This is a genomic window from Pigmentiphaga soli (assembly GCF_039541095.1).
Lineage (GTDB): Bacteria > Pseudomonadota > Gammaproteobacteria > Burkholderiales > Burkholderiaceae_B > Pigmentiphaga > Pigmentiphaga soli.
Genome location: NZ_BAABFO010000023.1, coordinates 1 through 86,660, shown reverse-complemented (window position 1 = coordinate 86,660; position 86,660 = coordinate 1). Strand labels below are relative to the sequence as shown.

Sequence of the window (86,660 nt, the reverse complement as noted above, 5' to 3'; positions counted from 1 at the left end):
CGCCACCGCCGGCCAGCAAAGCCTGACCATCGCCGGCAATGCCGACATCACCGGCAACGTCGGCGCGGGCGCGACGCTCGAATCGCTGGCCATCTCCGGCAGCACCGATCTGCACGCCGCCGACGGCGACACCACCTACACCGTCGCCACCGCCGGCAACCAGTCCTACGGCGGCGCGCTGACCTACGACGCCGACGCGGCCTTCGCCAGCGCCACCGGCGACATCGCCTTCCGCGGCACGGTCGACAGCGACGGCAAGGACCTCACCGCCAACGCCGGCGGCAGCGTCGGCTTCGGCGGCGCGGTCGGCGGCGAAACCCGCGTGGGCGACGTCGTCGTCAACGCAGGCGGCGCCACCGTGTTCGACGGCACCATCCACGCCGCCTCGATCACCACCGACCCGGCCGGCACGCTGGCGATCAACGGCGGCCTGATCGACACCACCGGCGCCCAAACCTACGGCGAACACGCCGTGCTCGGCGCCGACACCACCCTGACCGGCAGCACCATCACGCTGGCCCAGGGTGTCGACGCGGCCACCGCCGGCCAGCAAAGCCTGACCATCGACGGCGATGCCAGCATCACCGGCAACGTCGGCGCAGGCGCCGCGCTCGAATCGCTGGCCATCTCCGGCAGCACCGACCTGCGCGCCGCCGACGGCGACACCATCTACACCGTCGCCACCGCCGGCAACCAGTCCTACGGCGGCGCCCTGACCTACGACGCCGACGCGGCCTTCACCAGCACCACCGGCGACATCGCCTTCCACGGCACGGTCGACAGCGACGGCAAGGACCTTACCGTCAACGCCGCGGGCGACGTCGGCTTCGACGGCGCCATCGGCAGCACCACCCGCCTGGGCGACATCGCGATCAACGCCGGCGGGGCCACCGTGCTCGACGGCGCCGTCCACGCCGCCTCCGTCGCCACCGACCCGGCCGGCACCCTGGCCATCAACGGCGGCCTGGTCGACACCACCGGCGCGCAAACCTACGGCGAATTCGTCATCCTCGGCGCCGACACCGTCCTGACCGGCAGCGCCATCACGCTGGCCCAGGGCGTCGACGCGGCCGAGTCCGGCGAACAAAGCCTGACCATCGACGGCGACGCCAGCATCACCGGCAACGTCGGCGTCGGCGCCGCGCTCGAATCGCTGGCCATCTCCGGCAGCACCGAGCTGCATGCCGCCGACGGCGGCACCACCCAGACCGTCGCCACCATCGGCGGCCAGTCCTACGGCGGCGCCCTGACCTACGACGCCGACGCGGCCTTCGCCAGCGCCGACGGCGACGTCGCCTTCCACGGCACGGTCGACAGCGACGGCAAGTCCCTCGCCGTCGACGCCGCGGGCGACGTCGGCTTCGACGGCGCCATCGGCAGCACCACCCGCGTAGGCGACATCGCCATCAACGCCGGCGGCGCCACCGTGTTCGACGGCGCCGTCCACGCCGCTTCCGTCGCCACCGACCCGGCTGGCACCCTGGCCATCAACGGCGGCCTGATCGACACCACCGGCGACCAGACCTATGGCGAGCACGCGGTGCTCGGCGCCGACACCATCCTCGCCGGCGCCACCATCACGCTGGCCCAGGGCGCGGACGCCACGCAGGCCGGCGAACAAAGCCTGACCATCGATGGCAACGCCGTGCTGGCCGGCGACACCGGCGCCGACCAGGCGCTTGCGTCGCTGACGGTGACCGGCAATTCGACGCTGGAAGGCTCGGTGGCCACCATTGGCGACCAGTCCTACCAAGGCCCGGCCACGCTGTCCGGCGACCTGTCGCTGACCACCGGCGGCGGCAACGTCGCCTTCGGCGATACCCTCGAGGGCGGCCACGACCTGGCCGTAGCCAGCGGCGCCGGCGACATCACCTTCGCCGGCGCCATCGGCGGCACCGACCGCGTCGGCGCGCTGGACATCGCCGGCGCTGGCGCGACGGTGTTCGACGGCGCGGTCCGCGCCGCCAGCGTCGCCACCGACGAAGGCGGCACACTGTCGATCAACGGCGGCTCGGTCGACACCACCGGCGCCCAGGCCTACGGTGAGTTCCTGATGCTGACCGGCGACACCGTGCTGTCGGGCACGCAGGTCTCGCTCACCCATGGCATCGACGCCACCGACGCGGGCGGCCAGGGCCTGACCATCGACGGCGACGCCGTGCTCGGCGGCGACATCGGCGCTGGCCAGGCGCTGAGCGCGCTGTCGGTCACCGGCAGTACCGCCTTCGTCGACGGCGGCACGGTGGCCACCACCGGCGGCCAGGCCTACCAGAGCGCAGTCGGCCTCGCGGGCGACCGTGCGTTGGCCAGCAGCGGCGGCTCGCTGGTATTCGGCAGCACCATCGACTCCGGCGACGGCTCGGCGCTGTCGCTGGCGGCGGCCGGGGCGATCGGCGTCGACGGCGCGGTCGGCGCCGACGGCACACTGGGCGCGCTGACCATCGATGCCGGCGACACCGTCACCTTCGGCGACGACATCCACGCCGATTCGCTGCGCCAGGCTGGCGCCGGCGGCCCGACCACCTTCCACGGCGCGATCGTGGCCGACGGCGCGGGCGGCATCGACCTGACCGGCGGCAGCTTCGTGTTCGAAGACGCCGTCACCGCCAGCCTCGGCGCGGTCGGCCTGCACAGCGTCGATGGCAACGCCACCGTCAGCTTCTCGGGCAACGCCAACGTGACGGCCGCCACCGGCTTCGTCCAGACCGGCGGCGCGGCGGTCCAGCTGCCGTCGAGCATCGCGGTCCTGGCCGGCCCCGTGTCGATCGAAGCCGTGGCCTCGGCCACCGGCCCCACGCTGTCCATCTTCACCGACGGCAACGTCACCATGACGGGCCTGAACGCGCCCGCCACGCTGGTCACCATCGGCGCCGGCACCGGCGGCCTGCTGCTGGGCGTGAAGGACGCCGACCCGGCCCACAAGATCGTGGTGGCCGGCCTGGCGATCCCGAGCGCCACCTCGGCGCAGCTGTACGGCTCGATCAACGGCTACGGCGGCCCGCTGCCGGCGTCGATGATCGACAGCACGCTGGTCGCCTCGCCGTTCTACATGAACGACGTGCCGTGGGGCCCGGCCGAACCGGTGATGCGCGTGACCTCGGCCACCCAGCCGATCATCGTCATCCCGAGCACGCCGGGCGCCCTGTCGCTGTTCACGATGACGACCTCGTCGGCCGGCGTGACGCCCGACGCGCTGTCCGCCTTCGCCGCGCCGCCGGTGCTGACCATCGCGGAGCCCGGCACCGGGCAGCCCGAGCGCCAGGGCCTGGACGAGCGCCAGATCCACACCGTGGCCTCGGCCCGCACTTTCAACTGATGGGATTCATGAGCACAACACCGCTACCGCTGTTCTACCGCCAGCCCAGGCCGCTGCACCCGTCGCGGCACGGCAACCGGTCGCTGGCCGCCAGGCCCGATTACCGCTTCGCGGCCGGCACCAACGCCGTGCCGCTGATCGCGGCCGAGCTGCCGGTGGCCTGCCGGCACTACCCGATCGTCTTCACCGCCGGCGACCAGCCCTATCCGGTCGCCGTGCTGGGGCTGCGCGGCAAGCAGAACCTGTTCGTGGACGAGGCCGGCAACTGGAAGGCCGACGCCTACGTGCCGGCCTATGTGCGCCGCTATCCCTTCATCCTGATGGAGAACGAAGGCGCCACCGAGTTCACGCTATGCGTGGACGAAACGGCCGGCGCCTTCATGGAGGGGCGCGACAATCCCTTTTTCGACGCCGACGGCAAGCCCACCGACATCGCCCGCAACGCGCTGGCCTTCTGCGGCGACTACCAGAAACAGCACACGCTGACGGCCGAGTTCGCGCAGGCGCTGACAAGCGCCGGCCTGCTGGTCGACAACCGCGCCGACGTGGCGCTGCGCAATGGAGAAAAGCTGAGCCTGTCGGGCTTTCGCGTGATAGACGAAGCCAGATTCGCCAAGCTGTCCGACAAGGAATTCAAGCGCTGGCGCACCAAGGGCTGGCTGCCCCTGGTCTACGCCCACCTGATCTCGGTGGGAACCTGGACCACGCTCATCGACAGGCTAGGCCCACCGGATCATCCGGCCGCCTGAACGGCGCCCGGACGATTGCCTCCAGGGGCATGGCGGGCCTGGGCGGCCCTGCGCCCGCCCATGGCGCCTAGGCGGCGCGGCGGCGCACCTTGCGGGAAATCACGGCCGCGCAGTCGTCGCTGTCGGACGCCTGGAACAGGCGATGCACGATCACCTCGGTGGCGGAATCCATGCCCAGGCCCTCGATCGCGACCTGCCGGATCAGGTCGTCGGTCTTGCAGCACAGCACGCCCGCCTTCTCGCCCGCGGCGAATTCCTCGGCATGGAGCGGCATCAGCCACTGCCGGTCTTCGTTGAGGGCACCCCAGCGCCAGGCGCCGTCGCTGCCCTTTGCTGCAACCACGAAACACACCATTGCCTTGCGATCGATGGACATTTTGATCTCCCAACATGCACGTGCATGCGTGTGTGTGGAGCGATCGTATGTCAATACGCGCCGGGTGTCAGCAGCGAAAAGGCCCCAGTAATGGAAGACCCTGGTATGGCCTGAACGGGAGCGGCCCGAAAAGCGGCCCACAGGCCCCGGAACCGCCCCGGAAACGGCCTGGAATTGGGGTCAACCCTGAAGCAACGACAGGAGTACCGACAGCCTTGGCGGCCGGCGCCGGGCGAATTCGGGCCGCCCGGCCGCCGCCGCGCCGGGCATCAGGCGGCGCGCGTCGCCATCACCCGCTCCACCACCTGGGCCGGCGCCTCGGCGTAGTGCTTGAACTCCATCGTGTAGGTGGCCCGACCCTGGGTCAGCGAGCGCAGCGTGGTCGAGTAGCCGAACATTTCGGACAGCGGCACCTCGGCCCGCACCACCTTGCCGCCGCCGACGATGTCTTCCATCCCCTGCACGATGGCGCGCCGCGACGACAGGTCGCCGATCACGTTGCCCATGAAGTCTTCCGGCGTTTCCACCTCGACCGCCATCATCGGCTCCAGCAGCGTCGGCCGCGCGCGGCGCATCGCGTCCTTGAAGGCCATCGAGCCGGCCATGCGGAAGGCGTTCTCGTTCGAGTCCACGTCGTGGTAGGAGCCGAACACCAGCGTGACCTTGACGTCGACCACCGGATAGCCCGCCAGCACGCCGGACTTCAGCGTGTCCTGGATGCCCTTGTCTACCGCCGGGATGTATTCGCGCGGCACCACGCCGCCCTTGATCGCGTCGACGAACTCGTAGCCCTTGCCCGCCGGCTGCGGCTCCAGGTTGATGACCACGTGGCCGTACTGCCCGCGGCCGCCCGACTGCTTGATGAACTTGCCTTCGACGTCGGTGACCGGCTGGCGGATGGTTTCGCGGTAGGCCACCTGCGGCTTGCCAACCGTGGCCTCGACGCCGAACTCGCGCTTCATGCGGTCGACCAGGATTTCCAGGTGCAGTTCGCCCATACCCGAGATGATGGTCTGGCCGGACTCTTCGTCGGTCTGCACGCGGAACGACGGGTCTTCCTGCGCCAGCCGGTTCAGCGCCACCGACATCTTCTCCTGGTCGGCCTTGGTCTTGGGCTCGACCGCCTGCGAGATCACCGGCTCGGGGAACACCATCTTCTCCAGGATGATGACCTTGTCGGGGTCGCACAGCGTGTCGCCGGTGGTGACTTCCTTCAGGCCGATGGCGGCGGCGATGTCGCCGGCGCGCACTTCCTTGATCTCGTTGCGCGTGTTGGCGTGCATCTGCACGATGCGGCCCAGCCGCTCGCGCCGGCTCTTGGTCGGGTTGTAGACCGTGTCGCCGGTCTGCACCACGCCCGAGTACACGCGGAAGAAGGTCAGCTGGCCGACGAACGGGTCGGTCATGATCTTGAAGGCGAGCGCCGAGAACGGCTCGTCGTCGCTCGGGTGGCGTTCGATCTGTTCGTCGTTCTCGGCATGGCCGAGGATGGCCGGCACGTCGACCGGCGACGGCAGGTATTCCACCACCGCGTCGAGCATGGCCTGCACGCCCTTGTTCTTGAACGCGCTGCCGCACAGCATCGGCACGATCTCGTTGGCGATCGTGCGGCGGCGGATGGCCTGCTTGATCTCGTCTTCGGAGAGCGGCTCGCCGCCCAGGTATTTGTCGAGCAGCGCATCGTCGGCCTCGGCCGCGGCCTCGACCAGCTTCTCGCGCCATTCCTCGGCCAGCGGCAGGAGTTCGGCCGGGATGTCCTGGTATTCGAACTTGACGCCCTGGCTGGCGTCGTCCCACACGATGGCCTTCATCTTGACGAGGTCGACCACGCCGCGGAAATGGTCCTCGGCGCCCACCGGAATCTGGATCGGCACGGCCACGCCCTTCAGCCGCTCGCCGATCTGCTTCTGCACGCGGAAGAAGTCGGCGCCCACGCGGTCCATCTTGTTGACGAAGGCGATGCGCGGCACCTTGTACTTGTTGGCCTGGCGCCAGACGGTTTCCGACTGCGGCTGCACGCCGCCCACCGAGTCGTAGACCATGCAGGCGCCGTCGAGCACCCGCATGGAACGCTCGACTTCGATCGTGAAGTCCACGTGGCCCGGGGTGTCGATGATGTTGATGCGGTGTTCCGGGAAATTGCCGGCCATGCCCTTCCAGAAGCAGGTGGTGGCGGCCGACGTGATCGTGATGCCGCGCTCCTGCTCCTGTTCCATCCAGTCCATCGTGGCGGCGCCTTCGTGGACTTCGCCGATCTTGTAGTTCACCCCGGTGTAGAACAGGATCCGCTCGGTGGTGGTGGTCTTGCCGGCGTCGATATGCGCGCTGATGCCGATGTTGCGGTAGCGCTCGATGGGGGTTTTGCGTGTCATGGCCGTTTCTCTCTGAGCCTCGCACAGGAATCGATCTGGATGCCGCCGCCTAGCTTACCCGCAACGGGCGCCGCGGCCTGTGGCGGATATGGGGGCTATCGTCCGAAAGCCAAGCGCCGGTGGGAGCCGGGGGCGCGGCGGATGGGCCTCGTTGCCCCTGAGCAACATTCGCGCCCGCCGGGCCGGCCCGCTCGGCAGTCAGCCCAGGCGGCGCAGTCAGCCCAGGCGGCGCAGCCAATCCAGGCCGGCGCTGGTATCGCCGGCCGGACGGTATTCGCAGCCGATCCAGCCGGCGTAGCCCAGCTCGTCCAGCACGCCGAACAGATACGGATAATTGACCTCGCCCACGTCGGGCTCCCGGCGCGCCGGCACGCCGGCGATCTGCATATGGCCCACGCGGCCGCCGGGCACATGGCGCCGGATCCGGGTTTCCAGGTCGCCCTCGACGATCTGACAATGGTAGAGATCCATCTGCACTTTCAGGTTGGCCGCGCCCACCTCGTCCACGATCGCGTGGGCGTCTTCCTGCCGGTTCAGGAAATAGCCCGGCATGTCGCGCGGGTTGATCGGCTCGATCAGCAGCTCGCGGCCGGCGGCGGCCGCCTGCCCGGCGGCCCAGGCCAGGTTGGCCACATAGGTGGCGCGCAGCCGCGCCCGCTCGGCGCCGGCCGGCGCGATGCCCGCCATCACGTGGATGCGCGGGCAGTCCAGCGTCTCGGCATACGCCAGCGCCAGGCCGATGGCCGCGCGGAACTCGGCCTCGCGGCCCGGCAGGCACGCCAGCCCGCGCTCGCCGGCCCGCTCGTCGCCCGGCGGCGCGTTGAACAGGACCTGCTGCAGCCCGGCCGCCCGCAGCCAGCCGGCCACCTCGGCCGCCGGCCAGGCATACGGGAACATGAATTCCACGCCGCGAAAGCCGTCGCCCGCCGCCGCGTCGAAGCGCCGGGGAAATTCGTGTTCGGTGTACATGAAACTCAGGTTGGCGGCGAAACGGGGCATGGCGGTCTCCCTGGAACAGGACGGGCGGCACGGGCCGCGAGCGCGATTGTGCCACCTTGCCGGCCGGCGGCACGGCGCAGGCCGCGCGCGACGGCGCATTGCGGAACCGGGCATTCGATGCGAAAGTGTCGACCCTCGGCCTGGCCGCACGGCAAGCCGCCGTCCGCTTCTTCGTTCATGAGCCAACTGATCCCCCTCGAAGCCCCGGCTTCCCTCGCCCACCAGGCCTTCGGCCGCATCGTCGCCGCCATCGTCAACGGCGAGATCGCGCCGGGCGAGATCATCAAGGAAGCCCGCATCGCGCGCCAGCTCAACATCAGCCGCGGCCCGCTGCGCGAGGCCATGGGCCGGCTCGAAGGCCACAAGCTGGTCGAGCGCATTCCCAACATCGGCGTGCGCGTGGTCGCGCTGTCGCGCGAAGGCATGGAGGAATTGTTCGAACTGCGGGAAGCGCTGGAAGGCCTGAGCTGCCGGCTCGCCGCCACCCGCATGACGGACGGCGAGATCGACGACCTCGCCCGCCTGATCGACGGCTACATGAGCCGCAGCGGCGGCCCCGGGCCGGACGAGCACGACCTGAACGACGAAGACTTCCACTTCCGCATCGTGCGCGGCAGCCGCAACGGCAGGCTGATCAACCTGCTGTGCAACGACATCTACTACCAGGTGCGCGTGCTGCGCCACCAATCGGCGCGCCAGCCGCGGCGGCTGCGCGCCGCGCACGAGGAACACCTCGCCATCCTGGCGGCGCTGCGCACGCGCAACCCCGCGGCGGCCGAAGCCGCCATGCGCCGCCACATCGGCAATGCGCGCGCGGTCGCGCTGGGCGGCGCCGCCGCCGATCAGACCGTGTAGCGCTTTTCCAGCTCGTCGAACAAAGGCTTGTTGACCAGCCGCTGCCGCTCGCGGAACGGCGCCACCAGATCGGGATCCTCGTCCAGCCGGCCGTCGCGCTTGAGCGCGCCCAGCGCCCGCTGCATGCCGAGCATCGCGCCCTGCAGCGCGGCGTTCGCGTACAGCACGATGCCGTAGCCCATCTGCGCCAGTTCGGAGGCATCCAGCGCCGGCGTCTTGCCGCCGATCACCAGGTTGATGATCTGCGGGCGGTCCAGCAGCTTGGGCACCTGGCGCACTTCCTCCAGGCTCTCGGTGGCCTCGACGAACAGGATGTCGGCGCCGGCCTCGGCGCACTGGCGGGCGCGGTCGATCGCGGCTTCGAAGCCCAGCGTGGCGCGGGCGTCGGTGCGGGCGATGATGAGGAAATTCTCGTCCTGCCGGGCGTCGACCGCGGCGCGGATCTTCGACAGCATCTCGGGCAGCGGCGCCACGTCCTTGCCGGCGAAGTGGCCGCAGCGTTTCGGGAAGGTCTGGTCCTCCAGCTGGATGGCATCGGCGCCGGCGTGCTCCAGCGTGCGCACCGTGTGGTAGACGTTGACCGCGTTGCCGAAGCCGGTATCGCCGTCCACGATCAGCGGCAGGTCCACCGCCTCGCGTATGCGGGTCGTGCACTCGGCCACGTCGCGCAGGCCGATGATGCCCAGGTCGGGCGCGGCATAGTACATATTGGTCAGGCCCGCGCCGCTCAGGTAGGCCACCTCGTAGCCCAGGTCGGCGATCATGCGGGCGCTCATCGCGTTGAAGGCGCCGGGCACGATCAGCCCGTTGCGCTGGTTGACGCGGTCGCGCAGGAATTTGCGTCTCGTCTTGCTATCCATGTGTCCTCCCGGGTGGCGGCGCGCCGATAGCGCACCAAACTGTCGACAGTTTACACATAGCCCGCAGCCGCTTCCAAGCGGCGGCAGGAGAGCGGCGGTAATATGGTGGACTCTTCAGAAACCGACGCCTGCTCCATGGACGATACGACGCCCGTACCCCACGACCTCGCTCCCGGCTACTACTGGTACTTCATCGAAAGCGACCCGCCTTCGGTGATCCACATCCACGAACGCGGCCACGCCAGCCTCATGGGCACCGATTACCAGGTGCCCCCCGAAGACGTGGCCGACATGCTCAGCCGCGGCGAAAAATTCGTCTGGATCGAACCGCCCGCCGCGCCGTAGCGCGCCGGGGCAGATCTCAGCGCCGCTCGTCTTCCACCTCGTTGGCCAGCACGCCGATGCCGGAGATGTCCACTTCCACCCGGTCGCCGTGCTTCATCCACAGCGGCGGCACGCGGCGGGAGCCGACGCCGGCGGGGGTGCCGGTGGCGATCAGGTCGCCCGGGACCAGGGTGGTGATTTCGGACAGGTAGCTCACGATGAGCGGGATGGAATAGATCAGCATGTCGGTGCCGGAGTGCTGCACTTCGGCGCCGTTTAGGCGGGTGGACAGCGTCAGGCGGGTGGGGTCGGGGATTTCGTCGGCGGTGACGATCCACGGGCCGCAGGAGCCGCTGCGGTCGAAGTTCTTGCCGGCCGTCACGGAGAATTTCTGGTAGTCGCGCACGCTGCCGTCGTTGAAGCAGGTGTAGCCAGCCACGTGCGACAGCGCGTCGGCCTCGCCCACCAGGTGGGTGCGGCGTCCGATCACGGCCACCAGTTCGCCTTCGTAGTCGTAAGAGGTGGAGGCCACCGGGCGCAGGATGGGCTGCCCGGGGTCCGACAGGCTTTCGTGCGTGCGGATGAAGGCCGACGGCCGCTTGGGCAGATCGCGGCCGGTTTCGCTGGCGTGGTCGCGGTAGTTGATGCCGATGCAGAACACGCGGTTGTGCGCCTCCAGCGGCTTGAGCAGCCGCACGTCGCCGCGCGCGTGGTCGGGGCCGCGCCCCTTGAGCGTGGCCGCCTCGGCCTGCCCTTCCGGCGTCAGCAGATCGGCCAGGCTGCGCACGCGCGGCGCGTGGCGCGCGACGTCGATCACCCCCTGTTCCGTCAGGATGCCGACCGACTGCGTTGCGCCTGCGCTGAAGCGTACCAATTTCATGCTCGAACCTCTTTCCATTGCGTGTGTCAGGTGGGATGGTAAACCACCCGGGCCGGCGGCAGCCGCCGCGCGCCGCGCAATGTCGTCCGGTGTCGGCTTCAGAGCGCGCCGGCCTGCCGCAGCGCCTCGATCTCGGCGGCATCGAGCCCGAGCATGCCGGCCAGTACGTCGGCCGTGTCGGCCCCCAGCGGCGGCGGCGCGCGGCGCGGGGGCATGGCTTCGCCGGCGAACTTGAACGGGCAGCCCAGCAGCGGCACGGCCTGGCCGGCCGGCGTCAAGGCGGTCACCACCATGTCGTTGGCCAGCACCTGCGGATGGCCGAGCGCCTGCTCCAGGTCGTGCAGCGGCGCGACGGCGACCTGCCGGTCCTGCAGGCGCTCCACCCAGCCGGCGACGGTACCTGAAGCGAAGATTCCTTCCAGCAGCGGCACCAGTTCGCCGCGGTGGTCGAGCCGGCCCTGGTTGGTGGCGAAACGGGGATCGTCCGCCAGGTCCGGCCGGCCCAGCCCTTGGGCGAACCTGCGCCACGCCGCGTCGTTGGTGGCGCCCGCCAGCAGCCACCCGTCGGCGCAGCGGAAGGCCTGGTACGGCACCAGATGCGCGATGCCCGAACCCTGCGGACGCGGCATGATGCCCTGCTGCAGCCAGGCCACGCCGTGATAGCCGAGCAGCGCGATGGCGGTCTCAAGCAGCGACACCTGGACGTGGGCGCCGCGGCCGGTACGCTCGCGCGCCAGCAGGGCCGTGGTCACGCCGGCGTAGGCATTGAGCCCGGTGGTCATGTCGATGAACGACACGCCGGAGCGCACCGGCGGCTGGCCTTCGTGGCCGGTCAGCGACATGATGCCGGAGAAGGCCTGCATCGTCAGGTCGTAGCCGGGCTTGCCGGCCAGCGGGCCACGGCTGCCGAAGCCGCTCACCGAGCAGAAGACCAGATCCGGCCGGACCGCCCGCAGGCTGTCGTAGTCCACCCCCAGCCGGCGGGCGGTATCCGGCAGGAAGCTCTGGATCACGACGTCGGCCTGCCCGGCCAGGCGTCGCAATACGCCGCGCGCCGGTTCCGACTTCAGGTTCAGCGTGATACTGCGCTTGCCGCGGTTGACGCTGTTGAAGTTGTGGCTCAGCCCGTTGGGCGCCGGGCTGCCCCATGCCCGGCACTCGTCGCCCTCAGGGCTTTCCACCTTGACCACGCTGGCGCCCTGGTCGGCGAGCAGCTGTGCACAGTAAGGCCCGGCCAGCACCCGGCTCAGGTCCAGCACGGTGATTCCATCCAGAAGCGCGCTCATCGCTATTCTCTCGTTGCAGGCCGCGGCCGGCGCGGCGCCTGCGCCGCGTGCCGGACCGCCGGGCGGGCTTTCATCAATACGACCGGGGCAGCCCCAGCACCTTCTCGGCGATGAAGCACAGGATCATCTGCGAAGACACCGGCGCCAGCCGCGAGATCATGGTCTCGCGGAAGAAGCGCTCGACGTGGTACTCCTTGGCATAGCCCATGCCGCCATGCGTCAGCACCGCGGTCTCGCAGGCCGCGAAGCCGTATTCGCCGGCCGCGTACTTGGCCGCGTTGGCCTCGGCCGCGCACGGCAGGCCCTGGTCGTAGAGCCAGGCGGCCTTCTGGTAGAGCAGCGTGGCCGACTCCAGCTCGATCCAGCGCTGCGCCAGCGGATGCTGGATCGCCTGGTTCTTGCCGATCGGCCGGTCGAACACCATCCGTTCGCCGGCATAGGCCGCCGCGCGCGCCAGCGCGGCGCGCCCGGTGCCGATGGTTTCGGCGGCCACCAGAATCCGTTCGGGGTTGATGCCGTGCAGGATGTATTCGAAGCCGCGGCCTTCCTCGCCGATGCGGTCTTCCTCCGGGATCTCCAGGCCGTCGATGAAAACCTGGTTCGAATCGACCGCCTTGCGCCCCATCTTCTCGATCTCGCGCACCTCGACCCGGCTGCGGTCCAGGTCGGTATAGAACAGCGACAGCCCCAGCGAGGGCTTGGCCACCTGATCGGCCGGCGTGGTGCGCGCCAGCAGCAGCATCTTGTTGGCCACCTGCGCGGTCGATATCCATACCTTCTGGCCATGCACGACATAGCGGTCGCCATGCCTGACCGCCATGGTCTTGAGCTTGAGGGTGTTGAGCCCGGTGTTGGGCTCGGTCACCGCGAAGCAGGCCTTGTCGGCGCCGGCGATCGAGCGCGGCAGCCAGCGGCGCTTCTGCGCCTCGCTGCCGAACACCACCACCGGATGCAGGCCGAAGATGTTGAAGTGCAGCGTCGAGGCGCCCGCCAGCCCCGCCCCCGAGGCGCAGACGGTCTCCATCATCAGCGCCGCCTCGGCGATCCCCAGGCCGGCGCCGCCGTACTCCTGCGGCATGGCGATGCCGAGCCAGCCGGCGTCGGCCACGGCCTTGTGGAAATCGTGCGGGAAACCGCCGTGGCGGTCCTTCTCCAGCCAGTAATCGAGCGGGAAATCCTGGCAGATGCGCTCGATCGCGGCGCGGCAGGCCCGTTGTTCTTCGGTCAGGGCGAAATTCATCGAATCGTTTCTCCGGATGGATGCAATGGGCGCCGCGCTACTGGATCCGCAGTCCCGACTTCGCCACGACCTCCTGCCACCGCGCCAGGTCCGCGCGCACCTGCCGGTCGAAGGCCTCGGGCTCGTTGCCGACCGGATCGATGCCCAGTTCGGCATAGCGCTCCCGCACGTCGGGCATCTGCAGCACCGCGTGCACTTCCTTCTGCAACCGGCGCACCACCGCGTCGGGCGTTCCCTTGGGCGCGAACAGGCCCACCCACGAGTTCACCACCAATCCCGGGAAGCCGCTTTCGACGAAGGTCGGCACGTCGGGCGCGGCGGGCGAGCGCTGGGCGCTGGACAGCCCCAGTCCCTTGAGCCTGCCCGTCTTCAGCAATTCCTTCACGCTGGAGATGGTGGTGCAGACCAGCGGGATATGGTTGCCCAGCACGTCGTTGACCGCGGCCCCGCCTCCCTTGTAGTTGACGCTGGTCAGCTCGACGCCGGCCGTCATGAACAGCAGCCGGCACGTCGCCTCGGCCGTGCCGCCGACGCCCGACGAGCCGAACGCCAGTTCGCCCGGCCTGGACTTGGCCAGCGCGATCAGGTCGGCCAGGTTCTTGACCGGCAGCGAGGGATTGGCCACGATGATCAGGCCGGCGTCGCCCAGCTTGGTCACCGGCACGAAGTCGCGCAGCGTGTCGAAGCCGGTATTGCTGTACAGGTGCGGGTTGATGACCATCACGCCGTCCAGCGCATGCAGCAGCGTGTAGCCATCGGGCGCGCTGTGCGCCACCTGCTCGGCCCCGATGTTGCCGCTGGCGCCCGGCCGGTTGTCGATCACCACCGACTGGCCCAGCCGCTGGGTCAGGTGGTCCATGATGTTGCGCAAGCTGATGTCGGTCACGCCGCCCGGCACGAAGGGAACGACCACCCGGATCGGCCTGCTGGGATAGGGATCGGCCGCCCCCGCCTGCTCGGCGAAAGAAGTGAGCAGGCATGCGGCAATGACGGAAAGGCTGATTCTCATGCAAATCCTCGTTTCGGCTCTGTGGATGGACCGCCCGGCGCCCGCCGGGCGGGGGCTGCTCCCCCGAACGCTGAGTCCCGATGATCAGGTGCGTTGCTTGATGAGTAAGGTCTTGTCGATCTGGAACACGATTTCGCCGCGCTGGTTGCTGACCACGTCGCGGAACACCACGATGCCCCGCCCCGGCTTGGAGGACGTCCGCTTGGCGACCACCTCCACCTCGGTGCGCATGGTGTCGCCCGGCCTCAGGGGCGCCGAGAACCGCCCGTTGTCGGTCGCCAGCATGGCGATCACGCTGCCATGGAACAGCCCTTCGGTCATCGCGGTGGAAAACGACATCACCAGGGCGCTCGGGCAGATGCGGCCGCCGAAGGGCGTGGTCCTGGCGTAGGCTTCGTCGACGAACAGCGGCACGCGGTAGCCGACCAGTTCGCAGAACTGCGCGTGGTCGGCCTCGGTAATGAGCCGCTCGCCCATCGGAAAGCGGTCGCCAGCCTCGTAGTCTTCGTAATAGCGGGTCATCGCGCTCCCTCCGGCAGCACCGCGATGGCGGAAATCTCGATCAGCGCATGCGGACGCACCAGCCCTGCCACTACCACACCGGTCGACGCCGGCAGCGTCGCGCCGAAGAACTCGCGCCTGACCGCGGCGGTCTTCTTGTAGTCGCGCGTGGTCACCACGTAGTCGGTGGTGCTGACGATGTCGCGGCATGACGCGCCCAGCGGCGCCAGGATGCGATCGAACTTGCGGAAGATCTGCCTGGCCTGTTCGGCCATGTCGCCTTCGGCGATGCGGCCTTCGTCGTCGGCGCCGGTGGTGCCCGACAGGTACACCACGTCGCCCACGCGGACCGCCGGCGCGAAGGTCAGATGCTCTGGCCAGCCGGGCGCGCCGAACAGCGGTTGCGGCCGGTCAGCCATGGCGGTCCGCCTTGCCGTCCTCGCCGGACAGCACCCGGTAGACATGGAATCCTTCCAGCACGGTTTCGCCGCGCTGGTTGCGCAGGCTGGTGCCGACACGGCAGAACTCCCGGTGGCCCTCCTTCCAGCGCCGCTCCACCACGAAATGCGGCTGCAGGGTATCGCCCACCACGACCGGCCGCACGAAGCGGCAGCCCTGCTCGGCCAGCACGAAGCCGTCGACCCGTTCGCGCGCCTCGGAAGCGCCGAGCGCCGTCAGCGAAGCCAGCAGCAGGCCGTGGGCCAGCGGCTTGCCGAAGCGGGTCTTCCTGGCGTATTCGACGTCGTAGTGGCTGGGATGGACATCGCCGGTCACGCCGGAAAACAGCAGGAAGTGCGCATCGTTGAGTGTCTTGGAAGGCCCGGTAAACTGGGACCCTTCCGGCGGGAACGGGGGTCTGGACATAAGGTTCCTCTGGTGTCGTTCGGTAAACCGCGGCCGGCGCCGCAAACGCCGGCAAGTAAATTTGAACAAATGGTCAAATCAACGTTCGGGCAATCTATCATCGTTTTGAACGAACGGTCAAATAAATTCGGGAGAGAACTTGACGCAGCCATCCGACCCCGCCCCTGGCACCCGCTGGAGCGGCCGACGGGCCGAGAAAGAGACCAGGCGCGAAACCATCCTGCAGAGCGTATGCAGCGTGCTCGCCCGCAGCCGCCTGTCGTCGCTGACCATGCAGGAGATCGCCGACGAGCTGGGCATCACGAAGGGCAATCTGTACTACTACTTCCGCGACAAGCAGGACATCCTCTATCAGGCCCACATGCGCTCGATGGAGACCAGCCTGCGGGCCCTGCGCGCGGCGCAGGAATCGAAGGGAAGCTGCGCCGCGCGGCTGCGCCAGCTCCTGATCGACCACATCGAGGGCATCCTGCGCGACGGCCTGGGCAACGTGCTGCTGACCGACCTCGAGTCGCTGCATCCTGAGCAGCGCAGCCACTACATCGCCAAGCGCGACGAGTTCGAGCGCGGCGTGCGGGCATTGATCGACGAGGGACTGGCCCGCGGCGAGTTCCATTACCCGGACACCAAGCTCGCCAGCCTGGCCATGCTCGGGTCGATCAACTGGATCTCGAAGTGGTACCGGCCGGAAGGACCGATGACGGCCGATGCCGTGGCCGCCGGCATGGCCGATTTCCTGATGAACGCGCTGGCGTGTCCGCCCGGGGCGCGGGCGGAGCGCTGAGCGGCGGCCGCGCGTTCAGCCGCCGGCGGTCAGGCCGCCGCCTTCGCCGCGGTGCGCCCAGGCGGTCGAGCGCCGCTCGATCCAGTCGGCGATGGCGTACATGACGATACCCAGCACGCCCACCACGATCAGCGCGGCGAACACCAGCGGCACGCGGAACGACGAACTGGCGTTCAGCAGCAGATAGCCGATGCCGGCATTGCTGGCCACCATCTCCGACACCACCGAGCCGACGAAGGCCAGCGTGATGGCGACCTTGAGCGAGGCGAACAGGTAGGGCAGCGAACGCGGCAGCGCCACCTTGCGCAGGATCACCGAGCGGCGCGCGCCCAGCGAGCGCAGCACGTCGGTCAGTTCCGGCTCCAGCGTGGCGATGCCGGTGGCCATGTTGACCGCGATCGGGAAGAAGGCGGTCAGGAAGGCGCACAGCACGGCCGGCACGGTGCCGATGCCGAACCACATCACCAGCACCGGCACCACGGCCACCTTGGGGATGGAGTTGAAGCCGATCATCAGCGGGTTGATCGCATGGTAGGTGGCCGGGCTGGTGCCCACCAGCGCGCCCAGCAGCGTGCCGAACACCAGCGCCAGCGCGAAGCCGACGACGGTGGTCATCAGCGTCTGCAGCGCGCCCTCGACGATCGCCGGCCAGAATTCGCGCAAGGCGTGGAAGGCGGCCGACGGCGACGGCAGGATGATCTCCGGCACCGAGAAGGCGCGACAGGCCAGTTCCCACAGCAGGAACATGGCGAGCGTGGTGAGCCACGGGCTCAGCGCCCGCCGCAGTTTCTTGGGATTCATGCGTGCTCCTGCGCATGGCCGACCCGCTCGCGCAGGCCCGCCACTTCGTCGGCGAAACGCGCGGTGAAGCGGTCTTGCCGGGTGCGCCGGCATTCGGCGGGAATGCGGCGGCTGTAGATGATGCGGCCCGGCCGCTGGGAGAACACGTGCACGGTGTCGGCCAGGTAGGTCGCCTCGGTCAGGTCGTGGGTGACCAGCACCACGGTGAAGCGGCGCTCGGTCCACAAGGCCTTCAGCGTGTCCCACAGGTCTTCGCGGGTGAAGGCGTCGAGCGCGCCGAAGGGCTCGTCCAGCAGCAGCAGGTCGGGCTCGTGGATCAGCGCCCGGCACAGCGATACGCGCTGTTGCATGCCGCCCGACAGCTGCCACGGGTAGCGGTCGGCCACGCCGCGCAGGCCGACCTTCTCGAACAGCGCCATGGCCCGCTCGCGGTGCCGCGGCAGGTCGCGCTTGAAGGTGCGGCAGTGAGGCTCGACGATCTCCAGCGGCAGCAGCACGTTGGCCAGCGTGCTGCGCCAGGGCAGCAGCGCCGGCGCCTGGAACGCCATGCCGACGATCTTCAGCGGCCGGTCGACCTCGCGGCCGGCCACGGTGACGCCGCCGGCGTTGGGCAGGCGCAGGCCGCTGACCAGCTTGAGCGTGGTCGACTTGCCGCAGCCCGAGGGCCCCACCAGCGCGGCGAACTCGCCGCGCCCGATGGTCAGGTCCACCCCCTTGAGCGCGAGCATGCCCTGCTCGCCTTCGCCATAGGCGAGGTCGACGCCGCGCAGTTCGACCAGCGGGCGGCGCGCCGCGCCGCCGTGCACATCGGCTGCCGTCATTTGGCCCCCGGCATCAGCGTGGCGCGGGCGGGCAGGTAGCGTTCGGTGTAGACCTCGGCCGCAGGCGGCACCGGAATATCGAGCGCCGCGGCCACGTCGCGCAGCGACTTCTCCAGCCGCTGCGGATCGATGACCCCCATGCCGTGCTGCCTGACCCAAGGGGTCAGCACCGACCAGTCGAGCGAGAGCTGCATGCGCTCGGTCTCGACCTTGCGGTCGGTGAGCTTTTCGCGCTTGAGCAGCGCGTCGATGGCCGACTGCGGATCCGACGCGCTCTGGAAGAAGCCCTGGGCCACGCAGCCGACCAGCGCGGCGGCCTGTCCGGCGTGGGCCGACAGGAAGGCCGGCGTGGCCACCAGCGCGCTGCCGTACAGCGAGGCGCCGTACTCCGGGTAGCGCATCACCACCACCTGGTCGGCCGGCACGCCGGCCGCGCGCACGCCCATGTAGCCGGTGAACGAGGCGCCGCTGATGGCGTCGGCGTTCTTGCGCGCCAGCATGCTCTCGCGCAGCTCGGGCGACACGTTGATCCAGTTCACCTTGGCCGGGTCCAGGCCGTTGGCCTTGGCCAGCACCGGGAACAGCCGGCGCGAGGCGTCGCCCGGCGGCGCGGCCACCGTCTTGCCGGCAAGGTCGGCGGGCTTGGTGATGCCGGTGTCCTTGCGGGTGATGATCGACAGCGCCGCGCCGTCGTAGATCATGAAGAACGAGATCAGCTTCGATTCGGGATGGCGGGCGTTGTATTCGATCATCGCGTTGATGTCGGCGAAGCCCACGTCGTAGCCGCCGCTGGCCACCTTGGTGACGGTGTCGCCGGAGCCGAAGCCGCGGTCGGTCACGACGTCGAGTCCGGCTTTGCGGTAGCAGCCGTTGTCGTGCGGCAGCAGGAACGGCGCCTGCGGCCCCTGCAGCGCCCAGTCGAGCACGAAGCGCACCTTGCCCGGCGCCTGGGCGTGGGCCGCGGCGGAAGCGGCCAGCAGCAGGGCGCCGGCCGCGGCGCGCAGCGCGGCGGCCGGTACGGAGTGGGCGATAGCGCGAGATTTCATCGGGTTCTCCCTTGCGGTTGCGTGGAACGGGACGGGCGGGACCGCCCCGGCCACGGAAAGTGGTATGCCACAACTTGCAAAGCAATCGCCATGCCACCGCGCCGCCGCGCGCGCCTGCGCGGGGATATGCCCCTGGGAAATCCCGATTCCTTCTATATAGGAGGTATACCACCTAAAAAACGAGGCACATCCGAGCGGCAGAACGTTTCGCGATTCCCGGTGCCGGGTGCGGATCGCGGCGACTACACCGATGCACAAAAACGGGGTATGCCCCATTCCTGTGCCAGACGCCGGCTCGGACGGACACCAAGACGGTGCGCGTATCGGCTGGCGGATATCTTCCACTTTCCATATAAGTGCCATACCACCTATTTTTTAAGGCGACCTTTCCTCTTTACGATCAACGACTTACCGGCTCCTGAACGAGCCCGCCGCAGCCAAATGGCACGGCCGTTGCTAATAACGGATAAAGGCTGCCCGGCTGGCGGGCGGCCGCAGATTCACGATCCGGAGTTCTCATGTCCCTGAACGATTCGGTCGCCATCGTCACCGGCGGCGCGCTCGGCATCGGCTTCGCCGCCGCCGAGCGGCTGGCCGAGCGCGGCGCCCGCGTGGTCGTGGCCGACCGCGACGGCGCCGCCGACGCGGCGGCCCGCCTGGCCGGGCGCGGCCTGCAGGCCACCGGCGTCGCGGTCGACGTGTCCTCGCCCGAACAGGTCGAGGCGATGGCGCGCGAAGCCGAGACGCGCTTCGGACGCATCGACGTGCTGGTCAACAACGCCGGCATCTATTCGACGCTGACGCCCAAGCCGTTCGAAGCGCTGACCCCCGAAGAATGGCGCCAGGTGTTCGAGGTCAACGTGATCGGCGTGTTCCTGGCCTGCCGCGCCGCGCTGCCGGCCTTCAAGCGGGCGGGCGGCGGCCGCATCGTCAACATCTCGTCGGGCGTGGCGTTCAAGGGCAATCCGTGGATGGCGCACTACGTGGCCAGCAAGGGCGCGGTGATCTCGCTCACGCGTGCGCTGGCCACCGAGCTCGGCCGCTACGGGATCCTGGTCAACAGCGTAGCCCCAGGCTTCACGCTGAGCGACGGCGTACACCGCAATCCCACGCTGGTCGAGGGCGTCAAGGAACCGTCGCTGCGCAACCGGGTGCTGGCGCGCGACATGGTGCCCGGCGACCTGGTGGGCGCCATCGAGTTCTTCGCCGGCGCGCAGTCGGCGTTCATCACCGGCCAGACGCTGGTGGTGGACGGCGGCGCGTACTTCCACTGAGCCGTCCCGCCCCTACCGCCACCGAGAGCCTGCCAGCATGAAGCAGACCATTCCCGTCATCGACCTCGCGCCCGCGCTGGGCGGCAGCCGCGCCGAACGCCTGGCCGTGGCACGCAGGATCGAGGCCGCCTGTACCGACATCGGCTTCTTCACCATCCGCGGCCACGGCGTGCCGCTGGAGCTGATCGACGCGCTGCGCGGCCACGCCAGCCGCTTCTTCAACCTGCCGCTGGAAGAAAAACTTCGCGCCAGCCCGGCCGACCCGTCGGTGCCGCGCGGCTACCGCGCCCTGGGCTTCGACGCGCTGGCGCGCGGCAACGCCGACCGGGCGCCGGGCGACCTGAAGGAGTACTACCATTTCGGCCGCGAAACCTGGCCCGACGACCCCTACTACACCGGCCCCGAGGGCCAGGCCTATTTCATTCCCAACCGCTGGCCCGAGCGGCCGGCCGGCTTCGCCGCCGCGGCGTCCGCCTACTACGCGCAGATGGAGCGGCTGACCGCCTCGATGATGGAGCTGGCGGCGCTGGCGCTGGGCATCGACGAACACTTCTTCGCCGACAAGATCGACCGCCACATCACGGCGATGCGGATCAATTTCTATCCGGCCCAGCAGACGCCGCCCGAGGCCGGACAGCTGCGCGCCGGCGCGCACACCGACTACGGCCTGCTGACCATCCTCAACGGCGAGAACACGCCCGGCGGGCTGCAGGTACGGACCCGCGCCGGCGACTGGATCGACATCGAGACCGACCCCGGCACCTTCGTCATCAACATCGGCGACCTGCTGATGCGCTGGACCAACGACCGCTGGGTATCGAACGTGCACCGCGTGGTCAACCCGCCGGCCGACGCCGGCCCGGCCGCGCAGCGCATTTCGATCGCCTTCTTCCACCACCCCAACTACGACGCCCTGGTCGAATGCATCGCCCCGCCCGGCCAGGCGAAATACCCGCCGGTGCTGTCGGGCGAATACCGCGACCTGAAGTACCGGCAGACCCGGGTTTGACGCCCCAACCGAAAGGAAATCGACCATGCTGATCCGTACCAAGGCCTGGACCTTCGCCGCTGCGCTGGCGGCCTGCGCCGTGCTGCCGGCGCACGCCCAGGAAACCATCAAGATCGGCGTCACCGAGCCGCTGACCGGCGCGGTGGCCGCCTCGGGCACCTACGTCACCAACGGCGCGCGCATCGCGGCCGACGTCATCAACCGCAAGGGCGGCGTGCTCGGCAAGAAGCTGGAGCTGGTCATCGAGGACAACAAGTCCAACCCGCGCGAGGCCGTCAACTCGGCCGAGAAGCTGATCCTGAAAGACAAGGTGCCGGTGCTGATGGGCGCCTGGAGCTCCACCTTCACGCTGGCCATCATGCCCAAGCTGATGGAATACGGCGTGCCGATGGTGGTCGAGACGGCCTCGTCGGGCAAGATCACCACCGCCGGCAATCCGTGGATCTTCCGCACCAGCCCGACCTCGGCGATGGAAGCGGTGGGCTTCTCCAAGCTGGTCGACGGCTACAGCCCGGCGATCAGGAAGGTCGACTTCCTGTCGGTCAACAACGACTGGGGGCTGGGCACGGCTTCGGAGTTCACCAAGATGTTCAAGTCCAAGGGCATCGCCGTGGGCCGCACCGAAACCATGTCGCCCGACGCCACCGACCTGTCGGCGCAACTGGCCGCGCTGAAGGACACCGGCGCCGATACGCTGATCGTCACCTCCGGCATCGAGCAGCTGACGCTGGCGATCCGCCAGGCGGCCGAGCAGCGCCTGCCGCAGCGGATCATCACCACCGGCGGCTCCTTCCCCGAGCCGCTGGTCAAGAACCCCGGCCCCAAGGGCTACGCCAGCCAGCACCTGCTGTTCTTCGCGCCGTGGGCGATCGACCATGCCAAGCACCCGGAAGTGGCCAGGGAATTCTCGGATGAATGGAACGCGCGCAAGTTCGACCTGACCGGCCAGACCGAAGGCTTCCGCGGCTACGACGCCATCCTGGCGATCGCCGAGGCCATCCGCATCGCCGGCAAGGCCGAGCCCAAGGCGATCCAGGCCGCGCTGTGGAAGGTGAACGTCAAGGGCGTCAACGGCGACATCGCCTTCGTCAAGGAAGGCCCGGCCGGCAAGGAAAGCGGCCAGGCGGTGCCCAACATCTACGTGGTGGAACTGAAAGACGGCCAGGTCGCCGTCAAGTAGCCGGCCGCGAGGCCGCCGCGGCCGGAGGAATCCCGTGGATCAAATCCCGCAACACCTGCTCAACGGCCTCGTGCTGGGGGCGACCTACGCGCTGCTGGGGATCGGCCTGACGCTGATCTTCGGCATCATGCGGGTGGTCAATTTCGCGCACGGCGAACTGTACGCGCTGGGTGCCTACGTGTCCTACGCGGCGGTGTCGCTGCTGGGGCTGGACTACCTCGCCTCGCTGCTGCTGGCCGCGCTGGCCGGGCTGGCGCTGGGCGCGCTGATCGAACGGCTGCTGCTGCGCAGGCGCAACCTGGCCGCCATCGACGAAGTGATGCTGATCATGATCGGCGTGATGATCGTCATGCAGAACGCCGAGCTGCTGATGTGGGGCGGCGTGGCCAAGTCGGTCGCCTCGCCCTTCCCGCAGGAGCCGCTGGTGCTGGGGCCGGTGTCGGTGTCGCCGCTGCGGCTGTTCGTGCTGTGCGCCGCGCTCGCGCTGCTGGCGGTGTTCTATTTCGTGATCGAGCGCTCGCGGCTGGGGCTGTCGATGCGGGCCACCTTCCAGGACCGCGACGCGGCGCGCATCGTGGGGGTGGACGTGTCGCGCATCTATACCCTCACCTTCGCGCTCGGCTCCTGCCTGGCGGCGATGGCCGGCGCGCTGCTGGCGCCGGTGTTCGTGGTCACGCCCACCATGGGCGACCTGGCCAGCCTGAAGGCCTTCGCCATTGTCATCCTGGGCGGGCTGGGCAACCTGGCCGGCGCGGCCATGGGCGGCTTCGCGCTGGCGCTGGTGGAGGAATTCGGCGCCGGCTACATCTCCACCGCCTACCGCGACGCGCTGGGCTTCCTGGTGATCCTGGCGGTGATGCTGATCCGGCCGCAGGGCTTGTTCGCGGTCAGGGAAAGGGTGGGTTGAAGATGGCCGGCATGAACCGATTCGCCTTCCCGGCCTGCGTGCTGCTGCTGGCGCTGCTGCCGCTATGCTGGCCCGATCCCTACCTGCTGTCGGTGGTGGCCTCGTGCGGCATCTTCATCGTGGCGGCCATCAGCCTGAACCTGCTGCTGGGCTATACCGGCCAGCTCAGCCTGGGGCATACCGCCTTCTTCGGCATCGGGGCCTACACCACGGCGCTGATGTCGCTCGGCTTCGACGTGACGCTGCCGGGACTGGAACAGCCGCTGGCGGTGGCGCCGCAGCCGGTGTGGCTGTCGTTCGCCGGCGGCGTGCTGGCAGCCGGGCTGGCCGGCTGGCTGCTGGGCCGGCTGGCGCTGCGCGTGCGCGGGGCGTACTTCGTCATCGTCACCATCAGCTTCGCGCAGGTGATGCGGATGGTGGCGCTGAACTGGGTCGACCTGACCGAGGGCCCGATGGCCCTGAACAACATTCCGGCGCCGACGCTGTGGCTGCCCGGCCAGGGCGTGGTCGAGCTGACCACCAAGGCCGCCACCTACTGGCTGGTGCTGGCGGTGGCCGCCGCCGCCTGGCTGCTGGTGGCGGCGCTGGTGCGCAGCCGCGCCGGCCGCGCGATGATCGCGCTGCGCGAGAACGAGACGCTGGCACGCTCGGTGGGCATCGAGGTCACCCGCTACCTGCGCCTGGCGGCGGTGGTGTCGGCCGGCATCGCCGGCGCGGCGGGCTGCCTGTACGCCCACACGGTGCGCATCATCGACCCGGACGTGTTCGCCTTCATGTTCACCATCACGATGGTCATCATGGTGATCGTGGGCGGCAAGGGCACGCTGGCCGGGCCGGTGGCGGGCGGGCTGATCTTCGGCCTGCTGCCCGAGGCGCTGCGCGGCACCGTGGCGCCCGAGGTGCAATGGATGATCTACGGCGCGCTGATGATCGCGGTGCTGTGCCTGATGCCGCGCGGCATCGTGCCGGCGGCGGGGTCCCTGCTGCGCCGGCGGCGCCGGCCCGCGGCGATGGCGGAAGCCGCGGCGCCGGCCCCCCCTGCGCCGCAGGCCGCCGCGCCGGCCACCCGTGGAGAAGCCGCATGACGACGATCGCCTATCCGCAGGCGACTGCGGCCCCGGCTGCGGCGCCGCAGCCGCCCGCCCTCGAACTGGCCAACGTCACGATGCGGATCGCCGGCCTGACCGCGGTCGACGACGTCAGCTTCGCCGTGCCGGCCGGCCGCATCGTCAGCCTGATCGGACCCAACGGCGCGGGCAAGACCACCACCTTCAATGTGATCTCCGGCTATATGCGGCCCACCGCCGGCAGGGTGCTGCTGTTCGGCCAGGACGTAGTGGGCCTGGCGCCCGAGCGGATCTCGCAGCTGGGCCTGGTGCGCAGCTTCCAGCGCACCAGCGTGTTCGCCGGCTGCACCGTGTTCGACAACATCCTGACCGCGCTGCACCTGCGCGGCCGCGCCGCGCTGTGGCAGACGCTGCTGCGCACGCCGGCCTTCCGGCGCGAAGAAGAATCGCTGCGCCGGCAGGCCGGCGAACTGCTGGATTTCCTGGAACTGCGCGAGCGCGCGGCCGAGCCCGCCGCCAGCCTGTCGTACGGCGAGCAGCGGCTGCTGGGCGTGGGCCTGGCGCTCGCGGCTCGGCCGCGCGTGCTGCTGCTGGACGAGCCGGCGGCCGGCCTGAACCCGTCGGAAACCGAGGCCTTCAAGGCCATGGTCAGGCGCATCGGCGAACGCGGCGTCACCGTGCTGCTGGTGGAGCACGACATGCACATGGTGATGTCGATCTCCGACCACATCGTGGTGCTGAACTACGGCCGCCTGATCGCCGCCGGCACGCCGCGGGCGATCCAGCGCGACCCGGAAGTCATCCGCGCCTATCTCGGCTCAGGAATCAAACGTGCTCAAGCTTGATCGAATCTCGGTGCGCTATGGCGCCACGCTCGGCGTCGACCGCATCTCGCTGGAAGTGCGCGAGGGCGAACTGGTCACGCTGATCGGCGCCAACGGCGCCGGCAAGTCCACCACGCTGCGCGCCATCAACGGGCTGGAGCCGCTGGCCGGCGGCAGCATCCATTTCGACGGCCACCTGATCTCGGGCGCCACGCCGGCGGCCATCATCGACCGCGGCATCTCGCACTGCCCCGAAGGGCGGCGCGTGTTCCCGCAGCTCACCGTGCGCGAAAACCTGGAGATGGGCGCCTACCGGCGGCTCGACCGCCAGCGCGTGGCCAGCGACATGGAGCGCATGTTCGACAGATTTCCCCGCCTGCGCGAACGCGCCGGCCAGGTGGCCGGCACGCTGTCGGGCGGCGAGCAGCAGATGCTGGCGATCGCCCGGGCCCTGATGTCGCGGCCGCGGCTGGTAATGTTCGACGAGCCCTCGCTGGGGCTGGCGCCCAACATCGTCGAACAGATCTTCGGACTGGTGCTGGAAATCCGCGCCGAAGGCACGACGGTGCTGATGGTCGAGCAGAACGCCTACGCCGCGCTGGAGATGTGCGACCGCGGCTACCTGCTGGAGAACGGGCGCATCGTGGACCAGGGCAGCGCGGCCCAGATGCTGGCCAATCCGGAGATACGGCGGGCCTATCTGGGCGGATGAAGGCGCCACGCCCGCCTCGCGCTCACGCCGCCCGTCCGCGGTGCCGGACCGCCGCCGCGGCGGCGGATTATTCGCGGCTCAGGTTCTCGTGGTGGCCGGCCGCGCCGCGCTTCCAGTACGCGGCGACCTTCATCCGCCGCTTGTCCAGCCCATGCGCCAGCAGCGCTTCGCGCACCGCCACCATGTCGCGCGCCTCGCCTGCCGCCCACGCATAACCGCTGCCTTGCGGCAGCTCCAGCGCCCGCACCGCGGCGGGCAGCGCGCCGTCGCCGGCTTCCACCCATTGCAGCGACAGCTCCGCCCGCGTAGCCAGGATGCGGCGATCGGCCGGGTCGGCCACCTGCAGCAGCACCTGCGCGCGGCAGCCAGCCGGCAGTTCTTCCAGCCGCCGAGCGATCGCCGGCAGCGCGGTTTCGTCGCCGGCCAGCAGGTGCCAGTCGTAGCCCACCGGCACCACGAATGAGCCGCGCGGCCCGCCCACGCCCACCCGCTGGCCGGGCCGGGCGCGCGCCGCCCAGTCGGCGGCCGGGCCGTCGCCGTGCAGCGCGAACTCGATTTCAAGCTCGCCCGCTGCCGTATCGAAGCGGCGCGGCGTGTAGTCGCGCATTGCAGGACGCGCGACGCCTTCCTGCCACTGCGGGCCATCGGGGCCCATGGCCGGCAGCGCCGGCTCGTTCTGCCCGGGCGCGGGCAGCATGAGCTTGACGTGATCGTCGAAGGACGCGCTGGTAAAGCCTTCCAGCTGCGGACCGCCGAGCGTGACGGCGACGAAATGCGGGCTGACGCGCCGCACGCGCAGGACTTCGAGCAGGCGCGCCTTCAGCGAATGGCGCACGCGGCGCACGGCCAGCGGGTCGGACGCGTCGAATACGGAATCGTTGGCCATGGGAGCCTCGTTGGTTGATAATGTCTACCACTCTAGACTCACGAGTTGATAATGTCAACAAAACAAGGCCCAGCCGAAACACCGGACGCGCCGGCCGACGCCGCGCCGCCCTGTAGCCGGGCCGCCGGCATCCGCCACGCGGCAGACGGCGGCGACGGCCAGGCGCACGCCTTCGAACGCATGCACGAATTGATGTTCCTGTTCCGGGGGCGCCTGCAACAGGCGCTGCGCGAGGACGCCTCGGGCCTGACCGGCCTGGAGCTGCGCGTGCTCGGCTATTTCGGCCGCCAGCCCGGGGCCACGCAGGCCGAACTGGTCCAGCACAGCGGGCGCGACAAGGGGCAGGTGGCCAGGCTGGTCAAAGGCCTGGAAGCGCGGGGACTGCTACGGCGAGAACCCGGCGCGGGGCGCGGGGCCGGTCTGATGCTGACCGAAGCCGGCGCCGCGCTGCACGGCCGGCTGGAGGGATTGCGCGCGCGCGTGGCCGGACGGGCCTTGCAGGCCCTCGATCCCGATGAGCTCATTCAGCTTTCCAGGCTGCTGGACAAGCTGAACGGCGCCCTGCGGCATCAATGAGGATCGGGCGGCGATGCCGGGCCGGGACGCCGGCGGACGTCCGGCTTCAGTACGGGATCGACCGCACGCAACGGGTAGCGATTGCATTTTGCTTCGTCACACCGACCTGCGTGGCTGCATTCGTGGCGAAGTTCACCGCCCAGGCCGTGGTTTGCGGACTGGCTGAAAATTCCGTGGAGCTCCAATAGAGCGAGCTTCCGACGCCCCCGACGCTCCCGAAGCCCCCGAAGCCGAGCTGCGCCAGGTTTTCGTCGATGTTGGCGGTTCCCGAGGCACAACCCGCGCCTGCCCCCGCGCCGGCCAATTGGCAGATTCCAGGCAGCGACCACGTTCCCGGCGGAACTGCGCCGGCCACCAGATCCTGGCAAGACCGGGCAGCGTAACTGGACCCGGTGCCGAGCGTGGCGACGATGGCATTGGTATTCGACATGCCATCGTCGAGGCTGCTGGCGCTTGTCTGTGTCCCGAATCCCCCCCACGGCGTGCTCACGGAAACGTCCACACTGGTTACGACCATGGCCGTGGAAGGCGACGGCACGGCGAAGACCAGGTTGCCGTCGATGGAGAACGCGAGGGCCGTCGTGGCCGTCGAGCTGACGTTGTCGCCGCTTACCGGGATACCCGCCTGGGCCACGTAGGGCTTGGTCGAAGTAAACGATAGCGTGCAGGAACCGTTGGGCGGGATCGCGATGCAATTGCTGGTGTCCTGCGTCGCGGCCGTCCAGCCGCTGGGAAGCGACGCGGCAACGTTGTAGGCCGTATACGTGGTCCCGGTATTGGTCACGGTGATGGTGCCTGTCCCGCCATTGACGGGGATCGTGCCGGTGGCGCTCACGGACAGCGTGGTGCTGTTGTTGGAGCAATTGACATCGACGTTCGTGACATTGGCGCCCCCCATGATGCCGGACCCGTTGGTGACGGTGCAGGTCTGCGTGGCCGGCTGCGTCAACACCGTGACGTTATAGGTTCCGCCCTGGGCGACCGGCGTCGCGAACGTGAAAGGACCGTTGGCCCCGACACCGAGATTGTCCCGGCCATTGTTCTGCAGCGCCACCTGGCCCACGAGCCCGGACACCGTGCCGCCCACCGTATGGGCGTTGGTCGAGCAGGTGACCGCGACGTTCTGCACGTCCGCGCCGCCCATCGTGCCCGATCCGTTGCTGACCGTGCAGGTCTGCGTGGCGGGCTGCGTCCGCACGGTGACGTTATAGGGGCCGCCCTCGGCGACGGGCGCGGCGAAGGTGAACGGGCCGTCGGCAGCCACGGAGAGGTCGTCCACGCCGTTGTTCTGCAATACGAGCTGCCCGGCGAGCCCGGAAACCGTGCCGCGCAGCGCATGGACATTGGCGGAGCAGACCACCGCGACGTCCTGCACCGCCGTATTGCCCATCGTGCCGGCGCCATGGCTGACGGTGCAGGTCTGGCCGGCGGGCTGCGTCTGCACGGTCACCGCGTACGGACTGCCTTCGTCGACCAGCGTGGGGAAGACGAACTGGCCGTCGCCGGAGATCGTCTGCGCGTCGCCGCCGTTGTTCTGCAGCACCAGGGTGCCGGTCAGGCCGGTCACGTTGCCGCCCACGCTCTGCGAAGTGCCCTCGATGGTGTAGCTGCGGGTCCAGACCGCGCCTTTCTGGCTCACCGCCGTATCGAAGGTGGCGCCTTCCGGGTCCAGCGTCAGCGTCAAGGTCTGCCCTGCCGCGCAATCGCCTCCGGCAATCTCGACGGTAACGATCTTGCCGTCGGCGCCGATGGACGGCGTGCCCGTCGGCAGCGCGGTGCAGCTTCCGCTCACCCGGAAAAATTCCGGCGCCAGGGAAACCACCTTGGTGTTGAAAGTGGCGACGACGGTGGCCGGCGGCGTGGTCGGGCTGTTGGAGTCCGCCTGCACCGACGCCAGCGCCACGACGTCGGGCGGCGGCGGCGAATCGGGCTCGTCCGACGAATCGCCGCCGCATCCATAGAGCGCGGCGGCAAGGCCGATGAGCAGGAAAACTTGCAACAGCAGGCGCGACGCATGCTTCATGACGGCTCCGATGATGTTTTTTGGTCGGGTGTATCGGGCCGCCGATCAGGGCCATGCCTGGAGGAGGGCCGCCGGTATCATATCAGCATGACATCGGCGGCCTCGCCGCGGTTTATTGCGGCTCGATCCCGGCGTCGTGGATCACCTTGGTCCAGCGCGCCGAATCGTCGTTCAGGAACTTGACCAGTTCCGGCCCGGTACGGCCGTCGGGCAGCACGCCCATTTCGATCATGCGCTTGCTGATGTCGGGCAGCTTGACCACCGCGCTGGTATCGCGCGCCAGGCGGGCAACGATGTCGGGCGGGGTCCCGGCGGGCGCGTACATCGCGTGCCAGGTCTGCATTTCGAAACCGGGCAGGCCCAGTTCGGCGATCGGCTTGACCTCGGGCAAGAGCGGGATCGGCTGAAGCCCGGTCACGCCCAGCGCGCGCAGGCGGCCGCTCTTGACCAGCGGGCCGGCCACTTGCGCCACTTCGAAGGCCATGTCGATCTGGCCGCCCATCAGGTCGGTCATCACCTGCGGGCTGCCCTTGTACGGCACGTGCAGCATCTGGGTGCCGGTCGCGCTCTGGAACAGCTGGGCGGCCAGGAAATGCGCGCTGCCGATGCCGCTGCTGCCGTAGCTGTACTTGCCGGCGGGCGCGGCGCGCAGCTTGGCGATCAGGTCCTTGACGTCGCGGAACGGGCTGTCGGTCGGCACCACCAGCACCGTCGGGAAGGTGCCCAGCAGCGCGATCGGCGCGAAGTCCTTCTGCGGCTGGTAGCCGGGATTCTTCATCAACAGCGGGTTGATCGAATTGACCGTGGTATTGCCGGCCAGCAGCATGTAGCCGTCGGGACGGGCGCGCGACACCACCTGAGCGCCGACGATGCCCGACACGCCCGCGCGGTTGTCGACCACGATGGTCTGGCCCAGGCGTTCGCCCAGCGGCTGCGACAGCAGGCGGATGATGGTGTCGACGCCGCCGCCGGCGGTGTACGGGACGATGATGGTGACGGGCCTGTCGGGATAGGCCGGCTGGGCCCGGCCGACGGCCGGCAGCATGCCGGCGGCGGCGAGCAGGCGCAGGGTATCGCGCCGTCGGATATCGATGGTCATGGACTTCTCCTCAATGATTGTGTGACAGCGATCTTGTGACGACGCGCCGCGCCGGCGGCGCGCCGGAAAGCGATGCGGGCGGCGCTACGACAGCTTGTGCCTGTCGATGAAGGCGCGATCGAGCGTCAGCCCCAGGCCCGGCCGGTCGGACAGCACCAGCTCGCCGTTTTCCAGGCGCGGGGTTTCCTCGAACAGCGGCAGGCTCCAGGTCACGTACTCGATGGTCAGGCCGTTGGGACGCGCGGCCACGAGGTGGCCGGCGATTTCGGGGACCACGTGGCTGGCCACCGGCAGGTTGAAGGCCTGGGCCATGCCGGCCACCTTCAGCCACTGCGTGACGCCGCCCACGCGGAACAGGTCGACGATCAGGATGTCGACGCTGTGGGCGGCGATCATCTGCGCGAACGGCGCGATGCCCCACAGGTATTCGCCGCCCGCCACCGGCGTCGACAGGGCGGCGGCGAGGCGCGCCAGGCCGGCGAAGTCGTCGTGCGCGATGGCGTCTTCGACCCAGGCCATGCCGACGTCTTCCAGGCGGCGGCAGATGTCGATCGCCTGTTCGGGGCGCCAGCCCTGGTTGGAATCGACCATCATCGCCACGGCCGGGTCCAGCTCGCGCCGCAGCAGCCGCACGCGCGCCACCTCGCGCTCGGGCGAGGTGGGCGCGGCCAGCGCGGTCTGGATCTTGACGGCCGGGAAGCCCTGCTCGGCCAGGGCCTGCACGCAGCGCACGGCGTCGGCATCGCTGAGCTCGCGGCGCACGGTGCCGCTGGCATAGGTGGGTGCGCGGCCGCGCAGCCCGCCCAGCAGCTTCCACAGCGGCTGGCCCTCGACCTTGCCGCGGATGTCCCACAGGGCGATGTCGATGGCCGACAGCGCCAGCGCGAAAATCCCGCCCGGCCCCGCGCCCCACGCCGCCGCGTGCAGGCGGGCGTGCACCGCCTCGACCTGCAGCGGATCGAACCCCGCCAGCAGCGCGCCCAGTTCCTCGATGGCGCTGTGCAGCGCCTTGGTGAGCGGATTGGCGTAGAAATGAAAAGTCAGCCCCAACCCTTCCACGCCATCGTCCGTGATCACGTGCACCACGATGAAATTGCGGACGGTGGGCGGCTCCACCGCCAGTCCGGCCAGATTATGCGTCTCGGGAACGCCGACCACCTCGGCGTATATCTTGTTGATTTTCACAATACTTCCTACAACTTATAGACACCCGCCCCATGTCGCGGCTCGCACCCGGGATGCGGCGGATCCGGCCCCTGGGGGACGCGCGAAGCGCGTAGGGGGGCCTAATGACTGATGGTGATCAGCCTCTCCTCGGTCATTTCGCGGATCGCGTAGCCGGGGCCTTCCCAGCCGAAGCCGCTGTCCTTGACGCCACCGAACGGCATGGCGTCGACCCGGGCGCTGGAGGCCTCGTTGATGTGGACGCCGCCGAAGCGCAGCGCCTGGGCGGCCTGGAAGGCGGCGTGCAGGTTCGACGTGAACAGCCCCACCGACAGGCCGAACGGCGTCGAATTGGCCTGGTCGATGGCGTCCTGCAGGCGGTCGAATTCCACGATCGACACCACCGGCCCGAAGATTTCCTCGCAGGCCACGCGCATGTCGCGCCGGATGCCGGCCAGCACGGTGGGCGCCATCACGCTGCCTTCGCGCTGCCCGCCCAGCAGCAGCCGGGCACCGCCGGCCACCGCCTCTTCGACCCAGGCCTGCGCGCGGCGCGCGTGGTGCTCGCTGATCATCGGGCCGATGATGGTGGCCGGGTCGGACGGATCGCCATACGTCATCGCCTTGGCGGCGGCCAGCACCTTCTCGGTGAATTCGGCGGCAATGCGGCGGTCCACGTACAGCAGCTGGGTCGAGGTGCAGACCTGGCCGGCCTTGCGGAACGCCGCGTTGAGGATGCGCGGGATCGCGCGATCGACGTCGGCGTCGTGGCAGACGATGCTGCCGGCGATGCTGCCCAGCTCCAGCTGGGTCTTGCGCAGGCCGGCGGCCTGCTGGATCAGCCGGCCCACGCGGGTGCTGCCGGTGAAGGCGTAGAACGCGATGCGCTGGTCGGCAAGCAACTGCGGGCCGATGGCGTTGCCGTCGCCGTGCACCAGCGTCAGCAGTTCCGGCGGCAGGCCGGCGTCGAGCAGCGCTTCGCACAGCGCCACCGCGCCCAGCGGCGTGATGTCGGACGGCTTGACCACCACCGCGTTGCCGCCGGCCAGCGCCGGGCCGACCTTGTGCGCCACCACGTTCAGCGGCGAATTGAACGGCGTGATGGCGCACACCACGCCGCGCGGGAAGCGCATCGTGAAGCCCATGCGGTTGGCCACGCCGTCGCCGGCCTGCAGCGGCGCGATCTCGCCGTGCAGCCGCTTGGCCTCTTCGGCCGACAGCTCCAGCGTCTGCACGCAGCGCGCCACTTCGTTGTCGCCGTCGGCGCGGGTGAAGCCGGCTTCGTCGCGCAGCAGGTCCACCAGCTGCGGCGCGCGGCTGGCGATCACGCGCGAGGCCTCGAGCAGCACGCGGTAGCGCTTGTACGGCGGCAGCACGCTGGCCGCGCCGCGCACCGCGCCGTCGACCGCCTGCGTGACCTGCTCGGGCGAGGCCACGGCCATTTCGCCGTAGGGCTCGCCGCGGTATTTGTCTTTCAGCGTTTCGGAAGAAACGCCGTCGACCCACTTGCCGCCGATCAGCAGGCGGCCCTTCATGGCCGCTGCTCCGCCACGGCCGGCTTGATGGCTTCCATGAAACGGTTGCGGATCTTGGCCGGGTCGCGCTCGGTCACGCCGGCCGGCGGCTTGCTGTCGGCCCGCACGCCGATGAACAGCGGCCCTTCCTGCTTCAGCGCGCGGTCGACCAGCTCGCCGAAATGCGTTTCGTCGGCCGCCCAGTACGCCTGTTCCAGCCCGGCGCCGCGCGCGATCGCCACCAGGTCGACGCCGCGCGAGGTCAGCGTGGGCTGCGCGCCGGTGATCTGGTAGGACTCGTTGTCCCACACGACGATGGTCAGGTTGCGCGCGCCGACCGACGCCACGGTGCCGAGCGCGCCGAGTTCCATCAGCAGCGAACCATCGCCTTCCAGCGCGAACACGCCGCGCTTGGGCTGGGCCATCGCCACGCCCAGCGCGATCGGCGCCGCCAGGCCCATGCTGCCGAGCATGTAGAAGTTCTGCGGCCGCTGGCCGGCGGCCCACAGGTCGAAATTGGAATGGCCGATGCCGCCGATCACGGCCTGGTCGCTCAGCTTTTCCACCAGCAGGCGGGTCAGCACGGAACGGTTCATTACCTTGGCCGCCGCGCGGCCGGTGTCGATCTTGGTGGTCGTCATCACGCTCTCCCGCGGTTCGTAAGCAAGGGCGACAGGATCATCGCGGCCGAGGCCTGGGTGGCGAAGGCTTGCTTGAGCATCCGGTCGACCACGAACTCGACGTCTTCCTGCCGCTCGATGCCGAAGTTCTCGATATTCATCGCGTTCAGGATCGGCCGCATCGTGCGGCACACCATGACCTGGCCGAGCTGGAAATCGCCGATCGTGCCGCGTTCGGAAATCATCATCGGGATCGGGATCTGGTAAGGCAGCGCCAGCGAGGCCAGCACGTTGGGCAGCGTGGCGAAGCCGCTGGTCTGCATCAGCACGATGCCGCGCAGGCCTGCCATGTAGGCGCCGGCCACCAGGCCGACCGCCTCTTCCTCGCGCGCCGGGGTCACCACGGTGAAGTAGCCGTCGGCCTCGATGCGCCGGATCAGCGGCGCCAATACCTTGTCGGGCACGTAGGTGATCAGTTTCACCTGGTTGGCCTTCAAGACCCGCACCACGGTCTCGTCCCACGTTTCGCCGGCCGGCGTCGTATTCTGCTGGGTCATCGTCGTTCCCGCCGCTCCTTTCATACAATTGTCCACCGGCGGCATCGGAAACCGCCGGCACCTATCGTTCTCGACAATTGAGAACTGTACGTCCGGCGCGGCGCCGGGACCAGACGCCCGAAACCAAGGGGTGTTCAAGAAAAATGAACGGCCGTCCCGCAGCCGGGGCACGCCTCGCACAAGGAAGAACGATGGAGCTGCGTCAACTGCGGTACTTCGTGAAAGTGGTGGAAAGCGGCGGCATGGGCCGCGCGGCGGCCGAGCTGGGCACCTCCACGTCCACGCTCAGCCAGCAGATCAGCAGCCTGGAAAGCGAACTGTCCACCCGTTTGCTGCAGCGCCGCGCCACCGGCGTCACGCCCACCGAATCGGGCCTGGCTTTCTTCCGCCAGGCCCAGCTGATCCTGCGGCAGGTGGAGAACGCCTCCACGCTGGCGCAGCAGGCCAGGCTGTCGGGCAGCGTCAGCGTCGGCCTGGCGCAGACCACGGGGGCGATGCTGTCGGTGCCGTTCATGCTCGCCATGCGCGAACGCTACCCCGCCATCCGGCTGCACATCATCGAAGGCTTGTCGGCGCAGCTGCTGTCCTTGCTGACCACGCGCCGGATCGACCTTGCCATGGTGTTCGACGAGGAAGCCGCGCGCCGCCTGAGCGCGGTTCCGGTGCTGAGGGAACAATTGTTCCTCATCGGCCGGGCGGACCTGCCGGGCATGCCCGGCGGCACCCAGATCGAGCTGCAGCAGATCGAGCGCCTGCCGCTGCTCGTGCCCAGCGTCACCCACACGCTGCACACGCTGATCTTCGACGCGATGCGCAAGATCGGCGCCACGCCCCACATCGCCGCCGAAATCGACGGCCTGTCCATCCTGCTCAAAGCGGTGCGCGCCGGCGTGGGGGCGTCGATCCAGCCCGGCTCGGCCATCGCCGGCCTGAACGACCCGGGGCTGGCCGTGCTCAAGATCAACAAGCCGCGCATCGTGCGCACCAGCCTGCTGGCCAGCCTGGCGGACGACGAACTGTCGCCGGCCGCGGTGGCCGCGCGGGTGGTGCTGAGCAGCGTGGCGCGGTCGCTGGTGGTCAATGGCGCCTGGCAGGGGGCGACGGTGGTGGATCCCTGACATGGCATACAATTTGACTTTCTATCAAGTCGCTTTACAAGCACGAATCAGAATTTCGCCACCCGGCGGCCGCCCGGCGACAAGGGGAGCCGGCGCGGCCGGTGGGAATCCAGGAAAGCCATGACCAAGCTGCAGACCGAAAAAAAGAAGCCGGACAACGGCAAGACCAAAGCCAGGACCGCCAGGAAACCTCCCGCCAGGACGCCGGCCCGCGCGGAGGCCGCCGAAGCGGCGCACGAGCCGCTGCGCATCGGCTCCAAGCTCAAGCACGCACGGCGGCTGCAGGGCTACACATTGAAGGAACTGGCCGACATCGTCGACTGTTCGGAAAGCATGCTGTCGAAGCTAGAAAACGACAAGCTGACCTCGTCCATCGTCTTCCTGCACCGCCTGGCCCACGCCCTGGGAACGAGCATCGCCGAGCTGTATTCCGAGGAAAACGACCTTTCCGGCCCGGTGCATGTATTCCACGCCGACCGGCGCGCCCACAGCGTCGCCGACCCCGACTCGCCGGACGGCGGCGCGCGGTTCGAACGCATCGTGCCGGTCGACCGCAACGGCCTGCTGCAGGCGCTGATGCACAGCATCCCGCCGGGCGGGCGCAGCGGCGGGACGGTCAGCCACGCCGGCGAGGAACTGGGCTACATCATCGAAGGCGAGGTCGAGGTCACGGTCGACGGCAAGAGCTATGTGGTCCGCCAGGGCGACCTGATCTTCTTCCCGTCCTCCCTGCCCCACGGCTATTACAACAGGGGCGACAAGATGGCCCGCATGCTGAAGGTGAACACCCCGCCGTCGCTGTAGCGGCCGGGGCACGAATACGCGAAGGACGATGGGAAATGCGCCGCGCCGCGCATTGTCGGTATATTATTGACGCTCAATAAAGTCACTTGAGTAACCGCTTTCCGCGGCTGCGCGGAGCGGTTGCGCCGCCCATCGCGTCCTCCTGTTCATCGCGAGCATCGGGGTCTCGGTCAGAACAGGAGCCCCGTTGTCGATGAAATCCGATGCCGCCGCCGCGCCCGCCGAGGGCCCGGCCGATGAAACGTCCGCCGGCGCCGTCCCCTGGCGCGAGAATTACGTTTCCTTCGCGATCTCGCGCGTGCTGTCCGCGATCGCCTCCCAGGGCATCGCGATCTCGCTGGGGTGGCTGGTCTACGACAAGACCCACAGCGCGTTCTACCTGGGCCTGATCGGGCTCTGCCAGTTCCTGCCCATGGTGGTCCTGACCCTGGTGGTGGGCCAGGTCGCCGACCGCTTCGACCGGCGGCGCATCGCCCTGGCCGCGCAGATCGTCAAGGCCATCGTCGCGATCGGCCTCAGCTGGAGTATCTGGTCCGGCACGCTGGGCGTGCCCATGATTTTTCTTGCCGTGGTCATCCTGGGCGCCGCGCAGTCGTTCGAACAGCCCACCATGCAATCGCTGGTCCCGAGCATCGTGCCGCCCTCGGCGCTGCAGCAGGCGCTGTCGGTCACCACGGCGCTGACGCAGACCGCCACCATCGTCGGCCCGGCGGTCGGCGGCGTGGTCTACGGCATCAATCCGCTGGCGCCGTTCGTCCTGGCGGCGGTGCTGTTCGTGCTGGCCAGCGTTTGCGTCAAGTCGATCAAGACGGTGCGCGGCGGCAACAACCGGGGGCCGGTCACGCTCGGCTCGGCCTTCGCCGGCGTTTCGTTCATCTTCGACCGGCCGGTCATGCTGGGCGTGATCTCGCTCGACCTGTTCGCGGTGCTGCTGGGCGGCACCACCGCCCTGCTGCCGATCTTCGCGCGCGACATCCTGCAGGCGGGGCCGTGGGCGCTCGGCCTGCTGCGGTCGGCCTCGTCGGTCGGCGCGGTGCTGATGTCGCTGTTCATCACCCGCGTGCCGCTGAAGACCGCCATCGGCCTGAAAATGCTCGGGGCGGTGGCCGTGTTCGGGCTGGCGACGATCGTCTTCGCGCTGTCCACCAATATCGTGCTGTCCATCATCGCCCTGGCCGTGCTTGGCGCAGCCGATACCATCAGCATGGTGGTGCGCATCACGCTGGTCCAGCTGCTGACGCCGGACGAAATGCGCGGCCGTGTCAACGCCGTCAACTCGCTCTTCGTCGGCACATCCAACCAGCTCGGCGAGTTCTACTCCGGCACCCTGGCCGGCTTCGTCGGCCCGGTCGCCTCCGGCGTCATCGGCGGCGTCAGCACGCTGGTGGTGGTAGCCATGTGGCTACGCCTTTTCCCCGACTTGCGCAAAGTCAAAACCCTGGCGGGGTGAGGCCCCCCTACGCGCTTCGCGCGCCCCCCAGGGGCGGCACTGGCGGACCGGCGGAGCCGGATCCGCTGTGCCCTGGAGGGGCGCCCGTTGGGGCGGGGCGATGACGCTAGAGGGCTGAAAGGAGGAGTTATTGGCTACACCGTCACCTGGGTGAAGTCCTGGTACCAGCTCTGGGCCTGGACGAAGCCTTTCACCTTGGGGCTGAGGGCGCGCGGGTTTAGGTCGTGCACGCCGAAGATGTTCGGCGCGTCGTCCACCACCAGCGCATGCGCCGCCGCCAGCTTGGCGTCCTGGCCGGCCTGGTCGAACGCGGACAGGGCTTCGGTCAGAAGCTGGTCGACCTCGGGATTGCTGTAGCGCCCCCAGTTGCTCGTGCCGCCTTTTTCGCGGGTGAAGCAATTGGTGTAGAACTGCGTGGGATCGCCGAACGGCTGGCCGTGGCAGATCACGTCGTAGCGTTCGGCGCCGTTCACGCCCGGCACCTGGCGCATGGCCGTCAGCACCGATCCCCAGTCGGCCACCACCAGGTCGACCTTGACGTTGAGTTCCTCCAGGCTTTGCTGCACGAACTGCCCCATGGGCACCGGCACCATATTGCCCGAGCCCGCCGTGGGAATCAGGGTCTTCAGCGTGATGGGCTTCTTGCCGGGGCCGTAGCCCGCCTCGGCAAGCATGGCCTTGGCCTTGTCGGGGTCGTAGCCGTAGATCTGCGTCGGCTTGCCGAACAGCTTGTAGTTCTGGTCGTAGAGCCCGACCGCTGGCGTCGCCGTGCCGTTGAGCAGGCCCACCATGCTTTCGCGGTCCAGCCCGTAGTTCAGGGCGCGCCGCACCCGCACGTCCTGCAGCGGACCGGGATCGGCGCAGTTGAGCACGAACGACCACAGGTGCAGATAAGGCTTGGTGATGACGTTGAAGCCCGCGCTCTTGAGCGCCGGGATCGAGTCGGGGTCGGGGAACTCGATCCAGTCGACCTGGCCCGAGCGCAAGGCCGCCACCCGCGTATTCGAATCGGCGATCGGCCTGAGCACCAGACGGTCGAGCCTGGAACGGTGCTTGGGATCCCAGTAGTCCGGATTGGGCACCAGTTCGATGGCGACGTGGGGCGTGACCTTGGCCACCTTGAACGGCCCGGTGCCCGAGGGGTTCGAACGGAACGCCAGCCAATCCCGGCCCAGTTTCTCGTATTGCCGCGGACTGACGATGAACAGGCGCGACAGGTGATAGGGCAGCAGGCTGAACACCGTCTTGGTGCGGATGGCGAACTGCGTGTCGGACACTTTCTCGTAGCCGGCGATGATGGCCGCGTAGGCGCCGGCGTAGGTCGGCGCCAGCTTGTCGTAGTGCGGCGCGTTGCGGTTCAGCTGGCGATCGAAGTTCCACACGATGTCGTCGACGCTCAGCGGCGAGCCGTCATGGAAGGTGACGCCCTTGCGGATCGTGAAAAGCCATCGCTTGTTGTCGGCGGGATCGATGTGCCATTCGGTGGCCAGCCCCGGCACGAGGTCGGGCGGCGTCTTGGTGTTGGCGAAATCCCACAGGACCAGCGCATCGAAGATCGGATAGCCCGCGAAGCGCCCGCCCTCGCTGCCGTTGTCGGGCATGCCGTTGGTCAGCGGCACGTCGGTCGTGGTCATCGCGATCCGCAGCGTGCCCCCGCCGGCGCCCTGCGCGAATACGCCGCGCGGTCCTGACGCCGCAAGCAGCGCGGCGCCGGCGCCGACCGCTTTCAACGCATTGCGACGTGTGATCGTTCCCATGTGTTCTCTCCCTTTGCCCAGCACGCCTGCGCGTCTGGATCAGCGTTTCCGGAAGCCCCTGACGCGGGGCGTGATGAAGCCACTGCTTGCAGCCACACGATCCGATGGAGATGGCATTTCTGTCAAGTACCTTGATTAATAATTAAATCCGTTCGAATCAAGCGATCGATTCACCAATGGCGAAAACACGTTTGGCCCGCACAATATCGGTGCCGGCGTGGTCCTCATCTGGTGCAGCCGCCGCACCAACCTAGCCCGGTTTTTCCAAGCCTTCGGATGGTTTGGAAAGTAGCTTGACAGAAAATAAAGTCATGCGACACGATAGCCCTACCGTCAGTCGTCGAGCCACCCCCGGGCGACCCGCATTCGGCGGAACGGATATTGATTGGCCGAGCAGCGGCCGCACGCGCCGCGAACAGGAAAGAAACCATGAACGACATGCACGTGAATGAGAAAGCCGCGGCGAGCCAGGCCGGGGCAGCCCAACCCTTCCGGCTCGAAGAAGCGACGATCGACGACATGCACGCCGCGATCAGACGCGGCGAGATCACCGTCGTCCAGATCGTGCAGCGGTACATCGACCGCTGCAAGGCGTTCAACGGCGTCTCCAGCATGCTGGTGACGGAAGACGGCAAGCCGGTTCCCGCAGCGGCCGGCACGGTGCGCGCCGGCGCCCCGCTGAAGTTTCCGACCGACACCCTGTCCGTGCGCGACTACGTGCCGGACTACGACCGCTACCGGGGCACGCCGCTCGAATTCGGCCGCATGGAAGCCACGGCGTCCGATCCGGCCGTGATGCAGCAGTACGGCATGATCGTGGGCATCCCGAACGCCGGCCAGGTGAACGCGCTGTCGACCCTCAACATCCGCGGCGAACGCTCCACCGTATGCAAGGGCGACTTCGACCGCCATCCCTCCCTCGGCCCGCTGCCGCCGGGCGCGCCGCCGGTGTGCGAGTTCTTCCGCCACCTGCCCGATGCGCTGGAACGCGCCGCCGAGCTCGACGCCGAATACGGCACCGAGCCCGACCTGGAGAAGATGCCCATGTACGGCGTCGTCTTCTCCTTCAAGGATCCGTTCGACACGAAAGACATGCACTCGATGGGCGGCGCCGACGCGGCCTACGACATCGACGTGCCGGCGCGCGACCACATCCTGGTCGACCAGCTGCGCAAGAAAGGCGCCATCATCTTCGCCAAGTCCGTCAGCACGGAATACAACGGCCGCGCCGGCGACCCGGGCGGACGCCACAAGCCGGAGAAAGTGCTGGTTTCCACGCTGGGCTACCAGCGCACCAGCTGGGGCGGCAACCCGTCCAACCCCTACGACACGACGCGCTCGGCCTCGCTCGGCTCCAGTTCCGGCTCGGCGCTGTCGGTCAGCGCCAATCTGTGCATGATCGGGCTGGGCGAGGAAACGCGCGCCTCCACCCGCGGGCCGGCCAACCACAACTCGGTGGCGCTGATCCTGCCGCACAAGGCGATGATCGGCTTCGACGGCGGGGCCATCGGCGCCGACATCCACAACGACCGCACCGGCATCCATGCCCGCAAGATCGGCGACGCCGCCAAGGTGCTCGACGCGCTGAAGGACCCGGTCGAGGGCTATTACGACCCGCGCGACCCGTTCACCACCGTGCCGCGCTCGTCGTCGCTGAGCACGCCCTACGCCAGCCACGTCTACAAGTCGAAGTCGCTCAAGGGCAAGCGCATCGGGATCGTGCGCGAATCCATGTACTGCCTGCCCGATGACGTTGCGGGCCGGCCGATCACCACCGCCGCCGTCCGCGAGATCAAGGAAGTGCTCGGCAAGCAGCTCGGCGCCACGCTGGTCGAATCGTCCTACAGGCACTGGACGCCGGATCCGGAAGTCGAGGCGATGACGGTCGATTTCAGCAAGGCGCTGGCGCGGCTGGTCCCGGTCTTCATGCCGGACATCCTGTACCGGCTGACGCCCGGCGGCGAACCGGTGTTTCCGGAATTCGCGGCGGCGATCAGGCGCACCGAATTCCAGCCCGGCAAGTTCTTCGGCAGCGGCACCATGAATCCCATCGACTACATGGTCGAGATGGCGGAGGGCCGCATCGCGCCGCCCGCCAACCTGGACATCATCACGGTCCAGCACCAGGCCGATTCGATGGCGTTCCGCTTCCACATCCCGCAGTACCTCAGCCGCCGCGCAGAAGACTGGAAGAAACTGGGCTTCGACGAAACGCTGGTCGACTTCCCCACCCTCAACGCGCGCTCGAAGTTCTGGGGCGACGACCATCGGGCCGCGTTCAAGAACTGGGAGGAAGTCATCGACATGCGCAACCCGCTGGACGAGCGGCAGGGCGTGACCGAACGCCTGATGCTGCGCGAACTGCTGCGGCGCGTCGACATGATGGTCATCCTGGAGAACCATCTGGACGGGCTGGTCCGGCTGCATACGCCCTATCCGCCGGGCAAGATCGGCGGCGCGCCGTATCCGGGCTTCATGGGGGCGCCGCGCAACGAGTCGGCCTACGGCCCGAACGCCGGCCTGACCGAAATCCTGATCCCGGCCGGCTACGTTACCGAGGTGTACGACTATACGTTCAAGCTGAACGCCGACGGCACCCGCTACGTGCCCGAGCCACCCACCGCGCCGACGCCGGTGCCGGCGCCGGGCATGCCGTTCTCGCTGGTTTTCCGCGCCGAACCGGGCAAGGAAGACCTTATCCTCGACATCGCGTCGGCCTACGAAGAGGCGTCGAAGCGGCGCGTGATGCCGCCCTCCTTCGGGCCGCTGGCCTGAAGCGGCGGGCGGACACGGTCGACTGGTTGCATACGGAGGTGAGCATGGATCTGCAGGAATCCGAACCGGAACGCGGCGGCCCGGCGCAGCCGCTGCTGATCGCCAAAGGCCTGGTGAAGCATTTCCCGGTCGGGTCCATGCTCGCCGGCGGACGCAAGCTCGTCCGCGCGGTCGACGGCGTGGACCTGAGCGTGCGCAAGCACGAGACCCTGGGCATCGTGGGCGAGTCGGGCTGCGGCAAGTCGACCGTCTCGCGCCTGATCATGGCGCTGGTGGCGCCCACCGCCGGCGAGATCATCTTCGACGGCGATCCGGTGGGCAGCCACAGGGGAATCAGCCTGCGCGACTACCGCCGGCAGGTGCAGATGGTGTTCCAGGACAGCTATTCCTCGCTGAACCCGCGGCTCACCATCGAGGAATCGATCGCCTACGGGCCGCTGGTCCACGGCGTCGGCCGCCGCGAGGCATCGGAGCGGGCGCGCGACCTGCTGTCGGCGGTCGGCCTGGCGCCCAGGCAGTACGCGCGCCGCTTTCCGCACGAGCTGTCGGGCGGCCAGCGGCAGCGCGTCAACATCGCCCGCGCGCTGGCGCTGCGGCCGCGGCTGATCATCCTGGACGAGCCCGTCTCGGCGCTCGACAAATCGGTGGAGGCGCAGGTGCTGAACCTGCTCGTGGACCTCAAAGAGCAGTTCGGGCTGACCTATCTGTTCATCAGCCACGACCTCAACGTGGTGCAGCACGTGGCCGATCGCGTGCTGGTGATGTACCTGGGCAAGGTGGTGGAGATCGGCCCGGTCGACGCCATCTTCTCCGCGCCCGCCCATCCCTACACCCAGGCGCTGATGAACAGCCGGCCGTCCATGGACCCGGCCCGGCGCCGCACCGAGCCGCCCCTCAAGGGCGACCCGCCCAATCCGATCGAGCCGCCCTCCGGCTGCAGATTCCACACGCGCTGTCCGATCGCCCGCGGCCTGTGCGCAACGGCCGCGCCCGCCCTGCTCGGCATCGGCCAGGCCCGCCAGGCCGCCTGCCACGCCGCCGCGCCCGGCAGCGGCTTCGCCGACAGCGACGTCATGGAGGCCGCATGAACGCGCCCGCGCGGCCGCCCGAAGGGCGCGTTCCCTCCCTCGGGGAGGATGTCGCGCAGCGACAGGAGGGCACACCACGACATAAGCCACTGATCCGGGCGCGCGGCCTGCACGTGAGCTTCGTGTCGCGCGAGGCCACCATCGCGGCGGTCAACGGCATCGATCTCGACCTGGACCAGGGAGAGGTGCTGTGCATCCTGGGCGAAAGCGGATCCGGGAAATCGGTGACGCTGCGCGCGCTGATGCGCCTGAACCCGAAATCGAAGACGGTGATGCGCGGCGAGCTGGCCGTGGCCGGCCACGACATGATGGCGCTGCCGGAATCGAAGCTGCCCGCCCTGCGCGGCAAGGTGGTATCGATGATTTTCCAGGAGCCGATGACGGCGCTCGACCCGGTGTTCACGATCGGCCAGCAGATCGTGGAAACCATCGTCAGGCACGAAGGCGTATCGAAGGCCGAAGCGCGGCGGCGCGCGCTCGACCTGCTCGACCTGGTGCAGATTCCGTCGGCCAGGATGCGGCTGGACGCCTATCCGCACGAACTGTCGGGAGGCCTGCGCCAGCGCGCCATGATCGCCATGGCGATATCGTGCCGCCCCAGGCTGCTGCTGGCCGACGAGCCGACCACGGCGCTCGACGCCACGGTGCAGATCCAGGTCCTGCTGCTCTTGCGCCGGCTGCAGAAGGAACTGGGCATGGGCGTGGTGTTCGTCACCCACGACCTGGGCGTGGCCGGCGAGATCGCCGACCGCGTCGCCGTCATGTACGCCGGCCGCATCGTCGAACAGGGCAGCGTCTCGTCGCTGCTGGCCGACCCCTTGCATCCCTATGCGCGGGGCTTGCTGGGCGCCACCGTGCAGCCGGGCAACCGCGGCGCGCGGCTGACCACCATTCCCGGCGCGCCGCCCGACCTGCGCCTGCCCATGACGGGCTGCGCCTTCGCCCCGCGCTGCCCGCAGGCCGGCGAGGACTGCCGCGCGGGGGTGCCGGCCTTCCGTTATCCGGCGCCGGGCCGCAAGGTGCGCTGCGTCCGGGTCACGGAGACGGCCTGACCGCGCAAGCGCGCCGCATTCAGACATCCCGCCCGAAGGAACAGGATCGATGCTGTCTTATATCGCACGCCGCATTCTCTACATGATCCCGATCGCCCTGGCGGTCAGCCTGGTCTGCTTCCTGCTGATCCACCTGGCGCCGGGCGACCCGGTCGCGGCCATGGTGCCGCCCGACACGCCGCCCGAGGTGGTGCCGCAGGTCCGCACCGACTACGGCCTCGACCGCTCGCTGCCGGTGCAGTTCGGGCTCTGGCTCGAACATGTGGTACAGGGAGATTTCGGCATGTCGATCACGCGCGGCAGGCCGATCCTGCCGGACCTGATCGCGGCCAGCGGCAATACCCTGATCCTGGCCGTCGCCGGCGGCCTGCTCGGCTTCGTGCTGGGCAGCGTGCTGGGCGGCATCGCGGGCGTGTACCGCGGCACCTGGATCGACCGGGTGCTGCTCGGCTCGGCGGTCGCCGGGGTATCGATTCCGCACTACTGGCTGGGCATGGTCCTGGTCATCATCTTCTCGGTGGTGCTGCACCTGCTGCCCGCCATGGGGGCCGGGCCCGGCGCCTCCGGCGCATGGGCGTGGGACTGGGCCCACATCCAGTTCCTGATCCTGCCCGCGGTCACGCTGTGCGTCATCCCCGCCGGCCTGGTCACCCGCACGGTGCGCGGCCTGGTCAGCGACATCATGAGCCAGGATTACATCACCACCCTGCGCGGCAAGGGGCTGCGCTGGACGGGCATCGTCAGGCACGTATTCCTGAACGCGGCGCCCACCGTGATCGCCGTCATGGGCCTGCAGCTGGCCAACCTGATGGGCGGCTCCATCCTGGTCGAGACGGTGTTCGCCTGGCCCGGCACCGGCTCGATGCTCAACGACGCGATCTTCCAGCGCGATTTCCCCACGCTCCAGGCGGCCACGCTCGTCCTGGCGCTGTTCTTCGTCGTCCTCAACCTGGCAGTGGACCTGGTCCAGACTGCCATCGACCCCAGGATCAGCCGCACATGACCGCCATCTCGAAAGACGCCGCCCTCGCCGCGGCCGGCCCGGCAAGCGTGCGGGAAGCGGAGAACACCTACTGGCGCGGGGTCGGCCGGCGCCTGCTGCGCGACAAGACCACGCTGGTCTGCGGCGCGATCCTGCTCGCCATTTTCCTGATCCTCGTCCTGGCGCCCTGGATCGCGCCCTACGAGCCGAATGCGGGCCGCGCCATGCTGCGCCTGCGGCCCGTCGGCACCGCCGGCCATCTGCTCGGCACCGACGAACTGGGACGCGACATGCTGACCCGGCTGATGTACGGCGGCCGCTATTCCTGGCTGATCGGCATTTCGCCAGTCCTGATGGCGTTCGTGATCGGCGGCATCGTGGGGGTGGTGGCCGGCTTCGCCGGCGGCCGGATCAACATGGCGATCATGCGCCTTACCGACGTGTTCTACGCCTTTCCCTCGGTGCTGCTGGCCGTTTCGGTCAGCGGCATGATCGGCGCCGGCATCCTCAACGTCATTCTTTCGCTCACCTTCGTGTTCATTCCGCCCATCATCCGGGTGGCCGAGAGCGTCACCACCGGGGTGCGCAACCTCGAGTACGTGCAGGCCGCGCGCAGCACGGGCGCCGGGCCCTTGTCGATCATCTTCACCCACGTGCTGCCGAACGTGCTCGGCCCGGTGTTCGTCTACGCGACCGGGCTGGTGGGGGTGTCGATGATCGTGGCCTCCGGGCTGTCGTTCCTGGGCCTGGGCGTGAAGCCGCCGGACCCGGAATGGGGGCTGATGCTGAGCAGCCTGCGCACGGCGATCTACAGCCAGCCCCTGATCGCCACGCTGCCGGGCGCCTGCATCTTCCTGACCAGCATGTGCTTCAACTTCGTCAGCGACGGCATACGCACGGCGATGGACGTGCGGGCCTAGGGTCAGGCCGCGACCACGACCGGCGGCACGCCGCGCCGGGCCGTCCCCGGACCGTACCGGGTCGCGAACTCGTACGTCAGCGGGCGGGAAATGGAAAGATTCAGCCACAGACGCAGCAAATGCCGTTTTTTCTCCGGTTCGTCGAAATCGACGAACTGCGTGCGCGCGTGCAAGACGGAATAGTTGCTCACGAATTGCATGTCGCCCTGGTTCAGCCACATGCTTACGCACAGCCGCTCGCAGGCCTCGTCGATATAGTCCAGGGGCGCCCGTTCCCGCTCCGACAGCGGATGCCCCATCTGGGCCTCGCCCAATACGATGGCATTCTTCGCCAGCCGGGACGACAGCCTGCCCTGGTACCAGCTGAACACCGGCACGCGATGCTCCGTCACCTGCGGCGCCCCCGGCTGGTTTTCTCCGCGCATGTGGTAGAAATAGCCGCGGCACAGTTCGTCGATGTATTCGGGATGATGCTCGAGGATGTCGTTATAGATCGCCGCGCTGCTGACCAGCTTGCTGCGTCCCCCTTCCTTGGCGGTATGCAGGCATAGCAGGCCCACCACATCGCCATGGTCGTTGTGGAAAAAGAGGTCGGACTGGGTCTCGTAGCCACGCACTTCCGCTGCGCCGAACCTGAGCCCCTTGTCGGTCACATGGGAGATCAGTTCGCCCCGCGCGTTTTGCGACACGGCCTCGCCCAGTTGCGTGCCGATGCCCCAGAAAATCGCCTCGGCCTCGTCCTTCGTGTACCGGCCGACCGGAAAGCCGCGCATGACGATGAATCCGCGGCCATTCTCGATCTCTTCCGACAGCGCCGGCGCCCGGGCCGCGAACGACGGAATCGGGAAGTCTTCCTTCCTGATTTCGAAGGTGGGGATGCCTCGCGCCTGGGTGCTGCGCAGCGCCGCGTCGATCTCCGCGATCTCCCGCTGCGTCCAGGAAACGACCCAGTCATCTCGGGATTCCAGATCCTTGCCATTCCATACCGACGGGCCGGTGATGGGGGTTCGCCTGACTTCGATCATCTACTCTTCTCCAACATATGACGTGGCCGGCGCCGAAACCGGCGCTCCATGCGCCGGCTAGGCATGACACACTCGAAAGGCCCGGTCATTGAGCCGCCTGCACGCCGGCATTCCTGATCACCCGCGCCCATCGGTCCGTTTCCTTTTTCAGATAGGCCGTGAATGCCGCGGGCGAGCCGCCGAGCATCCGCACGTCCTGCCTGGACATCAGCTCGCGGATCCCGGGGCTGTCGATGACGGCATTGAGCTCCCGGTTCAGGCGCTCGGCGATGGAGGCCGGCGTCTTTGCGGGCAAAAGAATCCCGAACCATGAAACCGCGTCGAATTCCGGCACCCCCGCGGCGCTCATGGTGGGCACGCCCGGCAGCGTGTCGACCGGACCGCTGGCGGCGATCGGTCTGAGCTTTCCGGACTTGATGCCGGCCGACACGCCGGGCACCACGTTGAAAGTCATCTGCACGTGGCCGCCCATCACGTCGTGCACGGCGGGGGCGCCGCTCTTGTATGGGATGTGCACGATCGGGGCGCCCGTCAGCAGCTTGAACAGCTCGCCCGCCAGGTGCCCCATGCTGCCCTCGCCGGCCGACGAGAAATTCAGCCGGTTCGGCTGCGCCTTGGCAAGCGCCACCAATTCGGACACGCTGCCGGCGCGAACTTCCGGATTGACGACCAGAACGAGCGGCTGGGCTCCCAGCAGGATGACCGGCTCGAAGTCCCGGATGGGGTCGTACGGAAGCTTCGCGTAAAGAGACGGATTGATGGCCAGCGGACCGATCTGGCCGAGCAGCAGCGTATAGCCGTCGGGCTCGGCCTTCGCCACCGCCTCGGTGCCGAGAATGGCGCCCGCGCCGCCGCGGTTCTCCACGATCACGCTTTGCCTGAGCCGCTCTCCGAGCGCGCTTGCGATTTGCCGCGCGAGGATGTCGGTACCGCCGCCGGCCTCGAATGGAACGACGAGTTTCAATGGCCGGCCCGGATACGCCTGCGACAGGCAAGCCGGGCTCCACGACAGCGCCAGCACGGCCAGGCCGAACCACGCGATGGACGAATGCCGATTCCTCATGTCTTGCTCCCGCTCCAGGGAATTTCCACGTCGAGAAGCGGCGCGTGCTGCTGGGCGCCGTAAACGTCGGTATCGCCGATGTCTCCCGACGCTATGCGACGCGGGATGGTGGCCTTGAACGCCAAGGCCGGGCGATAGGCCGAAAACAGTATTTCGCTCTCGTCGAACCCATACAATCGGGCGAACAGCGCGCTGTCGAAGACGCCGCTCGCCTCGACCAGATCGAACGCCTGCGCGTCAGGAAGAATGATGTCCAGCGTTATCTCGAACGGGCCGGCATTCTTGCTTTTGACGACCTTCGCCACATCCTTGAGCCTCATCCCCGCACCTCCTCGTACTCGATGGGAAAAAGCGCCAGCGGATCTTCCTGCCTGAGCACGTGGAAGACCGAGAACCGGTAGGCCTCGCCGACCGGAATCTCGGCGGGAGAAAAGGGGAACGCCATGTTTCCGCTTTTGCACAGCCTGCCGGGGAAGTCCACCTTGGCGATGACGACCCTGGCGACGGCAGACACGGCGAGGGCCTCTTCCGCGTTCCGCGCCACGACCTCGACGACGATGCCGAGTTCATGGGACTGCGTAACCGCGATCGGCTCGCCCGCGCCCATGACGCCATTGCGGCCATAGACCCGGAAAGCCAATTGGTAGGCTTCCGGCGGCACGCCGAAATCCCTGGCCCGGTTGGCGACGTCGGCGCGAACCTCATCCAGATACCAGTCGATCCTGCCGATCAGAATCGGGTCGCGCGTTCCGCAGACGACGATGGCCCGATAGCCGATCCGCTCCGCTCCTTCCAGCTTCAGGTCGTAGGGCCGCTCCACCCAGCGCATGCCGGACACGCGCACGGCCCTGTCGCCGACCGCGTCGAATGAACAGCCGCCGGCGTCGAGAATGCCGCCGGGCTCTTCGTGAATCGTCGGGCTGGCGTTCTCGTGCAGCGCATGCGTCGCAACCGAGAGCGGCGTGCAGCGCCTTGCCGGATTGGACGGTTCGAGTTCGACGCAGTCTTCCCGCACCGAGGCGATCATGCAATCGTGGCCCTTGGGCGTTGCCGATGCCGTGCCGCATTCCAGCATCTTGCCCGAGTACCATGCGGGCGCCGGCGGCAGGCCGGCATGCATGGCGCATGCGGCCCACGAGGCCGCATCGCTGGCCCGCCCCGCCAGGATCACCTGCGCGCCGTCCGCGAGCGCCTTCATGAAAGGCTCGGCTCCCATCATGCCGACCACGCGGGAGGTCCGTCCGATGACGTCGCGGGTCAGCGGCGGCACGTTGCGCAGCCCGGAAATCCTGCCTTCGGCGGCCCAGGCCTCGAGATCTTCCTTCGATTGTTCCGCATGGATCAATGCCATCCGGAAGCGCAAGTCGTGTTCGCGCGCCACTTCCCTTGCGAGCTGCGCGACCAGCTGCAGTTGGGGTTCGGCGCCCGACCCGCCACAGCTTCCTATGACCAGCGGGATTCCCGCATCGATGGCCGCCAGCAGCATCAGCCGCAGGTCGCGCTTCATCGACGCACGCGAATTCAGGGGCAGCCCCGTTCCCAGGTAATGCGGCCCGGGATCGGTGCTGCCGCCATCCACGCCGATGAAGTGAGGCTTGCGCTCCATGGCCGACTTGAGCGAGGACTCGGGAAACCCGTAGCCGAGCAGGCTGCTTGCCGACAGCAGCCGGCACTCCGTTGTTCGATCTGTCATGACGTCGTACCGGCTAATCGCTCAGGGTGGCGTTGCGGATCGTCTCCGTCAGCTCGCCCATATCCGGCAATGCTTCGAGGTGCTCCACCATGTCGGCGATGGGTCCGATGCGGTCGTCTTGCAACAAACCCTCGACACAAAGCGCGAACTTGGCGCGCAGCCGGCTCTGCGGCATCGGGTTGGCCGTGGTCCGGCCTTCCGGCTGCTCCACCCTGGCCGACAGCTTGCTGCCGTCTTCCATGGTGATCGTGACATGGCCGCCGAAGTGATTGTCGGCGCTGAAATCGCCCACCCCGGTTTCGTTGTAGGCGCTCATATGGACCTTCGGCAGCAAGGCGCGGATCCTGTCGTCTTCCAGCGCCCCATCGTGGAAATCGCCCACCGCCACCCGGCCATCGGCGATCGCCCTGGAAATCACGTACTGGACGCTGAACTTGGCGTCGAGCGGACTCTGCGGATGCGGCCGGTTCACGTGCGTCAGGCGGCGCGCATGGATGGCCGCGTCGATGCGGGCGATGCGGGCGGGGTCGGGGCGGTGGGCCCGGAAAATCGCGAGCGTCGCATCGATGGCCGGATGCGTGCTGCCACAGCACGGGTATTGCTTGACCGCGATGCCTGGCGACGTGAGATCGTACGGACGGGCCCAGGTCGACAGCGTGGGCGCCATGTCGTAGTTGCTCTTGCCGTTGAACACGTCCAGGAATCCCTGTCCGTGCTCGAAGACCGACCCGGCATTGGCCGTGAAGCCCTTGGCGGCCAGCCGCGCCGCGTACAGGCCGTTGCGGACGCAATGCCCGACGTGCAAAGGCTTGGTCATGGTTCCGAAATTCGCTTTCAGGCCCGAGGCGAAGCTTGCCGCAATGGCCAGCGCGACGGCCGTCTCCGCCTCGTCCAGTCCCATCAGCCTGGACGCAGCCGCCGCGGCGCCGAACGCGCCCAGGGTGGAAGTGGGATGCCATCCCTTGCTGTAGTGGTGGAAATTGACGCCCAGTCCTATCTTCGATTGCACTTCGAAACCTGCCACGTATGCGGCCACCACATCGCTGCCGGGGCTGCCCAGCATGTCGGCAAGGGGCAGCAGCGCGCCCGTCAATATGGCGGACGGATGGCCTCCCATGGTGTTGCTGGAGTCGTCGAAGTCCAGGACGTGCGAAGCCGTTCCGTTCACGACGGCGGCTTCGAGCAGGTCGACGCGCCGCCGCCTACCCAGAATCAGCGCCGGCCCGTCATGCAGATCCAGGGCTTCGGCAGCCAGGCGCGGCGCCGCTTCCCGGCTGCCTGCCACGGTTACGCCGATCGTATCCAGGATCCCGGCCCGGGCCCAGTAGCGGGTTTCCTCCGGCAAAGTTGCATAAGACATTTCGCAGATGCGCCTTGCCAAGGCGTTGGCAAGGCCGGGTCGTGCATCAGTGGCAGCGGTCATTTGTATCCCTGTGCGCTTGGTTCATCATCCGAGAACGATGTCGTCGGTCCGGATGACGCGTCCCCAACGGTCGTACTCCGATTTCCAGAAGGCATCGAACGCTTCGGGCGTGTTGCCTACCGGCTCCAGGTTCTGGCGCGCCAGCGTTTCGCGCATCGCGGGCTCCCGCAGCGCCCGCACGAATTCCGCGTTCAGACGCCGGACGACCGGGCGCGGCGTTCCGCTGCGGACGAACAGCCCATACCAGAGGTTGGTCTTGAAGCCCGGCAGGCCCGATTCGGCCATCGTAGGCAAGTCCGGCAGCGTCGCGGCGCGCTTTTCGCCGGTGCTTGCCAGTGGAACCAGGCGTCCCGATCCAACCTGCGGCAGGATGGTCAGCGGGCTGTCGAACATCATGTGGACCTCGCCCGACAGCAGCGCGTTGATGGCTGGCGAACTGCCGCGATAAGGCACGTGGGTGATGTCGATGTCCGCCATCCTTCTGAAGAGCGCGGACGTGAGGTGGCCAACGCTGCCGGTGCCGGCGGACGCCGTATTGAGCTTGCCCGGATGCTTCTTGGCGTAGTCAATCAGTTCCCGCACCGAGCGTACCGGCAGGTTCGCATTCACGGCCAGGATCAGCGGACAGGTGGCCAGCAGCGTCACGGCGGTGAAATCGCGCGTCGTAACGTACGGCAGCTTCTTGTACAGATGCGGATTGACGGACATCGTGCTGGAGGCGCCCATCAGCATTGCGTAACCATCGGCGGGCATGCGCGCCACGCTGTCGGCGCCGATCGTGCCGCCTGCGCCGTCGCGGTTCTCCACCACCACCGATTGCCCGAGCCCCCGCTCGGCGCCCCGCGCCGTCGTGCGCGCGAGAATGTCGGTTCCGCCGCCGGCGGGAAACGGCACCACGAATCTCAGCATGCGCTCCGGCCACGCATCGCGGGAAATGGCCAGCCGAGGAAACAGGCACGCGGCGCCCGCCGCCGACAGAAGCTGTCTGCGAGTAGTCTCCATGGTCTCCTGGTCTCCGATGATCGGATAGTTATCGGGTTGCGCTGCAACATCGGGTTGCGCGGCAACTGGCGACACTCTAGGGACGGGGGGATTACCCGGTCAAACAGGATTTCGCGTGGTCTCTGGGTAAGCAATGCTAAACTGAAACCATGCACCGTCCCAACATTCCCCTCAATACGCTTCGCGTTTTTGAGGCTGCCGCGCGTCTTCAGAGTTTCGAGAAGGCGTCGATGGAACTGCACATTTCGCCCAGTGCGGTGAGCCAGCAGATCGCGCGATTGGAGGACAGGTTCAACGTTCCGCTGTTCGAGCGGCACCACCGGCGCGTAACGCTGACCGAGGCCGGCGCCCTTCTCGGGCACGACCTGAGCGATGCCTTCAAGATCATGGACAGGGCATTGGCCATCGTGTCCCGGCGCGGTACGCAGGATTCGATCAAGATAGCCATCTACCAGACGCTGGCTTCGCGCTGGCTGGTGCCTCAGCTGGCGCGGTTCGCTAAGGAATGCCCGGAGGTCGACGTCGAATTCGCAGCCGCGCCCGAAGGCGTCGACCTGGAACATTCCGACGTGGACTTCGCCATTCGCTGGCTTGCGCCGAACGACCGGGTCCCGCGCGCCAGGCGGCTGTTCGACGAAAGACTGGTGGCCGTGTGCGCCCCGGCCATCGCGCAGGCCCTGCAGGGAACTCCCGCTCCCAGATCCTTGAACACGATCTGTTCGGTAAACCGGGTGGCCGATCTCGGGATCTGGCTGGCCGCCAATCCAAGGTTCGCCGTGGCGACAGGCAGCAGCCTGAAGTTCAGCAATACCGCGACAGCCATTACCGCGGCGGTCGCCGGCACGGGCGTGCTGGTCGGCCAGGTGCACCTGTTCCTTTCCGAGATCGAGGCCGGATCTCTGGTGTTCGCATCGGATTCGATCGTGAAAACCGGCCGCAGCCTGTTCCTGCTGGATTCCGCGGCCAGTGCCGCCCGTCCTTCGACAGAAGTTTTCAGGAGCTGGATATTCCGCGAGGCGGCGCGCACGGAACGGCGGGCCAGACGGGCCTACGATAAAGCCCGGATATCCCCGGCAGGTAGCCGGTAAGAAGCGAGGCCGGACCTTCAGTCTATTGCGCCGCCGGCGCCCGGCCGGCGCGGCTGCGTACGGTCAGTCAGGCCCCCACCGCCAGCGTACCGGCGGCCAGCAGCGCGCCGCCGCCCAGCACCAGCATCAAGGGATTGAGCTTGGTGCGCATCATCAGCAGAGTGGACAGCACCGCGATGGCGCGCGCGGCCCAGCCGCCTTCCAGCGCCATGAACAGCACGTAGACCGCCGCCAGGATCATCCCGGCCGCCACCGGCCGCAGGCCGGCCTCCAGCGCGAGCTGCCAGCGGGCGCCCTGGTGGCGGCGCCACAGATAGGCCACGCCGTAGATCAGGAAGGCCGTGGGCGCGAAGATCGCCAGCGTGGCCACCACCGCGCCCCAGCCGCCGCCCACCTGCCAGCCGATCAGCGTCACCAGCAGCGAGCCCGGCCCCGGCGCCAGCCGGGCGATGGCGAAGTCGTTGAGGAATTGCTGCGCCGTCATCCAGTGATGAACCTCGACCACCTGGCGCTGGATCTCGGCCGTGGTGGCCTGGCCGCCGCCGATGGTGACCATCGACAGCGGCGTGAACACGGCCAGCAGGCCCCACAGGATCTTCTCCATCGTCAGATGCCCTCCCCGCTCGACAGGCGGCGGTACTCGACCGCCACGCTCAGCGCGCCCGCGCCCAGCACCACCCATAGCAGCGGCCAGTGGAAGATACCCACCGCCAGGAAGGTGGCCGCCAGGCACAGCAGCGGAAAGGCGCGGCGCGGCACGCGGCGCGCGGCGGTGATCGCCATCGACGCCGACAGCCCGATCGCGGCGGCGGCCGCGCCCGCCAGTGCGATGCTGGTCAGCGGGTAGTCGGTCAGCTTCGAGAACGCCACCGCCATCAGCACGATGATGAAGGCCGGCGGCACGATGATGCCCATGAAACCGGCGATGGCGCCGGCCGGCCCGGCCAGCTTGAAGCCGATCCAGATCGCCATGTTCTTGACGTTGACGCCGGGCAGCGCCTGCGACAGCGCCAGTCCGTTGAGGAATTCTTCCTCGCTGAGCCAGTTGCGGTCCTGCACGAACTCGCGCAGCAGCCAGCCGCTGAGCCCGCCGCCGAAACTGGTGAGGCCAATGCGGGAAAAAATGAGAAGCAGGCGCCAGGCACTGGGGCGCGGCGCATCGACGGGCATGGTGGACGGCATAGGGAAAAGGGCGCCGGGGACCTGGGCAGGCCCGCGCCCTCGGAAATCAGGGAAGGGAAGTAGGGACTTTACAACGCGGAACTTACGCTGACCTGTAAGCGGGCCGGCGCGCGCGGCAGGGCGCGGCGCGGCGCGCTGACGCCGGCCAGGATGGGGCGGCCGGTCTGCTCGGCGCAGTGCTGCAGCGCCTGGCGCAATACCGTGTCGACCCGGCGCAGCGACAGGCGATGCCGCGCGGCCACTTCCTGGCGGGTCTGCGCCTCGACCCGCAAAGCCAGCAGGATCGCCTGGTGGCGCGGGGGGAGCCGGCGGAAGGCCTGGTCGACCGCGGCGAATTCCGAGCGGGACTGGGCCGCGTCTTCCGGGCCGGGCGCGGCGTCGGCCACGGCGTCCAGCTGCGCGTCGGCTTCGCCCGCGTACGCGGCCGGCCGTTCGGCGCGCAGCCGGTCCAGCGCCAGATTGCACGCCATCCGGTAAACGTAGGCGTCCGGACTCTGCACAGCTGGCGGCGCGGCCATCTCGCCCAGGCGCAGCCAGGCGTCGTGCAGGCATTCGCTGGCCAGGTCCGGACAGCCTAGGTGGCGGGCGAGGCGGCGGCGCAGGCGGTCGTAGTTGGCCACCAGGACGGCGCGCAGCGCGGCGGCGTGGTCGCTGCCACTGCCTGCGCCGCAGTTGTCGCCGCCGCGGTCGCAGCGGCCGCCGTCGTCGCCGCCTGCGGCGCGATTGCAGTCCGCGCGCCGGCCGGCCCGGACGCCGGCGGCATCCAGGTAGGGCTGATCGCTGAGGTCCATGCTACGGGCGCCGCAGGGATCGGCGTTCTTCTTCGGTCAGCCGCGAAAGCACCGCCTGGTCGAATTGCCCGCCATGGCCGAGCACCTGCACCGGATTGCCGGTGTCGTAGCCGACCCTCGCCCGGCTGGTTCCGGCCGGCGCCTGCGAGGCCGGACCGGCCGGCGCCTCAGGCTGGACCGGGTCGGCCGGCGCCGGGCCGAAGCCCAGCACCCGGACCGTGAAGATCGACGGCAGCGCCTGGCGGGCCGATGCGCGTTCGCGCTGCACGATGTCCTGCGCCGCGATCGATGCCTGGGCGGACGCCACGCTGGCGTTGGTCAGCGCCGTCACGTCGGCGCCGCGCGGCGGCAACCCAAGCGTCGTGCCCTGCACCTGGATGTTGTCGACCCCGCGTATCTGCAACGCGCCGATCACCAGGTTGCCCGACACGCGGATGCCGGCGTCGCCGGTATCGATGGTACCGCCCGGCGCGAACAGCCACATGCTTCCGGGGTCCTGGCCAGGTTCCGTGATGAGCGTGGCGATGCCCGAACCGGAGGCGGCGCCGGTCAGCTCCAGCGTCGAGGTGCCGCTGACCGGATCGAACACGGGCCGCGGCGGCGGCGCCAGCAGCGCCGTCTTGGCGCCCTTGCCGGCGTTGATGTCGCCGTGCGAGGACCAGATCAGCATGTCGCCGCCCATCGAGAAGATCCGGCTCTGGTTCACGATCAGGTCGCCGTCGAGCATGATGTGGACGTCGCCGCCGCGCAGCATCGTCATGCCGAGCTGGTCGGCGTTCTTGCGGCCGGCCTCGCTGATGTCGGGGCCGACCACGGTGATGCCGCCGTCGATGCTGCCCTTGGGCAGCAGGATGTCGAGGCCGCCGTCGTAGAAGGACTTGATCTGGCTGTAGGCCAGCGACAGGTCGCCGCCATAGGCGCGGTCGTCGGGGAACAGCCTGGCCACGGCGTCGTAGCCTTCGTTGTAGTTGCCGGTTTCCACGCCGTTGGTGCCGGTGCGGATCAGTTCCTGGTAGTAGATGCCGCGCAGGAAGATCTCGCGGTCTTCCTCCGGCAGGGCCTGGAATTGCGTCCACGCGGCGTCGGCGCTCAGCGTGTCGTCGCCGCTGCGGCGGCGCATGAAGTCCACCATGTCGCCGGTGTAGCTGTGCGGAGCAGAAGCGCCGGGGGCGACGTAGGCCGACGCGAAGCCGGCGTAGTCGGCGCCCTGCGCGCCCATGCCGACCAGCAGGGTGATGTCGGCGCTGGTGCCGTCGGGCAGGTAGGGGTTGAGCTGCTTGCCGAGCGCGACGATGCCCTCGCTGCGGTTCAGCGCCAGGTCGCGGCCGGTGGTCACCTCCAGCCGGCCGGGGCCGCCGATCCAGATGCCGCCGCCTTCGGGGCGGCCGCTGTTGAGGTTGAGGTCCTTGGTGAAGACCAGGTCGCGCCCGGCCTGTATCGCGGTGGTCTGGTCGTCGCGCAGATTCTGCGCCAGCACCGCCAGGTCGACGATGTCGTTGCCGGCGCGTATCTGCGCCGGCTTGGGCAGCGACAGATAGGCCATTCCTAACGTGTTGGCCGTCCATGTGCCGTTCTGGCGCGACATGCCGAAGCGCTGGCCGGTGATGTCGCCGTCCACGGCGTAGATGCGGACCGGGTTCGCGTCGTTGGCGCGGTACAGGTCGGCGCTGTGCGACAGCGTGCGGTTGCGGCTGGTCAGGTAGGGCAGCGAATCGCTCAGCGACTGGCCGAACAGCGTGCGCTCCCAGGTTATGGCGTTGCCGATGATGAAGGGGCTCTGGTAGACGATGGGATCGGCGTCCGACATGCCCACAATGGCGCGGAAATCGATCGAGTCGGCCGCCAGCAGCGTCAGGTCGCCGTCGTGGGCCGGCATCATCTCGATCTTGGAGGCGCCGTTGTTGACGGTGGACAGCGAGCCCAGCACGATGTCGCCGGCATAGGAGACCGCCTCGAAATTGCCCGGCAGCAGAGTCAGCGCGACATCGTTGTAGCTACCGGCAGGAGCGGTATCGCCGCCGCGCGCGGTCAGCACGCCCACGTCGCCCACCAGCGATTGCACGCTGACCCGGCTGCGGTCGGTGTAGTTCGAGAACCAGGGGATGTTCTCGCTGAAGCGGTACATCATCGTTGGCGTGTAGATGGCGCCCACGTTCGCGTCGCGGCGGGCGATGGCGTCGATCACGGCGTCCCCGAGCACCAGCCGGGTGCCGAACTTGCCGCCGTTGCCATAATCGAAATCGGTCATGTCGCGGCCCGCGCGCAGCGTGCCGGTACCGCTGGCCACGTAGACGATGTTGCCGATCGCGTCGCGGCCGCTGACCAGGCTGACGTCGCCGCCCCCCACCGATTGCAGGTAGGAATCATCGGGCGAGGCGCCGACGCGGATACCGCTGTTGGCCGAGGCCAGCGTCATGCTGACCACGTCGCGTCCGGCCTCGGCCGATACGTTGCCGCCGCCCAGCGCGACCACCGCGTCGCGCACGCCCAGCGATGCGGGGCCGACTACCGCATTGGGCGTCACTCCCCAGCTCATCACCGCCGAGTACAACCCGTTGTTGGCATTGATGTTGCCCTGCGACTTGACCCAGACGGAGATCTCCGGCGTGTCGGTGCCGCGGCCATTGCCGGTGATGTCCTGCTGCGCGGCCAGGCGAATGTCGCCGCCGTTGGAGGCCATCCAGAAAGCGCCCCCGCTCAGCGCGCGGCGGCCGTTCTCGAGCGTGGAAAAGGCTGCGGTGCGCGAGCCTTGCAGGTTGGCCGGGCGGCCCGCCGTGTACAGGCTGGCATAGTGGGCGCTGGTGCCGGCGGCATTCCAGAACGAGTTGAATTCAATGTCGCGGCCGGCGGCCACGGCGATGTCGCCGGTACCGGTGCGCACCGTCGTGTCGGCATCGGTGCTGGCGTTGACCTGCACGTTGCCCTTGAGGGGATCGAGCTGGAAGATGGGCCTGACGCCGAGCGCGGAAGCCGCGCCGAAATCGGCGCCGCCCACCAGGTTGTACGACCACGAAAGATCGTCGATCAGCGAGCCTTGCGCGAAATAGCTGGCGCCAGTATAGAAGTTATTGTAGAGATAGGTGCCGGTATAGTGGAAGCCGTCCGACAGCGAGCCTTCGATACGCACATTGCCGGCCGCCCGCAGCGTCAGGACGCCCGGCACCCCGTCCGGGCCGAAGCGGTAGTCGGACAGGTCCCAGCCCAGATCAGGCTGGGTCACGTCGCCCGTATTGACGGCTTTCAGGACGATGTCGGACGACACGGCCGACGGCGTAGCGGCCACAGCCGGCACTGCATACGAGTAGTCGACGGTGGTGCCGCTGCCGGCCACCGTGCCGGCGTTGACCTTGACGTCGACCGTACGGGAGCTGGAGCCCAACTTCAGCGTGCCCTGCGCCGACAGCACCACGGTTTCGCCCGTGTTGACCGAGACGCTGACGTTGGCTGCCATGGCTGCGCGCTGGGTACCGTCCGGCCGGTAGATGACGGCGGGCACGGTGCTGCTCATGTTGAACGAGGTGGCGGTGGTCTGGCTGGTCAGCGTGACCGACGCGCCGGCGCTCATCGCCAGCGTGCTGGCAGTGTTGACCAGGGTGACGGTGCGGCCGAGGTCTTCCCCGCTTATCTTGTAGGCGGCGCCGGCCTGCACCAGCATCCGCAGCCCCGCGCTCTGCGCCGTCACCGTGCCGCCGGCATCGAGCTTGACCGAAGCGCCGGCCGGCGCCTCGACCGTATCGCCGGCCGCGAAGGCCGACAGCAGCGACCCGTCGGCGGCGTACAGGCGACCGGCGGCGGTGGCCGAGATGCGGCCGCCGTCGCTCAGCGTCAGCGCGATGCCGGCGTCCACCGTCACTGCAGCCTTCCCGGCGTTCTGCAGCGTCAGGATGGCCGGTGCGCCGGCCGGCGCCATCAGCGCCAGGCTGCTGGCGCCCAATTGGCTGTCGGCCGGCACCTGCAGCGAAGCGGCGGCCGGGCCGTCGAACGACATCGAACTGGCAGCGCCGATCGACGCGACGGTGGCGCCGGCCGGTAGGCCCAGGATCTGCACCGCCTGGGTGGTGCGGAAGATCCCGCCCGACAGCGAGACGCGCACCGGCGTAGGCATCGCCGTGGTCAGCTTGAACGAACCGGGATTGGAGAAGATGATCCGCGTGCCTGGCGGCAGGTCCTGGGGATAGCCGTTGTTCAGATAGGTGTTGTAGCTGAAGGTGATCTGCTGGCCGTCGGGCAGCACGATCAGGGCGCTGGTCTGGTAGGCCACCTCGAAGCCGAACGACCTGGCCGGCGCCCCGTCGGGCAGGACCACGCTGGTACCCTGCGGCATGGTCACCGTCTGGCTGGCGTTGTCCAGGTACAGCACCGTGCCGCCGGCATCGGTCTTGATCTCGATGACCGCGGTGGGCAGCGGATCGAAGGCGCCGGCCATCCCGGCGGGGAAGGCGATCGGCGTGTTGGCCTGCAGGCCCAGCGTGGCGCCCGGATCCAGCGCGGCCTCGATCGTGGCCGGCGCCTCGCCGTTGGTATTGATGATTTCCACGCCGGGGACGACCGACAGCACCGTCGCCAGGCCGGGCTGGCTGGCCAGCAGACGGCCCTTGATGGCCGGCGTGGCACCGGCGAACGCGCCGGCATCGGCGCGCACCTCGTCTTTCAGCGCCTGCGTGATGACGCCGTCGGTGCCGGTCAGGTCGTAGGTCTTGTAGCCTTCGGCCACGATGCTGGCCGCGCCGACGATGGTGCCGCCGATGGGGTTGATGCGCAGGTCGGCGCCGTCGGCCGTCTGCGGCGCGCGCAGGTGCAGCGTGCCGGCCTGCGCGCCGCCGAGCGCGATCAGCGAGGTGCCCTCGGCCGAGAAGCCCGCGTTGGCCGGCATCAGCAACGCAATGGCGCCGTCGTTGCCCGATTCGAACCGCAGCGCGCCCTGCTCGCTCAGCGCCAGCGACGAGCCGGCCGTGAGCGTGCCCAGCGATACGTCGCTGGCTGTATAGCGCCCGCCGCCACCGAGCGACAGCCGGAAATCCCCGCCGGCGCCCTGCGGATTGAAGCTGCCGGCGCGCGTCATGGTCACCAGCGCGCCGGCGGGCAGCTTGGCGAGCGTCACGTCGGTAACGTCGATGTTGCTGCCATTGGCCAGGAAGGAGAGCGGATTCGATCCCTGGAAGGTAAGCGAGCCCTTGTAGTCGCCGATCACGGTGGAACCGGGAGTCAGCGCCTCGATCGCCTTCACGCCGCGGTACTGGACGCTCTGCGCGCCCGTGCCGTTGGCGAGGCTCTCGGCAACGGTACGTATCGGCGCGTCGCCTTGCACCACCTGCAGCGTGGGCGCGGTCGAAGCCGAGACATAGCCGCCGCGCGGCACGGTGAACGGCGTGGTCGCGCTGGTGCCGCCGGTGGCATTGGTGACCGTCTGCACCAGCGTGCCGGAGGCGTCGTAGATGCTGATCCGGACGTTCGAATAGCCGACGCCGCCCTGCAGCGTCACGCCGTCGGGCGTGCCGTCCGGGAAATGGATGCGGCCCTGCGCGATCATCTGGACCGACGCGCCGGCGCCGCCGATGACCACGGTATTGCCCGCCGTGCGGAACGGCTGCCCGATGTTGATGTAGCTGGGATTGCCGATGGCGCTCAGCGTGGCGCCGTCGGGCAGCCCCTGGTCGAAGGTCAGCGTGCCGCCCAGGCTGATCGCGCTTGTTCCGGAACGGACCAGGGTGACGACGGTGCCGTTCAGGTTGCGCAGCGATGCCTGGCCGATGGGGATCACGACGCCGTCCGGGGTCGCCGTGCCGACCGTGAGATTGGCGCCGGCCGACAGGTTCAGCGAGCTGGCGCCGGCGGTCATCGTCACCTGGCTGCCATCGTTGACGGTGGTGATCGTAACCGTGCCGGCGTCGACGCTGATGATGTCGTTGCCCGGCGTGCCGTTGGGCAGGATAACCGGCGCACCGCCGGCCAGCACGATCTGGCTGCCGGCGGCGTCCAGCGTCACCGGCACCGCCGTCACCGCGGTGGCGCCGCTGGTGGCGAAACTGCCGGTCAGCGGCAAGGCCACCGTGGTCGGGCCGCCGCTGCCGCCGGCCACCTTGACCACGCCGGCGGCGTCCAGGCGCAGGCTGGCGCCGGGCGGCAGCGAAATCGGCGCGCCGGCGGCGAAGCGGGCCGTGCTGCCGTCGGGATAGGTGATGACGCCGGCGGCATCGGCCACCAGCGTGTTGTCGCCCGGCGTGCCGCCGGGGAAGCCGATCGAGGCGGCCACCGGCAACGCGATGGTGCTGCCCGGCCCGTTCAGCTGGATCTGGCGCGCGGCGGCGCTGGCGCTGGCCACGCCCAGGTCGATGAAGGAGCCGGGCTGGATGTCGAGCACCGCGTCCGGATCGCTGACGTCCTGGCCGTCTTCCTCGCGGTGCGCGCCGGCGCTCAGGAAAATCGCGCCGCCCTTGCCGGCGCCGTCGAAGTCTTCGCCGGCTACCGACAGCCGCGAGCCGGATGCCAGTACGACGTCGCCCGCGGCTGACAACGAAATGCTGCCGCCGGTGGCGCCGGAAGCGTCGATCGTGCCGGTCACGGTAATCGCGCCGCGGTCGGCCGATAGCGTGAAACTGCGGGTACGGGTCACGCCGTCGACGAGCACGTCGCCGTTGCGGATGCGCAGATCGCGCGAGGCGGCGAAACCGCCGTCGTTGAGTCCGCCCTGGAGGGCGCCGAAATCGGGAATGGTGCCGGTGTCGAGCACGAAGCTGCCGCCGCGCGCGGCGCCCTGCAGGCCGAAGCTGCCTTCGGGCACCGTCACCGACAGCTTGCCGCCGCCCTGCGGATCCGACAGGTCGAGCACGGCGCCTTGCACCACCAGTACGTTGCCGGATTGCGAAACGAGCGAGATGTCGCCGGCCGGCAGTGTGCGCACCTGGTCGAAGAACGCCTGGTCGCGCCCGCTCACGTCGATCTGCGCGCCCTCGGCGATGGTCAGGTCGCCCTCGGCGTCGAACTCCAGCACGCCGGCCGGCAGCCGCAGCAGGGTGGCGGCCCGCACCGTGGCGCCGTGCAGCGACAGGCGTCCCCCCATGCCGACCAGTCCGTCGCCGCCGTCCGGGGGCGCCGTGTCGCCGGCCTGCAGGTCGAGGGCGCCGGTGGCCGACAGCGATTGGTCGGCGCCGGTCGTGGTGGCGATCACGGGTGCGTGCACGTTCAGGTTGGCGGCGGCCGCGCCGCCGGCCGTCAGGCTGCCCGCGCCCGACAGCAGCACGATGCCGGCATCCAGGTCGGCCTGCGCAAAGCCGAGAATGGCGCTGGCGCCGTCGCCGACGTCCAATTGCCCGGCGGCCAGCGTGAGGCCGCCCTGCGCAGCGGCCGGGTCGGCGCCGCCGGCCAGCGTGCCGACCGTGTTGCGCAGCGTGAGATGGCGCGCGGAAAGCGCAATCGAGCCGCTGCTGCGCTGGCGCAATGCGGCCGCGTCGAGCACGAATTCGCCTACCTGCGACAGGCCGCTGGCCGGATCGCGCAGATCGAACGAACCGTTGTCGTAGAAATCGACGGTGCCGTAGCTGCGCAGAACCAGGCGCTGGGCCGCGGCCAACGCCGCCAGCGAGTCGGCATTGGCGACGAAGCCCGACGTGTGCTCCGGCACGTCGCCGAAACTGATGGCATCGGAGGCTACCTCCAGCGAGCGGCCGCGGATGATCGCCTCGGCGTCGATCGCCGAGCCGGCCGTGGCATCGAACAGCACCGCGTTGTCGGCCTCGATCGTGGCGCCCGCCTCGACTTCGATGGTGCCCGCCATGGCGGCGCCCGAGCCGTGGATGTCGTAGCGATTGACCAGCAGTTCGGGCGCGTTGGAAACCGCCAGCAGCGAGCCCATGCCGGTGCCCAGCGGATCGGCGGCCAGTTCGTTGCCGATCACCAGCCGCGCCGGGTCGCCCGGATAGGCACCCTGCGCGCGGATCACCGCGCCGCTTTCCACGGTCAGCACGCCGGTGCCGGCGATGCCGCCCTCGCCGCCCACGCTGCTCTTGGTCAACAGCAGGATTTCCGGGCCGGTCAGCGCGGAGTCCTCGTCATTGGCGACCAGGATGTCGGACGCGGTGGCGTTCAGCAGGTAACCGTCGGCGGTGCTCAGGCGGGTGCCGCCCAGCAGCAGGCTCTGCGCGCCCATGGCCGACAGGGTCGCGCCGTCGACCGTCAGCGCGTAGCCGTCGACCGGGCCGTCGCCCTTGCCGACCACGGCGATCGAACTGGATGCGATGTCGACCAGGCCGCCGCGGCCGCCCTCGCCCGCCGCCAGGTTGAAGCGGCCGCCGAGTTCCAGCGCGCTGAGCGCGTTGAGCACCAGCTGGCCGCCGTCGGCGCCCAGCGGCGGCACGGCCTGCGCCGCCTTCTGCGCGGCCTCGGCGAACACCGCGTTGCCTGAGTTGATTTCGTATTCGCTATAGCGGCGCACCGCTGCGGCCGGCGTGACAAGGAAGGCCGTGCTGCGGCTGGCGCGCGCGTCCGACAGCGACGATGCCAGCCATCCCACCGCCAGATAAGTACCATCACTACGGGCCGCGGCCGGGCCGGCCGGCATATCGTTCGCGCCGCCCACTGCCTGCACGCGAAAGGCCCCCGGCAGCGACGCGTATTCGGGGGGCAGCAGGGTGTACATGCCGTCAGGCAGACCCGGCACGCCGGCCAGGTGGACGCTGGCGCCCACGCCGACCGCCGGCGAACCCGCGGTCGACAGCGGCGCCGCCTGCGGCTGCTCGCCGGGCACCACGGCGAACACGCCGGGTACCGCCAGCATGTCGCGCGAGCCGCCGGTGCCGGGCACGAATTCGACGGCCGCGATATCGCCGCCGCCCGACAGATCGAGGCCGGCGCCCGGCTGGATTTCGATGCTGCCGCCAGCTAGCGTCACCTTCTTGCCCGGCATCGTGGTCAGTTGTTCGGTGACGCCGAGGTCCAGGTACCACTCGCCGTTGATGACCATGCCGAACGGCAGCGTCGCGCCGTGCGCGGACACATCGATCATGCTGCCTTCGGCCAGCGTCACGCTGCCGGTGGTGCCGGCGTCGAGCGTGATCTGGCCGAGCGGCGCGCGCAGCACGCCCTGATGGACGATGTGCGGCGCCTTGATGGCAAGGCTCGAGCCCACCGTCCACGGCAGCGGCGCGGCCGGATCGCCAGGCAGGATGGTGATGGCGCCGTCCTCGCCCACGGAGGAGACGACGAAATTGGTGCCCGACGCCGCGTACAGCTGGCGGCCGCCCAGCGTCAGGTCGCCCGCAGTGTTCACCAGGCCCGACACCGCCCCGTAGGCCGAATTGCCCTGGCTGCCCTGAGCGCCGAACAGCACGTCGCCGGTGCTGGCGAATGCGGCCGTGGCGAAGCCGTGCAGCACGCTGCGCAGGCCGAATTCGAGATAGCCGGCGTCGACGTCCAGCCGGCCTGCGCCGGGGGCTGGCGCCAGCGCGGCATTGTTCTGCAGGCGCCGGCGATTGACGTCGCCGATCCGCACGTAGGGCGCGCCCAGCCTCACCTGCGGCGCGGCATCGGGCAGCGAGGCCTGGCTGCGCAGGTTGCCGCTGTTCAGGATCAGCGATTCTCCGGCCTGCAGCGTCACGTCGTCCTGGAACACGATCGAGTTGCGGGCGTCGAGCGACATCGTGCCGAAGCCGCCGGCCATCAGCAGGTCGGCCGATACCTGCGCCTGGCGCGCCGGCACGCGCACCAGCGGCATCGCGGCCGACAGGTCGGGCGGCACGGTCGACGGGCCGAGCGAATCGCCCGGCAGCAGGCCGGACGGCAGCGCCGGCATGCCGTCCTGGCGGATGCGGATGCTGCGGTCGTAGATGGCATTGGTGCCGGTGGGCATGCCGCCGCCCACGGTCAGGTAGAAGCCGCCCGCATGCGCCAGCGGCGCCGCCGCGGCGTCGTAGCCGCCGTCGAGCCAGGCGCCGTCGCGCGCCATGACGTTGACGGTGCCGGCGTCGCTCCAGACGTCCTGCGCGCGCGTGGCCGGCGCCTGGCCGCGCGGCGCCAGGAAACCCGGCGCCGGGTAGTCGCGCAGGTCGAGCTGCGCCAGCCCGCCCGATACGTCGATCAGCGAGCCCGCTTCGGTCACCACGTAGCCGACGCCGGAGGCATCCAGCGTGACGGTGCCGCCCGCGAGCACTTCGCCGGTGCGCCAGCCATAGCGGTTAAACGATGGACGCAGCGCACCCTCGGCCAGCAGCCGCGCCGTCGAACCCAGCCAGATGGCCCGGTCCTGGCTTTCGTACGGCATCATGCCGGTGGTCGACGTGCTGGTGCTGACGGTGGTCGGCCCCAGGATGCGGGCGGCGATGCTGCCGCCGGGCGCAACGATCGTGCCGTCGATCTGCACCAGGTCGCTGCCGATCAGCGTGACCGAGCCGCCGACGCCGGCATCGATCAGGCTGCCCGCCTCCACGATCACCGAGCCGGTCATGTCGTAGAGCGCGTAGCTGGGGCCGGACGGCACGTTGGTCGTCAGGCCTGCGCGCAGCGTCAGGCTGGCCGGCGCGCGGATGCCCGCCGGCAGCAGCGCCAGCGGCAGGCCATCGAGCGCGGCGCCGGTCGGCAGCACGCGCGGATCGTCGATCAGCCGGTTCTGCGGCGCCAGCACGATCTGCGTGCCGGCGCCGACGGTCATCGCGTCGATGCCGTCCAGGCTGTACGACGCGAAGCCGCCGCTCGCCAGCAGGGCGCTGTCGAGCAGCGCCTGCGCGCCGCGGCTGACCACGGTCAGGCTGCCGCCGCGGCCGGCCCGGTCGTCGGTGGCCAGCGCATAGCCGCGCAGGTCGGCGCCGGGCGCCAGGTCGAGCGTGCCGGCGCCCAACACGATGGAGCCGGCGGCGCCCAGCGATTCGAGGCGGCCGCGGCCGTCGGCGCGGCCGCCGCCCGAAACATCCAGCCGCACGCCGTCGGCGATCGCGATCGTGCCGTGCGGGATGTTGGGCTGTTCGATGCCGCCGGTAACGGTATCGCTGATGCGCACATCCGGCGTCAGGATGGAGATGCTGCCGCCGGCGACCGGCAGCGGCGCGTCGCCGAAGAAGCCGTTGGTCCATGCGCCCGATACGTCGAGCATGGCACCCGTGCCGAGCGTCACGGTCTGCGCCGCGCCGCCGTCGGGAAACAAGCTGAAGGTGGAAGCCGAACGCAGTTCGATGGCGCCGTCGATCGCACGCACCTTGCCGTCCACCGTCAGCGCGGAAGACAGCAGTTGCAGGCTGCCTCGCTGCCCGAGGTCGAGATCGGCGTCCGCCGCCACGACGATCGATCCGTTGGCCGCGATCCGCAGCGTGCCGATGCCGGAGGCCCCCAGCATGTCGGTCGACAGCACCGACTGCGATGCATCGTCCAGGTGCGAGGCGGCGCCGAAGTCGACGGGCAGCGGCGCCGCCTCCTTCTGCACGACCACCTGGCCCAACTGGTAATCGACGATGAGCAGTGTCGGGTCGGGTACGGCGTCGACCGTGCCCAGCTTGAGCGTGCCGGCCGTCGGCAATTGGCCGCGGATGGCCTGCCGTTCGCCGGTCTCGGCCATCGCGAACAGGTCGCCATCGACCGCGACGTGAGCGCCACGCAGGTCGATCGTGCCGGCCGCCTGGCCTTCGGTGTAGGCCGGCTGGTACAGCAGCGGCGTCATGATCGGGTTGCCCCAGCTTTCCGTCACGCCCCAGCGCGTATGGCCGGCGGTGAAGTTGCCGACGATGCCGGTGTACTGAACGCCGGGCCGGGCCTGGCCGACCGGGACGCGGGTGCCGCCTCCGTCTGTCAGGTAGGTGACCCTGCCATAGCCGCCGGCGAAGTCGAGCGTGCCGCCGCTGGCGTCCAGCATTGAACCCGAGCGCAGCACCACGTCGCCGCGGCCGTTTAGCGTGATGGTTCCGCCCCTGGAAGTCAGCTCGCCCACGCCGCGCTGGATCATGCCGATGTAGCCCGAGGCGTCGAACAGCGCGCTGCCGTACCAGACGCCCGGCTGGCCTTCGAACCATTCCACGTCGGCCAGCAGTGGATCATCAAAGGTACCCGTGTCGCGCGCGTCGACCCACACTTTCTTGCCGTACAGGAAGGAATTGCGCAGCAGCGGCGCGTCGCGCAGCTCGTTGCCGCGCAGTTCCACCTCGACGAAATTGCGCTCGGCCGGCAAGGCCACGCCCCGCGTGCCCGACACGTCGAGGATCGCGCCGCTCTCCACGTAGATCTGGCTGTCGTCGGGCAGCGTGCCGGTCGCCAGCGGCGCGGCGATGGCCTGGACGTCGAGATCGCCGCCGGGCGCCAGCAGCTCGGCGCCGCCGCCCACGCGGATCGTGCTGCCATACAGAGAGATGGCCGAGGGCGCCAGCAGCTCGGTCGCCGTCACCGTCTGCGTATCGTCCAGGTCCGGCATGACCTGCAGCAGCGCGCCGTCGCCGATCGACACGGTGCCTGTGTGGGTGCCGCGGTAGCCGAGGAAGGTGAAGGAACTCGGATCGTCGTAGCGGCTGGCCGCGTCGCGCGCCTGCAGCGTGATCGAACCATTGGCCGTGACCGTGGTGGTGGCGCGCAGCACGCCGCCGGCGCCGACCGTCACGTCGCGCCCGGCCAGCGTGATGTTGCCCCGTTCGGCTTCGACCAGGCCTTGGTTGGAAGCCGTCCCGCCGCCCGCGCCCAATTCGATCCGCAAGCCGCGCAGGTCGTTGTCGGTGCTGGCGATCAGATAAGCCTGCTGACCTGCGCCCAGCAGCGCCTGGCCGTCCGGCGTGACGATGACGCCGTCATTGCTCACGTTGCCGCCCAGCAGCATCACGCGGCCGGCCGGCGGTGTCTGCAACAGCGCGCCGGGCTCCACCGTGACGTCGCCCGCGGTGAAGCCGAGGTCGGCCTGGAAGGTGGGGCCGTCCTGGTCCCCGGTGGTGGTGACGTAGCTTGACCGGAACTTGTCGTCGGGAATGTTGAGCGTGCTGGCCGTGAGGTTGCGCGTATTGACCTGGCTGCTGCCGTTGAAGATCACGCCGTTGCGGTTGACGACCAGCACCGTGCCGTCGCCGCGGATGCGGCCGGCGATGCGGCTCGGGCGCGCGGCCGGATCGTTGACGCGGTTCAGCACCGACCACGTCGGCTGCTGCAGGAAATCCACCGTGGTGTTGCGGCCGACGTTGAAGGTCTGCCAGTTGAGGATGGCCTTCTCGCCGGTCTGTTCGATCACGACCCGGGTCTGGCCGCCCGCGGTCTGCTGGACCGGATCCTTGGCGTTGAGCCAGCCGGCGGTCAGGCTGTCGGCGTCGACCTTCAGGCCGCCGTCGGCCAGGCCGTCGGGCACGTCGGCCGCGCTATCCAGGGCGGCCTGCCTGGCCGCGTCCTGCGCCGCCCGCTGCGCGGCCAGCAGACGCGCGGCCAGGCCCATGTTGGCGACCGCGCGCTGCGCCTGCTGGCTGGCGCGCTGCTGCGCCTGCTGGCTGATGACCGGGACCGGCCTGCCGTTGGGCATGCGGCCGGTGGCCGTTGCCGTGCCCTGCGACTGCGTCTTCTGGGCCATCCAGCCCGAACTGAACGCGCGCTGCGCATGGGCCGGGACCGCCGTGGCCGCGCCGCCGGCCGCCAGCGCCAGGGCCATCGCATGGGCCAGGGGCGACGGCGCGAAACGCCGCCGCCGCAAATGGATCGTGGAAAGACTCGTGCCGTTGCGCCCGCGAATGCTCATTCTTCAGATACCTGCCGATGGGTTGAGCCGATATCTCTAGATGAATGGCGACGCGGCGATCCCCAAAAGAAATTTTCGCGACGCCGGCGCGGCGGCGGATCAGCTCAATACGAGCACGCCGCCGGGCAGCGCCTGCGCGGTCAGGTCGAAGGTGTGCCGGATCTGCAGCAGCGCCGTGTCGAGCGCGTCGAGGCGGAAATGCGCGGTCACGGTGTCGGCGCGCAGCGACGACGCCATCAGCAGCACGCGGCCCGGCCGGTAGCGGTTGATCTCGTCGATGACGGCCCACAGCGGCGTCCGCTTGAACACCAGTTCGCCGCGGCGCCAGGCCGATACCTCGGCCGTGTCGACGCGCGCGGTGCCGCCGACGGTGCGGGCGTCGTAGACGGTCTGCTGGCCCGATTGCAATTGCCGCCGGCCGCCCGGATGCTCGACCCGCACGCTGCCGTCGATGCAGGTCACGCATACCTTGCCGTCCAGGTAGCGCACTTCGAAGCGCCCCGACTCGGCCACGCTGCGGCCGGCGCCGGCGGCAATGCCGAAGGCCTCGCCGGCTTGCCGCAGATCGACCGCCGTTTCGCCGGCCAGCAGGTCCAGGCCGACCAGTTCCTCGCCCCGCATGACGCGCCGCACGCTGGTGCGCGTGTTCAGCACCAGGTTCACGCGGCCGGCCAGCGCCAGCGAACGCTGCTCGCCGGTGGCAGTGCGGTAGTCGGCGTCCCATTCGCCGGGGGCCGGCCACAGCCGGAACGGCGGATAGGCCACCGCGGCGGCGGCCGCAGCCGCGCCGGTCGCCGCGCCCAGGAAGGCCCGCCGGCCGCCGTGCCGGGGCCGCATCGCGTCGCGGTGACAGGCCGCGGCCCGGGCATCGCTCCGCAGCAGATTGCCCACCGCCGGCCCCAGCAGCCGCCATTGCGCACGCGCTTCCTCGAACGCCGCCTGGTGCCGCGGGCTGGCGTCGCGCCAGCGCCGGAAGGCCTGCGCGTCCTGGCGCGTGGCACGGCCCGAGGTCATGCGCACCAGCCAGGCATGGGCGTCCTGCCGCAGCGCGTCGGGCCGCTCGGCGTCGCCGTATCGATCGGAAGGGGTCGGCATCGCGCTCATCGTACCGGACCGCCGCGCCGGGCCAGGCGGACGGCGCAGAAGTCCTGCGCCGCCTTCAGTTCGTATTCCACGTGGCGCAGCGTGACGCCCAGGCGCTCGGCCACGTCTTGCTGCGGCCAGCCTTCCCACCGCACGAGGACCAGGATCTCCCGCCTGCGCGGCGGCATCTGGGCCAGGATCTCTTCCAGCGCCTGCAATTGGGAGCGGTCTTCGGCAACCTGGGCCGGCCCCGGCGCCGGATCGGGCTGCAGCTCCAGCAGCATCTCGACCTCATCGGACGACAGCACCTGGCTCTGGCTGCGCCGCGTCTCCAGCGCGAAGTTGACCGCCATGCGCATCACATAGGCTTGCGGATTGCGCACGGGCCCCGGCGGTTCGCCGCGCTGCAGGCGCAGCCAGGTATCGTGCAGGGCGTCGTCGGCCAGGTCGTCGTTGCCCAGCGCGCGGGTCAGCCGGCGCTTCAGGTGCCCGTAGCGCTGGACCAGGAAATTGCGCAGCAGCGGCAGTACGTCGTCGGTCATGTCGGCGCCCGGCCCTCAGTGCGCCGTCGCGCACAGGCGCGTCTGGCCGATCGCGTCGAACGGCAGCACGGCCAGCGTCAGCGGTTGCGGCAGGCCGGGCGCCGGCGGCTGTTCGATCCGCACGCCGCCCAGGACGCCTAGGATGGCGGCATCGCGCCGCCGGTCGCCGGTGGAGGCCAGCAGCCGCGGCTGGCTGAGGCGGCCCGCCTGGTCCACGCCGAAACGCAGGATCGAGCGGTAGTGGCCGGGCATGGTGTGCACATTGCCGCACAGCGCCCGCCACACGCGGGCCTGCACCAGCGCGTCGTAGTCGCGGTCGGGCTCGGCGGGCGCCGGCGCGCCGGGCAGTGGCGACGGCGCGCCCTCCATTCTCAATACGAAAGCGTCCATGCGATCCTGGCTGCCCTCCACCCTGTCGGCCACCAGCCCCGTCCCTTCCAGCAAGGCCCGCAACGCCGCGCCCGGCGCATAGCGGCCGTACACCGCGGCCGACACGCGGCCGTCCACCCACTCGTCGCGGAACAGCACCGACTGGCGCGACACGGCAGCATAGCGCTCGAGCGCGGCGGCCAGCGGCTGCGCCGGGATGTCGAACGCCATCGGCCGGGCCGCGTCTTCGGGCGCGGCGCCGGACGGCGGCGCGGCCTCGGGCGCAGGCCCGGCATCGCCCGGCGCGGCCCGCGCGGTGGCCGCCAGGCAGCAGCACAACATCCACGAGGCAGCGGCGCCATGCCGGACCAGGCCCCCGGCCTTGGTGCGCACCATGTCTCGGAACCCATTTGCGAAGGGCGCATGGTGGCAGGCGCGCGTGACGGTCTGGTTACAGCGAATGAACGCCGCGGCGCACCGGCAACTGGCGGCGCGGCGTGCTGACGCCGGCCAGGATGGGGCGGCCGGTGAGCCCTGCGCACTGCTGCAGCGCCTGGCGCAGCGCGGTGTCGACGGTGCGCAGCGACAGGTGGTGCAGGTCGGCCACTTCCTGCCGCGTATGCCCATCGATACGCAGCGCCAGCAGGACGGACTGGTGCCGCGGCGGCAATTCGCGGAAGGCGCGGTCCACCGCCTCCAGTTCCGCGCGCGACTGCGCCGCGTCTTCCGGGCCCGGCACCGCGTCGGCCAGTTGTTCGAGCTGGGCGCCCGCGTCGGCGCCGTATTGCGCGGGGCGTTCGCTGCGCAGATGGTCCAGCGCCAGGTTGCAGGCCACGCGATGTATGTAGGCGGCCGGACTGTGCAGCGCCGCCGGCACGGCGGCCTCGCCCAGCCGCAGCCAGGCCTCGTGCAGGCATTCGCTGGCCAGGTCCGGGCAGCCGAAGCGGCGCGCCAGGCGGCGATGCAGGCGCTCGTAGTGCGCGACCAGCACGTCGCGCAGCGGGGTGCCGGCCGCGTCGGCGCGCGTGGCCGGGGCGTCGCAGGTCAGGCAGGTCATATCGGCTGACAAAGCGGTTGCAAGGCGAAAGAAGAACCCGCCATTCCCCACCGAGGCGGGGAATGGGCATGTCGCGTCGCGCGCAGCCTGGCCTAGCGGTCCAGGCCGAGACGGCGGCGCTCGGGGTCGGTCAGCCGTTTCGACTGCACGGGCTCGACGCTGTGGCCCAGGCCGATGATCTGCACCATGCTCGACATGTCGTAGCTCCCTGCCCTGGACTGCGGCGCGGGCGCCGGCGCGGCGGCACCCCCTGCCCCGCCGCCGGACGGCTGGGCGTCGTTGCCGAAGCCCAGCACGCGCACGGTAAAGATCGACGGCAGCGCCCGGCGGGCATCGGTGCGCTCCTGGCGCAGCACGTCCTGCGCCGCGGTGGCCGCCTGCGCCGCCGCCGCGCTGGCGTCGGCCAGCGCCCCCACGTTCACCGTGTTCTGCGGCAGCCCGAACGACAGACCCGTCACCTGGATGTTGTCCAGGCCGCGAATCTCCTTGGCCGCGATGACCAGGTTGCCCGACACCCGGATGCCGGCGTCGCCCGCGTCCACCGTGCCGTGCGGCGCGATCAGGTACATGCTGCCCGGCGTCTGCCCCGGCTCGCCGGTGATCAGCGTGGCGATGCCCGAGCCCGACGCGGCGCCGGTCAGCTCCAGCGTGGTGGCGCCGGTGGCGGGGTTGAACACCACGCGCGGCGGCGGCGCCAGCACCGAGGTCTTGGCGCCCTTGCCGGCGTTGATGTCGCCTTCCGACGACCAGATCAGCATGTCGCCGCCGCCGATCGCGAACACCCGGCTCTGGTTGACGATGAAGTCGTCGTGCAGCACCGCGTTGATGTCGCCGCCGCGCAGCGCCACCACGCCCAGGTGGTCGGCGCTCTTGATGCCGGTGGGCGCGATGTCGGGCCCGACCACGGCCACGCCGCCATTGATGCCGCCGCCCGGCACCAGCAGGTCGATGCTGCCGTCGTAGAACGACTTGACCTGGCTGTAGTCCAGCGTCAGGTCGCCGCCGTAGCCCCGGCCTTCGGGGAACAGGATGCCGAGCGCCGTATAGCCGTCGTTGTAGTTCTGCGTCGGCAGGCCGTCGGTGCCCACGCGCTTGAGTTCCTTGTAGACGATGCTGCGGATGAAGACGTCGCGCACGTCCTCGGGCAGTTGCTGGAACCGGGCCCACGCCGTCTGCTCGTCCAGCGCATCATCGCCGGACTGCTCGCGCATGTAGCCGAGCAGATCGGCGGCGTAGCTGCGCGGCGCGCCGACGGCGCCCGGCGCCAGATACGCGGCCGCGAAGGCGGCGTAGTCCGGACCGGCGGCGCCGGCGCCCACGGTCAGCACGATGTTGGCGCTGCGGCCATCCGGCAGGTAGGGGTTGATCTGGTTGCCGAGCGCGATGATGCCTTCGCTGCGGTTGAGCGACAGGTCGCGGCCGGTGGTGACTTCGAGCCGGCCCGGCCCGCTGACCCAGATGCCCGTGCCCTCGGGGTTGGAGGCGGGGGTGAATTCGAAGAAGTGGCGCTGTTCCACCAGGTCGCGCCCTGCCTGGACCCGGGTGGTCTGGTGGTCCGTGAAATTCTGCGCCACCAGCGTCAGGTCGATGATGTCGCGGCCGGCACGCACGTCCGCCGGCTTGGGCAGCGAGATGAAATAGGCGGATTGTTCGGCGGTGGTGCCGCCGCCATAGAGCGACCAGACGCCCGACGCATTGTTGGTCACGTAGAAATACTTGCCAGTGATGTCGCCATCCACCGCGTAGATGCGCACCGGGTTGTCGTCGTCGGCGCGATACAGGCTGGCGCTGTGCGCCAGCGTGCGGTCGCGCGTGGTGATGATGGGCAGGGAATCGCTCAGCCAGGAGGGAATCTGATCGACGAAACCCTGGATGGTGATCGGTTCCGGCGTCCTGAACAGCTCGGGATCGGCATCCGACATGCCAAGGCCGTTGACGATGTTGATGGAATCCTGCGCCAGCAGCGTGAGGTCGCCGTTGTGCGCCGGCAGCATCTGCACGCGCTGGTCCGAACCATCGCCGACGGTGCCGCCGCCGATGTCGATGCTGCCGGTATAGGCCACCGCTTCCAGCGTGCCCGGCAGCAGGTTGCTGGTGCCGCCGAGGCTGATGCCCAGGCCCGGCTTGTCGATCACCTTGACGTTGCCGGCCACCGAGGCGATATCGACCGCGCTGCGGTCGGTATAGGTCGACAGCAGCGTGCGGCCGCCCGCCAGCGTCGGGTTGTAGATGCTGCCGACCTCGGCGTCGCCGCGCGCCACCGCCTTGATGACGGCATCGCCCAGCGCGAAGCGCGTCGCGAACGGGCCGATGCCCTGGGCCTGGGTCAGGGTGTAGTTGCTGTACCTGTTGACGGTCTGCGAGCCGATGTCGCGGCCGGCCTGCAGCGTGCCGGTGCCGCTGGCCACGTAGATGATGCCGCCGAGGATGTCGCGTCCCGCCCCTACCGCCACGTCGCCGCCGCCCACCGTCTGCACGTAGGCGTCCGCAGGAGAGGCGCCGACGTACATGCCGCCGTTGGCGGAAACGAGCGTGGCGCCGATCACGTCGCGGCCGGCGCTGGCCGTGACGTTGCCGCCGCCCAGCGTGCCGAAGAGATCGCGCACGCCCTGCCCGTAGCTTACCCCCTTATACAGGTTGTAGCCCCAGCCGGTGATGGCGCTGTAGCGGCCGGAGCTGGGATTGACGTCGCCCTGCGCCTGCATCCAGCCGGAGGGCTCGATGGGCGCCACGTTGGTGTTTTGCGACGCATCCCGGCTGTTGCCGACGATGTCCTGCTGCGCGGCAAGCGCCACGTCGCCGCCGCCCGAAGCCATCCAGAAATAGTTGATGGTGTCGTCGTAGGCGAGCGTGCCGCCCGTAAGCGCGCGGCGGCCATCGGCCAGCGTGATGAAATCGACGCTGTTGGCGACCTGCAGGCTGGCCGGGCGGCCCATCGTATAGACGCTGCTCTCGTAGCTGATGGCGTTGCCGGCGCCGTTGAGGTAGGTGTTGAGCTCGATGCTGCGGCCGGCGGCCAGCCTGATGTCGCCGGTGCCGGTGCGCACGGTAACGTCGCTGGCCGGGCCGGCGTTGATGTCGACGTCGCCCTTGCGCGCGTCGAGCTGGAACAGCGGCTGCACGGCAACAGCCGATGCCGCCGCCAGGTCGGCGCCGCCGACCAGCGTGTACGACCACGAAGCGTCGTCGATCAGGGCCATGTCGGCGATGCTGACGCCGTCGGTGAGCGAACCGTCGATCTCGACGTTGCCGGCCGCGCGCAGCGTCAGCACGCCCGGCACCTTGTCGGGGCCGAAGCGCGCGCCGGACAGGTCCCAGCCCGTGCCGGTGGCGGCATCCGCCTGCGGCAGCACGATGTCGCTGGAAACGCTGGACGGCGTGGCGACGACGGCGGGCTCCTGGTAGGACACTTGCGTGGTGGTGCCGGTGGGCGTCACCGTGCCGCCGTTGACCTGCACGTCGACGGTGCGGCCGCTCGTGCGCAGCGTCAGCGTACCGTCGCCGTTCAGCACCACCGTGTCGCCGCTGGTGACGGGGGCCTGGCCGTTGGCGGCATAGCTGCCGCGTACCGTGCCGTCGGGCATATAGACCGTCCACGGCACGGTTGCCCTTATGCTGAACGTCGTCGACGCGGTCTTGCTGGTGAGCGTTACCGACGCCCCCGTGTTCATGACCAGCGAACTCGAAGTATTGATCAGGGTGGTCTGCGTGGCGGGGACGGCGCCCGCCACCGTATAGGCCGCCCCCGCCTGCACCAGCACCCGGATCTTGTCGGCCTGCGCCGTGACCTTGCCTGCCGCATCGAGCTTGACGGTCGCGCCGGCCGGCACGCTGACCGTGTCGCCCGCAGCGAAGCTTCGCACCCGGCTGCCGTCCACGTAGACGCCGCCCGCCGCCGTGGCCACGATGCTGCCGCCAGCCGGCACGGTCAGCGCCGTACCGGCGCCCATGCCGACGCTGCCGGCGGCGCCCAGCGTCAGCGCCGCCGATGCGTTGGCCGGCGCCGTCAGTGTGAGGCCGCTGGTGGCCAGCGCGGCGTCCATGGGCAGCTCCACCGGCACGTCGGTATCGGTCGCCAGCGTCACCGGCGCGTCGGGGCCCATGGCGGTGATGGTGGAGCCGGCCGGCACGGCCAGCATGCCCATGCCCTTGGACAGCCGGTAGGCGCCTTTGCCCAGCGTCACGTTCACGCCCGCAGAGGCGGTATTGCCGAGCGCCAGCGTACCGCTGGAGGTAAAGAACAGCAGCCGCGTCCCGGGCGGCAGCGCGGAGGGGTAGCCGCTGTAGGCGGTATTGCGGTCGAACTGCAGGCGCGTGCCGTCCGGCAGCACGATCAGGCCGTAGATCCCGAAGGCCGTCGTGTAGAAGGCCAGGGTGCCGGCGGGAGCGCCGTCCGGCAGCAGCACGGTGCTGCCCTGAGGCAGCACCATCATCTGCGCGATGTCGTTGAACCGCACGGTCAGGCCGTCCGCAGGCGCGTCGACTTCCAGGATCGCGTTGTTGAAAGTCGGCATCAGGCTCCCGCTGAAACCTTCCGGCAGCATGAGCGGCACGCCGTTGCGCAGCGTGAGTGTGCTGTTCGCGGCTATCGTGCCGATGGCCTGCCCGGGCTGCTCGGTGGCGTTGACGACCTCCACGCCCGGCGCGACGGTCAGCACCGCATCCAGGCCCGGATTGGCCGCCAGCAGCCGGCTCTTGATGGCATCGGTGTGGGCGGCGAAGGACTCGGCATCGGCCAGCACGGTGTGTTTCAGGTCGTCGGTGATGACGCCGTCGGTATTGGTGAGGTCATAGACCTTGTAGCCCTCGGCCACGATGCTGCCGGCGCCGAGTACGTTGCCGGCGACGGGATTGATGCGAAGGTCGCTGCCGTCGGCCGTCTGCGGCGCGCGCAGGTGCAGCGTGCCAGCCTGCACGCCGCCCAGTGGCAGCAGCGTGGTGCCCTGGGCCGAGAAACCGCTCGCGGCGGACAGCAACAGCGGAATGCCGCCGGTGCTGCCGGAGGCGAAGTTCAGCGTGCCCTGCTCGCCCAGCGCCAGCAGCGTGCCGGCAGTAAGCGTGCCCAGCGCGGCCCGGCTGGCCGTGAACTGGCCGCCGCCATCCAGGCTGACCGCAAAGGCATTCGTCGCGCCGGCGACGTCGAGCAGGAGGTTGTTGGCGGCCGCACCGATCCCGGTATTGGCCTGGATGTTGCTGAGGACCGCATTCTTGACGGTCCATTCCTTGCCGTTCGGCCATGGGCCGGGGCTGCCGGCGCCGCCGCTCACCGAGAAGCTGACCGGCACGCCCTTCACGCTGAACAATGGCACGGAAGCGGAGGTGAGGCCCCATTTATCGATCGACAGCGTGAAAGGCTGGTTGGGCCGGATCGTCGCCACCGAGAGTGCTCCCGAGGCCGCGCTGAAGCCGACGCCGCTGGTCTGCGCCGCGCCGTCGTCCGCCGTCAAGGTCGCCCCGCCGCTGAACACCAGGACCGCGCCTGCGGGAATGCCGTTGGGAAAGCTGAGCGACTCGCTGCTGGATCCCGAATAGATGCCGAGGGTGCCTGCCGGCCCGAGGGTGACGATGCTGCCGGCGCTGCGGGCGTAGATGACGCCCTCGCTTATCGGAATGCTGGCAGCGGCCGGCAGCGCCGTGGTGAAGTTGATGCTGGAGCCGGCCGCGAGCTTGAGCGTGCTGGTACCGGCCGTCAGCGTGACCTTGCTGCCGCCGCTGGCGGTGGTGATGGTCACCGAATCGGCGCTGGTGCTGACCGTATCGTCGCCCGGCGTGCCGTTCGGCAGCAGCACCGGCGCACCGCCGGCCAGCACGATCTGGCTGCCGGCGGCGTCGAGCGTGATCGGCACCGCGGTCAGCGCGGTGGCGCCGCTGGTGGCGAAGGCGCCGGTCAGCGGCAGCGCGACGGTGGTGGCGCCGCCTGTGCCGCTGGCGACCTTGACGAGGCCGGGGCGCACGAGCTGGATGCTGGCCCCGGCCGGCAGTGCGAACGGCGTGCCGGCCATGATGGGCGCGGTGCTGCCGTCGGCACGGACAATGGTGCCGTCGGCATCGGCCACCAGCTGGTTATCGCCCGGCGTGCCGTTCGGGAAGCCGATGATCGACGTGGACGGCAGCGCGATACTGCTGCCCACGCCGTTGAGCGCGATCTGGCGCGCGGAGGCGCCGGCGCTGGCCACGCCGAGGTCGATCAGCGAACCGGCGCGGATGTCGAGCAAGGCATCGGGATCGCTCACGTCTTCGCCATCGACGATGCGATGCGCGCCGGCCGACAGCGATACCGAACCGCCCTTGCCCGCGCCGTCGAAGTTCTCGCCGGCCACCGTGAGCGTGGAACCCGACTCCAGGATCAGGTTGCCCGCGGCCGACAGCGCGATGCTGCCGCCGGTAGGGCCCGACGCATCGATGGTGCCGGTGACGATGATGGCGCCCTCGTCGGCCGACAGCGTGAAAGCGTGCGTCCTGGTGATGCCGTCGAGGGTCACGTCGCCGGTGCGGATGCGCAGGTCGCGCGCGACGGCGAAGCCGCCGTCGTTGAGCGCTCCCTGCAATGCGCCGAAGCCGGGCATGGTCTTGGCGTCGAGTACGAAGCTGCCGCCGGTGGCGTTGCCGTCAAGCGTGAAGCTACCCTGCGGGGCGGTCACCGACAGCTTGCCGCCGCCGCTGGGATCGGCCAGTTGCAGCGTGGCGCCTTCCTGTACCAGCACGTCGCCGGTTTCCGAGGTCAGCGCGATCTCGCCGGCCGGCAGCGTGCGGGTCTGATCGTAGAAGTTCTGGTCACGGCCGGAAACATCGAGCCGGGCGCCGCCGCCGATGGTCAGGGTGCTGTCCGCATCGACGGTCAGCGCGCCGGCCGGCAGGCGGATGGCCGTGGCGATGTCCACGGTATGGCCGTCGAGCGTGAGCTGGCCGCCGTTGCCGATCAGCGCGTCGGCACCGGCCGGGACGGCCTGGCTGCCGGCCGCCAGGCGCAGCGCGCCGGTGGCGGTGAATACCTGGTCGGCGCCGGTGGCGACCGTAACCAGCGGCGTCTCGATCGCGAGGTCGGCCGGCACACCGCCGTCCGCCGTCAGGCTGCCGCTGCCGAGGGCCCGCAGCGCGCCAGCCCGCAGCGTGGCGCCGGTGAAGCCCAGTATGCGGCTGTCGCCCGCGCCGATCCGCAGCTCGCCCGCATCGATGGCAAGAGTGCCGGCGGCGCTGGCCGGCCCGGCATCGGCGGCCAGCGTGCCGCTGCTGTCCTGCAAGGTCAGCATGCCGGCACCCAGCACGGCGTCGCCGTCGCCGCGCTGCCGCAGCGCGGCGGCATCGAGCACCAGTTCGCCCACATTGGACAGGCCGCCGGCCGGGTCGCGCAGGTCGAACGAGCCGTTGGCGTAGAAGTCGATCGTGCCGTAGCTGCGCAGCACCAGGCTCTGAGCCCGCGCCAGCGCGGCCAGCGTGGCGGCGTTGGCGACGAAGCCGGAAGTGCCGGCGGGCGCGTCGCCGAAGCTGACGCTGCTCGATGCCACGCCCAGTTGCGGCGCCTGGATGTCGGCGCTGGCGTCGATCACGGAATCGGCGGTGGCGTCGAACAGGATCGCTGAACCCGCCTGCAGCTTGGCGCCGGCCTGTACGTCGATGCTGCCGGCCAGCGCCGGGCCGGGACCGGCGATGTCATAGCGCTGCACGCCAACCGCCGGCGCGTTGGAGACGGCCAGCAGCGAGCCCTGGCCGGTGCCGAGCGGGTCGGTGGCGAACGGGTTGCCGATCAGCAGCGGCAGGGCCGCGCCGTGATAGTCGCCCTGGGCGCGGATGGCGGCGCCGTCCCGGACCGTGACGGTACCGGTGCCGGCGATGCCGCCATCGCTGCCGATGTCGCTGCGCGCCACCAGCAGCAGTTCCGGCGCCACCAGCGCGGAACCTTCATCGTTGGCCACGAGAATGCGGGCGGCCGTGACGTCGAGCACGTAGCCGTCGCTGGAGAAGCTGCGCGTGCCGCCCAGCATCAGGCTCTCGGCCCCGGTGCTGCTGAGCGTCTTGCCGTCGATGGTCAGCGCGTAGCCATCCACCGGCGCCTCGCCCTGCTTCACGACGGCGATGGAATCGGAGGCGATGTCGATGAAGCCGCCGCGGCCGCGGTTGCCGGCGTCGTCGGTGCCGGCTTCCAGGTTCAGCCGGCCGTCGAGGTTCAGGCCGCTGCGCGCGGCCAGCACCAGTTGGCCGGCATCGATGCCCAGCGGCGGCATCACGCTCTCGGCCTTGGCCGCGGCCTCGGCGAAGTAGGCGTTGGCGGAATAGCTGTCGTATTCGCTGTAGGCACGCACGGCGTCGCCCGGCAGCACCAGGAAGGCGGACGTCCGGATGTCCTGGCTGCCGGTGAAGCCGGAACCCTGGAAGCCCGAGACCAGGTAGCCGCCATCGCGCCGCGTCGCCAGCAGGCCCGGCGGCTGGTCCTTGGCCGAGCCGGCCGCCTGCACGCGGAACGCGCCGGGCTGCAGCGCATACTCGGCGGGCAGCAGCGTGTACCAGCCGGCGGCCAGGCCCGGCACGCCGGACAGATAGACGCGCGAGCCGACGGCGGGATCGCCGTTGCCCGCGGTGGAGACCGGCGCCACGGCCGGCTGCGCGCCCGGCAGCACCGCGTAGACGCCGCTGCCGGCAAGCAGGTCGCGCGAACCGCCGGTGCCCGGCACGAACTGGTAGGCCGACACGTCGCCGCCGCCGGACAGGTCCACGGTGGCGCCGCCTTGGATGTCGACCACGTCGCCGTTGAGGAACACCTGCTTGGCCGGCGCGCTGCCGAATTCCATCGTGCCGCCTTCGCTGTACCACAAGCCGTTGATGACCCGCCCGTAGGGCAAGGCCTGGCCGTGCGCGGAAACGTCGATCAGGCTGCCGCCGGCCAGCGTGACGGTACCGGCGTCGCCCGCGTCGAGCGCGATCCGGCCTAGCGGGGCCCGCAGCACGCCTCGATTGACGATGGCCGGCGCGCTGAACACCAGGCTGCCGCCGGCCGATGCCGGCAGCGGCGCATCGGGATCGCCCGGCAGGATGGTCAGGACGGCGTCGTCCGCATCGGACGAAATGGTGTAGCTGCGGCCGCTGCCCGGATAGATCTGGCGGGCGCCGAAGGTGAGATCGCCGGCGGCCAGGAGCTGGCCGGGGATGACGGCCGTGCCGCTGGTGGACAGTGCGCCGGCACCGAACAGGAGGTCGCCGCCGCTCGCGAAGCGGGCATCGTCCACGTTGCGCAGCACGGTCGTGGTGCCGAAGCTCAGCAGCTGTCCGGCATCGACGATCAGCGTGCCGGCATTGGAGGCCGGCGTCGTGGTCAGCGCATAGCGCCGCGCCAGCGTGCCGAGCGTGATGGCGGGCGCGGCCAGTTCCACGCGGGTGCTGGCGCCTTCGTTCCAGACGTCGCCTGTCTTGTCGGCGGTGTCGAGCTGGATCACCGGGGCGTCCAGCGTGATGGCGCCCGGCACGGCCAGGCTGACGTCGTCGAGGAAGCTGACGGCGTTGCGCGCCTCCAGCGTGACGGTGGCGAAGCCGCCCTGCTGCAGCAGATCGGCGGAAACCTCGCCCGTCCGGGTCGACAGGCGCGCCAGCGGCACGCTGGTGTCCACGCCCTGCGGGCGCTCGGCGGGGCCGAGCGAGGCGCCGGGGGCAAGGCCGGCCGGCAGCGCCGAAGCGGCGCTCTGGCGGACTTCGATGTTGCGGTCGAACGCGGCACCGGTACCCGCATTGTCCGGCAGGGTGTCCAGGTCGAAAACGAAATGCCCCGCCTCGGCCTGGGCGGCGGCGGCATGCGCGTCGTAGCCGCCATCGAGCCAGGCGCCGTCGCGCGCCAGCACGTGGACGGTGCCGGCGTCGCTCCACACGGACCGGGCCGTGACCGCGTCGGCGCGCACGACGCCGGTCGCGCCATTGCGCAGGTCGAGTTCGGCGCTGGCGCCGGCGACTCGGATCAGCGAACCGGCCTGGGTGACGACATAGCCGGCGCGCGAGGCGTCCAGCGTGACGGTGCCGCCGTCCAGCACGGTTCCGCTGCGCCAGCCGTAGGCGTTGGGCACATCGGGTCGCAGCGCGCCGGACACGTCCAGCACGGCGTCGGCGCCGAGCCAGATGGCGCGGTCCTGGCGCTCGTAGGCCTGCTGGGTGCCGCTGCCCACGATGGGCGGCGCGAACAGCGTGGCGGTGATGGCGCCGCCGGGCGCCACGATACGGCCCTCGACGTCCACCAGATCGCTGCCGATCAGGCTGACCGTGCCGCCCAGCCCGGCGTCGATCGCGCTGCCCGCGCCGAGGATGACCGAGCCCTGCACGTCGGACAGCGCGTAGCCGCCCGAGACGGGAACATAGGTATTGAAGCCGGAACGCAACGTCAGGCTGGCCGCGCTGCGCAGGCTTTGCGGCAGCAGCGCGAGTTCGCCCAGGTCTTCCAGCGCGGTGCCGCTGGCGGCGGTGGCCGGCTGCGCGATCAGGCGGCTCTGCGGCGCCAGCGCGATCTGCGTGCCGTCCAGCACGGCCAGGCCCTGGATGCCGTCGATCGAGTAGCCGGCGAAGCCGCCCTGGCCGAACAGGCCGGTGCCGATCATGCGCGGCGCGTTGACCACCGCGTCGGCGGGCAGCACCGTCCCCTTGGCAAAGGACGTGCCGGCGGCGACGGTGTAGTCGAAGGGCAGGCTGGACCCCTTGGCCGCCGACTGCGGGACGGCGGTACCGCCGACGATGCCGTTCGGGAAGGCGTCGGCCGGCAGCGAATAGCCCGCCGGAAACTGGCCGTAGATGTAGTACAGCCGCGTGCCGGCTGGAATCGTGGCGCCCGGCCCGTAGGAAGGACCGCCCACGGAGTAGATATAGCTGAGGCCGGCGGGCACGACCCAGTCGGCGGCGAGCGTAACGGGGGCGGCCGAGTTGGAGAAACTGTAGTAGCCCGTGAAGTTGATGGCGGTGCCCGGCGACAACGTGCTCGACGTGTAGCTGACGTCGATCGGCAGCGGCTGGCCGGCGGCGATGACCAGCGGCTCCAGGATCCGGATATCCTTCGGCGCCGGCGTGCCGGCTTCCAGCCGCCCGTCGAAGATGGCCTGGTAGGCGCTGAAATCGCTGCCGATGAGGGTGTCCTGGCCGATGATGTTCAGCGTGCCGCCGCGGCCGGCCTTGCCGGCGGTGGCCAGCGCATAGCCGCGCAGATCCGCGCCGTCGGCGATGTCGAGATCGGTCGAGCCCAGCGTGATGGTGCCGGCATTGCCCAGCGCCTGCACCCGCCCCTTGAGGTCGGCGCGGCCGCCGCCCGACACGTCGATGCGGGCGCCGCCGGCGATGCGCAGCGACCCCGTGCCGGCCGTGCCGGAGGTGTAGAAGTTGTTCTCCACGTCGGTGGACGAAGGCTTGGCGTCGCGGGTCAGGATGCTCACGCTGCCGCCGCCGGCCACGGCGGGATAGGCGCCGTCGGCGGCGCTGCTCCACAGGCCCGCGGCATCGAGTACGGCGTTGGCGCCGATATCGATGACCTTGTCGGTGCTGCCGAAGCGCGTGTTGCTGGCGAGCAGGCTGATGCTGCCGCCGGCGGCACGGACCCTGCCGTCGACCTGGATGGCATTGGCGGCGATGACGAAGTTCCCGCGTTCGCCCAGGTCGAGGTCGGCATCGTCGGCGATGTCCACCGTCTTGTTGGCGTAGATGCGCAGCGTGCCGATGCCCGACCGGTTGAGCTTGTCGGTCGACAGCAGCGTGCGCACGTCGTCGGCCAGCGTCCGGTCCGGCGTGAAGTCCTCGCCCAGCGTCGCCGCCGCGTCCTTCTGCAAGGTGACGCTGTCGAGCACGTAGTGGTAGGTGTCGATCATCAGCGGCAGCGGCGCGGCGTTCATGTCGCCCAGGCTCAGCGTGCCGCCGGCCGGCAGCTCGTCGTGTTCGAGCTGCCAGCTGCCGGCCAGCGCGGCGGCGCTGATGTCGCCGTCCAGCACGGTGGTAGGCGCGACGATGTCGATGGCGCCGGCGTCCTGGCCCTGGGTGTAGGCCTCCTGGTAGACGCGCTGCGCCAGCAAGGCGTTGGTCCAGCTTTCGCTGACGCCCCAGCGCGCATGGCTGGAGGTGTAGTTGCCGACGATGCCGGTGTAGGTGGCGTCGGGCCTGGCCTGCGCCAGCGGCACGCGGCCGCCGCCCGCCGTCGACAGATTGGTGATCGGCACCCAGCCGCCGGCGTACTCCAGCGTGCCGCCGTTGGCCGCCAGGCTGGCGCCTTCGCGCAGCAGCACGTCGCCGCGGCTGTCCAGCGTGATGGTGCCGCCCTTGCTGGTCAGCTCGCCCACGCCGCGCTGGATGGCACCGATGTAGCCCGATGCGTCGAACAAGGGCGAGCCGTACCACACGCCCGGCTCGCCCTCGAACCATTCGATGCCGGCCAGCAGCGGATCGTCGAAGCTGCCCGACTCGCGGATGTCGACCCACACCTTCTTGCCGTACAGGAAGCCGTTGCGCAGCAGCGGGGAATCGCGCAGTTCGCTGGCGCGCAGCTCGACCTGCACGAAATTGCGGTCGGCCGACAGCGCCACGCCCTGCGTGCCCGAGACGTCGAGGATGGCCCCCGTGTCGACGTAGATGCGGCTGGCATCGGCAGGCGCGACCGGGTCGGCCAGCGGCGATACGGCGGCGCTGAAATCGATGTCGCCGCCCGGCGCCAGCAGCAGAGCGCCGCGGCCCACGCTGAGCGTGGAGCCGTAGGTGTCGATGGCCGACGGCGCCAGCAATTCGGTCGCGGTGACGGCCTGCGTGTCGCTCAGTTCGGGCAGCGCCGTCAGCGAGGCGCCCGCGCCGATCGCGACGGTGCCGGTGCGCGCGGCGGCGTAGCCCTGGAAGACGGCCTGGTCGTCGGTCCGGGACTGTGCCTGGTCGCGCGCCAGCAGGTCGATCGAGCCGTTGGCGGTAACCGTGGTGGTGGTCCACAGTACGCCGCCGGCGGTCGTATCGCCCACGGTCAGGGCATCGACCCCGACATCGCGGCCGGCCAGCGTGATATTGCCGCGGTCGGCTTCGATCAGGCCCTTGCTGGACGCCGTGCCGCCCTGCCCCAGCGCGATCTGCAGACCGCGCAGCGACACGTCGTCGCTAGCCTTCAGATAGACCTGCTGGCCGGCGCCGAGCAGCGCCTGGCCGTCCGGCGTGACGATGGCGCCGTCGTTCTCCACGTTGCCGCCCAGCAGCAGCACGCGGCCGGCGCTGTCGGTTTCGAGGTGCGCGCCGGCTTCGACCTTGATGTCGCCGGCGACCTCGCCCGGGCCGGCCGCAAAAGTCGGGCCGGCCGCATCCCAGGACGTGGTGATGAAGGCGCTCTTGAACTGGTCGTCGCTCAGCTGCAGCGCGCTGGCCGTCAGGCTGCCCACGTTCACCTGGCTGGTGCCCGAGAACAGGATGCCGTTGCGGTTCAGGATGTAGACGGTGCCCGGCGCCTTGATCTGCCCGCGGATCTGGCTCGGCCGCGCCTGGGGATCGTTGACCCGGTTCAGCACCGACCAACTCGGCTGCTGCCGGAAATTCACCGTGGTGTTGCGGCCCACGTTGAAGGTTTCCCAGTTCAGGATCGCCTTGTCGGCCGTCTGCTGGATATCGACCGTGGTCTGCCCGCCCGCCGCGCTCTGCACGGGGTCCTTGGCGTTGATCCAGCCCGCGGTCAGCGAGTTCGTGTCGGCCTTCAGGCCGCCCTCGGCCAGCCCGTCCGGCACGCCGCCATCGCCCAGCGCCGCCGCCCGCGCCTGCGCCTGCGCCGCCTGCTGCGCGGCGATCGCGCGCGCGGCCAGGTTCAGGTTGTTGATCGAGGTCTGCAGCTTCTGCCGCGCCGCGCCCGATTGCTGCATGGCATTGAGCGAACTGGCCGGCATGCCGTTGGGCAGCTTGCCGGTGGCCGTCGCCGTGCCCTGCGCCGCGCCCTTGCTGCCGAACCACTGTGCGCTGAACGCCCCCGCATGCGCGCCGCCCGCGGCGCCCGTCGCCAACGTCAACGCGATGGCGCGCGCGATGGGCGCCATCCGGAAATTCCGCGCCTGCCCGCGCGCCTTAGGGTGATGGAGCCTGCCGCTTTGCGCGCGTGTGATCATGTGCCGTTCCCGCCCGAGTTGTTTGCGTCGTGCTAAGACGAACGGCTCGATCCAACCCCGCAAAAAAACACCGGGGCCCGGCGGCGGATGCGGGCGGGCCTAGTGTTCTGTCCCGTAAATTCGCCGTCACAAGATATGGTTAGGATAAGGCCTT

At 69.6% G+C, this 86,660-nt stretch carries 59 protein-coding genes; 22 read left to right on the top strand and 37 right to left on the bottom strand.

What is annotated here, in order from left to right; genetic code table 11:
- Both ABD927_RS19635 and ABD927_RS19630 read left to right on the top strand, forming a co-directional pair.
- Nucleotides 1-3,316 (top strand): beta strand repeat-containing protein (locus tag ABD927_RS19635; protein ID WP_345251548.1); only part of this gene is annotated, 3,316 nt, incomplete at its 5' end.
- Between the two features lie 8 nt (nt 3,317-3,324).
- Nucleotides 3,325-4,065, top strand: coding sequence for a SapC family protein (locus ABD927_RS19630; RefSeq protein WP_345251547.1), 741 nt, complete (start codon nt 3,325-3,327; stop codon nt 4,063-4,065).
- A gap of 67 nt (nt 4,066-4,132) precedes the next feature.
- Here the strand turns inward: ABD927_RS19630 and ABD927_RS19625 are convergent, their stop codons facing one another.
- From ABD927_RS19625 to otnI, 3 genes are all read right to left on the bottom strand, one after another.
- Complete coding sequence (locus tag ABD927_RS19625) at nt 4,133-4,441, bottom strand: hypothetical protein (RefSeq protein WP_345251546.1); 309 nt, start codon at nt 4,439-4,441, stop codon at nt 4,133-4,135.
- 269 nt (nt 4,442-4,710) lie between these two features.
- A complete protein-coding gene (fusA, locus tag ABD927_RS19620; protein WP_345251545.1) occupies nt 4,711-6,813 on the bottom strand; it encodes an elongation factor G in 2,103 nt (700 codons plus the stop codon).
- 216 nt (nt 6,814-7,029) lie between these two features.
- Nucleotides 7,030-7,812 (bottom strand): 2-oxo-tetronate isomerase, encoded by a 783-nt coding sequence (gene otnI / locus ABD927_RS19615; protein WP_345251543.1) that lies wholly within the window; start codon nt 7,810-7,812, stop codon nt 7,030-7,032.
- 177 nt (nt 7,813-7,989) lie between these two features.
- Between otnI and ABD927_RS19610 the strand changes: the two genes are divergently transcribed.
- A complete protein-coding gene (locus ABD927_RS19610) occupies nt 7,990-8,667 on the top strand; it encodes a GntR family transcriptional regulator (RefSeq protein WP_345251542.1) in 678 nt (225 codons plus the stop codon).
- Here ABD927_RS19610 and ABD927_RS19605 read toward each other — a convergent pair.
- Entirely contained in the window at nt 8,655-9,527 is an 873-nt protein-coding gene (locus ABD927_RS19605; RefSeq protein ID WP_345251541.1) for an isocitrate lyase/PEP mutase family protein, read from the bottom strand. The genes ABD927_RS19610 and ABD927_RS19605 overlap by 13 nt on opposite strands.
- 102 nt (nt 9,528-9,629) lie before the next feature.
- Here ABD927_RS19605 and ABD927_RS19600 point away from each other — a divergent pair, with 102 nt between their 5' ends.
- Nucleotides 9,630-9,872: a hypothetical protein gene (locus ABD927_RS19600; protein ID WP_345251540.1), complete on the top strand. Its 243-nt coding sequence runs from the start codon at nt 9,630-9,632 to the stop codon at nt 9,870-9,872.
- A gap of 16 nt (nt 9,873-9,888) precedes the next feature.
- Here the strand turns inward: ABD927_RS19600 and ABD927_RS19595 are convergent, their stop codons facing one another.
- From ABD927_RS19595 to ABD927_RS19565, 7 genes are all read right to left on the bottom strand, one after another.
- Nucleotides 9,889-10,731: a fumarylacetoacetate hydrolase family protein gene (locus tag ABD927_RS19595; protein WP_345251539.1), complete on the bottom strand. Its 843-nt coding sequence runs from the start codon at nt 10,729-10,731 to the stop codon at nt 9,889-9,891.
- A 98-nt stretch (nt 10,732-10,829) separates the two neighbouring features.
- Complete coding sequence (locus ABD927_RS19590) at nt 10,830-12,017, bottom strand: CaiB/BaiF CoA transferase family protein (RefSeq protein ID WP_345251538.1); 1,188 nt, start codon at nt 12,015-12,017, stop codon at nt 10,830-10,832.
- Between the two features lie 73 nt (nt 12,018-12,090).
- A complete protein-coding gene (locus ABD927_RS19585; RefSeq protein ID WP_345251537.1) occupies nt 12,091-13,257 on the bottom strand; it encodes an acyl-CoA dehydrogenase family protein in 1,167 nt (388 codons plus the stop codon).
- Between the two features lie 37 nt (nt 13,258-13,294).
- On the bottom strand, nt 13,295-14,266 hold the full coding sequence (locus ABD927_RS19580; RefSeq protein WP_345251536.1) for a Bug family tripartite tricarboxylate transporter substrate binding protein: 972 nt from the start codon (nt 14,264-14,266) through the stop codon (nt 13,295-13,297).
- An 84-nt stretch (nt 14,267-14,350) separates the two neighbouring features.
- The gene (locus tag ABD927_RS19575) at nt 14,351-14,788 is read right to left on the bottom strand and encodes a MaoC family dehydratase (RefSeq protein WP_345251535.1); all 438 of its coding nucleotides are present in this window, start codon (nt 14,786-14,788) and stop codon (nt 14,351-14,353) included.
- Nucleotides 14,785-15,186: a RidA family protein gene (locus tag ABD927_RS19570; protein WP_345251534.1), complete on the bottom strand. Its 402-nt coding sequence runs from the start codon at nt 15,184-15,186 to the stop codon at nt 14,785-14,787. Before ABD927_RS19570 ends, ABD927_RS19575 begins: the two co-directional genes overlap by 4 nt.
- Nucleotides 15,179-15,631, bottom strand: coding sequence for a MaoC/PaaZ C-terminal domain-containing protein (locus ABD927_RS19565; RefSeq protein WP_345251533.1), 453 nt, complete (start codon nt 15,629-15,631; stop codon nt 15,179-15,181). The genes ABD927_RS19570 and ABD927_RS19565 overlap by 8 nt, the downstream gene beginning before the upstream one ends.
- A gap of 139 nt (nt 15,632-15,770) precedes the next feature.
- On the opposite strand from ABD927_RS19565, the gene ABD927_RS19560 reads away from it, so the two are divergent.
- Entirely contained in the window at nt 15,771-16,415 is a 645-nt protein-coding gene (locus ABD927_RS19560) for a TetR-type transcription factor C-terminal domain-containing protein (RefSeq protein ID WP_345251532.1), read from the top strand.
- Nucleotides 16,416-16,430: 15 nt separating this feature from the next.
- On the opposite strand, the gene ABD927_RS19555 is transcribed toward ABD927_RS19560, so the two are convergent.
- The 3 genes from ABD927_RS19555 to ABD927_RS19545 are packed head-to-tail and all read right to left on the bottom strand — an operon-like array spanning nt 16,431 to nt 19,083.
- Nucleotides 16,431-17,216: an ABC transporter permease gene (locus ABD927_RS19555; RefSeq protein ID WP_345251531.1), complete on the bottom strand. Its 786-nt coding sequence runs from the start codon at nt 17,214-17,216 to the stop codon at nt 16,431-16,433.
- Nucleotides 17,213-18,037 carry an ABC transporter ATP-binding protein gene (locus ABD927_RS19550; RefSeq protein ID WP_425570313.1) on the bottom strand — a complete coding sequence of 275 codons (825 nt, stop codon included), beginning with the start codon at nt 18,035-18,037 and terminating at the stop codon, nt 17,213-17,215. The genes ABD927_RS19555 and ABD927_RS19550 overlap by 4 nt, the downstream gene beginning before the upstream one ends.
- On the bottom strand, nt 18,034-19,083 hold the full coding sequence (locus ABD927_RS19545) for an ABC transporter substrate-binding protein (RefSeq protein WP_345251530.1): 1,050 nt from the start codon (nt 19,081-19,083) through the stop codon (nt 18,034-18,036). The genes ABD927_RS19550 and ABD927_RS19545 overlap by 4 nt, the downstream gene beginning before the upstream one ends.
- Nucleotides 19,084-19,601: 518 nt before the next feature.
- Here ABD927_RS19545 and ABD927_RS19540 point away from each other — a divergent pair.
- From ABD927_RS19540 to ABD927_RS19510, 7 genes are read left to right on the top strand one after another with little or no spacing between them, the layout of a single operon-like run.
- Nucleotides 19,602-20,357 (top strand): SDR family NAD(P)-dependent oxidoreductase, encoded by a 756-nt coding sequence (locus tag ABD927_RS19540; RefSeq protein ID WP_345251529.1) that lies wholly within the window; start codon nt 19,602-19,604, stop codon nt 20,355-20,357.
- Nucleotides 20,358-20,394: 37 nt separating this feature from the next.
- Complete coding sequence (locus tag ABD927_RS19535) at nt 20,395-21,366, top strand: isopenicillin N synthase family dioxygenase (protein WP_345251528.1); 972 nt, start codon at nt 20,395-20,397, stop codon at nt 21,364-21,366.
- A gap of 25 nt (nt 21,367-21,391) precedes the next feature.
- The gene (locus ABD927_RS19530; protein WP_345251527.1) at nt 21,392-22,546 is read left to right on the top strand and encodes an ABC transporter substrate-binding protein; all 1,155 of its coding nucleotides are present in this window, start codon (nt 21,392-21,394) and stop codon (nt 22,544-22,546) included.
- 34 nt (nt 22,547-22,580) lie between these two features.
- On the top strand, nt 22,581-23,453 hold the full coding sequence (locus tag ABD927_RS19525; protein WP_345251526.1) for a branched-chain amino acid ABC transporter permease: 873 nt from the start codon (nt 22,581-22,583) through the stop codon (nt 23,451-23,453).
- Nucleotides 23,454-23,464: 11 nt separating this feature from the next.
- Nucleotides 23,465-24,538, top strand: coding sequence for a branched-chain amino acid ABC transporter permease (locus ABD927_RS19520; protein ID WP_345251525.1), 1,074 nt, complete (start codon nt 23,465-23,467; stop codon nt 24,536-24,538).
- Nucleotides 24,535-25,365, top strand: coding sequence for an ABC transporter ATP-binding protein (locus ABD927_RS19515; protein WP_345251524.1), 831 nt, complete (start codon nt 24,535-24,537; stop codon nt 25,363-25,365). Before ABD927_RS19520 ends, ABD927_RS19515 begins: the two co-directional genes overlap by 4 nt.
- The gene (locus ABD927_RS19510) at nt 25,352-26,056 is read left to right on the top strand and encodes an ABC transporter ATP-binding protein (protein ID WP_345251523.1); all 705 of its coding nucleotides are present in this window, start codon (nt 25,352-25,354) and stop codon (nt 26,054-26,056) included. Before ABD927_RS19515 ends, ABD927_RS19510 begins: the two co-directional genes overlap by 14 nt.
- 67 nt (nt 26,057-26,123) lie before the next feature.
- Here ABD927_RS19510 and ABD927_RS19505 read toward each other — a convergent pair whose 3' ends face one another.
- Nucleotides 26,124-26,942, bottom strand: coding sequence for a siderophore-interacting protein (locus tag ABD927_RS19505; protein WP_345251522.1), 819 nt, complete (start codon nt 26,940-26,942; stop codon nt 26,124-26,126).
- 51 nt (nt 26,943-26,993) lie between these two features.
- On the opposite strand from ABD927_RS19505, the gene ABD927_RS19500 reads away from it, so the two are divergent.
- Complete coding sequence (locus tag ABD927_RS19500) at nt 26,994-27,518, top strand: MarR family winged helix-turn-helix transcriptional regulator (RefSeq protein WP_345251521.1); 525 nt, start codon at nt 26,994-26,996, stop codon at nt 27,516-27,518.
- Nucleotides 27,519-27,564: 46 nt separating this feature from the next.
- On the opposite strand, the gene ABD927_RS19495 is transcribed toward ABD927_RS19500, so the two are convergent.
- The 6 genes from ABD927_RS19495 to ABD927_RS19470 all read right to left on the bottom strand — a co-directional run bounded on the left by ABD927_RS19495 (nt 27,565) and on the right by ABD927_RS19470 (nt 34,495).
- Complete coding sequence (locus tag ABD927_RS19495; protein WP_345251520.1) at nt 27,565-29,541, bottom strand: hypothetical protein; 1,977 nt, start codon at nt 29,539-29,541, stop codon at nt 27,565-27,567.
- A 112-nt stretch (nt 29,542-29,653) separates the two neighbouring features.
- The gene (locus tag ABD927_RS19490; protein WP_345251519.1) at nt 29,654-30,640 is read right to left on the bottom strand and encodes a Bug family tripartite tricarboxylate transporter substrate binding protein; all 987 of its coding nucleotides are present in this window, start codon (nt 30,638-30,640) and stop codon (nt 29,654-29,656) included.
- Between the two features lie 84 nt (nt 30,641-30,724).
- Complete coding sequence (locus ABD927_RS19485; RefSeq protein WP_345251518.1) at nt 30,725-31,825, bottom strand: mandelate racemase/muconate lactonizing enzyme family protein; 1,101 nt, start codon at nt 31,823-31,825, stop codon at nt 30,725-30,727.
- A gap of 101 nt (nt 31,826-31,926) precedes the next feature.
- Nucleotides 31,927-33,339 (bottom strand): aldehyde dehydrogenase family protein, encoded by a 1,413-nt coding sequence (locus ABD927_RS19480; RefSeq protein ID WP_345251517.1) that lies wholly within the window; start codon nt 33,337-33,339, stop codon nt 31,927-31,929.
- Nucleotides 33,336-33,959 carry a thiamine pyrophosphate-dependent enzyme gene (locus ABD927_RS19475; protein WP_345251516.1) on the bottom strand — a complete coding sequence of 208 codons (624 nt, stop codon included), beginning with the start codon at nt 33,957-33,959 and terminating at the stop codon, nt 33,336-33,338. Before ABD927_RS19475 ends, ABD927_RS19480 begins: the two co-directional genes overlap by 4 nt.
- On the bottom strand, nt 33,959-34,495 hold the full coding sequence (locus ABD927_RS19470) for a decarboxylase (RefSeq protein ID WP_345251515.1): 537 nt from the start codon (nt 34,493-34,495) through the stop codon (nt 33,959-33,961). Before ABD927_RS19470 ends, ABD927_RS19475 begins: the two co-directional genes overlap by 1 nt.
- Before the next feature lie 191 nt (nt 34,496-34,686).
- Here ABD927_RS19470 and ABD927_RS19465 point away from each other — a divergent pair, with 191 nt between their 5' ends.
- The 3 genes from ABD927_RS19465 (at nt 34,687) to ABD927_RS19455 (ending at nt 37,867) form a co-directional block, all read left to right on the top strand.
- Nucleotides 34,687-35,613, top strand: a complete 927-nt coding sequence (locus ABD927_RS19465) for a LysR substrate-binding domain-containing protein (protein ID WP_345251514.1) — start codon at nt 34,687-34,689, stop codon at nt 35,611-35,613.
- 120 nt (nt 35,614-35,733) lie between these two features.
- Nucleotides 35,734-36,417, top strand: a complete 684-nt coding sequence (locus tag ABD927_RS19460) for a cupin domain-containing protein (RefSeq protein ID WP_345251513.1) — start codon at nt 35,734-35,736, stop codon at nt 36,415-36,417.
- A 193-nt stretch (nt 36,418-36,610) separates the two neighbouring features.
- Nucleotides 36,611-37,867, top strand: a complete 1,257-nt coding sequence (locus ABD927_RS19455) for an MFS transporter (protein ID WP_345251512.1) — start codon at nt 36,611-36,613, stop codon at nt 37,865-37,867.
- Between the two features lie 134 nt (nt 37,868-38,001).
- On the opposite strand, the gene ABD927_RS19450 is transcribed toward ABD927_RS19455, so the two are convergent.
- Nucleotides 38,002-39,624, bottom strand: coding sequence for an ABC transporter substrate-binding protein (locus ABD927_RS19450; RefSeq protein ID WP_345251511.1), 1,623 nt, complete (start codon nt 39,622-39,624; stop codon nt 38,002-38,004).
- 429 nt (nt 39,625-40,053) lie between these two features.
- Here ABD927_RS19450 and ABD927_RS19445 point away from each other — a divergent pair, with 429 nt between their 5' ends.
- The 5 genes from ABD927_RS19445 to ABD927_RS19425 all read left to right on the top strand — a co-directional run bounded on the left by ABD927_RS19445 (nt 40,054) and on the right by ABD927_RS19425 (nt 46,441).
- Complete coding sequence (locus ABD927_RS19445; RefSeq protein WP_345251510.1) at nt 40,054-42,399, top strand: amidase family protein; 2,346 nt, start codon at nt 40,054-40,056, stop codon at nt 42,397-42,399.
- A 44-nt stretch (nt 42,400-42,443) separates the two neighbouring features.
- The gene (locus ABD927_RS19440; protein WP_345251509.1) at nt 42,444-43,487 is read left to right on the top strand and encodes an ABC transporter ATP-binding protein; all 1,044 of its coding nucleotides are present in this window, start codon (nt 42,444-42,446) and stop codon (nt 43,485-43,487) included.
- Nucleotides 43,488-43,600: 113 nt separating this feature from the next.
- A complete protein-coding gene (locus ABD927_RS19435) occupies nt 43,601-44,539 on the top strand; it encodes an ABC transporter ATP-binding protein (RefSeq protein ID WP_345251508.1) in 939 nt (312 codons plus the stop codon).
- Between the two features lie 49 nt (nt 44,540-44,588).
- The gene (locus tag ABD927_RS19430) at nt 44,589-45,542 is read left to right on the top strand and encodes an ABC transporter permease (protein WP_345251507.1); all 954 of its coding nucleotides are present in this window, start codon (nt 44,589-44,591) and stop codon (nt 45,540-45,542) included.
- Nucleotides 45,539-46,441: an ABC transporter permease gene (locus ABD927_RS19425; protein ID WP_345251506.1), complete on the top strand. Its 903-nt coding sequence runs from the start codon at nt 45,539-45,541 to the stop codon at nt 46,439-46,441. The genes ABD927_RS19430 and ABD927_RS19425 overlap by 4 nt, the downstream gene beginning before the upstream one ends.
- 2 nt (nt 46,442-46,443) lie before the next feature.
- Here ABD927_RS19425 and ABD927_RS19420 read toward each other — a convergent pair whose 3' ends face one another.
- From ABD927_RS19420 to ABD927_RS19395, 6 genes are all read right to left on the bottom strand, one after another.
- The gene (locus ABD927_RS19420; RefSeq protein WP_345251505.1) at nt 46,444-47,466 is read right to left on the bottom strand and encodes a TauD/TfdA family dioxygenase; all 1,023 of its coding nucleotides are present in this window, start codon (nt 47,464-47,466) and stop codon (nt 46,444-46,446) included.
- An 85-nt stretch (nt 47,467-47,551) separates the two neighbouring features.
- Complete coding sequence (locus tag ABD927_RS19415; protein ID WP_345251504.1) at nt 47,552-48,487, bottom strand: Bug family tripartite tricarboxylate transporter substrate binding protein; 936 nt, start codon at nt 48,485-48,487, stop codon at nt 47,552-47,554.
- Nucleotides 48,488-48,525: 38 nt separating this feature from the next.
- Entirely contained in the window at nt 48,526-48,849 is a 324-nt protein-coding gene (locus ABD927_RS19410; RefSeq protein WP_345251503.1) for a DUF4387 domain-containing protein, read from the bottom strand.
- Entirely contained in the window at nt 48,846-50,135 is a 1,290-nt protein-coding gene (locus tag ABD927_RS19405) for an acyclic terpene utilization AtuA family protein (RefSeq protein ID WP_345251502.1), read from the bottom strand. The genes ABD927_RS19410 and ABD927_RS19405 overlap by 4 nt, the downstream gene beginning before the upstream one ends.
- A 100-nt stretch (nt 50,136-50,235) precedes the next feature.
- Nucleotides 50,236-51,645, bottom strand: a complete 1,410-nt coding sequence (locus ABD927_RS19400) for an MmgE/PrpD family protein (RefSeq protein ID WP_345251501.1) — start codon at nt 51,643-51,645, stop codon at nt 50,236-50,238.
- Nucleotides 51,646-51,669: 24 nt separating this feature from the next.
- On the bottom strand, nt 51,670-52,722 hold the full coding sequence (locus ABD927_RS19395) for a Bug family tripartite tricarboxylate transporter substrate binding protein (RefSeq protein WP_345251500.1): 1,053 nt from the start codon (nt 52,720-52,722) through the stop codon (nt 51,670-51,672).
- 74 nt (nt 52,723-52,796) lie between these two features.
- On the opposite strand from ABD927_RS19395, the gene ABD927_RS19390 reads away from it, so the two are divergent.
- Complete coding sequence (locus ABD927_RS19390) at nt 52,797-53,735, top strand: LysR family transcriptional regulator (RefSeq protein WP_345251499.1); 939 nt, start codon at nt 52,797-52,799, stop codon at nt 53,733-53,735.
- 67 nt (nt 53,736-53,802) lie between these two features.
- Here the strand turns inward: ABD927_RS19390 and ABD927_RS19385 are convergent, their stop codons facing one another.
- The 9 genes from ABD927_RS19385 to ABD927_RS19345 form a co-directional block, all read right to left on the bottom strand.
- Nucleotides 53,803-54,339: a chromate transporter gene (locus ABD927_RS19385; RefSeq protein ID WP_345251498.1), complete on the bottom strand. Its 537-nt coding sequence runs from the start codon at nt 54,337-54,339 to the stop codon at nt 53,803-53,805.
- A 2-nt stretch (nt 54,340-54,341) separates the two neighbouring features.
- Complete coding sequence (locus ABD927_RS19380; protein ID WP_345251497.1) at nt 54,342-54,917, bottom strand: chromate transporter; 576 nt, start codon at nt 54,915-54,917, stop codon at nt 54,342-54,344.
- A gap of 68 nt (nt 54,918-54,985) precedes the next feature.
- Nucleotides 54,986-55,708, bottom strand: coding sequence for an RNA polymerase sigma factor (locus ABD927_RS19375; protein ID WP_345251496.1), 723 nt, complete (start codon nt 55,706-55,708; stop codon nt 54,986-54,988).
- A gap of 1 nt (nt 55,709) precedes the next feature.
- Entirely contained in the window at nt 55,710-69,386 is a 13,677-nt protein-coding gene (locus tag ABD927_RS19370) for a filamentous haemagglutinin family protein (protein WP_345251495.1), read from the bottom strand.
- Between the two features lie 99 nt (nt 69,387-69,485).
- Nucleotides 69,486-70,481 (bottom strand): FecR family protein, encoded by a 996-nt coding sequence (locus ABD927_RS19365; protein WP_345251494.1) that lies wholly within the window; start codon nt 70,479-70,481, stop codon nt 69,486-69,488.
- A 5-nt stretch (nt 70,482-70,486) separates the two neighbouring features.
- The gene (locus tag ABD927_RS19360; protein WP_345251493.1) at nt 70,487-71,011 is read right to left on the bottom strand and encodes an RNA polymerase sigma factor; all 525 of its coding nucleotides are present in this window, start codon (nt 71,009-71,011) and stop codon (nt 70,487-70,489) included.
- A 15-nt stretch (nt 71,012-71,026) separates the two neighbouring features.
- Nucleotides 71,027-71,776: an STN domain-containing protein gene (locus ABD927_RS19355; RefSeq protein WP_345251491.1), complete on the bottom strand. Its 750-nt coding sequence runs from the start codon at nt 71,774-71,776 to the stop codon at nt 71,027-71,029.
- Between the two features lie 55 nt (nt 71,777-71,831).
- Complete coding sequence (locus ABD927_RS19350) at nt 71,832-72,437, bottom strand: RNA polymerase sigma factor (protein WP_345251490.1); 606 nt, start codon at nt 72,435-72,437, stop codon at nt 71,832-71,834.
- A 92-nt stretch (nt 72,438-72,529) separates the two neighbouring features.
- Nucleotides 72,530-86,437 carry a filamentous haemagglutinin family protein gene (locus tag ABD927_RS19345; RefSeq protein WP_345251489.1) on the bottom strand — a complete coding sequence of 4,636 codons (13,908 nt, stop codon included), beginning with the start codon at nt 86,435-86,437 and terminating at the stop codon, nt 72,530-72,532.
- Nucleotides 86,438-86,660: the final 223 nt, after the last annotated feature.

Coding starts and splice junctions, on each gene's coding strand:
- ABD927_RS19630 (WP_345251547.1), top strand. CDS start 3,325: ATGAGCACAACACCGCTACCGCTGTTCTACCGCCAGCCCAGGCCGCTG.
- ABD927_RS19625 (WP_345251546.1), bottom strand. CDS start 4,441: ATGTCCATCGATCGCAAGGCAATGGTGTGTTTCGTGGTTGCAGCAAAG.
- fusA (WP_345251545.1), bottom strand. CDS start 6,813: ATGACACGCAAAACCCCCATCGAGCGCTACCGCAACATCGGCATCAGC.
- otnI (WP_345251543.1), bottom strand. CDS start 7,812: ATGCCCCGTTTCGCCGCCAACCTGAGTTTCATGTACACCGAACACGAA.
- ABD927_RS19610 (WP_345251542.1), top strand. CDS start 7,990: ATGAGCCAACTGATCCCCCTCGAAGCCCCGGCTTCCCTCGCCCACCAG.
- ABD927_RS19605 (WP_345251541.1), bottom strand. CDS start 9,527: ATGGATAGCAAGACGAGACGCAAATTCCTGCGCGACCGCGTCAACCAG.
- ABD927_RS19600 (WP_345251540.1), top strand. CDS start 9,630: ATGGTGGACTCTTCAGAAACCGACGCCTGCTCCATGGACGATACGACG.
- ABD927_RS19595 (WP_345251539.1), bottom strand. CDS start 10,731: ATGAAATTGGTACGCTTCAGCGCAGGCGCAACGCAGTCGGTCGGCATC.
- ABD927_RS19590 (WP_345251538.1), bottom strand. CDS start 12,017: ATGAGCGCGCTTCTGGATGGAATCACCGTGCTGGACCTGAGCCGGGTG.
- ABD927_RS19585 (WP_345251537.1), bottom strand. CDS start 13,257: ATGAATTTCGCCCTGACCGAAGAACAACGGGCCTGCCGCGCCGCGATC.
- ABD927_RS19580 (WP_345251536.1), bottom strand. CDS start 14,266: ATGAGAATCAGCCTTTCCGTCATTGCCGCATGCCTGCTCACTTCTTTC.
- ABD927_RS19575 (WP_345251535.1), bottom strand. CDS start 14,788: ATGACCCGCTATTACGAAGACTACGAGGCTGGCGACCGCTTTCCGATG.
- ABD927_RS19570 (WP_345251534.1), bottom strand. CDS start 15,186: ATGGCTGACCGGCCGCAACCGCTGTTCGGCGCGCCCGGCTGGCCAGAG.
- ABD927_RS19565 (WP_345251533.1), bottom strand. CDS start 15,631: ATGTCCAGACCCCCGTTCCCGCCGGAAGGGTCCCAGTTTACCGGGCCT.
- ABD927_RS19555 (WP_345251531.1), bottom strand. CDS start 17,216: ATGAATCCCAAGAAACTGCGGCGGGCGCTGAGCCCGTGGCTCACCACG.
- ABD927_RS19550 (WP_425570313.1), bottom strand. CDS start 18,037: ATGACGGCAGCCGATGTGCACGGCGGCGCGGCGCGCCGCCCGCTGGTC.
- ABD927_RS19545 (WP_345251530.1), bottom strand. CDS start 19,083: ATGAAATCTCGCGCTATCGCCCACTCCGTACCGGCCGCCGCGCTGCGC.
- ABD927_RS19540 (WP_345251529.1), top strand. CDS start 19,602: ATGTCCCTGAACGATTCGGTCGCCATCGTCACCGGCGGCGCGCTCGGC.
- ABD927_RS19535 (WP_345251528.1), top strand. CDS start 20,395: ATGAAGCAGACCATTCCCGTCATCGACCTCGCGCCCGCGCTGGGCGGC.
- ABD927_RS19530 (WP_345251527.1), top strand. CDS start 21,392: ATGCTGATCCGTACCAAGGCCTGGACCTTCGCCGCTGCGCTGGCGGCC.
- ABD927_RS19520 (WP_345251525.1), top strand. CDS start 23,465: ATGAACCGATTCGCCTTCCCGGCCTGCGTGCTGCTGCTGGCGCTGCTG.
- ABD927_RS19515 (WP_345251524.1), top strand. CDS start 24,535: ATGACGACGATCGCCTATCCGCAGGCGACTGCGGCCCCGGCTGCGGCG.
- ABD927_RS19505 (WP_345251522.1), bottom strand. CDS start 26,942: ATGGCCAACGATTCCGTATTCGACGCGTCCGACCCGCTGGCCGTGCGC.
- ABD927_RS19500 (WP_345251521.1), top strand. CDS start 26,994: ATGTCAACAAAACAAGGCCCAGCCGAAACACCGGACGCGCCGGCCGAC.
- ABD927_RS19495 (WP_345251520.1), bottom strand. CDS start 29,541: ATGAAGCATGCGTCGCGCCTGCTGTTGCAAGTTTTCCTGCTCATCGGC.
- ABD927_RS19490 (WP_345251519.1), bottom strand. CDS start 30,640: ATGACCATCGATATCCGACGGCGCGATACCCTGCGCCTGCTCGCCGCC.
- ABD927_RS19480 (WP_345251517.1), bottom strand. CDS start 33,339: ATGAAGGGCCGCCTGCTGATCGGCGGCAAGTGGGTCGACGGCGTTTCT.
- ABD927_RS19475 (WP_345251516.1), bottom strand. CDS start 33,959: ATGACGACCACCAAGATCGACACCGGCCGCGCGGCGGCCAAGGTAATG.
- ABD927_RS19470 (WP_345251515.1), bottom strand. CDS start 34,495: ATGACCCAGCAGAATACGACGCCGGCCGGCGAAACGTGGGACGAGACC.
- ABD927_RS19465 (WP_345251514.1), top strand. CDS start 34,687: ATGGAGCTGCGTCAACTGCGGTACTTCGTGAAAGTGGTGGAAAGCGGC.
- ABD927_RS19460 (WP_345251513.1), top strand. CDS start 35,734: ATGACCAAGCTGCAGACCGAAAAAAAGAAGCCGGACAACGGCAAGACC.
- ABD927_RS19455 (WP_345251512.1), top strand. CDS start 36,611: ATGAAATCCGATGCCGCCGCCGCGCCCGCCGAGGGCCCGGCCGATGAA.
- ABD927_RS19450 (WP_345251511.1), bottom strand. CDS start 39,624: ATGGGAACGATCACACGTCGCAATGCGTTGAAAGCGGTCGGCGCCGGC.
- ABD927_RS19445 (WP_345251510.1), top strand. CDS start 40,054: ATGAACGACATGCACGTGAATGAGAAAGCCGCGGCGAGCCAGGCCGGG.
- ABD927_RS19440 (WP_345251509.1), top strand. CDS start 42,444: ATGGATCTGCAGGAATCCGAACCGGAACGCGGCGGCCCGGCGCAGCCG.
- ABD927_RS19430 (WP_345251507.1), top strand. CDS start 44,589: ATGCTGTCTTATATCGCACGCCGCATTCTCTACATGATCCCGATCGCC.
- ABD927_RS19425 (WP_345251506.1), top strand. CDS start 45,539: ATGACCGCCATCTCGAAAGACGCCGCCCTCGCCGCGGCCGGCCCGGCA.
- ABD927_RS19420 (WP_345251505.1), bottom strand. CDS start 47,466: ATGATCGAAGTCAGGCGAACCCCCATCACCGGCCCGTCGGTATGGAAT.
- ABD927_RS19410 (WP_345251503.1), bottom strand. CDS start 48,849: ATGAGGCTCAAGGATGTGGCGAAGGTCGTCAAAAGCAAGAATGCCGGC.
- ABD927_RS19405 (WP_345251502.1), bottom strand. CDS start 50,135: ATGGAGCGCAAGCCTCACTTCATCGGCGTGGATGGCGGCAGCACCGAT.
- ABD927_RS19400 (WP_345251501.1), bottom strand. CDS start 51,645: ATGACCGCTGCCACTGATGCACGACCCGGCCTTGCCAACGCCTTGGCA.
- ABD927_RS19390 (WP_345251499.1), top strand. CDS start 52,797: ATGCACCGTCCCAACATTCCCCTCAATACGCTTCGCGTTTTTGAGGCT.
- ABD927_RS19385 (WP_345251498.1), bottom strand. CDS start 54,339: ATGGAGAAGATCCTGTGGGGCCTGCTGGCCGTGTTCACGCCGCTGTCG.
- ABD927_RS19380 (WP_345251497.1), bottom strand. CDS start 54,917: ATGCCGTCCACCATGCCCGTCGATGCGCCGCGCCCCAGTGCCTGGCGC.
- ABD927_RS19375 (WP_345251496.1), bottom strand. CDS start 55,708: ATGGACCTCAGCGATCAGCCCTACCTGGATGCCGCCGGCGTCCGGGCC.
- ABD927_RS19370 (WP_345251495.1), bottom strand. CDS start 69,386: ATGAGCATTCGCGGGCGCAACGGCACGAGTCTTTCCACGATCCATTTG.
- ABD927_RS19365 (WP_345251494.1), bottom strand. CDS start 70,481: ATGCCGACCCCTTCCGATCGATACGGCGACGCCGAGCGGCCCGACGCG.
- ABD927_RS19360 (WP_345251493.1), bottom strand. CDS start 71,011: ATGACCGACGACGTACTGCCGCTGCTGCGCAATTTCCTGGTCCAGCGC.
- ABD927_RS19355 (WP_345251491.1), bottom strand. CDS start 71,776: ATGGTGCGCACCAAGGCCGGGGGCCTGGTCCGGCATGGCGCCGCTGCC.
- ABD927_RS19350 (WP_345251490.1), bottom strand. CDS start 72,437: ATGACCTGCCTGACCTGCGACGCCCCGGCCACGCGCGCCGACGCGGCC.
- ABD927_RS19345 (WP_345251489.1), bottom strand. CDS start 86,437: ATGGCGCCCATCGCGCGCGCCATCGCGTTGACGTTGGCGACGGGCGCC.